The sequence below is a fragment of the Kibdelosporangium aridum genome (genome assembly GCF_900176515.1).
Classification (GTDB): domain Bacteria; phylum Actinomycetota; class Actinomycetes; order Mycobacteriales; family Pseudonocardiaceae; genus Kibdelosporangium; species Kibdelosporangium aridum.
Window position 1 is genome coordinate 284,033 of the sequence record NZ_FWXV01000004.1, and the last position, 115,343, is coordinate 399,375.

General features: G+C 66.9%; 94 protein-coding genes, 2 tRNA genes, 1 pseudogene and 1 riboswitch (2 of these 98 running past the window's edge). Of the genes and pseudogenes, 60 read left to right on the forward strand and 37 right to left on the reverse strand.

Going from position 1 to position 115,343, the window contains the following annotated elements:
* The 5 genes in view from B9C43_RS25150 to B9C43_RS25165 are tightly spaced (at most 9 nt apart) and all read right to left on the reverse strand, a layout consistent with a single transcriptional unit that may run on beyond the window.
* Nucleotides 1-602, reverse strand: partial view of a CYTH and CHAD domain-containing protein gene (locus tag B9C43_RS25150; RefSeq protein ID WP_084429559.1) — the 5' portion only. 730 nt of this gene lie to the left of the window's left edge; 602 of the gene's 1,332 nt are visible here — the first part of the coding sequence; its start codon is at nucleotides 600-602; its stop codon lies off the left edge, out of view.
* Between the two features lie 9 nt (nucleotides 603-611).
* The gene (locus B9C43_RS25155; protein WP_407657118.1) at nucleotides 612-1,946 is read right to left on the reverse strand and encodes a HAMP domain-containing sensor histidine kinase; all 1,335 of its coding nucleotides are present in this window, start codon (nucleotides 1,944-1,946) and stop codon (nucleotides 612-614) included.
* Nucleotides 1,943-2,614: a response regulator transcription factor gene (locus B9C43_RS25160; protein ID WP_084429560.1), complete on the reverse strand. Its 672-nt coding sequence runs from the start codon at nucleotides 2,612-2,614 to the stop codon at nucleotides 1,943-1,945. The genes B9C43_RS25155 and B9C43_RS25160 overlap by 4 nt, the downstream gene beginning before the upstream one ends.
* A complete protein-coding gene (locus tag B9C43_RS56855) occupies nucleotides 2,604-2,744 on the reverse strand; it encodes a hypothetical protein (RefSeq protein ID WP_160096684.1) in 141 nt (46 codons plus the stop codon). Before B9C43_RS56855 ends, B9C43_RS25160 begins: the two co-directional genes overlap by 11 nt.
* On the reverse strand, nucleotides 2,741-3,106 hold the full coding sequence (locus tag B9C43_RS25165) for a hypothetical protein (protein WP_051895457.1): 366 nt from the start codon (nucleotides 3,104-3,106) through the stop codon (nucleotides 2,741-2,743). Before B9C43_RS25165 ends, B9C43_RS56855 begins: the two co-directional genes overlap by 4 nt.
* 115 nt (nucleotides 3,107-3,221) lie before the next feature.
* Here B9C43_RS25165 and B9C43_RS25170 point away from each other — a divergent pair, with 115 nt between their 5' ends.
* Nucleotides 3,222-4,139: an ATP-binding cassette domain-containing protein gene (locus B9C43_RS25170; protein ID WP_084429561.1), complete on the forward strand. Its 918-nt coding sequence runs from the start codon at nucleotides 3,222-3,224 to the stop codon at nucleotides 4,137-4,139.
* A 73-nt stretch (nucleotides 4,140-4,212) separates the two neighbouring features.
* On the forward strand, nucleotides 4,213-4,977 hold the full coding sequence (locus tag B9C43_RS25175) for an ABC transporter permease (RefSeq protein ID WP_033383451.1): 765 nt from the start codon (nucleotides 4,213-4,215) through the stop codon (nucleotides 4,975-4,977).
* On the opposite strand, the gene B9C43_RS25180 is transcribed toward B9C43_RS25175, so the two are convergent.
* Together B9C43_RS25180 and B9C43_RS25185 are read right to left on the reverse strand one after the other, a co-directional pair.
* Nucleotides 4,957-7,983 carry an AfsR/SARP family transcriptional regulator gene (locus tag B9C43_RS25180; protein WP_084429562.1) on the reverse strand — a complete coding sequence of 1,009 codons (3,027 nt, stop codon included), beginning with the start codon at nucleotides 7,981-7,983 and terminating at the stop codon, nucleotides 4,957-4,959. The two genes, B9C43_RS25175 and B9C43_RS25180, sit on opposite strands and share 21 nt — an antisense overlap.
* Nucleotides 7,984-7,993: 10 nt before the next feature.
* Complete coding sequence (locus B9C43_RS25185) at nucleotides 7,994-9,442, reverse strand: GAF domain-containing protein (protein ID WP_084429563.1); 1,449 nt, start codon at nucleotides 9,440-9,442, stop codon at nucleotides 7,994-7,996.
* A gap of 101 nt (nucleotides 9,443-9,543) precedes the next feature.
* Here B9C43_RS25185 and B9C43_RS25190 point away from each other — a divergent pair, with 101 nt between their 5' ends.
* Entirely contained in the window at nucleotides 9,544-10,854 is a 1,311-nt protein-coding gene (locus B9C43_RS25190) for an aldehyde dehydrogenase family protein (protein WP_084429564.1), read from the forward strand.
* 37 nt (nucleotides 10,855-10,891) lie between these two features.
* Here B9C43_RS25190 and B9C43_RS25195 read toward each other — a convergent pair whose 3' ends face one another.
* Nucleotides 10,892-12,448, reverse strand: a complete 1,557-nt coding sequence (locus B9C43_RS25195) for a beta-N-acetylhexosaminidase (RefSeq protein WP_084429565.1) — start codon at nucleotides 12,446-12,448, stop codon at nucleotides 10,892-10,894.
* A gap of 140 nt (nucleotides 12,449-12,588) precedes the next feature.
* Here B9C43_RS25195 and B9C43_RS25200 point away from each other — a divergent pair, with 140 nt between their 5' ends.
* Nucleotides 12,589-13,545 (forward strand): hypothetical protein, encoded by a 957-nt coding sequence (locus B9C43_RS25200; protein WP_143446578.1) that lies wholly within the window; start codon nucleotides 12,589-12,591, stop codon nucleotides 13,543-13,545.
* A gap of 163 nt (nucleotides 13,546-13,708) precedes the next feature.
* Here B9C43_RS25200 and B9C43_RS25210 read toward each other — a convergent pair whose 3' ends face one another.
* Nucleotides 13,709-14,419, reverse strand: coding sequence for a TetR/AcrR family transcriptional regulator (locus tag B9C43_RS25210; protein ID WP_235038821.1), 711 nt, complete (start codon nucleotides 14,417-14,419; stop codon nucleotides 13,709-13,711).
* Between the two features lie 96 nt (nucleotides 14,420-14,515).
* Here B9C43_RS25210 and B9C43_RS25215 point away from each other — a divergent pair, with 96 nt between their 5' ends.
* The gene (locus B9C43_RS25215) at nucleotides 14,516-16,006 is read left to right on the forward strand and encodes a carboxylesterase/lipase family protein (RefSeq protein WP_084429567.1); all 1,491 of its coding nucleotides are present in this window, start codon (nucleotides 14,516-14,518) and stop codon (nucleotides 16,004-16,006) included.
* A gap of 217 nt (nucleotides 16,007-16,223) precedes the next feature.
* Here B9C43_RS25215 and B9C43_RS25220 read toward each other — a convergent pair whose 3' ends face one another.
* On the reverse strand, nucleotides 16,224-18,089 hold the full coding sequence (locus B9C43_RS25220; protein WP_084429568.1) for a propionyl-CoA synthetase: 1,866 nt from the start codon (nucleotides 18,087-18,089) through the stop codon (nucleotides 16,224-16,226).
* Nucleotides 18,090-18,234: 145 nt separating this feature from the next.
* Between B9C43_RS25220 and B9C43_RS25225 the strand changes: the two genes are divergently transcribed.
* Nucleotides 18,235-20,367, forward strand: a complete 2,133-nt coding sequence (locus B9C43_RS25225) for a serine/threonine-protein kinase (protein WP_327223101.1) — start codon at nucleotides 18,235-18,237, stop codon at nucleotides 20,365-20,367.
* A 194-nt stretch (nucleotides 20,368-20,561) separates the two neighbouring features.
* On the opposite strand, the gene B9C43_RS25230 is transcribed toward B9C43_RS25225, so the two are convergent.
* On the reverse strand, nucleotides 20,562-22,121 hold the full coding sequence (locus tag B9C43_RS25230; RefSeq protein ID WP_084429570.1) for a dolichyl-phosphate-mannose--protein mannosyltransferase: 1,560 nt from the start codon (nucleotides 22,119-22,121) through the stop codon (nucleotides 20,562-20,564).
* Between the two features lie 24 nt (nucleotides 22,122-22,145).
* Here B9C43_RS25230 and rsmI point away from each other — a divergent pair, with 24 nt between their 5' ends.
* The 3 genes from rsmI to rsgA all read left to right on the forward strand — a co-directional run bounded on the left by rsmI (nucleotide 22,146) and on the right by rsgA (nucleotide 25,232).
* Entirely contained in the window at nucleotides 22,146-22,979 is an 834-nt protein-coding gene (gene rsmI / locus B9C43_RS25235) for a 16S rRNA (cytidine(1402)-2'-O)-methyltransferase (protein ID WP_235038822.1), read from the forward strand.
* Nucleotides 22,980-23,090: 111 nt separating this feature from the next.
* Entirely contained in the window at nucleotides 23,091-24,074 is a 984-nt protein-coding gene (locus B9C43_RS25240) for a DUF4185 domain-containing protein (protein WP_084429572.1), read from the forward strand.
* A 48-nt stretch (nucleotides 24,075-24,122) separates the two neighbouring features.
* The gene (rsgA, locus tag B9C43_RS25245; protein ID WP_200825688.1) at nucleotides 24,123-25,232 is read left to right on the forward strand and encodes a ribosome small subunit-dependent GTPase A; all 1,110 of its coding nucleotides are present in this window, start codon (nucleotides 24,123-24,125) and stop codon (nucleotides 25,230-25,232) included.
* Nucleotides 25,233-25,241: 9 nt separating this feature from the next.
* Here the strand turns inward: rsgA and B9C43_RS25250 are convergent, their stop codons facing one another.
* The 3 genes from B9C43_RS25250 to B9C43_RS25260 form a co-directional block, all read right to left on the reverse strand.
* A complete protein-coding gene (locus B9C43_RS25250; protein ID WP_084429573.1) occupies nucleotides 25,242-25,967 on the reverse strand; it encodes an ABC transporter permease in 726 nt (241 codons plus the stop codon).
* Complete coding sequence (locus tag B9C43_RS25255; protein ID WP_084429574.1) at nucleotides 25,960-26,907, reverse strand: ATP-binding cassette domain-containing protein; 948 nt, start codon at nucleotides 26,905-26,907, stop codon at nucleotides 25,960-25,962. Before B9C43_RS25255 ends, B9C43_RS25250 begins: the two co-directional genes overlap by 8 nt.
* 135 nt (nucleotides 26,908-27,042) lie before the next feature.
* Nucleotides 27,043-27,645, reverse strand: a complete 603-nt coding sequence (locus tag B9C43_RS25260; protein WP_033383464.1) for a PadR family transcriptional regulator — start codon at nucleotides 27,643-27,645, stop codon at nucleotides 27,043-27,045.
* A gap of 18 nt (nucleotides 27,646-27,663) precedes the next feature.
* Between B9C43_RS25260 and B9C43_RS25265 the strand changes: the two genes are divergently transcribed.
* The 6 genes from B9C43_RS25265 (at nucleotide 27,664) to B9C43_RS25285 (ending at nucleotide 33,798) form a co-directional block, all read left to right on the forward strand.
* Nucleotides 27,664-28,515: a TatD family hydrolase gene (locus B9C43_RS25265; protein ID WP_084429575.1), complete on the forward strand. Its 852-nt coding sequence runs from the start codon at nucleotides 27,664-27,666 to the stop codon at nucleotides 28,513-28,515.
* A 334-nt stretch (nucleotides 28,516-28,849) separates the two neighbouring features.
* Complete coding sequence (locus tag B9C43_RS59940; RefSeq protein ID WP_033383466.1) at nucleotides 28,850-30,331, forward strand: resuscitation-promoting factor; 1,482 nt, start codon at nucleotides 28,850-28,852, stop codon at nucleotides 30,329-30,331.
* Nucleotides 30,332-30,442: 111 nt separating this feature from the next.
* Entirely contained in the window at nucleotides 30,443-30,571 is a 129-nt protein-coding gene (locus B9C43_RS59650) for a hypothetical protein (RefSeq protein ID WP_268811588.1), read from the forward strand.
* Nucleotides 30,568-31,410, forward strand: a complete 843-nt coding sequence (gene rsmA, locus B9C43_RS25275; protein WP_084429576.1) for a 16S rRNA (adenine(1518)-N(6)/adenine(1519)-N(6))-dimethyltransferase RsmA — start codon at nucleotides 30,568-30,570, stop codon at nucleotides 31,408-31,410. Before B9C43_RS59650 ends, rsmA begins: the two co-directional genes overlap by 4 nt.
* 87 nt (nucleotides 31,411-31,497) lie before the next feature.
* A riboswitch (SAM riboswitch) is annotated at nucleotides 31,498-31,586 on the forward strand.
* A 194-nt stretch (nucleotides 31,587-31,780) separates the two neighbouring features.
* On the forward strand, nucleotides 31,781-32,785 hold the full coding sequence (locus tag B9C43_RS25280; protein ID WP_033383488.1) for a methionine ABC transporter ATP-binding protein: 1,005 nt from the start codon (nucleotides 31,781-31,783) through the stop codon (nucleotides 32,783-32,785).
* Nucleotides 32,786-32,832: 47 nt separating this feature from the next.
* The gene (locus tag B9C43_RS25285) at nucleotides 32,833-33,798 is read left to right on the forward strand and encodes a 4-(cytidine 5'-diphospho)-2-C-methyl-D-erythritol kinase (protein WP_033383470.1); all 966 of its coding nucleotides are present in this window, start codon (nucleotides 32,833-32,835) and stop codon (nucleotides 33,796-33,798) included.
* 1 nt (nucleotide 33,799) lies between these two features.
* On the opposite strand, the gene B9C43_RS25290 is transcribed toward B9C43_RS25285, so the two are convergent.
* Nucleotides 33,800-34,225, reverse strand: a complete 426-nt coding sequence (locus tag B9C43_RS25290; RefSeq protein WP_235038823.1) for a DUF4234 domain-containing protein — start codon at nucleotides 34,223-34,225, stop codon at nucleotides 33,800-33,802.
* Nucleotides 34,226-34,405: 180 nt separating this feature from the next.
* On the opposite strand from B9C43_RS25290, the gene B9C43_RS25295 reads away from it, so the two are divergent.
* On the forward strand, nucleotides 34,406-36,175 hold the full coding sequence (locus B9C43_RS25295; RefSeq protein ID WP_033383474.1) for an ABC-F family ATP-binding cassette domain-containing protein: 1,770 nt from the start codon (nucleotides 34,406-34,408) through the stop codon (nucleotides 36,173-36,175).
* 48 nt (nucleotides 36,176-36,223) lie between these two features.
* Nucleotides 36,224-37,891 (forward strand): fatty acyl-AMP ligase, encoded by a 1,668-nt coding sequence (locus B9C43_RS25300; RefSeq protein ID WP_084429577.1) that lies wholly within the window; start codon nucleotides 36,224-36,226, stop codon nucleotides 37,889-37,891.
* A 51-nt stretch (nucleotides 37,892-37,942) separates the two neighbouring features.
* On the opposite strand, the gene pth is transcribed toward B9C43_RS25300, so the two are convergent.
* Nucleotides 37,943-38,527, reverse strand: coding sequence for an aminoacyl-tRNA hydrolase (pth, locus tag B9C43_RS25305; RefSeq protein WP_033383476.1), 585 nt, complete (start codon nucleotides 38,525-38,527; stop codon nucleotides 37,943-37,945).
* Nucleotides 38,528-38,533: 6 nt separating this feature from the next.
* Entirely contained in the window at nucleotides 38,534-39,145 is a 612-nt protein-coding gene (locus B9C43_RS25310; RefSeq protein WP_033383492.1) for a 50S ribosomal protein L25/general stress protein Ctc, read from the reverse strand.
* 272 nt (nucleotides 39,146-39,417) lie between these two features.
* Between B9C43_RS25310 and B9C43_RS25315 the strand changes: the two genes are divergently transcribed.
* Nucleotides 39,418-40,092, forward strand: a complete 675-nt coding sequence (locus B9C43_RS25315; protein ID WP_160096686.1) for a hemerythrin domain-containing protein — start codon at nucleotides 39,418-39,420, stop codon at nucleotides 40,090-40,092.
* 251 nt (nucleotides 40,093-40,343) lie between these two features.
* On the opposite strand, the gene B9C43_RS25320 is transcribed toward B9C43_RS25315, so the two are convergent.
* The 4 genes from B9C43_RS25320 to B9C43_RS25335 all read right to left on the reverse strand — a co-directional run bounded on the left by B9C43_RS25320 (nucleotide 40,344) and on the right by B9C43_RS25335 (nucleotide 44,672).
* On the reverse strand, nucleotides 40,344-41,327 hold the full coding sequence (locus B9C43_RS25320; RefSeq protein WP_033383480.1) for a ribose-phosphate diphosphokinase: 984 nt from the start codon (nucleotides 41,325-41,327) through the stop codon (nucleotides 40,344-40,346).
* Nucleotides 41,324-42,787: a bifunctional UDP-N-acetylglucosamine diphosphorylase/glucosamine-1-phosphate N-acetyltransferase GlmU gene (gene glmU, locus B9C43_RS25325; protein ID WP_033383481.1), complete on the reverse strand. Its 1,464-nt coding sequence runs from the start codon at nucleotides 42,785-42,787 to the stop codon at nucleotides 41,324-41,326. Before glmU ends, B9C43_RS25320 begins: the two co-directional genes overlap by 4 nt.
* A 47-nt stretch (nucleotides 42,788-42,834) precedes the next feature.
* Nucleotides 42,835-44,412 carry a GGDEF domain-containing protein gene (locus B9C43_RS25330; protein WP_235038824.1) on the reverse strand — a complete coding sequence of 526 codons (1,578 nt, stop codon included), beginning with the start codon at nucleotides 44,410-44,412 and terminating at the stop codon, nucleotides 42,835-42,837.
* Nucleotides 44,413-44,601: 189 nt separating this feature from the next.
* Nucleotides 44,602-44,672 (reverse strand) — tRNA-Gln (locus B9C43_RS25335).
* Between the two features lie 254 nt (nucleotides 44,673-44,926).
* Here B9C43_RS25335 and B9C43_RS25340 point away from each other — a divergent pair.
* Together B9C43_RS25340 and B9C43_RS25345 are read left to right on the forward strand one after the other, a co-directional pair.
* Entirely contained in the window at nucleotides 44,927-45,886 is a 960-nt protein-coding gene (locus tag B9C43_RS25340; protein WP_033383494.1) for an acyl-CoA desaturase, read from the forward strand.
* A 57-nt stretch (nucleotides 45,887-45,943) separates the two neighbouring features.
* Nucleotides 45,944-46,537 carry a TetR/AcrR family transcriptional regulator gene (locus B9C43_RS25345; RefSeq protein ID WP_084429579.1) on the forward strand — a complete coding sequence of 198 codons (594 nt, stop codon included), beginning with the start codon at nucleotides 45,944-45,946 and terminating at the stop codon, nucleotides 46,535-46,537.
* Nucleotides 46,538-46,543: 6 nt separating this feature from the next.
* Here the strand turns inward: B9C43_RS25345 and B9C43_RS56860 are convergent, their stop codons facing one another.
* From B9C43_RS56860 to B9C43_RS25355, 3 genes are all read right to left on the reverse strand, one after another.
* Entirely contained in the window at nucleotides 46,544-46,696 is a 153-nt protein-coding gene (locus B9C43_RS56860; protein WP_160096688.1) for a hypothetical protein, read from the reverse strand.
* Nucleotides 46,697-46,890: 194 nt separating this feature from the next.
* Entirely contained in the window at nucleotides 46,891-48,255 is a 1,365-nt protein-coding gene (locus B9C43_RS25350) for a class I adenylate-forming enzyme family protein (RefSeq protein WP_084429580.1), read from the reverse strand.
* Between the two features lie 4 nt (nucleotides 48,256-48,259).
* The gene (locus B9C43_RS25355; RefSeq protein ID WP_033383504.1) at nucleotides 48,260-49,468 is read right to left on the reverse strand and encodes a PQQ-dependent sugar dehydrogenase; all 1,209 of its coding nucleotides are present in this window, start codon (nucleotides 49,466-49,468) and stop codon (nucleotides 48,260-48,262) included.
* A gap of 53 nt (nucleotides 49,469-49,521) precedes the next feature.
* Between B9C43_RS25355 and B9C43_RS25360 the strand changes: the two genes are divergently transcribed.
* On the forward strand, nucleotides 49,522-50,274 hold the full coding sequence (locus B9C43_RS25360; RefSeq protein ID WP_084429581.1) for an enoyl-CoA hydratase/isomerase family protein: 753 nt from the start codon (nucleotides 49,522-49,524) through the stop codon (nucleotides 50,272-50,274).
* Nucleotides 50,275-50,374: 100 nt separating this feature from the next.
* On the opposite strand, the gene B9C43_RS25365 is transcribed toward B9C43_RS25360, so the two are convergent.
* The 5 genes from B9C43_RS25365 to B9C43_RS25385 form a co-directional block, all read right to left on the reverse strand.
* Nucleotides 50,375-50,716, reverse strand: a complete 342-nt coding sequence (locus B9C43_RS25365; RefSeq protein WP_084429582.1) for a hypothetical protein — start codon at nucleotides 50,714-50,716, stop codon at nucleotides 50,375-50,377.
* A complete protein-coding gene (locus tag B9C43_RS25370) occupies nucleotides 50,716-51,039 on the reverse strand; it encodes a hypothetical protein (RefSeq protein WP_084429583.1) in 324 nt (107 codons plus the stop codon). Before B9C43_RS25370 ends, B9C43_RS25365 begins: the two co-directional genes overlap by 1 nt.
* Nucleotides 51,040-51,041: 2 nt before the next feature.
* On the reverse strand, nucleotides 51,042-55,106 hold the full coding sequence (locus B9C43_RS25375; protein ID WP_084429584.1) for a polymorphic toxin-type HINT domain-containing protein: 4,065 nt from the start codon (nucleotides 55,104-55,106) through the stop codon (nucleotides 51,042-51,044).
* An 80-nt stretch (nucleotides 55,107-55,186) separates the two neighbouring features.
* Nucleotides 55,187-57,307 carry an AbfB domain-containing protein gene (locus B9C43_RS25380; protein WP_084429585.1) on the reverse strand — a complete coding sequence of 707 codons (2,121 nt, stop codon included), beginning with the start codon at nucleotides 57,305-57,307 and terminating at the stop codon, nucleotides 55,187-55,189.
* A 66-nt stretch (nucleotides 57,308-57,373) separates the two neighbouring features.
* Nucleotides 57,374-58,348, reverse strand: coding sequence for a hypothetical protein (locus B9C43_RS25385; protein ID WP_084429586.1), 975 nt, complete (start codon nucleotides 58,346-58,348; stop codon nucleotides 57,374-57,376).
* Nucleotides 58,349-58,636: 288 nt separating this feature from the next.
* Between B9C43_RS25385 and mfd the strand changes: the two genes are divergently transcribed.
* From mfd to B9C43_RS25410, 5 genes and pseudogenes are all read left to right on the forward strand, one after another.
* The gene (gene mfd, locus B9C43_RS25390) at nucleotides 58,637-62,194 is read left to right on the forward strand and encodes a transcription-repair coupling factor (RefSeq protein ID WP_084429587.1); all 3,558 of its coding nucleotides are present in this window, start codon (nucleotides 58,637-58,639) and stop codon (nucleotides 62,192-62,194) included.
* A gap of 28 nt (nucleotides 62,195-62,222) precedes the next feature.
* The gene (locus B9C43_RS25395; protein WP_143446580.1) at nucleotides 62,223-63,182 is read left to right on the forward strand and encodes a hypothetical protein; all 960 of its coding nucleotides are present in this window, start codon (nucleotides 62,223-62,225) and stop codon (nucleotides 63,180-63,182) included.
* Nucleotides 63,182-63,874, forward strand: a pseudogene (locus B9C43_RS25400) (MazG family protein); the annotation flags it as partial. The gene B9C43_RS25395 and the pseudogene B9C43_RS25400, both read left to right, overlap by 1 nt.
* Nucleotides 63,875-63,887: 13 nt before the next feature.
* Nucleotides 63,888-64,304, forward strand: a complete 417-nt coding sequence (locus B9C43_RS25405; protein WP_084429589.1) for a nucleoside deaminase — start codon at nucleotides 63,888-63,890, stop codon at nucleotides 64,302-64,304.
* A 107-nt stretch (nucleotides 64,305-64,411) separates the two neighbouring features.
* A complete protein-coding gene (locus tag B9C43_RS25410) occupies nucleotides 64,412-64,918 on the forward strand; it encodes an SDR family oxidoreductase (RefSeq protein WP_084429590.1) in 507 nt (168 codons plus the stop codon).
* On the opposite strand, the gene B9C43_RS25415 is transcribed toward B9C43_RS25410, so the two are convergent.
* Nucleotides 64,872-65,699, reverse strand: a complete 828-nt coding sequence (locus B9C43_RS25415) for a class I SAM-dependent methyltransferase (protein WP_235038826.1) — start codon at nucleotides 65,697-65,699, stop codon at nucleotides 64,872-64,874. The two genes, B9C43_RS25410 and B9C43_RS25415, sit on opposite strands and share 47 nt — an antisense overlap.
* 41 nt (nucleotides 65,700-65,740) lie before the next feature.
* Here B9C43_RS25415 and B9C43_RS25420 point away from each other — a divergent pair, with 41 nt between their 5' ends.
* Complete coding sequence (locus B9C43_RS25420) at nucleotides 65,741-68,908, forward strand: S41 family peptidase (protein ID WP_200825689.1); 3,168 nt, start codon at nucleotides 65,741-65,743, stop codon at nucleotides 68,906-68,908.
* Nucleotides 68,909-68,958: 50 nt separating this feature from the next.
* Here the strand turns inward: B9C43_RS25420 and B9C43_RS25425 are convergent, their stop codons facing one another.
* Nucleotides 68,959-69,657: a transporter substrate-binding domain-containing protein gene (locus B9C43_RS25425; protein WP_084429841.1), complete on the reverse strand. Its 699-nt coding sequence runs from the start codon at nucleotides 69,655-69,657 to the stop codon at nucleotides 68,959-68,961.
* 181 nt (nucleotides 69,658-69,838) lie between these two features.
* On the opposite strand from B9C43_RS25425, the gene B9C43_RS25430 reads away from it, so the two are divergent.
* The 8 genes from B9C43_RS25430 to B9C43_RS25465 all read left to right on the forward strand — a co-directional run bounded on the left by B9C43_RS25430 (nucleotide 69,839) and on the right by B9C43_RS25465 (nucleotide 79,025).
* Nucleotides 69,839-70,570: a lytic transglycosylase domain-containing protein gene (locus B9C43_RS25430; protein ID WP_033385234.1), complete on the forward strand. Its 732-nt coding sequence runs from the start codon at nucleotides 69,839-69,841 to the stop codon at nucleotides 70,568-70,570.
* 156 nt (nucleotides 70,571-70,726) lie between these two features.
* Complete coding sequence (locus tag B9C43_RS25435; RefSeq protein WP_143446582.1) at nucleotides 70,727-71,104, forward strand: YegP family protein; 378 nt, start codon at nucleotides 70,727-70,729, stop codon at nucleotides 71,102-71,104.
* 131 nt (nucleotides 71,105-71,235) lie between these two features.
* Nucleotides 71,236-71,745: a hypothetical protein gene (locus B9C43_RS25440; protein WP_143446583.1), complete on the forward strand. Its 510-nt coding sequence runs from the start codon at nucleotides 71,236-71,238 to the stop codon at nucleotides 71,743-71,745.
* Between the two features lie 175 nt (nucleotides 71,746-71,920).
* Nucleotides 71,921-72,907 carry a phosphate ABC transporter permease subunit PstC gene (pstC, locus tag B9C43_RS25445; protein ID WP_051896158.1) on the forward strand — a complete coding sequence of 329 codons (987 nt, stop codon included), beginning with the start codon at nucleotides 71,921-71,923 and terminating at the stop codon, nucleotides 72,905-72,907.
* A 15-nt stretch (nucleotides 72,908-72,922) separates the two neighbouring features.
* On the forward strand, nucleotides 72,923-74,041 hold the full coding sequence (gene pstA, locus B9C43_RS25450) for a phosphate ABC transporter permease PstA (protein WP_200825690.1): 1,119 nt from the start codon (nucleotides 72,923-72,925) through the stop codon (nucleotides 74,039-74,041).
* Between the two features lie 3 nt (nucleotides 74,042-74,044).
* Nucleotides 74,045-75,655: a phosphate ABC transporter substrate-binding protein PstS gene (locus tag B9C43_RS25455; protein WP_200825691.1), complete on the forward strand. Its 1,611-nt coding sequence runs from the start codon at nucleotides 74,045-74,047 to the stop codon at nucleotides 75,653-75,655.
* Nucleotides 75,652-78,201, forward strand: a complete 2,550-nt coding sequence (locus tag B9C43_RS25460) for a hypothetical protein (RefSeq protein WP_084429592.1) — start codon at nucleotides 75,652-75,654, stop codon at nucleotides 78,199-78,201. Before B9C43_RS25455 ends, B9C43_RS25460 begins: the two co-directional genes overlap by 4 nt.
* Nucleotides 78,198-79,025, forward strand: a complete 828-nt coding sequence (locus B9C43_RS25465) for a sortase domain-containing protein (RefSeq protein ID WP_084429593.1) — start codon at nucleotides 78,198-78,200, stop codon at nucleotides 79,023-79,025. Before B9C43_RS25460 ends, B9C43_RS25465 begins: the two co-directional genes overlap by 4 nt.
* 362 nt (nucleotides 79,026-79,387) lie before the next feature.
* Here B9C43_RS25465 and B9C43_RS25470 read toward each other — a convergent pair whose 3' ends face one another.
* Complete coding sequence (locus B9C43_RS25470) at nucleotides 79,388-80,188, reverse strand: phosphate ABC transporter ATP-binding protein (protein ID WP_143446619.1); 801 nt, start codon at nucleotides 80,186-80,188, stop codon at nucleotides 79,388-79,390.
* 266 nt (nucleotides 80,189-80,454) lie between these two features.
* On the opposite strand from B9C43_RS25470, the gene B9C43_RS25475 reads away from it, so the two are divergent.
* Complete coding sequence (locus tag B9C43_RS25475; RefSeq protein ID WP_084429594.1) at nucleotides 80,455-81,435, forward strand: type 2 periplasmic-binding domain-containing protein; 981 nt, start codon at nucleotides 80,455-80,457, stop codon at nucleotides 81,433-81,435.
* A 66-nt stretch (nucleotides 81,436-81,501) separates the two neighbouring features.
* On the opposite strand, the gene B9C43_RS25480 is transcribed toward B9C43_RS25475, so the two are convergent.
* A complete protein-coding gene (locus tag B9C43_RS25480) occupies nucleotides 81,502-81,879 on the reverse strand; it encodes a tetratricopeptide repeat protein (protein WP_051896153.1) in 378 nt (125 codons plus the stop codon).
* 120 nt (nucleotides 81,880-81,999) lie between these two features.
* Between B9C43_RS25480 and eno the strand changes: the two genes are divergently transcribed.
* The 12 genes from eno (at nucleotide 82,000) to B9C43_RS25540 (ending at nucleotide 96,086) form a co-directional block, all read left to right on the forward strand.
* A complete protein-coding gene (gene eno / locus B9C43_RS25485) occupies nucleotides 82,000-83,286 on the forward strand; it encodes a phosphopyruvate hydratase (RefSeq protein WP_084429595.1) in 1,287 nt (428 codons plus the stop codon).
* Nucleotides 83,286-83,936 (forward strand): FtsB family cell division protein, encoded by a 651-nt coding sequence (locus B9C43_RS55775; RefSeq protein ID WP_143446584.1) that lies wholly within the window; start codon nucleotides 83,286-83,288, stop codon nucleotides 83,934-83,936. The genes eno and B9C43_RS55775 overlap by 1 nt, the downstream gene beginning before the upstream one ends.
* Nucleotides 83,937-84,437, forward strand: coding sequence for a DUF501 domain-containing protein (locus B9C43_RS25495; RefSeq protein ID WP_084429596.1), 501 nt, complete (start codon nucleotides 83,937-83,939; stop codon nucleotides 84,435-84,437).
* 131 nt (nucleotides 84,438-84,568) lie between these two features.
* Complete coding sequence (locus tag B9C43_RS25500) at nucleotides 84,569-85,825, forward strand: lytic transglycosylase domain-containing protein (protein WP_143446585.1); 1,257 nt, start codon at nucleotides 84,569-84,571, stop codon at nucleotides 85,823-85,825.
* A 9-nt stretch (nucleotides 85,826-85,834) separates the two neighbouring features.
* A complete protein-coding gene (locus B9C43_RS25505; RefSeq protein WP_084429598.1) occupies nucleotides 85,835-86,779 on the forward strand; it encodes a Ppx/GppA phosphatase family protein in 945 nt (314 codons plus the stop codon).
* 150 nt (nucleotides 86,780-86,929) lie between these two features.
* Nucleotides 86,930-88,594, forward strand: coding sequence for a peptide ABC transporter substrate-binding protein (locus B9C43_RS25510; protein ID WP_033385202.1), 1,665 nt, complete (start codon nucleotides 86,930-86,932; stop codon nucleotides 88,592-88,594).
* 86 nt (nucleotides 88,595-88,680) lie between these two features.
* Complete coding sequence (locus B9C43_RS25515; protein ID WP_033385200.1) at nucleotides 88,681-89,610, forward strand: ABC transporter permease; 930 nt, start codon at nucleotides 88,681-88,683, stop codon at nucleotides 89,608-89,610.
* Nucleotides 89,603-90,577, forward strand: a complete 975-nt coding sequence (locus B9C43_RS25520) for an ABC transporter permease (protein ID WP_033385198.1) — start codon at nucleotides 89,603-89,605, stop codon at nucleotides 90,575-90,577. The genes B9C43_RS25515 and B9C43_RS25520 overlap by 8 nt, the downstream gene beginning before the upstream one ends.
* 5 nt (nucleotides 90,578-90,582) lie before the next feature.
* Entirely contained in the window at nucleotides 90,583-91,629 is a 1,047-nt protein-coding gene (locus B9C43_RS25525; protein ID WP_063751060.1) for an ABC transporter ATP-binding protein, read from the forward strand.
* Nucleotides 91,622-92,638 (forward strand): ABC transporter ATP-binding protein, encoded by a 1,017-nt coding sequence (locus B9C43_RS25530; protein ID WP_033385197.1) that lies wholly within the window; start codon nucleotides 91,622-91,624, stop codon nucleotides 92,636-92,638. Before B9C43_RS25525 ends, B9C43_RS25530 begins: the two co-directional genes overlap by 8 nt.
* A complete protein-coding gene (locus B9C43_RS25535) occupies nucleotides 92,635-94,395 on the forward strand; it encodes a S8 family serine peptidase (RefSeq protein WP_235038827.1) in 1,761 nt (586 codons plus the stop codon). The genes B9C43_RS25530 and B9C43_RS25535 overlap by 4 nt, the downstream gene beginning before the upstream one ends.
* Nucleotides 94,392-96,086, forward strand: a complete 1,695-nt coding sequence (locus B9C43_RS25540; RefSeq protein WP_084429599.1) for a S8 family peptidase — start codon at nucleotides 94,392-94,394, stop codon at nucleotides 96,084-96,086. Before B9C43_RS25535 ends, B9C43_RS25540 begins: the two co-directional genes overlap by 4 nt.
* Nucleotides 96,087-96,141: 55 nt before the next feature.
* Here the strand turns inward: B9C43_RS25540 and B9C43_RS25545 are convergent, their stop codons facing one another.
* On the reverse strand, nucleotides 96,142-97,575 hold the full coding sequence (locus B9C43_RS25545; RefSeq protein ID WP_084429600.1) for a S10 family peptidase: 1,434 nt from the start codon (nucleotides 97,573-97,575) through the stop codon (nucleotides 96,142-96,144).
* Between the two features lie 33 nt (nucleotides 97,576-97,608).
* Between B9C43_RS25545 and B9C43_RS25550 the strand changes: the two genes are divergently transcribed.
* The 12 genes from B9C43_RS25550 to B9C43_RS25605 all read left to right on the forward strand — a co-directional run bounded on the left by B9C43_RS25550 (nucleotide 97,609) and on the right by B9C43_RS25605 (nucleotide 107,254).
* Nucleotides 97,609-98,307 carry a uracil-DNA glycosylase gene (locus tag B9C43_RS25550; RefSeq protein WP_084429601.1) on the forward strand — a complete coding sequence of 233 codons (699 nt, stop codon included), beginning with the start codon at nucleotides 97,609-97,611 and terminating at the stop codon, nucleotides 98,305-98,307.
* Nucleotides 98,308-98,438: 131 nt separating this feature from the next.
* Nucleotides 98,439-99,497, forward strand: coding sequence for a type IV toxin-antitoxin system AbiEi family antitoxin (locus tag B9C43_RS25555; RefSeq protein ID WP_160096690.1), 1,059 nt, complete (start codon nucleotides 98,439-98,441; stop codon nucleotides 99,495-99,497).
* A complete protein-coding gene (locus B9C43_RS25560) occupies nucleotides 99,494-100,360 on the forward strand; it encodes a hypothetical protein (protein WP_200825693.1) in 867 nt (288 codons plus the stop codon). The genes B9C43_RS25555 and B9C43_RS25560 overlap by 4 nt, the downstream gene beginning before the upstream one ends.
* Nucleotides 100,361-100,387: 27 nt before the next feature.
* Nucleotides 100,388-101,023: a DUF4129 domain-containing protein gene (locus B9C43_RS25565; protein ID WP_084429603.1), complete on the forward strand. Its 636-nt coding sequence runs from the start codon at nucleotides 100,388-100,390 to the stop codon at nucleotides 101,021-101,023.
* Nucleotides 101,020-101,478 carry a hypothetical protein gene (locus tag B9C43_RS25570; protein WP_084429604.1) on the forward strand — a complete coding sequence of 153 codons (459 nt, stop codon included), beginning with the start codon at nucleotides 101,020-101,022 and terminating at the stop codon, nucleotides 101,476-101,478. Before B9C43_RS25565 ends, B9C43_RS25570 begins: the two co-directional genes overlap by 4 nt.
* 5 nt (nucleotides 101,479-101,483) lie before the next feature.
* Complete coding sequence (locus B9C43_RS25575; RefSeq protein ID WP_084429846.1) at nucleotides 101,484-102,464, forward strand: AAA family ATPase; 981 nt, start codon at nucleotides 101,484-101,486, stop codon at nucleotides 102,462-102,464.
* Nucleotides 102,461-103,804 (forward strand): DUF58 domain-containing protein, encoded by a 1,344-nt coding sequence (locus B9C43_RS25580; protein ID WP_084429605.1) that lies wholly within the window; start codon nucleotides 102,461-102,463, stop codon nucleotides 103,802-103,804. Before B9C43_RS25575 ends, B9C43_RS25580 begins: the two co-directional genes overlap by 4 nt.
* Nucleotides 103,801-104,319 carry a hypothetical protein gene (locus B9C43_RS25585; protein WP_084429606.1) on the forward strand — a complete coding sequence of 173 codons (519 nt, stop codon included), beginning with the start codon at nucleotides 103,801-103,803 and terminating at the stop codon, nucleotides 104,317-104,319. Before B9C43_RS25580 ends, B9C43_RS25585 begins: the two co-directional genes overlap by 4 nt.
* Before the next feature lie 81 nt (nucleotides 104,320-104,400).
* Entirely contained in the window at nucleotides 104,401-105,729 is a 1,329-nt protein-coding gene (locus B9C43_RS25590; RefSeq protein ID WP_033385170.1) for an NAD(P)/FAD-dependent oxidoreductase, read from the forward strand.
* 81 nt (nucleotides 105,730-105,810) lie between these two features.
* Nucleotides 105,811-105,884 (forward strand) — tRNA-Leu (locus tag B9C43_RS25595).
* 250 nt (nucleotides 105,885-106,134) lie between these two features.
* Nucleotides 106,135-106,503, forward strand: coding sequence for an ankyrin repeat domain-containing protein (locus tag B9C43_RS25600; protein ID WP_033385168.1), 369 nt, complete (start codon nucleotides 106,135-106,137; stop codon nucleotides 106,501-106,503).
* Nucleotides 106,504-106,540: 37 nt separating this feature from the next.
* A complete protein-coding gene (locus B9C43_RS25605; RefSeq protein WP_084429607.1) occupies nucleotides 106,541-107,254 on the forward strand; it encodes a zf-HC2 domain-containing protein in 714 nt (237 codons plus the stop codon).
* A gap of 52 nt (nucleotides 107,255-107,306) precedes the next feature.
* On the opposite strand, the gene B9C43_RS25610 is transcribed toward B9C43_RS25605, so the two are convergent.
* From B9C43_RS25610 to B9C43_RS25620, 3 genes are all read right to left on the reverse strand, one after another.
* Complete coding sequence (locus B9C43_RS25610) at nucleotides 107,307-109,658, reverse strand: cation-translocating P-type ATPase (RefSeq protein ID WP_084429608.1); 2,352 nt, start codon at nucleotides 109,656-109,658, stop codon at nucleotides 107,307-107,309.
* Nucleotides 109,659-109,744: 86 nt separating this feature from the next.
* A complete protein-coding gene (locus B9C43_RS25615) occupies nucleotides 109,745-113,203 on the reverse strand; it encodes a S8 family serine peptidase (RefSeq protein WP_084429609.1) in 3,459 nt (1,152 codons plus the stop codon).
* A gap of 108 nt (nucleotides 113,204-113,311) precedes the next feature.
* On the reverse strand, nucleotides 113,312-115,343 hold the 3' portion of the coding sequence (locus tag B9C43_RS25620; protein ID WP_084429610.1) for a S8 family serine peptidase. Its footprint extends 1,538 nt past the window's final position; 2,032 of the gene's 3,570 nt are visible here — the last part of the coding sequence; its start codon lies off the right edge, out of view — the gene reads right to left on this strand; the stop codon is at nucleotides 113,312-113,314.

Genomic DNA, 115,343 nt, shown 5'->3' on the forward strand with positions numbered 1-115,343 from the left:
GCCGCGTACGCCACCACGGTCTTGCCTGCCCGCTTACCCGGTTCGACGCGCGAAGGCTTGGTGTCGAGGGCGCGGGCAAGCTTGGATGGCAGCGAGGAACGCTGGAAACCCGCTGTCCGCAACGGTTCCTCGGCTCTGTCGAGTACCGCGGGGTCGCCTTCGACCTCGAGTTCCCGCCACACCATGGGTTCCGCATCCGGCCGGGTCGCGGTCACCCGGTCGTCGGTGAGTTCGGCGCCGGACAGCTCCCAGATCGTCCGCTCGGTGGTGATCCGGGCGACGGGCTGCAGTGCCGCGCCACGCGTGTACCCGAGCGTCAGATCCGTGAACTGCTTGGGTGGTTTTTCTTTTCCGTTCAACGGCAGGTGGATCTCGTCGCGCGTGTCCTCGCCGACGGGCACTTTCAGGTGCCAGCCCTCGTCCTCGCCGCCTTCCCGGCGCCGCAATGTCAGTCCGCCGCGGATCAGCCGGAGGTCTTCGGTGTCGTAGTAGACCGCGTCGAGGGTTTCGTGGCGCGGCTCAGCGGTCGCACCGGCAAGTTCCGGTAGATCGGCGTCGGGAGCGGCTTCGTACTTGCGCTCCACTTCTCGTTGAGTCCGCATTCAATTGGCCTACCCAGGCAGCGTGATCGTGAAACCGGCGCCGCCTTCCGGCGCGGGCCCTGCCTGGATCGTACCGCCCATCCGGGTCACCAGCCCGTGCACGATCGCCAGCCCCAACCCGGTCCCGACCGGCCGGATTCCTTGATAACGGCGGTGCAGCGCGCCACGGTCGAACGCGATCCGGTAGTCCTCTTCGGACAAGCCGGGCCCGCCGTCGCGGACTTGCAGCACCCGTCCCGGCAGATGTGCCAGCACGATCGGACGGCCGGAAGGCGTGACCCGCAAGGCGTTCTCCATCAGCCCGTCCAGTGCCTGGCGCAGTCTGCGCGGATCGGTGTGCACCGCGACAGGATGAGCCGGGTTCTCCAGCCGGAACTCCACACCTTCCCTGGCGCACCGCACGGACCACACATCCGCGGTCTCGCACACCACACCGGACAAATCGACCGGGGCGATGTCCAGCCGGAAGTCGTCGGCGGACAGCCGTGCCAGGTCGAGCAGGTCACCGACCAGCCGCTCCAGCCGCTGAGCCTCGTTCTCGATGGTCCGGCCGACCTCAGCGGCCTGGTCTGGCGGCACGACCCCGTCGGCAAGCGACTCGGCGAACCCGCGGACCGCCGTCAACGGCGTCCTGAGCTCGTGGGAAACCGAAAGCAGGAAGTCCCGCTGCCGAGACTCGCTGCGCTGCAACGCATCCGCTAGGGAATTGACTGACCCGGCGACGTCGGCGACCTCGCGCGGGCCTTCGACGGGAACCCGCAGATCCCGTCTGCCCGCACGCAGGGTGTAGGCGACTTGAGCCGTCCTTCGCAACGGGCGCGCCAGCAAACGCCCGAGCACGATGCCCGCCACAGCGGCGACCACAAGCCCGATTCCCAACGCGAACAGGATGTTGCCGATCAGCCGGCGGATGGTGGACCGGTCCGCGGAAGGCTGCAGCACCAAGGCGAAACTGCCCCGAGGGGCGTCACGGGCCTCGACGAGATACGTACGCCCGCCGGAATCCACTGTTTTTGAAACAGTTCCGCCGTCGACCGCGTTGGCCTGCTTGGCCGCGGCAACGGCGTTCGCGTCGCCGATGACCACGCCGCGTTGGCTCACCGCGACAACGGAAATCCCTTGCCGTTCAAGGATGTCCACGACCCGGCGCCGCCCGGACAAGGCCCCGTCGGTCTCGAAGAGCTGCGCGGCCAGCACGTCCGCTTGGTTGGCCAGCACCCGCCGGGTCACGTCCAGCGTGGTCGTGGAGACCAGTCGGAACAGCACGAACCCGGCGACCAGAGCGGAGATCCCCGCCACGGCAAGGCAGACGATGATGATCCGGCCGGCGAGCGAGCGGATCACCGTGGCTCCGCCGAGTAGCCAACTCCTCGGACTGTCCTGATCGGACTGTCATTGCCGAGTTTGGCGCGCAGCTGCGCGATGTGCACGTCGACCGTACGGGTCCCGGCCGCGGCCTGGTAGCCCCACACGGCACTGAGCAGCTGGTCACGCGCGTAGACCCGCCCGGGCGTGCGCATCAGGTGTTCCAGCAGGTCGAACTCGGTGGAGGTGAGCGCGATCTCCCGGCCACCCGCCCACACCCGCCGCTGGTCGACGTTCACCTCGACCGTGCCCGCCCGCAACACCTCGGTCGCGGGCGACCCCCGACGCAACACGGCACGAACCCGCGCGACGAGCTCGCGTGGGCTGAACGGCTTGGTCACGTAGTCGTCGGCGCCCATCTCGAGGCCGAGGACCCGGTCCACTTCATCGTCTCGGGCGGTCACGAACAGCACCGGCGTCCAGTCCTCGGCGGCCCGCAGCTGGCGGCACACCTCGATGCCGTCCATCCCGGGCAGGCCGATGTCGAGCACGACGGCGACCGGCCGCAACCGGCGGACAGCCGCCAGCGCGCCCGGTCCGTCCGTCTCCACGTGCACGCCGAATCCGTCCCGGCGCAGGTACATCCCGACCAGGTCGGCGATCGACCGTTCGTCCTCGGCGACGAGAACGAGTCCTCTAGGGCTCATCCAGCTCCGACTCGACACTGTTGAGTGTGGACTCGACGGAGTCTAGGTCACCGACCGGCGGATCCTGCTGCTTCTGGCACCCGGTGAGCAGGAACAGCAAGACCGCGGTGGCCGCCAATGAGCGCCTCATTTGCCCGTGCAGTACTTCTGCTTGTACGTGCTGAGCCGCTCCTGTGCCTTTTTGAGCAGCTCAGTGCGCTGCGCGCGGTGGTCGGCCTTGCCGCTCAGCCAGTCCTTCTGCGCCGGGTCGGTCGCCCGCTCGGCCCGTGCCCGCAGGTTGGCGACTGAACCGCGCACGCCGGCTCCGCCGTTGATCCTGGTCAGGGCCTTGTTGACGCGGTTCTCCAGCTTGGGGACCCGCTGCTCGCAGACCTTCTTGACGTCGAATGTCGGCGTCTGTGCCGGTGTCTGGGCACTGGCGGTCGAGGTCAGCAGGGCCAGGCTCATCACGGTCGCGCCGCCCGCGGCGGCGATGCGGTGTGTCCACTTCATGGCACACACTCTGACCGCCGGGCGTGAGCGAGACGTCTGGCCAATGTTCGGGTTGTGTAAGGCCGTGTCAGCGTGGGCTCAACGACATGAAAGCGGTGCTCGCGAGCCTGCTGGCATGACGAAGTCCACAATCGCGGTGACCGGCCTGCGCAAGTCGTACGGCGAGCAGACCGTGCTCGGCGGCATCGACCTCGATGTCACCAAGGGCACGGTGTTCTCCCTGCTCGGCCCGAACGGCGCAGGCAAGACCACCGCTGTGAAGATCCTGTCCACCCTGACCTCGGCTGACGCGGGTGATGTCCGTGTCGCCGGGTTCGACCTGGCCACGCAGGCCGACGCGATTCGCGGCGTCATCGGGGTCACCGGCCAGTTCTCGGCCGTTGACAACCTGCTGACCGGCGCCGAGAACCTGATCATGATGGGCGAGCTGTACCGCGTCGGTGACCCGCGCGAACGGGCCGCCGAGCTGCTGACGCGGTTCGATCTGCAGGACGCGGCCGACAAGTTCGCGATGACGTACTCGGGCGGCATGCGCAGGCGGCTCGACCTGGCGATGACGCTGGTCGGCACCCCCGAGATCATCTTCCTGGACGAGCCGACCACGGGCCTCGACCCGCGCAGCAGGCACACCATGTGGCAGATCGTCCGTGAGCTGGTCACCAGTGGCGTGACGATCTTCCTCACGACCCAGTACCTCGACGAAGCCGACGAGTTGGCTGACCGGATCGCGGTGCTCGACCACGGCCGGATCGTGGCCGAGGGCACGCCTGCCGAACTGAAACGGCTCATCCCCGGCGGCCACATCCTGTTGCGATTCCACGACATCCGCACGCTCGACGAAGCCGCGCGTGCGCTCGGTACGACCGTCCGTGACAACGAAGCTCTCACCTTGCAGGTGCCCAGTGACGGCGACGTGAAGGCGTTGCGCTCGGTCCTCGACCGGCTCGATCACCTCGAAGTCGCCGGACTGACCGTGCACACACCCGACCTCGACGACGTTTTCTTCGCTCTCACTGGGGAGGCAGCACGATGAGCGAGCTTGCGAGCGAATCATTCAACACAGTGAGCGGCTCATGCGACGTTCGTGACCACAGCGGGGAGCAGGCATGAGTCACGCGATCGCCAATGCCCGCACGATGTTGCGTCGTCAGTACAAACACGACCTGCGATATCCCGCCGGAACGGTCAGCGCGCTGATCATGCCGCTGGTGTTCCTGCTGCTGTTCACTTACGTCTTCGGCGGTCAGATGGGCATGGGCCTGCCGAGCGGCGCCGGGTACATCGACTACATCGTGCCCGGGATCGTCTTCATGTGTATCAGCGGCGGTGTCTCGCAAGCCGCGCTCGGCGCCGCGATGGACATGACCGAGGGGATCATCGCGCGGTTCAGGACCATGCCGATCTCCCGTGGCGCGGTGCTCACGGCCCACGCTGTGGCGAACGTGATCAGAGGACTCGGCGCCGTCACGATCATCATCGGTGTTTCGCTGCTGATGGGCTTCGAGCCGGACGCGGGGTTCCTCGACTGGATCGCGTTCGTCGGTGTGGTCGCCCTGTACGCATTGATGATCAGCTGGCTCGGTGTCGCGTTCGGGTTGTCGGCCAGGAACGTCGAAGGCGCCAACGCCAAGACGCTCCCGTTGGTGTTCCTGCCGTTCGTCAGCAGTGCTTTCGTCCCAGCGGAGTCGACAGCCGCCGGCGTTCAGTGGTTCATCGAGTACCAGCCGTTCACCGCGATGATCGAGACCATTCGCGGGCTGCTGCTCGGCGCGCCGATCGGCAGCAACCTCATCGTCTCGGTGCTGTGGGCGGTCGGGTTCACCCTGATCGGCTACGTCTGGGCGCTGAAGCTATACCACCGGGATCGCTAACGTCGGCCCCGCGATCTCCATCAGGGTATGGACAGTCGCGTTGTCGCCAGCTCGCGCCGCCTCGGCGAACTTCTCTTCGCCGAGCGCGGCGCGTACTTCTTCACGTATCCGCGCGACATCGGGGTGTGTCAGGTCCGGAGTTCCCCGTACGGCGTCGCTCGCGGCGAGAAGCCGAGCGGCCTCGTCAGGTTTTCCTTGGCGCAGAGCCAGATCAGCGACACCGACGACGACGTGCGCGACCCAGACCGAGTTCGGTCCGCCCAGCGTCATGGTCAGCGCGTAGTTATGACGCGCACGCGCGGATTCGAGATCCCCTGTCACGCCATCGAGGAAGCCCCACTGCGTCGCCAGTGCGCACGCGATAGTCCAGTTCTGGTCGACGATGCTTTCTGCCTTGGTCAGACGAGCCCGCGCGGTCGTCAGGTCACCTGTCCAGCGCGCGATTTCCGCGGCGCCGTGTTCGACCATCGCCATCACCGACGGCAGGCCGATCCGGGCCGCATCTTGTTCTGCCTCGACGATTGTCGCGGCACACCCTGGCTCGTCGCCGCTCAGCAACCTCAGCTGTGCGAGCCGAAGCCGGTTCTGCACAAGGTCTTCGCTGGTGCCCAGTTCGGCGCCGACCGCGACGGCCTGCTCGAAGTGGGCGAGGGCGCCGGCCACGTCGCCTTTGCGGGCCCGCAAGTCGGCCATGTTGGTCAGCGAAACCATGTAACCCCAACGGTCACCGATCTCGCGGAATCCGGTCACCGCATGTTCCAGGTCGCTTTCGATCTCGTCCTGCCGGTCACCCCGGGACAGAAACGCTGCGGCACGAAGCAAATGCGCTGCCGCACGCACCCATCCATCGTCCTCTGGCAGCTCTTCGCGTTCACCGGCCAGCACTTGGCTCAACGGCTTGACCAGCCGCAGCAAGGGAGACTTTGTTGGTCCGGAGAACTGCTGCGCGGCCTGGAAAAACGTCGTTGTGTCCGGCCAATTGTCCTGTGTGGCAAGCAAAAGCAGTGCGCCGACGGTGTACGCCACCGCACGGGCTTCCTCATCGGCCGCGCCTGGCAGGTTGAGGGCGGCCTTGGTCAGCTCCAAGCCTTTGGCGTGCCGGCCGCTCAGCCACCAGTACCAGCCGGTGGCGCCGACCAGGCGCAAGGCCGTCTGGGCGGCGGAATTCCGCAGCGCCGCTTCGATGTTGTCCTGCTCGGCGGTGAGCTGATCGAGCCAAGCCAACTGTTCGGCACCGCGCAGGTGCGAGTCGGCGGTCGTGGCCAACGTCAGGAAGTACTCGGCATGGGCCGTCCGGATCCGATCCGCCTCACCGGATTCTTCGAGCCGTTCGAGGCCGTACGCCCTGATGGTGTCCAACAACCGATAACGCTCGCCGATGACCAGCAGCGACTTGTCCGCCAACGCGGTGAGCAGGTCGAACACATCCTCACCGCACACGTGCTCGGCAGCGTCGAGTGTCGCGCCGCCGGCGAACACCGCGAGTCGCCGCAACACGGTCTTTTCCTTGTCGGACAAGAGGTCCCAGCTCCAGTCGACCACCGCGCGCAGCGTCTGGTGCCGGGGGAGTGCCATCCGGCTGCCGCCGGTCAGCAACCGGAACCGGTCGCCGAGGCGGGAAGCCAGCTGGCGCGGAGTCATGGTGCGCAGCCGTGCCGCGGAAAGCTCGATGGCCAAAGGAATTCCGTCGACCGCGCGGCATATTCCGGCCACGTCGGCCACGGTCTGCTCGTCGATGGTGAACCCTGGACGCACCGCTTTGGCCCGCTCGTACAACAACCGCACTGCCGACGACGAGAATGCCTCGGAAACTGTCGGGTTCTCCCGCGGCAACGTCAGTGGCTCGACTGGCCACAACGCTTCCCCCGTGATGCCAAGGGGTTCACGGCTGGTGGCGAGAATCCGGAGCCGGGGACAGTCGCCGAGCAAGCGGACGGCCAAGGCCGCTGCCGCGTCGATCACGTGTTCGCAGTTGTCCAGCACCAGTACGGTGTCCCGGGTGCTCAGCGCAGCCGTGAGCCGGTCGATCGGCTCACTTGGCCCTTGGAACGCATGATCACGCAGGCCCAGCGTGCTCAGGACGGTCTGGGCGACGTCCTTGCTGATCGGCGCGAGCTCGACGAACCACACACCATCGGTCGTCCCGTCCAGCAGCTTGCGCGCGGCCTCGATGGACAACCGGGTCTTGCCGGCTCCGCCAAGGCCGGTGAGGGTGGTCAGCCGGTACTCGCCCACCAGCCGGACGACCTCGGCGACTTCTTCGTCCCGGCCGACGAAGCTGGTCAGGCTGGCACGCAGGTTCGTGCGGGGCCGTTCGGTGCCCCGCAGGATCGAGGTGTGCAATGCGGAAAGTTCGGCGGACGGATCCGCACCCAGCTCGTCGGCAAGGGCCTGACGTGCGGTTTCGTAGACCGTGAGGGCCTCGTTCGTCCGGCCGGTCGCGCACAGGGCACGCATCAGCGCGCCGACCAGACGTTCCCGCAAGGGGTGGTCCGTGACGAGCGCGGTCAACTCGGTCGTCGGGTCCTGCCCGAGCCGCAGATCGGCCTCTGTGCGATCTTCCAGCGCCGTCAGCCGCAACTCGGTCAACCTGGCCGCGTGTGGCTGGAAGAAGTCCTGGTCAGCGACATCCTGCAGCGCCGGTCCACGCCACAACCCAAGCGCTTCCCGCAGAACCTGGGCCTTCGTCGGATCGTCGGCCGTCCGCACGCTCGCGACCAGACGCTCGAAACGCGACACATCCACGTCGTCCGGGTCGATGACCAACCGATAGCCCGCTGGATGGGACTCGATCGGTACGTCAAGGGACTTGCGCAGCCGCGAGATCAGCACTTGCAGCGCGTTCGGCGCCCGCGCGGGCGGATCGTCACCCCACACGCCGTCGATCAGCCGGCTGATCGACACCACGCGGCCGGGCTCCAGGGCCAGCACGACCAGCAACGCGCGCAGCCGGGAACCCGCGACTGTGCCGTCGACCTGCAACGGCCCGAGAAGCCCGATCCGCACGAACCGCAGCTTATTCGTCCGCTATGCACTGCCGGAGTTGCGACTGCACCCACGCATGCCGCGGATCGGCCGGCGGCATGCCCCATGCCAGCACTTCCAGGGCTTCCTGATCCGGCGTCGCACGAACGAACGAGTACAGCGCGTCCAAGTCCCGGCGTTCGAGCACCAGCCTGCGCAGCTGGGTCAGCGTCTGCTCACGTTCGGTTTGTACGCCGGGCGCGTTGGACCTGGGCAGCAACGGCCCGCGCCACAACACCACCGCGTCGCGGACCCGGCGTTCCCGCAACGGTTTGCGCACGTTGATGAAGTCCGCGTCCACCTCGGCCTCCAGCCGGTACGGCTTGGTGCTGATCGCCGACGCACCCAGTTGCGTGCGCAACCGGTGAATTTCGGCGCGCGCGGTCACCGGGTTGCCGGACTCGCCGTACAGCACCAAAGCCAGCTGTTCCGCGGTCATTCCCTTGGGGTGCAGGGCAAGCAACGCAAGGATCTCGGCGTGCCGGAGCGTGAGCTGGATCTCGCGGCCGTCGAGCAGCGCCCGTGTGTCGTCGGCACCGAGGAACGGCAGGGTCAGCAACTGCGGGCGGCGATGGGAAAGTCCCGGCGCGATCCGCAGCAGGAACCCTTCGGCCAGCGGTTCGAGGAACCCCTCCCGGCCATCCGGCAGCCAGAGCGTGCCCTTCTCGTCGCCGACGTCCACTCTGGACGGAAGGCCGTCACACGACTCGACCGCGACCACCCGGCCGGTCGGGCTGACCAACGCACCGGGTTTGCCGCTCAGGCCGCTCAGGTGCCGCATGTTGCGCAGCCGGAAACGTTCGTTGCGGGAATTCATCCTTGTCTGCAACTGACTTTCCGCCAATTGGGCCGCTGCCGAGACAAGGGCGAGAGTGGACGGGTGCATTGTGGACATCGGACCGGTGATGTCGATGACGCCCAGTAGCGCCCCGGTGTCAGGATCGTGCACGGGCGCGGCCGCGCACGTCCACGGGTGGTAGCGGCGGACAAGGTGTTCCGTCGCGTGGATCATCACCGGGCCGTCCACCGCCAGTGCCGTGCCCATCGCGTTGGTGCCGATGGCTTCTTCGGTCCACCTGGTCCCTTCGGTGAGCAGTACTTTGTCCGCTTGTTTGCGAACTTTGGCATTGCCTTCCCGCCAGAGCAGGTGCCCGGCCGCGTCGGTGATCAGCATGATGTGCTCGGCCTGGTCGGCGATGCTCACGAGCATCGCCCGCAGCGAGGGCATCACCGAGGCAAGCGGATGGTCCGCGCGCAGGTCAGGGACGTCGTTCTCGGCGTAGACGACCGGCGGCAGGCCGTGTTCCGGATCGACGCTCGCGGCCAGCGAACGTTGCCACGATGCGGAAACCAGTTCCCGCGGCTTGTCGACCGGGCGCGTCCCAGGCAGCCCGTCACGCAACTGGTCGACCAGGAATGCGTACGCGCTCGCGTCCTTCATGTTCCACGCCCTTGGAACGCACCTTGCAACGTCACTGCAACCCAGTGTCTTCTACCGTCCGCCACTTGTACCCATGAAAGCATGCCGGGGAGGCGTGAGGCATGAGCAGATACGCCGCACCAGGAGAACCTGGCAGCGTGGTGCGGTACGCCGAGCGATACGACCATTTCGTCGGCGGCGAGTACGTGCCACCGGTCGGCGGCCGATATTTCCGCGACCCGACCCCGGTCACCGGAAAGGACTTCACCGAGATCGCCGAAGGGACCGCCGATGACCTGCGGCGGGCTACCGAGGACGGTCGCGGCGCGGCAGCCGGGTGGGCCAAGACGGCACTCGCCGAACGTGCTGTCATCCTCAACGAGATAGCCGACCGGATCGAGGACAACCTCGAAGCCCTTGCCGTCGCTGAGACCTGGGACACAGGAAAGCCGATCCGGCAGACCCTCGGCGCGGATGTGCCGTTGGCCTCAGATCATTTCCGGTATTTCGCCGGGGCGATCCGGGCGATGGAAGGTGTCCGATCCGAGATCGACGGTGACATTGTGGTGCACGGTTTTCGTGAGCCGCATGGCGTCGTCGTCCGATCCTTGGGATGGGACTACCCGTTGCTGGGTGCGGCATGGCACCTCGCACCCGCGCTCGCGACCGGCAACACCGTGGTCCTCAAGCCCGCGGCGCAGACGCCCGCGTCGCTGCACGTCCTGCTTGGCGTGATCAACGATCTGGTGCCGCCGGGCGTGATCAACGTGGTGAACGGTTTCCCGGCGGCACAACCGATCGGCCTCGGCCCGGCGGTGTTCTTCGCCGATCTCGAAGGGGCTGTGCACGAGCGTGCGCTCGACGGTTTCACGACCGGGACGTCGGCGGCGCTCATCCAGCATGGCCGGTACGAGCAGTTCCTCGGCGCGGCGTTGGGGCGTGTCGGGCAGCTCGTCACCGGCCACCCCCTCGACATGTCGACCACGGTCGGCCCGCTGGTCAGTGCGGATGAGTGGGTGAAAGCGTTGTGGCGCATCGACAACGCGGTCCGGTCGGGTGCGCGGGTCCGGGCGGGCGGCGGCCAGGCTTCGCTGGGTGGCGAACTGGCCGAGGGCTTTTTCCTTGAGCCGACAGTGCTCGAGGGTGACAAAGGCCATGCTTCCACCACCGCACCAGTGGTTTCGGTGACCGGCTTCAACGACTTCGACGACGCGGTCAAACTGGTCAACGAAATGCCGGAAAGCGCGGGCGTTTCAGTGTGGGCACGCGACACGGGCGTCGGATACCGCGCGGGACGGGCCATCCACGCCGCCAGGGTCTGGGTCAACAGCGACCACACGTACCCGGCGGAGGTCGCCTTCAGCCGCGAGAACCGCAACAGCCTGCTCGCGGAGTACTGGCGGGAGAAGCGCCTGATGGTGAACCACTCGTGAGGGAGCCGGCCGGGCCGGCCCCCCTCACCAGGGTTGCTCAGCTGTTCCAGGCGATCTTCGGGGAACGGTAGAAGTTCACGTTCTGCCGGGCCCACCGGTCACCCTGCTGGGCAAGGCGTTGCCTGAACGACTCCCAGTCGTGCGTCGACCACGGCGACCAGCCCAGTTCGGCGATCGCCGGAAGCCGTGGGAACGCCATGAACTCGATGTGGTCGCTGTTCTCCAGCGTCTCCGACCACAACGGTGCTTCGACGCCGAGGACACTGGACTCAGGCAGGTTCTTGACGAACGCGCCGGGGTTCCAGCCGTAGGCGGTGTCCACCTCGATCAGACCTGCCCACGTCAGCCCGAGCGGGGTGTTGCGGTCGTACTTCATGTCCAAATAGGACTTGTGGGCCGGTGAGAGCAGGATCTTGTTGCCGCGCTGGGCAGCGGCCACGACCTCCTCGTCGACGTCGTCGGTGCCCCAGTACTGCGGGAGCACGGACGGGTCGTTCTGCGTCTTGGCGATTTCGTGCCAGCCTGCGGCCTTCTTGCCGTACTTGGCCACGATCGGCGTGACCCGCTGCATGAACTTCACGTAGTCGGCGGGCTTGGTGGCGTGTGTCTCGTCGCCACCGATGTGGATGTACTCGCCGGGCGTGAGCGCGGCCAGTTCACGGATGACGTCCTCGACGAACTTGTAGGTGATCTCCTTGTCGATGCACAAGGAGCTGAAGCCGACCGAGGTGCCGGTGTACAGCGGCGGCGCGATGCCGTTGCAGTTCAGCTCGGCGTACGAGGCAAGCGCCGCGTTGGTGTGCCCAGGCATGTCGATCTCGGGCACGATGGTGATGTACTTCTGCTTCGCGTACGCGACCAGCTCGAGGTACTGCTCCTTGGTGTAGAAGCCGCCCGGGCCGCCGCCGACCTCGGTGCTGCCGCCGTAGCTGGTCAGCCGGGGCCAGCCGGGGATCTCGATCCGCCAGCCCTGGTCGTCGGACAGGTGCAGGTGCAGCCGGTTCACCTTGTACTGCGAGATCTGGTCGATGTAGCCGCGGACCTCGTCGACGGAGAAGAAGTGCCGCGACACGTCAAGCATGGCGCCGCGGTAGGCGAACCGGGGGAAGTCGACGATCTTGCCGCCGGGTACGACCCACGGTCCTTTTTGGCGTGACTTGCTCTCGACGCTGGCCGGCAGCAGTTGCCGCAGCGTCTGCGTGCCCGCGAACAACCCGGCCGGCGTGTTCGCGCGGATGAGGATCTGGCTGCGCTCGACCTTGAGCTCGTAGCCCTCCTTGCCGACGCGTGCGTCCGCACCGCCAAGCAGCAGGGAGATCCCGTGGCCGTGGACGAAGGCGGGCAGAACCGGGACGGGGAAGCCGGTCGACGGTCGCAAGACCTCCGCCAGCTGCTTGCCGACCGAAGCGGCCTCCCGTGAGCCGATCTGGGTGAAGATGACGGTGCCCCAGCCCAGCCGGAATGCCTGCCGTGCATCCGGCTGTGCGACGGCCGGAGCAGGGATGACACTGGAGATGCTCTTGCTCATCGCTGGCGCCTGTTCCGCGCTCGCGGGTGCTTGGAATGTTGCGGCAGTGGCGGTTGTCACCGCCATGACCGTGAGGAATCGACGTACGTGCACAGGCCCTCCCGAACGTAAGTCCTGCAGCGGCGACAAATTTAGGTATAGACCAGTCACCCACCCGTCACAACGGCCGATTGTCTTGCCTACGGCGGGGTGCAACGCTGTTGCGCGTGTTGCGCGCATGCCTTGTGTTGCTCGTAGTGGTGCTGGCCGGATGCGGTGCCCGTCCCAGTACGACCGGGCCGGTCGACCTGCCTGCCAAGCCCGCGGACTTCGTGGACGTCTTCACGTGGTCACAGGGCGTTCCCGCAGGTGCACAGCCCATTTCGTGGTCCTTCAAAGGCCCGCACTTCGGCTACCAGTTCGGTGCGCAGGCGGTGCGCCCGGACATGGACGAAACCAGCGGCGGCCTCGAAGGCGGCCCGGCACGCGCGGCCGCGGGACACGAATTCCTCGTGCTCTACCGCCTGCAGGGCGATGACACATACGCGCCACCTCCGGAAACACCCTTGACCGTCGAGGTCGTCGTTAGCGGCGCCCGCAAGCGTTTGCCCAAACCGCTGGACCGAGGAACAGCGCTGATCGTGAGCGTCCCGCTCGGTGGCGACGCGACCCTCGAGGTCACCGACGACCGGCCGTACCAGCTCAGCGTCCGCAACGGTCTCGGTGCCGGTAGCGCCCCTTCCTCCTCGGATGCCGCCCCGAAGGCCGGAGCAGGCCAGGTCAAATGGGGGGACGGGAAGTACACCGGGCAGGGCGCCTACCAGGGCGTTCGGACTTCCGGGCCGTTGGCTGTGACCCTGGACCTGGGGACTCGATCCGAGCTTGCCGACTCCTTGCCCGGGGTGGGTGCGGCCGCCACCAAGCAGGTCTGGCTGCGCCTGCCCGACGCGAAGATCAGCACGGATGATGCTGAGTTGAAGGTTGACCTGGCTCGAAGCGTGAGCTTGTCGCTGCCGGGTGGGCCCAAGATCTCGCCCCGGCAGTCCGCTTCGGGGTTGCTGTTCTCCGTGCCGGAGCCTTTCACCGGCGGGACGTTGACGATCGCCCCGGAATTCCCGGCGACGAGCACGGCCAAGTGGTCCCAGAAGCCCGAACCCAAGCAGATCCCGCTCACGGTCGCCTGAGTCCCGAGCCGAAGGAACCATTCGCAAATCCAGTTGTCCACAACCCGCCGGTACCCCCTTTGACCTGCCCATATCACCAGAGCCGGATGCCGCGTGGCGCGTGTGCTGGATGAGGACGAGCTCGTTGGGAACTGGACGCTGGTCGGGGGACGAGCTGGACCTGCTATCTGGTCGGCGGGGCGCGACGAAGCTCGGGTTCGCGCTCCTGTTGCGCTTCTATGCGGTGAACGGCCGGTTCCCGACGGGCCGTGCCGAGCTTCCCGATCAGGCCGTCGGGCGTACTCCTGAACAGCCGGTCCAGATGCACGTCGATCGCGGCGAGCGCGTCCTGGGGCTCGATCACGTCGAGTTCGATGAGGGAGGTGAAGCCGGTGAGGGCGAGGAGCAGGTTGGTCTCGGTCGCCGGGTCGAGGCCGGAGTCGATGTGCCCGTCGGCGATCGCCTGGCGGACCAACTGCTCGACGAGGGCCCGCCCTTGGACGAGGCCGCGGCGCGCCTGCTCGTGCACGGCCTCGTCGTGCAGCGCCTCCAGGACGTAGGCGGCGCTCATCCGGCTGGTCGCGCGGGCGTCGGCATGCAGGGGGAGCATTTCCGCGAGCGTCAGTCGCAGCACGTCACGGGGGTGCGGACGGTCACCGAGCTTTTCGAGCCCCTGGTGTACGCGCACCGAGGTCTGCTCGGACGCGAAATCCATTGCGAAGGAGAGCATGGCGGTCCGGGAGGCGAAGTAGTGCTGCAGCTGCCCGAGTGACATGCCCGCCTCCTGCGCCACCACGCGCATCGTCAGCTGTGTGACGCCGCGCTGCTCCACCACCCGCCACAGTGCGCGGGCGATCGCTTCGCGGCGTCCGCGGTGGTCCACCTGTTTCGGCATCGCCGGCCCTTCCCTCGTACCCCGGGGACTGTTCCAATACAGTTGACATAATACATCTGACCCATAACCCTGCGGTCCACTCGAGGGAGGATCGTCATGTCCGAACAGCCAAAGGTACGGACCACGGAAGGCGTGGTGCAGGGGCGCTGGCGGCAGGGGCACGCGGTGTTCCGCGGCATCCCCTACGCCCAGTCCCCGGTCGGAGCGCTCCGCTTCGCCGCGCCCGCGCCTCCGCACCGCTGGGAGGGGACGAGGCAGGCGGTCGAGTTCGGCCCCGTGGTGCCGCTGTCCCTGCCTATCACCGTGCCCCCGCAGGGCACCGACTGGCTGACGCTCAACGTCGGCACTCCGGATCCCGGCGCGGCGGGACTGCCGGTGCTGGTGTGGATCCCCGTGGGCGGCTACCTCTCGGCGGCGTCGAGCGACCCGATGTACGACCCGGCAGCGCTGGCCGAGGCGGGAGTCGTCGTGGTGACCATCAACTGCCGCGTGGGCGCGGAGGGATTCGCGTTCCTCGACGACGTGCCGCCCAACCGCGGATTCCTCGACCAGATCGCGGCGCTGGAGTGGGTGCAGCGCAACATCGCCGCCTTCGGAGGCGACCCCGGCCGGGTCACCGTGGGCGGGGTGTCCGCCGGGGCGGGCTCGGTCGCCGCCCTGCTGACGATGAAGTCCGCGCGCGGCCTGTTCCGGCGGGCCATCGCCCATTCGGTGCCGGGGCTGCACAGCACCCCCGCGCTGGCACGGCAGGTCACCGCCGCGTTCGCGGACCGGCTCGGCTCGGCGGCCCCCACCGCCGAGGCCCTGCGCGACATCGACCCATGGCACCTGGCCGCCGAGCTCACCTCCTTCAACGCCGGCCTCCACACGCACCGGGAGAGCTGGGGACGCCTCACGGAGACCGGCACCGCGCTGTGCCCCGTCGTCGACGGCGAGGTCCTCCCGGAAACACCTTGGCCCGCACTGACCGGCGCGCGCACGAGCGGAACCGAACTGCTCGTCGGCCACACCCGGGACGAATTCCGGTACTTCAGCGTCATGAGCGGACGGTACGGCACCTTCACCGAGGAGGACGCCCACGCAGCCCTGGAACTGCTCGCCCCGCAGCCGGACGGCGCGCGGGCCTACCGTGCCGCGTTCCCGCAGGCAGGCCCGGAGGAGCTGGTGGAGACGGTGTACTCCGACGCCCTCTTCCGCATGCCGTCACAGAAGCTGGCCGAGGCGAACGCCGCAGCCGGCGGCACCTCGTACCTGTTCGAACTGTGCTGGGTTGCCCCGGCCCTCGGCGGCATCTTGGGTGCCTGCCACAGCCTCGACGTGCCCCTGGCGTTCGGCACGCTGGACAGCCCCGTCGGCACCCAGCTCATCGGCGAGGAGCCCACTCCCGAGGCCGTCGCGCTCTCCCGCGAACTCCAGGAGGCATGGGTCCGCTTCGTCACCACCGGCGACGCGGGCTGGTCCGCTCACCGGCCCGGCGGGCACCTCACTCGCGTCCTGGACACCGAGTCGAAGACTCTGCCCTACCCCGAACAGGCATCCCGCCAGATCTGGGAAGGCCACTCCCCCGCCCCCTTCGATCTCTCGTGATTGTCCGGGTCGGCTCACCGAGGAGACAGTGCGCGCAACGCTCTCGTGATGCGCACACACGTTCCAGACTGTCGTTGACAACGCCGTTGATGCAGATCTCTGGAGTGTCCGAACCTGCTGTGTCGCAACGCTTTCAGGAATACAGCACGTTCGAATACGTGCACTCCACCGGCAGTCGCTGCGGTGTGAATCGCGACTGCGGTTCGCCTGGTGTGGATTAGTGGCGCAGGATGGGGCGGAGGGCGTCCAGCACGGCCGGGTCCTCGATGGTCGACGGCACCGGTTCATCGCGGCCATCGGCGATTCCGCGCATCGTCTTGCGGAGAATCTTGCCGGACCGGGTCTTCGGCAGTCCGGCGACGATCGACACGTCCCGGAACGCCGCCACCGGCCCGATATCGCGGCGAACCGCGGCGACGAGTTCCTCCCGCAGGACCTCCTCCGGCACTTCCACACCGGCCTTCAACACCACGAAACCCCGTGGCAGCTGGCCTTTCAGTGAGTCGTGCACGCCGATCACCGCGCATTCGGCCACCGCCGGATGCGCTGCGAGGACCGCTTCCATCGCGCCGGTCGACAACCGGTGCCCGGCCACGTTGATCACGTCGTCGGTGCGGCCCATCACGTAGACATAGCCGTCCTCGTCGATGAAACCGCCGTCGCCCGTGAGGTAGTAGCCGTCATACGTCGACAGGTACGAGCTCACGTATCGCTCGTCGTCACCCCACAACGTGGGCAATGTGCCTGGCGGCAGGGGGAGTTTGATGGCGATCGCGCCTTCTTGGCCTGCGGGCAGCTGGTTTCCTTGCTGGTCCAGGATCTGCACGTGGTAGCCGGGCACTGGCACGGTCGGGGAGCCTGGCTTGATCGGCATCGGTTCGAGTCCACGCAGGTTCGCGCAGATCGGCCAGCCGGTCTCGGTCTGCCACCAGTGGTCGATCACCGGCACGCCCAGCTTCTCCGTCGCCCAGTGATATGTCTCCGGATCAAGGCGCTCACCAGCGAGGAATAGCGTCTGGAAGTTCGCAAGGTCGTACTTCCCGAGCAGTTCGGCGTCCGGGTCGACGCGTTTGATCGCGCGGAACGCCGTCGGCGCGGTGAACAGCGCCTTCACGCCGTGTTCGCTGATCACGCGCCAGAACGCGCCCGCGTCCGGGGTGCCGACCGGTTTTCCTTCGTAGAGCAGGGTTGTTGCTCCGACAAGCAAGGGGGCGTAGACGATGTACGAATGTCCGACGACCCAGCCGACGTCTGAGGCTGTCCAGAACACGTCGCCGGGGCCGATGTCGTAGATCGCTTTGAGTGACCAGGCGAGCGCGACGGCGTGTCCGCCGTTGTCACGGACAACGCCCTTGGGGCGGCCTGTTGTACCTGACGTATACAGGATGTACAGCGGGTCCGTGGCGCTTACATTCACGCAGTCATGCGGTTCAGCGGAAGCGACGAGGGTGTCCCAGTCGATGTCGCGCGCGCCCATTTCGGCGACTTCTTGCGGGCGTTGCGTGATCACGACGTGATCGGGTTGGTGCTCAGTCATCGACAGTGCTTCGTCGATGATCGGTTTGTAGGCCACGACCCGGGTCGGCTCGATCCCGCAAGACGCCGCCACGATCACCTTCGGCTTGGCGTCCTGCACCCGGCTGGCCAATTCCTTCGGCGCGAACCCGCCGAATACCACGGAGTGCACGGCGCCGAGCCGGGCACACGCCAGCATCGCCACCACGGCTCGTGGCACCATGGGCATATAGACGATCACACGGTCGCCCTTGCCGACACCCAAGCTCGCGAGGGCGCCTGCGAACAACGCGACCTCATCGCGGAGCTCGCGATAAGTGAACGTGGCTTTGCTGCCCGTGATCGGCGAGTCGTAGATCAACGCGATCCGGTCGCTGCCGACATGGCGATCGAGCGCGTTGTGGCAGGTGTTCAGCTCGGCGCCGGAAAACCACCGGTAGAAGGGCGCTTTGCCGGCGTCCAAGGCGCTGACCGGCGGTGTGGCCCAGTCGATCGCCTCGGCGGCTGCCAGCCAGAAGCCGTCCGGGTCGGTCAGGCTGCGGTGATATGCGTCCCGGTAGTCACCCATGGAGTCACTCTGCCACCCATGCAACCTCGTTGCCCACGGCGCGTCTGCATGAGCAAGGGGCCACGGTTGCCTAACCGCTCCAGCGCCGCTGGACATATGGTGGGTTAGTGCTCACATCGGGTGAGTAAGCACGAGGAGGAGAACCGTGGACGGGTTCGTACGAATGGCAGCTGACTTGTTGTCGTTCGCGCATACCGTCTTTGGGCCTGGGTTCTGGCCAGGCGAGTGGGTGTGGGCGACCATGGCGGCCGGGTTTCTGATCGGGATCTTCCCGGTGCTCGCGTCGTTCAGCGTCGCGTTGATCCGCAAAGGCACCGGGAATGCTTACAACTCGGTCACGATCAGTGTCTTCGCGATCATCGGCATCGTGCTCGCGCTGGTCTTGCCGTGGTTGATGGCCAACGGGATCTCCATGATCTTCCGCGGGGCTGCAGCGGGCGCCGAGACCTACGGCGTCACCTTCGCCTCGTCGTTCAACAACGAAACGCACGCGTTGATCGGTACTCAGGCGGAGTACCTCGGCCGCGGGCCGATCGTCTACGACCTGCTGACCAGGCCGGGCGGCGGCGTCGACTTCGTGCTGAACCTCGCCAAACTCGTCGTGTTGCCCGCGATCGCCGCGTTCTTCGTGATCCTGCAGGCCCGCGCGGCGTTCCGCCGTGGCCCGACGTGGCCGGGCAGGCTGATCTGGCTGTCGTTCGTGGCGTTCGCCTTGTTCAGTGTGGCCTTCGAGGCCAACGTCGCGTTCCTGCTGTGGATCGGCATGGTGCCCGCGAGCGTGCTCGGCCTGATCCCGATCCTGGTGATCGGTGCGCCGAGCTGGACCACGATCAACCGCTCGGTCCAGGAGGAAAAGCCGCAGCCTGCCGTGCAGCAGCAGCCTTCCCAGAACCAGTTGCCGCCTCAGCAGGCGTCCGCGCATCACCAGCAGCAGCCGCCTCCTCGTCACCCTTCGCAGCAACAACCCGCTACGCCGCCGCCATATGTGCCTGAGCCGCCGCCTCCGCCATATCGGCCGGATGGCATGCCGCCTGCGTTGCTGTCCGGCCAGGCACCCGGTCAGGAGCTGCTGAGCGGACGCCAGCAGCCCGCCAAGCTCGCCGACACGCCCGGCCCCATGCCGTTCCCGCTCGGCGGTGCCGCGCCCCCGACCGCGGCTCAGACGCCGTCCACGCGAGCGATGAGCGGCTCGAACAGCATGTGGACGCGAAGCGGCGGCCGGTTCAAGAAGATCAAGGCCCTTGGCCACGGCGGCTTCGGCACGGTGTGGCTCGCGATGGACACCCAGCTCGACCGCACGGTCGCGGTGAAGATCGCGCACGCCCCCGACGCCGAGACCGAGCAGCGCATGCTGCGCGAAGCCCGCGCTCTCGCCGCGGTCCGGCACCCGAACTGCGTGCGTGTCTACGACATCGTCGAGGACGAAGACGGCCTCGGCATCGTCATGGAATACATCGAGGGCAGGCCGCTCGCCGACGCCGTGCACGAGAACGGCAAGCTCGACGATCTCGCCGCCGCACGCCTCTGGGTGACGATGGCCGGCGCGTTGTCGGCCGCGCACGCGAAGGGCGTGCTGCACCGGGACATCAAGCCGTCCAACATCATGATCGACCCGTCCGGCATGCCACACCTGATCGACTTTGGTATCGCCAGGTCAAAGGGTGATTCCACGCTGACGAAGACCGGGATGATGGTCGGCACCCCGGACTTCCTCGCGCCCGAGACCGCCGCGGGCTCGCCCGCGTCGCCCGCGTCGGACGCCTGGCAGCTCGCCGCGACCGTTTCGTACGCGCTGACCGGTGAGCCGCCGCGTGGCACCCGCGACAACCCGATGGCCGCGCTGATGGCAGCGGCGAAGGCGGAGCGGATCACGCACCTGCCCACGAACAGCGTTCACCTGCGCCTGATTTCGGCTGCCCTGGGTCCTGACCCCGCTGGCAGGCCCACCCTCGACACGGTGATCCGCCAGACCGGCGGATGGCTCAGCAAGGGCGGCCACACCGAGGACGGCCCGGTCACCAAGGTCGTCAAACGCGAGGACATCGCCGCGCTGGACCGCACCAAGGTCACCAAACCCGCGGAAGGCGACGAGGAGCGCACGAAGTTCACGGACCCTGAGCGGACCTCGTTCACGGACCCGGAACGGACCGAGTCCACGAACCCACCGCGCCCGCCGGTGGCAGCTCAGCAGACTCCGCCACCACCGCCACCGGACCCGGACCGCACGCGCCCGACGCAGCAGAAGCGACACAACCCAACCCGTCGCTTCGGCACCTGACAGCAGCGCCGCCACACCGACCCCGCCCGTGTTTGTCGGTGCTGGAACCGAACGACCGCCGTGTTCGTTGCCGAGTTCGGAAGGCGCGCGGGCGGCGGCGTCTACCGCTCAGGCGCCTGCGTGACACGCTCCCCATTGGGGCATGAGTCAGCGGGGGCATGAGTCAGCGCCTCAACGCCAGGAGGGCAGCCGCCTCAGCGCCAGGAGGGCAGCCAGAGTTCGGCTTGCCAGCGGGCGTTCGTGATCGACTCGCCGTTCAGGATCGGCCACAACCAGACGAAGTTGGCGACCACCAGGCCGACGTAGATCGCCACGACGAGCAGACCGGTGCCTCTTCGTTCGTAGCCGTCCCCGGCTTTGCCGAGGATCTGGCCGAGCGCGAGCACCAGGCCGAGGATCAGGAACGCCGAGACCGGCGTCATGTAGAAGAAGTACATCTGCCGGTCGAGGTTGATGAACCACGGCAGCAGGCCCGCCAGGTAGGCCACGACGACAGCGGCGTAGCGCCAGTCCATCCGGCCGAACATGCGCCAGAGGCCCCACGCCAGCACCGGGATCGCCAGCCACCACATCGCCGGCGTGCCGATCAGCATCGTGGCGCTGACGCACTGCGACTCACCGCATCCGGTCGTGGTGTTGTCCCAGTGGAAGAGCATCGGCCGCAGCCCCATCGGCCACGTCCACGGCTTCGATTCCCACGGGTGCGGGTCGTTGGGCTTGGTGTCGAGCGTCTCGTGAAAGCCAAGGACGTTGCCGGAGTACTCGACCAGCGACCGCAGCGCCGGGCCGAACGGTCCCCACCACGAGCTCACCAGGTGACGGTCGACCGCCGTCTCGCTGGCGAACCAGGCCCACCAGCTGGCCACGTACACGAGGATCGGGACCACCAGCAGCGACCACAGACCGGGCAGCAGGTCACGGCGGAAGGCACCGACCCACGGGTTCGCCACGCCCGCGGCGCGGCGCGCGGTCGCGTCCCAGATCACGGTCATCAGGCCGAATGCCGCGATCCAGTACAAGCCGTTCCACTTCGAGGCGCACGCCAGTCCGAGGCTGACGCCGGCGGCGAACCGCCACCAGCGGAAGCCGAGCCGCGGTCCGTAGATCGAGTCGTTGACCCAGCCTTCGCGGATGGATATGGCCAGGCGTTCCCGCATCTGATCGCGATCGAGCAGGACACAGCCGAACGCGGCGAGGATGAAGAACGAGATGAAGATGTCGAGCATCCCCATCCGGCTCATCAGGTGCAGCACGCCATCGCAGATCAGCAGGACTCCGGCGACCGCGCCGAGCAGGGTCGACCGGGTCAGCCTGCGGGCGATGCGCACGATCATCAGCACCATCAACGTGCCGAGGATGGCCGCGGAGAAGCGCCATCCCCAGCCGTCGTAACCGAAGAGCCACTCGCCGATCGCGATCAGCTGCTTGGTCAGAGGCGGGTGGACCGTGAGCTCGTAGCCGGGGTTGTCCTCGTACCAGCCGTTGCGCAGCATTTGCCACGCTTGCGGCGTGTAGTGCTTCTCGTCGAAGACCGGGGTGCCGTTGTTGGTGGGGTAGCCGAGGTTCTGCAGCCGGACGATCCCGCCGATCACGGCCAGTACACCCGCGACTATCCAGCCGCGCAGCCGATCGGTCGGCATCGGCCTGCCGAGCAGGCTCTCGGCCGGATCGGAACCGGGCGCTGTCGTCCGGTTGGCCTCCTCCTCCGCGTTGTCGTCCGACTTACGGTCGGACCCGGTCACGAGGGCAGTCACGGGCCCGATCGTAGGGTGAGCGATGTGAACCCCGTATCCGGTTCCGGCCGACTGGTGCTCGCGGCCACTCCGCTGGGCGACTCCCGCGACGCATCGTCCCGGCTCATCGACGCCCTGGCCAGAGCAGACGTCATCGCCGCCGAGGACACCCGGCGGCTGCGCGCGCTCGCAACCGCCCTCGGCGTGTCGCCGTCCGGCCGGGTCGTCAGCTTCTACGACGCGGTCGAAACCGGCCGGATCCCCGGCCTGGTCGAGGCCATGCGGGACGGCCAGACGGTGCTGCTGGTCACGGACGCGGGCATGCCCAGCGTCTCGGACCCCGGCTACCGCCTGGTGACCGCGTGCATCGCCGAAGACCTGCCGGTCACCTGCCTGCCCGGCCCATCGGCCGTGACGACCGCACTCGCCGTGTCCGGCTTGCCGTGTGACCGGTTCACGTTCGAAGGCTTCGCACCCCGCAAAACGGGCGAACGCGGCCGCTGGCTCACCGAACTGGCCGACGAACGCCGTACAGCGGTCTTCTTCGAGTCGCCACACCGTCTCGCCGAGACCCTGGCCCAGGCCGCTTCGGTGCTCGGCGCGGACCGACCGGCAGCCGTGTGCCGTGAGCTCACCAAGACCTACGAGGAGGTCCGTCGCGGCGGCCTTGGCGAACTCGCCGAGTGGGCAGCCGAAGGCGTCCGTGGCGAGATCACCGTCGTCGTCGGCCCGGCAGCCCCGGTCGCCACGGACATCCCGTCGTTGGTCGCCCAGGTACGCGCCCGGGTCGAGGAAGGCGAGCGCCTGAAGACCGTGGTGGCCGAGGTCGCCGCGGCAGCGGGCGTCAGCAAGAAGGCGCTGTACGACGCGAGCCTTTGACCTGGCAAGTGCGGCTCGTCGAGAGTCGCGCTGGGCCCGGGCGTCGGTTCGTGGCACTCGACGGCGTCTTTTGACACTGCGCCCGTGCCAAGCTGCGCCTAGCTTGGCGGCATGGTCCACGTGCTGACGACCGAGGAAGTCGCACCCGTCACCGGCGCCCTGACGCACAGGTTCGGCATCCACGCCACCGACTTGGGCATCCTCTGGGACAACGGGCAGGGGCGTCTGCTCGTCGCCTTCGGGGACACCTACGGCGTCGGCTGGGGCGGGCACGGTGCCGGACCGCCGGAAGGCTCCGACTGGCGCTGCAACGTCCTCGCGTTCGCCAGCAACCGGGACCTGGAGACCGGGCTGCGGCTTGATTCAGTTGTGCCACGGGCGGACGGCACGGCAGCGCAGATCCTGGAGCGGGACCGGCAGGTGGACGAGCACACCGTGATTCCGAACTCCGGTATCGCCGTCGGTGGCTACAACTACTTGCACTACATGTCCGTCCGGAAGTGGAACGCGGACGGATGGGACACGAACTACGCGGGTATTGCCGTGTCCGCCGACGGGGGCGATACCTGGACCAAGCCGCCAGGCGCGCGCTGGCCTAACTCACCCAAAGGCGATCACCCCTTCCAGATCTGTGCCTTTGCCGCTGATCGGGATCATGTGTACCTCATGGGTACGACAAACGGCCGATTCGGCCCTGCCTACCTGGGGAAATGCGGGCGGTACGAGGTGCTCAGCCCGGCCTCGTACAGCTACTGGGCGGACGGCGCCTGGGTCAAGGATCCCTTCCAGGCGACCCCAGTCATGAGCGGACCGGTCGGCGAGATGTCCGTGCAGCACAACACCCATTACGACCAGTGGATCGCGCTGCACCTCGACGAGGACCGGGCCGCGATCGTGCTGCGCTGGGCACCTGAGCTGACCGGGCCATGGGCAGAGGGGCAGGTTGTGGCCGACGCGAAGGACTATCCCGCGCCTTACGGCGGCTACCTGCACCCGTGGGCCAGCGACGGCGAGGACATCTACTTCACGTTGTCGCAGTGGGGCCCGTACAACGTGAAGCTGATGCGGACACGTCTTAAATCGGATGCGTCCTAGGCCGTCGCCCTCTATGGTGGCGCTGACTTCGAGAGAAGGGGAGGTGACGTGACATGGCTGTCTTTGTCGATGGCGCACGTCTTCTTCCCGGTTCTTCTCTCGAAGGGTTCACTTCCGTTGACCTCGCTTGACCTGACCACGCTCGGCTGGGACGACACTTTCGCCGCCGAGCTGCCCGCCGGATCGATCCCCGGCAAGATCGCCCGTGTCCACTCCAGTGGCGCGGTGGTCATCGTCGATGGCCATGAGCAGCACATCGAATATTCGTCGCGAATCACGTTGCCGTGCGTCGGCGACTGGGTCGCGGTGCGGGATGGCGCCATTCTCACGGTGTTGCCCCGGCGCACCGCGCTGGTTCGTGGCGGTGTGGCCGAGGACTCGCTCAGCCAGACTCTGGCGTCCAATGTGGACGTCATCTTCGTCGTCGAACCGTCGTCGTTGGAAGGACGGCGCGGCGACCCCAACCTCGGCCGGATCGAGCGGTTGCTCGCGCTGGCATGGGAAAGCGGTGCGATGCCGGTCGTGCTGCTGACCAAGTCCGATCTCGTCGGCGAGCGCATCGGCGAGATCGTCTCGAATGTCATGGGCGCCGCGCCCGGAGTCGACGTGCACCCGGTCTGTTCGGTGACCGGTGACGGCGTCGACATCGTCGCGTCCTACCTCGGCGTCGGCCGGACTGCCGTGTTGGTCGGGCCGTCCGGTGCCGGGAAGTCCACACTGGTCAACGCGTTGGCCGAGGACGAAGTGATGGAGACGCAACAGGTTCGTGCGTCCGACGGCCGTGGCCGGCACACGACCGTGCACCGTGAGCTGTTCGTCCTGCCACGCGGCGGGCTGATCATCGACACGCCCGGTGTGCGTCGGGTGTCGCTGGCAGCGGGCGGCGAAGGCCTGGAATCGGTGTTCACCGACATCGAGGAGATCGCCGAGAACTGCCGGTTCGACGACTGCGCGCACATCGGCGAGCCCGGGTGCGCGGTGATCGAGGCGATCGAGACCGGTGAACTGCCACAACGCAGGCTGGACAGCTGGTTCAAGCTCAACCGCGAAGCCGAGTGGGTCGCCAGCCGGACGGACGCGCGCCTGCGTCAGGAACGCGACCGCCGCTGGAAGGTGATTCACAAGGAGATGCGCCGTTCGGGCCGCAACCGCCCGTGAGTTGAGGCGTCAGGCGTTGGCGCGGCGGAACGAATGCGTTCCCCACGCCAACGCCACCACAACGAGCACGATCGCCGCGATACCGCCGATGAGCACCGAACTGGAACCGAAGTTCCCGGCGATCACCGCGCGGATGCCGTCGGCGATGTGGCTGAACGGGTTGATCCGCGACAGCGTGTACAGCCAGTCCGGGCCTTGGTCCATCGGCAGCAGCACGCCGGACAGCAACATCACCGGCATCACGGTCGAGCTGAGCACCGGCGCGAAGGTGTACTCGTGCTTGAGTTTGAGCGCCAAGGTGTACGACACCGAGCTGATCGACACACCCATCAACACCGCGAACACCAGACCGGCGAGCACGTGGCCGATTGAGGCACGGAACCCGAAGATCGTCGAGAGCGCCAGCAGGATCGAACACTGGATCACCAGCAGCAGGACGTCGTTGACGACGCGGCCGAGCAGCAGCGCCGTCCGGCTGACCGGGGTGACCCGCAGCCGTTCGAGCGCTCCCGACCGGATCTCCGGGATCAGGTTGAAGCCGACGTACGCGGTGTTGAAGAGTCCCATTTGGATGATCAGCCCCGGGACGAACCACTGCCACGACGCTGAGCCTTTGAGCAGCGGGCCGAACAGCACGAGCCACAACAAAGGCTGCGCCACACCGAACGTGATGACGACCGGGTTGCGGAACGACGGCCGCATGCTGCGCAGGAAAATCAGCCATGTGTCACGCATTGGACGCCTCCCGCAGTGAACGACCGGTCATGGTCAGGAAGACGTCGTCAAGCGTCGGCCGCTGCACCTGAACCGACAACAGGGCAACGTCCGCCTGGTCGAGTGCGCGGAGCAGACTGGGCAGTTCCGTGTCACCCCGAGACACACGGAAGCGCACAGTGTTGCCCTCGACATGGAGTTCCTTGGCCCCGTCGACTTTCGCCGCGATCTCGGCCGCGACGGCGGGTGTGTCGGTTTCGAACTGGACGAGGTCGCCCGCGACCTGGCTCTTGAGCGAGTCCGGCGTGCCCTCGGCGACGATCTTGCCGTGGTCGATGACCATGATCCGGTCGCACAGCGCGTCGGCTTCGTCAAGGTAATGAGTGGTCAGGAAGATCGTGGTGCCCGCCTGGTGCAACGTGCGGATGTGGCCCCACAGGTTGCTGCGGCTCTGCGGATCGAGACCGGCCGACGGTTCGTCGAGGAACAGCAGCTCCGGCTCGTGCAGAACGCCCATCGCGATGTCGAGGCGGCGCTTCTGCCCACCGGACAACGCACCCGCGACGCGACCGGCGAAGTCAGCGAGCTCGAGGCGTTCGAACAACTCATCCGCCCGGCGGCGCGCCTCGGCAGCCGAGAGGCCGTAGAACCGGCCCTGCAGCACGGCTTCGTCGATGACCTTCTGTTCGTCACCGGAACCGTGACCTTGTGCCACGTAACCGATCCGCTTGCGCACACCGGCCGGGTCGGTCAGGAGATCGCACCCGGCGACCTGTGCCTCACCCGCGGTGGGCTTCAAGAGAGTGGTGAGCATTCGCAGCGTCGTGCTCTTGCCCGCGCCATTCGGGCCTAAGAAGCCAACGAGCTCACCGGGCGCGACATCTATGTCGACGCCCTGGACCGCGTCGACCGTCTGGCCGCGGGTCCGGAACTGGCGCGCGAGACCGCGTGCCTTGATCACAGGAGTCCTCCTCGGATAGCTAGTCAATTTTGACTAGCGGGAGTGTGTCAGGCGATGGCGATCTAGTCAAACTTGACTAGCTTGAGGGTGTCGGGCGCCTTCGTGCACCTTCTGTTTCAGGCGGCTGCTTGTTCGTCAGCGAGGAGGGTTGCCGAAAGCGTCCGGGCTCTCGCCGGTGAACGTGTACTCGCCCGCTTCGATCCTGGTCACGAGGTCTTGCAGCCAGTTCAGCTCCGCCTCGATGGTGACCAGCCAGTACGTGAACATCTCGCGGACGTGCGGTGGCTTGCCGAGTTGGCCCTCGATCGGGGCGATGGTGTTGTCGATCAGCAGTCGGGTGCTGTCCGCCCCGGCCTTCGTCTGCTGGATGCGGCTCTTCAACAGGAAGATCAGGTTGCCGCGTTCGAGCGTGGTGATGAACGGCAGGGCCGCGTTGAACATCGCCGGGCCGGTCTCGGTTTCGGCGATTCCCTTGTTGAGCAGGAAGAAGAACTCGCCTTCGCCTTGCGGTGTGATCCGGTAGACCACGCGGTCCGGGCCGAGTTCGCTTTCCTCCGTCGACACCTCTTCCAGCAGTCCGTCGGCCGCCAGCTTCTTCAGCGCGTGGTAGATCGAGCCGGGTTTGACGTTCGCCCACTGGTCCGCCGCCCACAGCAACAGGTCCTGGCGCACTTGGTAGCCGTGCGCCTCTCCGCGCATCCGGACCGCACCCAGGACTAGCAATCGTGTGGCTGACACGTCATTAGGCTATGTCCAGTGACCCCACGAAAAGGTGAGCGGCCGCCGCTGCCTGAGCCGTTGCCGGTGCCGACCGTCGACGCGCACACGCATTTGGACGCGTGTGGCGCCAAGGACGCCGACGGTGTGTCCACTGTGGTTGACCGCGCCGAGTCGGTCGGGATCGCCCGTGTCATCACGGTTGCCGACGATCTCGCCGCGGCGATCTGGGCCGCGGATGCGTCCGAGTGGGACGACCGCGTGTTCGCCGCCACCGCTGTGCACCCGACGAGGACCGCGAAGTTCACCGATGAGGACAAGGCTGTCCTCGAGGAGCTCGCCACGCGGCCTCGCGTGGTCGCGATCGGGGAGACCGGTCTCGATTACTACTGGGACTACTCGCCGCCCGAGGCTCAGCACGACGCCTTCCGCTGGCACATCGACCTGGCCAAACGGGTCGGCAAGCCGCTGATGATCCACGACCGCGACGCGCACGACGACATCATGCGCATCCTGCATGAGGAGGGCGCGCCCGAACGGGTGGTCTTCCACTGCTTTTCCGGGGATGTCGAATTCGCCCGAAAGTGCGTCGATGCCGGCTATGTGTTGTCGTTCGCGGGTTCTGTGACGTTCCGCAACGCGAAGGAGCTCAGGGCCGCGGCGCAGCTGGTACCCCTTGATCAGATGCTCGTGGAGACGGATGCGCCCTATCTCACTCCGCACCCGTTCCGCGGTCGGCCGAATGAGCCGTACTGCGCCGCGTACACCCTGCGGGACCTGGCAGAACTCCGTGGGGAGGATGTGGGTGACGTGGCTGCGGCCGTCCGGGACACGGCCGACCGGGTTTTTCGGCTGCCCACAGTGACATCCCACGATTCGGGCGGTGCTTGAGACACCCGATTGGCGTAACGAATGCGTCTTTTGAGCTGTGGCGCAAGTCACAAGATGTCTGGGGGTGTTTGCGCAACCTCCCGGGACCCGTTACGGTCCCGTGACCGTACCCAGTGGTCGTGATGCCGGGTACGACCCGCAGTCAGAAGCCAGCGCGCGTCGGGGCCGGGATATTCCCGGAAAGCGTCGGTGGTGGCTAAGGGAGTCGGACTGAACGACAAGGCGCAACCCGCGCCGGACGTACACGGAGGAACAGCCAGGCCCGTAGTAGCTCGACGAGTTCAAGCAACTGCGCGCCACCTGTGTCGGCTGCGCCTCCCGGAGGAACGACCCTGTGACTGATAGCGAACATCCCAGACAAGAAGGCTTCGACGCGGACACCGACTGGTTCACTCCGGTCGCCAAGCCGTCGACTGCCACCGCCACGCTGGACCACGCTGAGGACCACTGGCGTTCGGAGTTCCCGGACTACTCGGACTCCATCGAGGTAGTCCCGCAGGACATCTACGCGGCGCTCGGTCCGCAGGCTGATGAGCTGATGGCATCCGTCGACGTCGACGTCGACGAGCTGATCCGGCTGATCAACGCCGAGACCACGATGCTGCCGCCGATCCTGGATGTCCCCGATGACCTCTCCGGCGACCGGACACTGGCTCAGCCGCAGCCCAAGACGGGCGAGCCCGCGGGCCTGCGGACCGCGGTCACGAAGTGGAAGCGGACCTTCCTCAAGAGCGCCATCGCCGCGGTGCTCGTCTCGCTGACCGGTGGCGGTGCCGCCGCGATCGCGATGAACAAGTCCGTCACGGTCGACGTCGACGGTGTCGAGCACAAGGTCCGTACCTACGAGGGCACGGTCGGCGAGATCCTTGCCGACGAGGGCATCGTTCCCGGTGCGCACGACTCGGTCAGCCCGTCGCCCAACGCGGCTGTCGGCGACAACGGCAAGATCGTTGTCCAGCGCGGCAAGCTGCTGAAGTACAACGTCGACGGCGAGGCCAAGGAGACGTGGGTGCGGGCACGCACCCTCGGCGACGGCCTTCGCCAGGCCGGCGCGCCGATGGACGGCAAGATCTCCGGCGATCTGAACGCCGTCATGCCGATGGAAGGCATGTCGGTCGACATCCGGACCATCAAGAACGTCACCGTCTTCGACGGCGGCAACGCGCCGCACCAGATGCAGACCACCGCGATCACAGTCGACGAGCTGCTCAAGGAGATGCAGACGTCGCTGGGTCCGGAGGACTCGGTGAACATGGCGTCCGACGTCAAGATCACCGACGGCGCCCAGATCACCATCACTCGCAACGGCGTCACCGTCGTCAACAGGGCCGAGACCGTGCCTCCGCCGGTCGAGGAGATCAAAGACGAGACGATGGACAAGGGCAAGCAAGAGGTCGTCGAGGCCGGTGCCCCTGGCGAGAAGATGGTCACGTGGCGCGTGACCATGAAGAACGGCAAGGAAGTCGGCAAAGAGAAGCTTGGTGAGCAGATCACCAAGGAGCCGGTGAAGCGGGTCGTCAAGGTCGGCGCCAAGAAGCCGCCGGTCCCGCCGGTCACCGACGCGGGCGTCTGGGACCGCCTCGCGCAGTGCGAGTCGGGCGGTCGCTGGGACATCAACACCGGCAACGGCTACTACGGCGGCCTGCAGTTCAACGCCAGCACCTGGCGGGCCTACGGCGGCGCCACGTATGCCGCATTGCCGCACCAGGCCACCCGTGAGCAGCAGATCGCGATCGCGACCAAGCTGCGCGACGCCAACAACGGCAGCTACCGCTCGTGGCCGCACTGCGCCTCGAAGCTCGGCCTGCCCAAGTAACTGCTTTCTCTCGAAAGGCCATCTCGAGAAATCGAGGTGGCCTTTCGTGCTGTCACGGGCAGAATGCGCACGTGGACATCGACGGCATCGTGGCGAAGGTCCAGCTGCCGCATGCCGCTGACCAGCTCATGGCGCCCGGCCAAGAGCGGGGTCGAAGGCGTCTACCTCGGCCCGACACCGACGTTCGAGGAGTGGTACGACGCCTGGCTGACCGAGGCCTTGACTAAGCTGACCCGGTGACTTCGCTCCTTGGCCCCGCTGAGGTTCGGCGGCTGGCCGGTGAGCTGGATGTGCGGCCGACCAAGAAGCTCGGCCAGAACTTCGTGCACGACCCGAACACGGTTCGGCGGATCGTCACCACCGCCGAGCTGAGCCCGGACGACGTGGTGCTCGAGGTCGGCCCCGGACTCGGTTCGCTCACGCTGGCCTTGCTGCCCGCGTGCCGTGAGGTCGTCGCGGTGGAGATTGACCCCGTGCTGGCCGGAAAGCTGCCTGAGACGGCCGCTGAGCGCGCGCCCGAGGGCAAGCTGCGGGTGGTCCAAGCGGACGCCCTGCGGGTGACTCAGGAGCAGATCGGTGAGCCGACGGCTCTGGTGGCCAATCTGCCGTACAACGTGGCCGTGCCGGTCGTCCTGCATCTGCTGGCGATCCTGCCGAGTCTCAAGACCGGGCTGGTGATGGTGCAGGCCGAGGTCGCCGACCGGATGGCCGCGGGGCCCGGCAGCAAGGCGTACGGCGTACCCAGCGTGAAGATGGCCTGGTACGCCGAGACCAAGAGGGCCGCGACGGTGTCCAGGTCGGTGTTCTGGCCGGTGCCGAACGTCGACTCGGCGCTGGTCCGGTTCATCCGCAGGCCACCGCCTGCCGACGTGGACCGGGAACGGCTCTTCAAACTCGTGGACGCGGCCTTCGCACAGCGGCGCAAGACGCTGCGGGCCGCGTTGGGAACGTGGGCTGGATCACCTTCCAAGGCCGCCGAGATCCTCACCGCCGCCGGCGTCGACCCTGGCCTGCGGGGAGAGCAGCTCATGGTCGGCGACTTCTCTCGCATTCTGGAAGCAAGCGACCACTATCTGTGAAATCCCGGGCCAGTTGCTCTGGTCCGTCGGTGTGATGTGCTGCCCAAGACTTGCATTACGCCTGTGATGTCGGTTTGAATGCAAGTGCATCCATCCCGAGCGGCCGAGAGACCTGGCTCCCTGACGCCGCAGCAACCACCCGAGAGGGCAGGTGCTACCGCCAGGAGCGATGGAGGAATCCGTGATCGCCAAAATGCTGACGCAGCGCCGGGTGATAGACCAGGGCAGGCGGACAGTCACCGCATGTCGTAGCCACAACGCCTGATTTCCTTAACTACACCCGAAATCGCCCCCGTCCCACCCGGACGGTCCTTGAAGGACATTGGACGGCCGTCACAACGGCCGCTTCGTGTGCTGCGCTGGAGTCACTGTGATTACCGTAGAGAATGTCAGCAAGTCGTTCCGAAGCCGAACAGGCAGCGTCGTCGCACTCGACGGCGTGTCCCTTGAAGTCAATGCCGGTGCCGCGCTCGGTGTCGTCGGCCCGTCCGGTTCGGGCAAGTCCACTTTGGCTCGTGTTGTTTCGTTGCAGGAACGGCCGGATGCCGGTGCGATCCGGTTGGACGGCTTGAACACCGCGACCCTCGACACCCGCAGCCTGCGTGCCACGAGACGACAGATCGGTTTCGTGGCAGGGGATGCGCAGCTTTTCAACCAGCGCACCGCCGCGGGCAACATCGCACTGCCGCTTGAGCAGTCCGGTGTGGACGGTCCGCAGCGCAGGGCGCGCGTCGGCCGCTTGCTTGACCTGATTGGCTTGACAGACAAGGCAGCCGCGTACCCGGTCGACCTGACTGACGGGCAACGCCGCCGCGTGGCGGTTGCCCGTGCGCTTGTGGGGGAGCCGGGTCTGCTGTTGGCCGACGACCCGACGGCGAACCTCGACGCCGACGGCGCCGCGGGCGTCATGGCAGTACTGGACCGGGCCAGGGCCGAACTCGGCGTGACGTTGCTGGTCGCGACCCAGGACACCAATGTGGTGCGCCGGATCTGCGACGACATCGCTTTGCTCGAAGCGGGCAGGCTGCTGGAGCACGGCAACCTGTTCGAGCTGCTGCACGACCCGGAAAGTGTTGCGGTACGGGAACTTCTGCCGGTGATCGACGCGACTCCGTCGGTCGGGCACGACCGCACCGCCGACGTCGTGCTGATCGGCTTCGCGGCTGTCGGCGCGTTGCTGCCCGAGGCAGCGTCCCGCTTCGGCGTGCAGGTGTCGGTGCTCGGCGGCGGACTGACCCGGCTCGGCGAGACGCCGGTCGCCCGGTTCCGAATCGGACTGCGGGGCGAGCGTGCGGATGGCGCACTGGCGTGGATCGGTGACCGTGGCGGAATCGTGCACCAGCCGCTGGCCGGACCGCAGGGAGTTGCCGCATAACAGGCCATCTGAACGACGGCGAGCATGAGGACACGTAGGCTGGCGTAGTGCTCGCTGTCGTTCCCCCGCCTGTCACAGTGCGTGTGCCGTCGAAGGTCAACCTTCACCTCGCCGTCGGCGACGTGCGGCCTGATGGCTATCACGAGCTCAACACGGTGTTCCAGGCCCTGTCGCTGACCGACGAAGTGACGGTCGCGGTGACCGACGACCCCGGTGTCGAGGTGATCGGCGAGGGCGCGGACGAGGTGCCCACCGGCCCGAGCAACCTGGCGTGGCAGGCCGTGCAGGCATTGGCCGAGCACGTCGGCAAGGAGCACACCGAACCGAAGATCCGCGTGGTGATCCGCAAGGGCATCCCGGTGGCCGGTGGAATGGCCGGTGGCAGCGCGGACGCAGCCGCGGCGCTCGTCGGTCTGGCGGCCTTGTGGCGGCTGGAGATCGGCCGGGACGAGCTGTCCCAAGTGGCCGCGAAACTCGGCAGCGACGTCCCCTTTGTGCTGCAAGGCGGCACGGCGCTGGGTACCGGCCGTGGCGAGAACCTGATCCCGGTGCTGACCAGGCACACGTTCCACTGGGTGATCGCGTTCGACCGGCGCGGCCTGTCGACGCCCAAGGTCTTCGCGGAACTTGACCGGCTGCGGGAAGACGGCGACCCGCCACGGATCGGTGCCGTCGAGCCGGTGTTGGAGGCGCTGGCCTCCGGAGACCCACGTCAGCTGGCGTTGTTGCTGGGCAATGACCTGCAGTCAGCCGCGATCTCGTTGCGTCCAGGCCTGCGCCGCACGTTGCGCGCGGGCGTGAACGCGGGCGCGCTGGCCGGAACCGTCTCCGGCTCCGGCCCGACCTGCGCGTTTCTCTGCTCCGACGGTGAATCGGCTCTGCGGGTGGCTGCAGAGCTCGCTGGGGCCGGCGTGTGCCGCACCGTCCGCGTCGCCCATGGCCCCGTCCCAGGCGCGCGCGTGATCGGCGGTGACGAAGCACCCCGTCCGGCCCCGCCGGAGGTTCACGCCTGACTCAGGCGGCGACCAACTGGACCTCGGTGCCCTCCGGAACGCCGTAGCGCTCGGGGATCTTGTTCAGCTGGATCTGGTAGTACAGGACACCGAGCCCGAGCACGAACATCAGCAGCAGGCCGATGACCGGGCTGCAGGTGTCCTGGATGCCCGCGCGGCGCTGGGCGTACGCGATCCGCTCGCCGGTCCGGTAGATCGAGATGAGCGGGGCGATGATCGTCCAGCTCAGCAGAAGCAGCACCAGCATCGGCCCGGCGACTGGCGAGTCGGGCTTGCGGTGGAACTCGGCCATCTCCCGGTGGATCTTGTAGTACCACACGAAGGTGTAGATGCCGAGCGTGATGAACGGCCAGATCAGCCAGACCAGAACAGCATTGCGCTGCTTGATCATCAGGCCGGTCGGCTGGCCGTACGGGGCTGGGTGCACAGAGTTTCCTTTCCTGGTTGGACGGGTGAGCCAGGTATGCATACTCGGCACGGCGAAGACCGCTACGGAAAGTGGCCGGGCAGAGCCTGAGTCGTAACCAACCAGCAACGTGTGCGCGGGCGGTCCGAGCCGCCTAATACCCTCGACTGTGAGATGCAGTCACGAGGGAAGCGCGGGTAGATGGCCAATCTGGTCAATCTGGAGTCGGTGAGCAAGTCCTACGGGGTTCGGCCGTTGCTGGACGCCGTCTCGCTGGGTGTCGGTGAGGGCGACCGGATCGGGGTCGTCGGGTTGAACGGCGGCGGGAAGACGACGCTGCTGGAGGTGCTCGCGGGCATCGAGCCTGCGGACAGTGGGCGCGTCAGTAGAACGCGGGACCTGCGGATGGCTGTGGTGACGCAGCGGACGGACCTGCCGCCGGGCGGGACTGTGCGCAATGCTGTGCTGGATCCCTTGGGGTTCAACGCGGAGCATGAATGGGCTGCGGACGCGCGGGTGCGGGCGGTGCTGGATGGCATCGGCATTTCGGCGTTGGGGTTGGACGCTCCGCTCGATCGCATGTCGGGTGGGGAACGCCGGCGGGTCTCGTTGGCCGCCGCGCTTGTCCAGGACCTTGACCTGGTGATCCTCGACGAGCCGACGAACCACTTGGACATCGAGGGTGTGCGGTGGCTGGCGGACCATCTGCTGGCCAGGCGGACTGCCCTTGTTGTCGTGACGCACGACCGGTGGTTCCTGGACACGGTCTGTTCGCGTACCTGGGAGGTGCAGAACGGGCGCGTCGAGCAGTACGAAGGCGGTTACGCGGACTGGGTGTTCGCACGGGCCGAGCGGGCGCGGTTGGCCGAGACGCTGGAGGAGAAGCGGCGCAACTTGGCAGCGAAGGAACTCGCGTGGCTGCGTCGAGGTGCGCCCGCGCGGACGTCGAAGCCGCGCTACCGCATCGAGGCGGCCGAGGCGCTGATCGCGAACGTACCGCCGCCGCGTGATTCCGTTGAGCTGACGGCCTTCGCGAAGCGCAGGCTGGGCAAGACCGTGATCGAGCTCGAGGACGCAAGCCTCAGCGTGCCGGGCCGTCAACTGCTGGATCACGTCACGTGGCGGATCGGGCCGGGTGACCGCATCGGTCTTGTCGGCGTGAACGGGTCGGGCAAGACGACGTTGCTGCGCCTGCTCGCCGGCGAGACCGAGCCCGAAAGCGGCAAACGGATCCAGGGCCAGACCGTCCGGCTCGGCTACCTCAGCCAGGAACTCGCCGACCTGCCCGGTGAACTGCGGGTTCTTGAGGCGGTCGAGGAGATCGCGCGCCGGGTCACGCTCGGCAAGCAGGAACTGTCCGCCTCGCAGCTGGCCGAGAAGTTCGGCTTCCCGGCCAACCGGCAGTGGACGCCTGTCTCGGACCTCTCCGGTGGTGAACGGCGCCGGTTGCAGCTGTCGAGGCTGCTCATGGCCGAGCCGAACGTCCTGCTGCTCGACGAGCCGACGAACGACCTGGACATCGATACGTTGCAGCAGCTGGAAGATCTGCTCGACTCGTGGCCTGGCACGCTCGTGGTCGTCTCGCACGACCGCTATCTGGTGGAGCGCGTCTGCGACGAGGTGTACGCGCTGTTCGGTGACGGTCGTGCGAAGCACCTGCCGGGCGGGATCGACGAGTACTTGTCACGCCGGTCCACGATGGCCGGACCGGTCGCGGTCGCACCAGCCGCGAAGGCCGCCAAGCCGAAGTCCAACGCGGCCGATCAGCGCGCGGCAGGCAAGGAGCTCGCGCGGCTTGAGCGCACATTGGACAAGCTGACCAAGAAGGAAGCCGAGTTGCACGCCGCGCTTGCCGCGGCGGCCACCGATCCGGACCGGCTGCTTGAGCTCGATGCCCAGCTCAGGGACCTTCTCAAGGAGAAGGACGAGGTCGAGGAGCGCTGGTTGGAGATCGCGGATAACGCCGAGTAGCGGGTTGTTGTCGGTAGTAACCAGCCAAGACCAATTAGATTGGGCGCTATGAGTCGGTTCGTGGACGCCCTGCTGGGCAACGCCGCCACCCGCGGCCAGGTCAAGGGGATCGTCACCGGGGAACCCGGCGACCCCGTACGCCGGACGTGGGCGCAGGTGCACCAGGATGCTCGCAAGATGGCGGGCGCGTTGGTGGAAGGCGGTCTTGGGCCGCAGAGCGCGGTCGCCGTGCTCGCGGCTGATCCTGTCCTGATCGCTCCGGCGATCCAAGCTGTCTGGTTGTCCGGTGGCAGTGTGACGATGCTGCACCAGCCGACGCCGCGCACGGATCTCGCGGTGTGGGCGGAGGACACGCTGCGAGTCCTCGACATGATCGATTCCAAGCTGGTGCTGCTCGGCTCGCCGTTCGACCAGCTCGCGCCGGTGCTGACCCAGCACAACGTCCCGTACCGGATGCTGACCGATCTCACCGGCGGCACGCCGCTCGCCGAGCCTGTTCACGTCGGTGAGGACGTGCATGCGTTGCTGCAGCTGACAAGCGGCTCGACTGCGGACCCGAAGGCCGTGCGGATCACGCACGGCAACCTGTTCGCCAACATGGGGGCGATGGCCGAGAAAGCCGCGCTGGACTGGGAGAACGACACGATGGTGTCGTGGCTCCCGTTGTTCCACGACATGGGCATGGTCGGCTTCCTGACCACGCCGATGACGCTGGGCATCGACTTGGTGAAGGTCACGCCCGCTGACTTCCTGCGCGCGCCTTTGCTGTGGATGGACCTGATCAGTCGCTATCGCGCGACCATCACGGCCGCGCCGAACTTCGCGTACGCCATGGTCGGCCGCCGGATGCGCAACGCCAACGACGGCGACTACGACCTTTCGACGTTGCGGTTGGCCCTCAACGGCGCCGAACCGATCGACGCGTCCGCCGTGAAGGGGTTCACCGACGCGGGAGCGCGGTTCAACATGCCGGCGGAGTGTGTGTTTCCGGCGTACGGAATGGCGGAGTGCACGCTCGCGGTGTCGTTCGCGCCGCTGTTCACCGGTTTGACGTTGGACTACATCGACCCGCACGCGCTCGAGGTCGACCGCCGCGCCGTGCCGGTCGAGCCTGCGGATGACGTGCGGTCGTTCGCCGTGCTGGGCAAGCCTTTGCCGGGCATCGAGGCACGGATCATCACGCCCGATGGCGAGATCCGGGGCAACCGTGAGGTCGGCGAGATCCAGCTGCGCGGATCGTCGGTGACGCCCGGCTACCTGACCGTGGACGGCCCGAGGTCCATCCAGGACGACGAGGGCTGGATGTCCACAGGGGACATCGGGTACACCATCGACGGCGAGATCGTGGTGTGCGGCCGGGAAAAGGACGTGATCATCCTCGGCGGCCGGAACATCTACCCGACCGACATCGAGCGCGCCGCGACCGGCGTCGACGGTGTCCGCGCGGGCAACGCGGTCGCGGTCCGGCTCGACGCGGGCAGCAGGCGTGAACGTTTCGCGGTCGTCGTCGAGTCCAAACTGGCTGGTGACGAGTCCGAGGAAGCGAGGCTGCGCAAGGAAATCGCCGCGCGCGTCTTCGACTCGGTTGAGGCACGGCCGGTCGCCGTGCTCGTGCTGCCGCCAGGCTCGCTGCCGAAGACACCGTCCGGCAAGCTCCGCCGGGCCGCGGCGGGGGAGCAGCTCGCGGAGAGCATCCGCAAGAACGAAGCCAAGTAGCCATTTGCCCGGTTGGTGAAACCTCGCTTCGCCAACCGGGCCTGCTTGACCTCAGCTCAGGGCGTGGAAGGTGTTCTGTGCGGCTTCGAGGCCGTTGCTGATCAAGGCCTCGGTGGCGTCGGCCGCGCGGTCGAAGACGAACGGCAGCTCTTTGCGTTCGACCACCGAGAAGTCCTTCAGGACGAAGTCGGCCGGGTCCATCCGGCCGGGCGGCCGGCCGATGCCGACCCTGACGCGGTGGTACTCCTTGGTGCCCAAGGATTTCGAGATGGACCGCAGCCCGTTGTGGCCGTTCTCGCCGCCGCCGAGCTTGAGCCGGACGGTTCCGAAGGGCAGGTCGAGTTCGTCGTAGATCACGACGATGTCGTCCGGCTGGGCCTTGAAGAACTTGGCGACACCGGCGACCGGTCCACCGGAGACGTTCATGAACGAGCGCGGCTTCATCAGCACTACCCGCCTGGTGCCGAGCCGTCCTTCGAGGACGTCGGCAAGACCCTTGTGGGCCTTGAACTTCCCGCCTACCCGGTCACCCAGCTCGTCGAGCACCATCGCGCCGACGTTGTGCCGGTTGGCGGCATAGCGAGGGCCGGGATTGCCGAGGCCGACAATGACCACGGTGCCCGGCCCTTCGCTCATGTCAGATCAGGCCTCTTCTTCGGTGGCCTCTTCGGCGGCCGGGGCCTCGCCGGTGTCGCCCTCGAGCTGCTGGGCGGTCGGGGCCGGGTTGACCGCGACGACCAGGGCCTCGGGGTCGGTCGCCAGGGTGGCACCCTGCGGCAGCTTCACGTCGGCCGCGGTGATCTGGGTGCCTGCCTGTGCGCCCTCGATCGACAGCTCGATCTGCTCGGGGATGTGCAGCGCCTCGACCTCGACGGAGATCGTGGTCAGGTCCTGGGTGACCAGGGTGGACGCGGCCGGGTCGCCGGTCAGCACGATCGGCACCTCGACGCTGACCTTCTCGCCGCGCTGCACCAGCAGCAGGTCCACGTGCTCGATGTAGTTCTTGATCGGGTGCGTGGTGACGGTCTTGGTCAGCGCCAGCTCGGACTTGGAGTCCACGTCCAGCGTCAGGACGGCGTTCTGGCCGTGCTCACGGACTACACGGGCGAACTCGAGCGCCGGCAAAGCCAGGTGCTTCGGGTCGGAACCGTGGCCGTAGAGCACCGCGGGGATCTTGCCGGCGCGGCGGGTACGGCGCGCGGCGCCCTTGCCGAATTCGGTACGCGACTCGGCGGCAAGACGGACCTCGGACACGGTGATGCTCTCCTTCAACACAAAAGGCTAAGTGGGGTCGTCACCGCGGCGGAGGCAGGCGTGAAGACACACGGCTACCAAACCAGCCGCGTCGATCACGCCAGGTTCTGCAAGGAACCCGGCCTCGCCGAGACAACCCGGATAGTTTACGTCAGCTTCATCCCGCAACCACCGGGGGTCCCACCTCTGTGCGCGCGGCAGGACCGGCGACCTCTCGCCAGATGCGCGGTTTCCAGCTCAGATTCGTTGAACACCGGACAACACTGCACGGCATGACTGCCTATTTCGACGGCCGTGAGATGGCGATGTTGCACCGGATGTTCCGGCGTGAATTCCTGCTCGCCGGCGGCCTGGTCATGAACACCACCACGAATGACCGTGCCGAACTGGTCGCCGACCACATCACCTCGGTGGGCACCACGCTGCACCACCATCACCACATGGAGGACACGCACGTCTGGCCGTTGCTGGAGAAGCGGTGCCCGGACGACATCGCGGACATCGTCACGCTGATGGAAAGCCAGCACGCGAGTGTCGCGAAATACGGTGAAGAAGTAACCGAAGCGATGGCCGCATGGCGGACGAACTTCGGCCCGGCCACCCGCAACGCACTGGTCGCGGCGCTCGACCGGCTGGTGCCCGCGTTGCTGGAGCACCTGGACACCGAGGAGGAACGAGTCGTCCCGCTGATGGAGAAGCACATCGCGATGGACGAGTGGAACAAGCACGTCGCCGAGGGAATCGCCGAGATCGACCCGCAGGAGCTCATGGTCGGCTTCGGGATGGCGATGTACGAGGGCGACGAGGACATCATCGCGGCGACGGTGGAGAACATGCCGCCGGACGTCCGCCCGGTGATCCGGGATGTGGCTTCGAAGGCGTACGCGGAACGCGCCAAGGCGCTCTACGGCACCGCGACCCCGCCCCGGAGCTGGGAACTGGTGTAAACGCGATCCAAGACGGAAGACCAGTCCCGGCAGGGTTCGGTCAAAGCCGGTCACTGTAGCGCAAGTGGAGCCTTTTCCGCGGCGTGAAGGGCGCCTTTCAAACCCCCACCCCACCCCAGACATCCCCCACCACTCCCGAGGGGCGACCCCGGCGCCATTCTATCGGCGGAGGTGGGTGTGCAGTGGGCTGACAAGGGAGAAGTCGGTGCGAACGGTCCGTTCGCACCGACTTCACTCGAATGGCTGGCTTGTCAGGCGTTGCCGTCGAACAGGCTCGTGACCGAGCCGTCTTCGAAGACCTCCTGGATCGCGCGGGCCAGCAGCGGCGCGATCGACAACACGGTCAACCCGGGGAAGCGCTTGTCCTCGGCGATCGGCAGCGTGTTGGTGAAGATGACCTCCCGCGCCTTGCAGTTGGCCAGGCGCTCGGAGGCCGGGTCGGACAGGATTCCGTGCGTCGCGGCGATCACCACGTCCGAGGCGCCGGCCTCGATCAGGGCGTCACAGGCCTTCACGATCGTGCCACCGGTGTCGATCATGTCGTCGACCAGCACGCACAGCCTGCCCGCGACCTCACCCACGACGCGGTTGGCGACGGCCTCGTTGGGCTTCAGCGGGTCGCGTGTCTTGTGGATGAACGCGATCGGGCGGTCACCCAGCTGCGTGGCCCACTTCTCGGCCAAGCGCACGCGGCCTGAGTCCGGCGAGACCACGGTGATGTCCGCGGCGTCACCGTAGGTCGCGTTGATGTGGTCGGCCAGGATGTTCTGCGCGAACAGGTGGTCAACCGGTCCGTCGAAGAAGCCCTGGATCTGCGCGGTGTGCAGGTCGACCGTCATGATCCGGTCGGCGCCCGCGGTCTTGAACATGTCCGCGATCAGCCGGGCCGAGATGGGCTCGCGGCCCTTGTGCTTCTTGTCCTGCCTCGCGTAGCCGTAGAACGGCATGATCACGGTGATCCGCTTGGCCGACGCTCTCTTCAGCGCGTCCACCATCAGCAGCTGTTCCATGATCCACTGGTTGATCGGGCTGGTGTGCGACTGGATCACGAACGCGTCCGTGCCCCGCACCGACTCGTTGAACCGCACGAAGATCTCGCCGTTGGCGAAGTCGTACGCCGCCTGCGGCGTGATCTCGACGTTCAGCTCCCGCGCCACTTCCTCGGCCAGCTCCGGGTGAGCACGGCCGGAGAAGAGCATCAGGTGCTTCTTCGGTGTCCCGGATTTGGCGTTCATGACTGCTGCTCCTCGGCTTTCTGTGCGGCGAGTGCCGCTTCAGCGGCCGCAGTGCCCGGACGGCGGGAGACCACCCAGCCGTCGAGGTTGCGCTGCGGACCGCCGGAGACTGCGAGCGCGCCCGGCGGGACGTCCCGCCGGATCACGGTGCCGGCGCCGGTGTAGGCACCGTCGCCGACTGTCACCGGAGCGACGAACATGTTGTCGCAGCCGGTACGGGCGTGTGAGCCGATCGTGGTGCGATGCTTGCTCACACCGTCGTAGTTCACGGTGACGCTGGCGGCACCGACGTTGCTGTACTCGCCGATGGTCGCGTCGCCGATGTACGACAGGTGCGGGACCTTGGTTCCTGTCCCGATCTCGGAGTTCTTGACCTCGACGAACGTGCCGATCTTGCCCTTGTCGCCCAGCGAGGTGCCTGGCCGCAGGTAGGCGAACGGACCCACCGACGCGCCCGCGCCGATGGTCGAGTCCGAACCGTGAGTACGAATGACTTTCGCCCCCTCGGCCACGGTCACGTTGGTCAGCGTCGTGTCGGGACCAATGGTGGCGCCCTCGCCGACTCGGGTCGACCCGCGCAGTTGGACTCCGGGTTCGAGCAGGACGTCCCTGGCCAGCGTCACTCCGGCGTCCAGCCAGACGCTGTTCGTGTCGATCACCGAGACACCGGAACGCATCCAGCGCTCCAGGATCCGGCGGTTGAGCTCGGCGCCGAGCCGGGCCAGCTGGACGCGGTCGTTCACGCCCTCGACCTGCCATGCGTCGACGCACACCAGCGCGCCGACCCGGCGGCCGTCGCCACGCGCGATGCCCAGCACGTCAGTGAGGTACAGCTCGCCTTGTGCGTTGTCCGTGCGGATCCGCGACAGGCCATCGACGAGCACAGCGGCGTCGAACGCGTAGATCCCCGAGTTGATCTCGGTGATCTCCAGTTGGTCCTCGTCGGCGTCCTTGTGCTCGACGATCGAGGTCACGCCGCCGTCGGCGTCACGCACGATCCGGCCGTAGCCAGTGGGGTCGTCCACGACCGCGGTCAGCACCGTCACCGCGTTGCCGGACGACGAGTGTTCGGCGAGTAATGCCGAAAGCGTTTCCGTCTCAAGCAAAGGCACGTCGCCGTACGTGACGAGCACAGTGCCGCTCAAGTCGCTCGGCAGCTCCGCCAGACCGCACGACACCGCGTGCCCGGTGCCCTTCTGCTCGGTCTGCACGGCCGTGGTCACCTTGCGGTCCAGCGCGGTCGTCAAGCCCTCGAGGTGCTCGGTGACCGCAGCCCTGCCGTGACCGACCACGACGACGAGATGGTCTGGGTCAAGTCCGGCGGCCGCACGGACGGCGTGCTCGACGAGCGGCCGGCCGGCGATCGGGTGGAGCACCTTGGGGGTCGACGAGCGCATCCGAGTGCCCTCGCCAGCGGCGAGTACAACGGTGCTGAGCTGGGCGTTCCCACCCTGGGGCATCAGCGATCTCCCTGCCGAATCCGTACGGATAACACCAGGTAACGATCCTACGTTGCCTCCGGCATGACCCACGCGGGGTCGTCCACTACTCGCCCCGACTGTGCGGTTTCGGTGCTCATCGTGACTGCGGCGACTCCGTTGCCACCGCTGCGTTTCGCTTCGTACATGGCCGCGTCGGCACGGGCGAGCGCACGCGCCGCAGTCTCGTTCTGACGCAACGCGACCACGCCGACCGACAACGTCACACCGTGGGAAAGATCATGAGGGAGCTTGGAAACCGCGGCGACCGCGCGGTTCAACGCGGCCTCGGCGGCGTGCAACGGCGCTCCCGGCAACAGCACGACGAACTCGTCGCCGCCGTAGCGCGCGACCATGTCCCCGCCACGCAAGGCGTCCCGGACCGTGCTTGCGACCACCCGCAGTACGTCGTCACCTTCGGCGTGTGAGAACTGGTCGTTCACCTCTTTGAACCCGTCGAGGTCGACCAGTGCGAGCGCGAGCGGATGGTTGTTCGCGGTCGCGGCCAACGCTTCGAGCCGGTCGTCGAGTGCGCGGCGGTTCGGCAGGCCGGTCAACGGGTCCTGCAGCGCCTGCCTCTCGGTCTCGCCGTGCTTGCGGGTCAGCCGCTCGTGTTCGCGGCGGGTGTTCAGCGTGGCCTTGCGCGACTCGCGCATCTCCCAGAGCTGGCTTTCCAGCTCCTGCGCGTAACTCTCCAGCGCGCTCATCGTGCGCTCGCCGCCGTCCGGCCCGGACAGCCGCGCGAACTCACGGATCAGGCACAGCCGAAGTGTCGGCTCCGAAGGGTCTTCCTCCAACGACTCCCGTGCTTCGGCGAGCACCTCGACCGCTTCGGCCACCAAGCCGGTCTCTTCGAGGCAGCGTGCCAGCGCGATCGCCGTGATGATCAACTCGCGGGCGTACTTCGCGGTCGGCTTGATCTCGAACAGCCGGTCGACGTGGTCGGCGGACGGATGCGCCAGCGCGATGGCCGCGGCGACGACGGGAACCTGTTCGGCGGCGGACTTGTCGGCCTTGCGGGGGAAGAGCGACTCCCGGAACGGGCCTTCGACGGCCAGTGAGATCGCCGCGGCGGTCTCGAACTTCTCCCGCGCGATCTCCGACTGGTCGACCCGTTCGAGGCGCAGTCCCCAGCCGACCAGCAGGCGGATCCGGTTGATCAGGTGCACGGCGATCTGGTGCGGTCCGGACGAGTCCCTGATGCACCGGCTGGCCCGGTTCATCACCTGGTCGGCTTCCTCGTACACGCCGAGCTGGGTCAGCACCAGGCCGATGTCCATCAGAGTGGACGCCAGCAGGATGTCCCACTTGCGCCTGCCCAGCATCACGTCCGGGGTCAGGTCGTCGTCGAGCATCGCCAGCGCGACCGCGGCTTCGGTCAGCGCGATGTCCTCGGCGCCGTCCATCAGCATCAGCCGCCCGAGCAGGGCATGCGCGTCGGCTTCCAGCACCAGCAGGCCGTGCCTGCGGGTGTGCAGCATCATCTCGTCGAGCAAGGGTTGCGCGGTGTGCGCGAGGCCGGAGGTGGTGAGCCGGACCGCCACGGCGGAACGCAAGAGCTGGGCGACCATGCGCGGCTCGCCGCGGTGCTGGGCCTCGGCCAGCATGTGGTCGACCTCGTCGACGTTCTGGACCTGCTCGGCAATTCCCGCGCTCTGCGTGATCGCCAGCAGCTCACTGGCGCGACCGACCAGCCACGCGTCGGACTTCTCATCCAGCGCGGGCGGGTGCTCCTCGTCCGACTCGTTGCGCAGCGGTGCACCCCCTGCCCATACAACCCTTGTTCAGCTTGACCGCTCCGCCGCCAGGGATCGAACCTGGACCATCAGAACCAAAATCTGAGGTGCTGCCTTTACACCACGGCGGAGTGAGAGCCTCGTGGGCTCACGGTTGGACATCGTCGCACGAGTGGGGTGGGCGAGCGACAGACACCCGGTGGATTTTGTTCTCGGGCACTACCCGAACGGGCGTTAGCAGCGTCACACGTGGGTAGTTCTCAGTAGTGAAGGGCGATCGAAATTACGGCCCGCAGGGTGGCGCGCCGGGCTTCGGGCAACCTACCCTGTCGTAAGTTACGATATCGTAGGTAAGGCTGACCTAAGTTATGCGTGAGGTGGGCGAATGACAACAACCCTCGACAAAACCGAGGATTCGGCGGCGGGCGACAAAGGCCCGAAGCCGATGTTCGAGGGCCAGCGGAACATGGCCACGCAGATCGCGGTCTACGTGTTCATCCTGGTGCCGTTCGCGGCGCTGATCGCGGCCGTGCCGCTCGCCTGGGGTTGGGGGTTGACCTGGGTGGACGTCATCCTGGCGGTGGCGTTCTACTGGATCACGCTGCTGGGCGTCACAGTCGGCTACCACCGGTTGTTCACGCACAACTCGTTCAAGGCCAAGCGCGGGACACGGATCCTGCTGGCGGTCATGGGCAGCCTGGCGGTCCAGTCCCCGCCGATCACATGGGTCGCCGACCACCGCCGTCACCACGCCTTCTCCGACCGGGACGGCGACCCGCACTCGCCGTGGCTGTTCGGCACCTCGCCGTGGGCCCTGGCCAAGGGTTTCTGGCACGCGCACATGGGCTGGATCTTCGACAAGGACGTCACCAACAAGGAGCGGTTCGCCCCTGACCTGATGGCCGACAAGGACCTCGTGCGGGTCAACAAGCTCTTTGTGGTGTTCACCACGCTGACGTTCCTGCTGCCCGCGCTGCTCGGCGGTTTGATCACGATGTCCTGGTGGGGCGCGCTGACGGCGTTCTTCTGGGCCGGGTTCGTGCGGGTGGCGATCCTGCACCACATCACCTGGTCGACCAACTCGATCTGCCACATGATCGGTGAGCGGCCGTTCAAGAGCCGGGACAAGGCAGCCAACTTCTGGCCGCTGGCGATCCTGTCCGGCGGCGAGTCATGGCACAACCTGCACCACGCCGACCCGACCTGCGCGCGGCACGGCGTGCAACGCGGCCAGATTGACATCTCGGCGCGGGTGATCTGGATCTTTGAAAAGCTCGGCTGGGTCTACGACGTCCGCTGGCCGACCCAGCAGCGTCTGGCCCGGTTGGCTGTCGGCAAGGATTAGCTGGCCTAGTGTGTCCGGGTGAGAAGTAACGGAGCAGGGCCGCCGACGCGGGTACGGATGACCGGGACCCAGCGCCGGCGGCAACTGCTCGACGTTGCCCGGGCGCTGTTCGCCGAGAAGGGCTTCGACGGTGCCTCGGTGGAGGAGATCGCGCATCGGGCAGGTGTGAGCAAGCCCGTGGTGTACGAGCACTTCGGCGGCAAAGAGGGTATTTACGCGGTGGTGGTCGACCGCGAGATGGACCAGTTGTTGTCGGCGATCACGGAGTCCCTGTCCGAGGACATGCATCCGCGGACGCTGCTTGAGCACGCGGCGATGGCGCTGCTGGACTACGTGGACACGTCGACCGACGGATTCCGGATCCTGGTCCGTGATTCACCCGTCGCGAGTTCGACGGGGACGTTCTCAAGCCTGCTGTCGGACATCGCCAGTCATGTCGAGCACATTCTCGGTGTGCACTTCAGCAGGCGCGGTTACGACGCGAAGCTGGCGGGTCTGTACGCCCAGGCTCTGGTCGGCATGGTGGCTTTGACTGGGCAATGGTGGTTGGACGTTCGTAAGCCGCGGAAGACCGATGTGGCGGCGCACCTGGTGAACCTGGCATGGAACGGGTTGTCCCACTTGGAGCACAAGCCCAAGGTGCGCCGCTGACCCGGCTCAGCTGGCCCGCTTGAGGCCGTTCTTGACGTCGATGACCACGCGCATCACCTCGGGCTTGCGGTCTTCCTTGCTGTGCTTCGGCGGGTGGTTGCGGTCGGCTGCGGTGATCTTGAAGGCTGGTGCCCCTGGTCCTGCTGCGTGCTTGGCCATCTCTGTCTGCCCCTCGTGCAGTGGTGATCCCTGTGGGTGCTTCCCGCCAGTGCGGTGGGGGAAGCTGTTGAACTTTGAACGAAAGTACCCCGATCGAGTGAAGCTTGGCAGCAACAAAGGGTCGATGTCGCGTGGCGTGAAGGTGCCATGAACCAAGGGAATGCTGGCTTCTGGTGACCTGTTGTGATCGTGGTCTAGCCGTCCAGCAGGGCCTGCTTGTCCGGCTTGCCGCTCGGCGCCACCGGTACTTCGGAGATGAACGTGATCGTCGAGGGCACGCTGTCCGGGCCGAGCTCGTCACGCACCAAAGTGGACAGTTCCGTGCGGGAAGGCTCCTTGCCGGGCAAGGGGATCACGAAAGCGTGCAGCACTTCGTCCGGGCCGAGTACGTAAGCCTGGTCCACGGCGGGGTGACTGGCCAGCACCCGCTCGATCGGCCCCGCGTACACCGGATATCCGTTGACGATCACAACATCCCGGGCACGCCCGGTCAGATACAGATACCCGTCACGCAATGAACCCAGGTCCCGGGTCCGGATCCAGCCGTCGACGAGCACCGAGGCTGTCTCCTCGGGGTTTTCCCAATACTCCCGCATCATCCATGGATTCCGGGCCCAGACTTCGCCGTCGCGGATCTCGATTTCCACGCCGCCCTGCGGTTTTCCGACCGTGTCAATCCGTCCCGCCAGAATCTCGGCAGGCGTGGCAACGGTAAGCGCGTTGGTCTCGCTTTGGCCGTACGCGTGGTGAATCACGGGTCCAATGAGAGACATGGCTTCCTGTAAGCGATGTGGCGCCAGCGGTGACCCGGCGACAAGCATGCCGCGCAGGCAGCTCAGGTCGATTGGGTTGTCCCGCAACGAGTCCAGCATCGCGTACAGCCGTGGCACGTTCATGATGGTGAACGTGATCCGCAGATCGGCCAGCACGTCGGGAAACCGGATCTCAAGCGGAATGACCGCGGTTCCGCCGTGCAGCAGGCACAACGCCAGATAGTCCTGCACGACAACGCTTGCCAGGCTCCCGAACAGCAGGTACCGGTCGCACGCCGCAGCCTGTGAAGCCGTCGCGGCGTCCCAGTTGTCGGGGTTCCACGAGTAGTGGTCGGCGAGCGCCTGATATGTCTGTGCGCAGGCCTTGGGTAGACCAGTGCTGCCGCTGGTATAGACCAACCGGGCCACATCATCCGGCCGGGAAGTAAGGATCAACGGCTCATCTTCGGTGTCCAAAAGGGCAGGCAGCTTCGCGTCTGTGACGATCAGGTCCAAGCCGTCACTGAGGATGTGGTCGAGCTGCTTGTCGCTGAACCCCGGACGAATCCCGACCACTCGAGCACCCAACGCCCACGCGGCGAGGTACGCGGCCAACGCCTCGGGCGTCACCTGTGTGATCATCGCGACGCCCGAGCCGCGCTTGACCCCGGCCGCGCGCATCCCCGCGGCGATCCGGCTGGTCAGGTTGAGCAGTTCGGTCTTGGTGACCTCGCGCGTGCCGTGCTCGACGGCGATCTTCGACGGCTCATTGCGCAGCGCGGCGAAGACCGCATCGGGAAAGGACATGCAATCACCCTAGGGTCACGCGCAGCAGCTTGTCGTCGGATCCGTTGGACGTGGTCACGTACAGGGCGCCGTCCGGACCTTGCCGCGCGGCACGCAGCCTGCCCCAGTCGTCGTCGAACTCCGGCGGCACCGAGACGGACTGGACCTTGCCCGCGTCGTCCATCTTGAACAGCAGGAGTTTCGAGCCCTTCAATGCCGTCACCACGAGCGACCCGTTGAAGGCTCCCCATTGCGGGCCGTCGAGGAACGTCGCCGCGCACACCGCCTCGGTGCGCTCGCCGGATTCCCACAGCGCGGGCACGGCGTCCGGGAATCGCTGCAGGTCGGTCATCGGAACGTCTTCGTCGTAGCTGTTCACGGTCCCGCCTTGGGACGGATCCCAGCCGTAGTTCTTGCCCGCCTGCTCGATGTTGATCTCGTCGTTCTTGTCCGGCCCGTGCTCGGCGGTGATGATCTGCTGGCTGGTCGGGCGGATCGCCACGCCTTGCACGTTGCGGTGGCCGTAGGTGTAGACCCGCTGCTCATTCGGGTTCTGCGAGCTCGCGAACGGGTTGCCCGGCGCCGGGCCGCCGGTCTTGACGTCGAGCCGCAGCACCTTGCCGCCGAGGTTCGTACGGTCCTGCGGGATCGCGGGACGAGCGGTGTCACCGGTGCCGACGAGCAGCGCGCCATCAGGAGCGATGGTCGGACGGCAACCGGAGTGCCTGCCGCCGCGGGCGACCGGCAGGCCCGACAGCATCACGTTGACGCGTTGCGCGCTCTGCCCGTCCGGCGAGAGCCGCCAGCGGATCAGCCGGACGTCCACCGCCTGGCCGTTCTCCTTGTACGTCTGGCAGGTGATGAACTCGCGGTTCGTGGCGAAGTCCGGGTCGAGCACCATGCCCATCAGGCCGCCTTCGCCGACCGCGAGCACGTCGCCGAAATCGGCCTGGACCTGTGTGACGGTCGCGCCGGGCTGCGTGGACGACAGCAGCGCCAGCTTGCCGGGCCGCTGGGTGACCAGAACCTTGCCGTCCGGCAGGAACCCGATGTCCCAGCCGTGCTCGAGGCCGCCGGCGACGGTCTCGATCTTCATGGTGGGTGCCTGCGCCTCCTGCGGCGTGCTCGGCTGACCGTTGGTCGCGCCGGTCGGCGGCGGAACTCTGCCAGCGGAGGACTCTGTGCAGGCAGAGAGGGCTGTCAGTGTGACGAGGAGCACGCCAAGTCGTCGCATGATGCACAGCATGCGCCGATCATTGTCCGGTTTATGTGTGGTCGGATAGTCGAGTGCATCTGAAGGTGGAGACGGCCGGCGCCGTGGCGACGTTGACCATCGACCGGCCGGACAAGCGCAACGCGATGAGTTTTGACATGTGGTCGGCGATCCCTGACCTGCTCGGATCGCTGGATGACGCGGTCAGAGTGCTGCTGATCCAGGGCGGAGAGCACTTCTCGGCCGGCGCCGACATCAGCGAGTTCGAGACGCTTCGGGCGACGGCGGAGGACGCGGCCCGCTACGGCGCTGCAGTGCATGCTGCCGAGCGCGCGATCGCCGAGTTCCCGAAGCCGACCATCGCGGTGATCAACGGCTTCTGTGTCGGCGGCGGATGCGAGATCGCGCTGGCGTGCGACCTGCGGATCGCCGCGGACAACGCGCGGTTCGCGATCCCGCCGGCCAAGCTCGGCATCGTCTACCTCTTCACGTCGACAAAGCAGCTGGTCGACGCGGTCGGCAAGGCGTGGGCCAAGCAGATCCTGTTCACCGGCGACATCATCGACGCGGCGACCGCGCTGCGGATCGGCCTGGTCAACGAGCTGCACCCGGCGTCGGAGCTCGACGCGCGGGCCAAGGAACTCGCGGACACGATCGCCGGTCGCGCCCAGGTCAGCGTCCGGGGCGCCAAGACGATCATCAACCGCATCGCCGAGGGCGAGCACGAGGACGACAGCGTCCAAGCTTTGTATGACGACGCTCTGCACAGTGCGGAGTACGCCGAGGGCGTGCGGGCGTTCCTGGAGAAGCGCACGCCGAGGTTCTAGATCCTGGCGAGATGATGTCGGCCGGATGCCAAGTCGCGTCCGGCCGCCTGTCAGGCGAGGAAACGACCAAGCAGGTCCACACAGGACGTTCGCGCTGGCACTATTCGAACCAGATCCGATCCGCCGACGGCAGTGAGACCGGCGGTTCGTCGGTGAAAGTGGCGTATTCCAGCGCCGCCAGCACACCATGGGAAGCCCAGACGAGCACCTCACCGACGAGTTCCCCGTTGTCGCCGTTGACGAATGCGCGAACCGGGACCACACCGGACACTCCGCCCGGGATCGCAGTTTGGTCCGGCACTTCGATGTCGACGCTCAGCGCGTTCTCCGACCACGGCGCTGTCACGCGGGCACGGTCGATCTGTCCGGGCAGTTCGGGGAACTGCTCGGACAGGATCCGCGTCAGCACCGCGCGCTCGGCTTCGTTGAGCGAGCGGGTCATCAGCTCTCGTCGACTCGGTACAGGGCCTCCGTGTACTCACCGGTGGCCACGAGTTCCGTGGCCACCGCGAGCATCTCGTCCACCCCGGGCGAACGGATGATCACCAGGTCCGGCCCGACTCGGAAGTACCGCCCGTCGAGGCACTCACCCGTGTCCCGCCAGCGATCCATGATCCGGCCGACCTCGTCGTAGGTGAGGAACGTGGCCGTCCACTTCGTACCGTCGGGCAGGGTGATCCAGGCGTCCGCGTTGGCCACGGTCGCCGGATCGTCGTCCCCCAGCGCGACTTCCAGGGTCAGGATGTCCGTGGTGATCCTGTGCATGGCTATTGACCGTACAGTTCCATCAATCGGTTGATCACTTTTTGCTCGTTGTCCTTGCTCGCCTTCGCCACGATCTCCATACAGCCCTCGCTGTTGATCCTGAAGAAGACCCGGCCACCGTTGCGGCCACGCAAGTAGGACAGCCCGGTGCCCTGGAGTGCCGAAGTCCCGATGCCGGGGTTCTTGTTGCCTTCCATGAACCTGCCGACCAGGTCGTCGATCTCCTTCTGCACCCGTTGGTCGCTGCCGGCCTCCTGGGCGTATTTCACCAGGCCGGAGTCGTTCTTGATCAGCGACTTGACGTCACAGTTGTGCACGAGCAGCTGTGCGTCGGTGATGTAGTAGTTGCTGTCGCCCGCGACCTCGAAGTTGTAGACGGTCGTGGCGACTGGCCGCGCGGTGATGGCCTCGACGACCGGCCTGGTGCCGTTGAGGGACTGGAACTGGTCGCCGACGACGACCTTGCCCGCGTCGACCCAGCCCTTGCCGACCACCCAGAACGGGTGCTCCGGCGTGACATCGATGTTCTCGCCGGCGACCGAGATGGTCAGCATCTTGGTCGCCTGCTTGTTGAACAGCCCCTCCACGCGCCGCAGCTGCGAACGCCCGGTGGAGATGTCGCGTGCCCACACCTGGTCGCCGATGGCGATCTGTTCGATCGGCTTCGACCCGTTCTCGACCGACACCGGTGTGCCAGCAGGGAAGCAGTTGCACGGGATCCGCTTGATGTTGGCCAGACCGCTGCGCAGACGGTCGATCAGACCCTTGCCCGCGGCCGCGCCTTCGAGGAACTTGGTGAGGCCACCGGCGATCTTGCCGATCGCCGCGGAGACCGCCGGGATCTTGGCGATGATCAGCAGCAGCGAGCCGACGTTCACCACTGTCCACAGGCAACTGATGATGTCGCCTTCACCGAAGCACTTCTTGGCGTCGGTGACACCGATGATGTCCAGCAGGACCTGACCGCCGTGCTCCTTGATGAAGTCGAGGATGCCCTTGTTGGCGGCTGCCATCGCTTCTTCGTACTGCGCGACGAGCTCGTCACCGCCTTGGTAGCGGAGCATGTCCTTCTCGTCCTCGGAGAGACCGGACTCGCCCCCGTCGACGGCGTCCACATCTTGCCGCCGCTTCTCCTCCTCGGCTCGCCTGGCCGCTTCCTCTGCTCGGTCAGCCGCTTTGCTTGCCTCGACCGCTGCGGCGTAAGCGTTCTTGGCTGCTTCGGCCGCGCCGTCAGCGTGTTTTTGTGCGCTGTCGGCTGCAGCCGCTGCTGCGGTGGCGTCGGCTTCGGCGCGGTCAGCTGCTCCTCGGGCGGCTGCGGCGTCAGCCTCGGCCCTGCTGGCGGCCGAACGTGCCGCAGCGGCATCGGCTTCCGCAGCCGACGCACTGCGTCCGGCGATGGCTGCGTCGTTGGCTGCCGCGTTGGCCGCTGCCCGTGCTTTGCGGGCGTCTTCACGGGCTTGGGCGTCGGCTTGGTTGGCACGTGCCGCTGCTGCACGTGCCGCGGCACCATCTACGGCCGCCTCGGCGGCGTATTTCTGCGCGTCCGCCGCGGACCGTGCTGCCGCCGCAGACGACTTCGCCGCCGCAGCCGCCGCGTCATAGGCGGGCTTGACCTCCGCCGCAGCCCGATCAGCGGCCTCCTGCGCCAACCGCGCGGCCTCAAACGCTTCCGCGGCACGGCGTTCGGCCGCGGCGGCCTGCTCGGCGCCCACCGCGCGAGCCTGCTCGGCCACCCGGACCACGAAATCCGCGTCGATGTCCTGGCCGGTGAACGGCGCCACCACAGCAATCGCCGTGTTCGCCGGTTGGGTGATCGCCTGCGAGGACGACTTCGCCGCCGACGCCGCCTGCAACGCCAGACTTGCCTGTGTCGCAGCAGACACGGCTTCATGCGCGGCCGCGTCGGCCTCGGCTTTGGTGCGCTCAGCCGACATCTGCGACTGCATCGCCTCCGACGCCGCCTGGTTGGCCAAGTTCACCGCATTCTGCGCCGCCTCAGCCGCCTTGGCCTCCTGGAACGTGGCGTCCGACGCCGCCGAGTTCGCCCGCAGAGCGGCGGCATGTGTTGCTGCTGCTTCGGCTTCGGCGCGGTTGGCGGCTGCGTTCGCCCGTGCGGCAGCGGCCTGTGCGGCTTGTGCTGCGGCGCGAGCGCGTGCTGCGGCGCGTGTGGCTTCTGTTGCTGCGCCACGAGCGCCTGCGGCCGCGCCTGTTGCGGCGTTCGCCGCGTTGCGAGCGGCTCCTGCGGCGCCCGCTGCGGTCATGGCCTCGCCGCGTGCTTTGTTGGCCTCAGTTTGGGCCGCTTCAGCGTGAGGGCCACCCCGCGCGGCCGCTGCCATCGCGTCCATCGCTGCCGCTCGGGACTCGGCCGCGCGCTGTTCGCGTTCGGCTTTGTATGCCGCGTCGCGGCTGGCGTTCGCGTTGCGTTCTTCGGTGCGGGCGTTGGTTTCCGCTTGTGCCGCAGCACCGTCCGCCGCCTCAGCACGGCCACGCGCCGCGGCCGCGATCCCAGCTTGAGCCTCGGCTTCGCCGCGCATCGCCCGGGCCACGGCGGCTTGCTGTTCGGCACGGCCACGTGCCGCGGCGGCGTTGGCCCGCTCCCGCTCAGCAATCGCGCGCTGCGCGGCTGCGGTCGCCGCCTCCCGCTCAGCGATGATCCGCTGCTGACGGGTCCGCTCGGCCGCGGCCCAGGCCTGCGCTTCCGCGACCTCCGCCGCCTGACGGGCGGCCTTGGTCCGGGCTGCCGCGTCCTTCGCGGCCTCCATCTGCACGCGGGCCGCCTCCGCGAGGTCGGCCGCGGCACGGGCGTGTGCTTCGGCGGTCTCGCGCCACTTCTTGGCCTGCTCGGCGTGCCGCTCCGCGCGTTCCTGGGCGTTACGGGCCTGGTCGGTGAACGCCGCCGCATCAATTGAGTGCGACGCGGTCTCCACGGCCGAGACTGCCGCGCGGGCGGCCTGGGACATGCCGAAGGCCATTTGTGCCCATTGCGCGCCGTAGGGCAGACCGGTCTCGACCAGGATCTCCGCCTGCACCTGCGCCTGCACCGCCGCCCGCTGCGCCTCATCCGCCGCAGCGCGTGCGTTGCTCAGTTGGCGGGCGACCTCGGCTTTCACCCCGTCGAAGGCATCGATCGGGTGCTGGCCACCGGCGGTGTTCGCGGCCAGGATCTGCTCCGCCCGCCGAGCCTCGTTGCCCGCCAGGATCAACGCGTTGGAGGAGCGCTGCAACGCGCGGATGCCGTTGCCGTGCTGCACCAACAACACCCGGCGCGCCTCGTTGGCACGAGCGGACTTCTTGGCCAACTCCGACAACGCTTCCGCGGCCTTGATCCGGGCTTCCTCATCGGCCAGGAACTTCTCCCGGGCGTCGGCGTCCCGCTTGGCCGCCTCCACATACCCAGAAGCCAGGAACTGCTCAACCGCTACGTCCCCGGCATCCAGCGCGGTCTGCGCGGCCCGTTTGACCTCCGGACCACCCACCCCCACCAGCATCTGCACGCGAGCACGGTTTTCCGCCGCCCGCTGCTGCGCGCTCTGCGTGGCCGCGGCATCCCGCTGCTCGGCAATGGAACGGCCGTATGCCAGGAACTGCACGCGATCCAAATCGGTGCCCGCCAGCACACGGTCCACTTCGGCCCGAAGGTATGCGCCTCCGGTGCCACGCAACGGCTCAATCGCCGCCCGGTTCTCCGCCGCGACCCGCGCCTTACGCTCCCCGGCCCGCTTCTGCGCCTCTTTCAGACCGGTGTTGAGGAACGCCATGATCGCCGCACGGCCACCATCCAACGCGGCCTTCGCAGCATCCCGAACCTCGACGTCTTCGGCCAACTCGGCGTTGTCGGCCACCAACTGCCGCAACCGAGGATCACCAGTATCCGCAACACCCGCCTTACCGTCCCACTCCTTGTACGGATCCGGCGGCATCGGCCGCGGCGGAGACGGGTCCTCTGTGGACACTGTGGACACTGTGGTCACGGTGGGCGACGCGACCGCGACGTTGCTGGGCTGCACCAGCCCTGCGAACACCACGGCGGTCAGCGACGCCGCCAAAGCTCTTCGAATGAGTCTCATCGCTCTGCAAAACCCCCTGAGATGTCAATGGGGCCCGGCACCCGTCAAACGAGTGCCGGGCCCCTGTCAGACCTGGTTGATCAGAACTTGGTGTCCCAGGTCTTTCCGGTCGCCGGGTCGTGGTAGATGTAGCCGCCCTGGAAGGTGCTCCGGCGCAGGTTGCCCACCTGCTCCTCGTCGGTGGTCGGGTAGCCGAGGTACGACCGCTCCCAATCCATTGCCTGCCAACGGTCCCGGATCGCGCCGTAGATCAGGCGCGCGCCGGTGGCCTCGGTCCAGTAGATCGACAGCCCGTTCACGAAGTGGGTGTACGTGCCCTTGCCGTCCGGCGTACGGGTGGTGTCGATGAGCGGCAGCCTCCACTTAGGACCGCCGGATGCCCGGTACTTCACCAGCGCCGGGCCGGAGACGCTGCGCACGCCGGTGTCCTTGCCCCAGTACGCGCTGGCGTTGTTGGCGAACTCGCGGTAGCGGACGGCGCCGTCGAGGACCTCAGCGGACTTCGGGTTGCCCACGAACGCGCGCCACGCGTCGTCGTTGTGCCAGCGCAGCATGATCTGCGTGGTGACGTTCGGGTCGGGGTCGACGATCTTCCAGGTCGTGTCGACCTCGAACACGTGCGGGTTCAGGTCACCCGTGGTGTTGCCGCTCTTGGCACCGGCCCACAGCTGGGCGCCGTAGTGCCGCAGGAACCGGCCGGGCAGCGCCTTGGACTCCAGCGAAACATCAGAACCGGAGTTGCCCAGCTTCGGGCACCAGGTCGCGTCCTTCTTGTACTGCTCGCTGCCATCGCTGGCGTGCAGCTTGACGCGGTAGTCCTGGACACGCAGGTAGCTGCCGACATGCGCGGCGGACTCGAACGAGAAGCAGTTCACGTCGGCGAGACCGGTGACGACCTTCCAGCTCGCCTCGCCCAGCGGAGCGTCCGCTGTGGTCGTGCTCTGCGTACCTGGCGTGATCCCCGCGTCGCCACCACCGGTGCGCACGTGCCAGGCCTTCACGCCCGGCGTCGTGGTCATCAGCGACTGGTTCAGCACCGCGTACTGCGTCTCCGACAAGAACTTGGTCACGTCAGCCGGAGTCCCGGCCAGTGCGGCGTTCGCCGCTGCGACCAGACGCGGGCGGACCCGGCCTGCCTCGGCCTTGGCCTTGATCTCACGGACCTTCTGCCGGTCGGCTTCCTCCCGGATAGCCTTCTCCCGCGCGGCGTCACGTTGGTCAGCGGCCTTCAGCCCAGTGTCGATGAACGCCTTCCAGTCCGCCGGATTACTGCTGCGCAACGCGGCATCCGCGGCGTTCTTCACCTCAACGTGCCGAGGATCGGCCAACTCCGGCGTGGTCAGCAACTGCCGGATGAAATTGTCATCCGACAAAGTCAGCCAACCTTCAGGCGCGATGATCCCCAGCACCGCCGCAGCGTTCTTCTTGGCCTGCTTGGCAGCCAAGATCCGCGCGGCCTCCTCGCTCTCCTGCTTGGCCTTCTCAATCGCATCCCGCTGATCTTCCAAATGCAGCGTGTAGATCGTGGTAGTGATGAACGTCTTCCACGCCACCGCATCACCACCCCACGCGTTCACCGCACCCTCTTTGACCTTCGGCCCAGTCGAGCGACGCCACACCTGGTAGACGAAGTTCTGATCGTTGCCGTCCAGCATCGCCGCATCCGCCGGGATCTCCGCGAACGCTGCGGCCTTCTGCCGCGCTTCGCGGGCCTGGCGCGCCTCTTCCTGACGGCGGGCGTAATCCAGGTGGTCACGGTCGACGAAATCGTGAATACCGGCGCGGATGAACGCGGTCGCGTCCGGCGCGTCCGGCGTGTCCACGACGATCTTGTAGACCCGGTAGGCCTCGGCTTTGGTCAACGGGTACTTGTCCGGGCTGATCTTGTCGTAGACGCGGAACACGAAGTTCTTGTCCGACAGCATCAGCCACTCGTCGGTCGCCTCACCGACCTCGATCGCCCGCACCGCACGGACCTTCTCCACCTCGGTGGACTCCGGCACCGCGGTCGCCGCTGGGTCGGCGGCATCCGGTGGGATCGCCGGTGCGTTCGCGGTCGCCTCCGAGTTGCGGGAAGCCGCTGCCGGCGGGATGTCCGACGGTGCCGCGTGCGCTGCCACCGGTGCCATCAGGCCGGTGACGAGTGCGGCGGTGACCAGCCCGCGCGCCAGACGTCTACTGTGGACTGTTGTTCTTCGCATACCTTCTCTTTTCTGGGCATGGCAAAGCGATCGCCACTACCGGCGAATGCTCTTGTCAGGAAATGGTCAGAGAGTGTTCTTGACGCGCTGTTCGCCGTCGAGAGCCTGCTGCAGCAAGGCGTTCCAGTACGCCGCCTGCTGCGTCGCCGAGTCACGCTCGGCCAGCCACGCGGTCTCCGACGTCCTCGCCGGATCGATGATCGACGTCCAGTTCGGCCCCTGCGCGGCCTGCGCCGCCGCCAGCACCGCACGCCAGTTCTCGGCCTGGCGCAGGGCGAAGTCCTGTGCCTCGGTCCAGCCCGACCGGGCCGGTTGCGTCTGCGTGCCGACCTGCTGCCACGCACGCGCTGCCGCGTCCTTGGCCTGCTCCTTGGTCTCTTCCGACGCTTCCCGCGCGGCCTTTTCGGCGGCTTCGGCGTCGGCGACCAGGCGGGTGATCGTGCTGCGCCACTTCATGTTCTCGTTCGCGTGCCGCATCCGGAAGACCTCGAGGTCCAGCCGCGACCCGGTCGCCCAGCCGTAGGCGAAGAACTCGACCAGGTCATCGTCGGCCGACCCTTCCCGCACCGCGTACGACGCGGACAACCGCACCTGCTCACCAGGGTCGTTCGCAGCCAGGTTCCTGACGAAGTCCCGGTCGCGCTGAACAAGTGCTTGCTTCTGGGCACCGATCTCGTCGCGGTACACCCGATCGCGTGACCGTGCCGCCTCGTAACCGGTCCGCACGAACGTCTCACGCTCGGCGTCTGTCGCGTTCGGACCCAGCAGGCGTTTCGCCTCGTTGTGGATCTCAGGCGAGTACTCCACCGTCGTCGTCTCGTAGACCCGGCGGATGAAGTCCATATTGCGCACACGACGCTGCTGCGCGCGCTCGACCGCGTAGTCGTAACCGGACTCAAGGAACGCGGCTATTGCCGCATCAGGATTGCTGCTCACCAATGCGGACCACGCTGCGGTCCGCACAGTGCTGTACGGATGGGCGCTGGCCAGGTATCTCACCCAGATCCAGTCGTCTGACGGCTGTTCTGCGTTGATCGTCACGGACGGTCCCGCGTAGGCAGCAACGGGTGCTGCCACCGAGAAGGACGCCACAATGCAGGCAGCGCAAATTAGGGCACGTCTCACCCTGAAATCCCCCAGTGTCATCGAGCCCCCCGGCTCGTTCAGATCGCAACGTAACCACCGGACTGCCACCGCGCAAGGGAAACCGATCACACTGTTGCGTAAGTTCCGACAGATGGCGTAGGCCGCACGGCCCGCTCGAAACAAAAGTGTCGGACCCCCGACGTAAGCTTGTCGGGTCCGACTCTTCGGCAAGGGGAAGCTTCCGTGACTCACGCTCCGCTGACTGGTCTGTTGGCCGGCCTGTCCGCTGATCCCGCGGTCACGGCTGTCGCCGAAGCCGCTGGCGCGCCGCTGTACGAACTCGAAGGCCCGCCCGCGGTGCGCCCGGTGGTGGCCGCGACGCTCGCTGCCCACTCGACGGTCCTCGCGGTGACCGCGACGGGCCGCGAGGCCGACGACTTAACAGCCGCTTTGGGGGATTTGCTCGGTAAGGACGCCGTCGCGGCATTCCCGTCGTGGGAGACGCTGCCGCACGAGCGTTTGTCACCGCGCGCTGACACGGTCGCTCAGCGGTTGTCTGTCCTGCGCAAGCTGGCGCACCCGGAAGGGCCGCCGATCAAGGTCATCGTCTCGACCGTGCGCAGCCTGATTCAGCCGATGGCGCCTGGCCTGGGCGAGCTCGCGCCCGTGCACCTCACCACCGGCGAGGAGCAAGACTTCGACGAGCTGATCGAGCGGCTCGTGGTGCTCGCTTACACCCGCGTCGACATGGTCGAGAAGCGCGGCGAGTTCGCGGTGCGCGGCGGCATCCTCGACCTCTTCCCGCCGACCGCCGAGCACCCGTACCGCGTCGAGTTCTGGGGCGACGAGGTCAGCGAGATCCGGCCGTTCGCCGTGGCCGACCAGCGCTCGCTGCCCGCCAAGGTCAGCGAGGTGACCGCGTCGCCGTGCCGTGAGCTGCTGCTCACCGAGGACGTGAAGCGGCGCGCGGCCGACCTGGCGACCGAGCACGCGACCGACCCGCACCTGGCCGAGATGCTGACCAAGCTCTCCGGTGGCATCCCGGTCGAGGGCATGGAGGCGCTGATCCCGGTGCTCTGCGTCGGCGAGCTTGAGCTGCTCACCGACGTCCTGCCGGACGGTTCGCACGTGCTCGTGGTCGACCCGGAGAAGATCCGCACGCGGGCGCACGACCTGGTCCGCACTGGTCAGGAGTTCCTCGAGGCCTCGTGGATGGCCGCTGCCGGTGGTGGCAAGGCCCCGATCGACCTCGGTGCTTCGGCGTACCGCGAGCTGGGCGAGGTCGTCACGCACGCACGCGACACGGGCCGTCGCTGGTGGACGTTGAGCCAGCTCACGGGCTCTCCGGACGTGCTGTCCCTCGGCATCAAGCCGGTCGACTCGTATCGCGGCGACATCGAGCGTGCGTTTACGGACCTGCGCGCCCACACCGCGGCTGGCGGCGCCGCTGTCCTGGTTGTGCCTGGTTCCGGTACGGCACAGCGTGCGGTTGAGCAACTCGGCGAAGCTGACGTCCCGGCGCGGTTCGCCCCCGACGGGCTCGCCGAGGCGCCGGAGCGTGGCGTGGTCACGGTCGTGCGGGGCGCGTTGGAAGACGGCTTCGTCGCGCCTGAGTCGGCATTGGTCGTACTGACCGAGACCGACCTGACCGGTGGACGGCATGGGACGTCCACAAAGGACATGTCGGCCAAGATGCCGTCCAGGCGGCGCAACGCTGTCGACCCGTTGGCGCTCAAGACCGGCGACTACGTGGTGCACGAGCAGCACGGCATCGGCAAGTACATCGAGATGGTCCAGCGCACGGTCGCCGGCGCGACTCGTGAGTACCTCGTGCTGGAGTACGCGTCGTCGAAGCGCGGCCAGCCGGGGGACCGGCTCTTCGTGCCGACCGACCAGCTCGACGAGGTCTCCCGCTATGTCGGCGGCGAGCTGCCGACGCTGAACAAGCTCGGCGGGTCGGACTGGAAGAACACGAAAGCCAAGGCCCGCAAGGCAGTCAAGCAGATCGCGGCCGAGCTCGTGCAGCTGTACGCAGCCAGGCAGTCCGCACCAGGGCACGCGTTCGGAGCGGACACGCCGTGGCAGCGTGAGCTGGAGGACGCGTTCCCCTTCACCGAGACCGTCGACCAGATGGCCGCGATCGACGAGGTCAAGGCCGACATGGAACGCGGCGTGCCGATGGACCGCGTGATCTGTGGCGACGTCGGCTACGGCAAGACCGAGATCGCGGTCCGGGCAGCGTTCAAGGCGGTCCAGGACGGCAAGCAGGTCGTCGTGCTGGTGCCGACCACGCTGCTGGCGCAGCAGCACCTGAACACGTTCGTCGAGCGCATGCGGTCCTTCCCGGTGACGGTCAAGGGTCTGTCCCGGTTCACCGACGCTCTCGAGTCCGACAAGGTCATCGCGGGCCTCGCCGACGGCGAAGTCGACATCGTCATCGGCACGCACCGCCTGCTGCAGACCGGCATCCGTTACAAGGACCTCGGCCTGGTGATCGTCGACGAGGAACAGCGCTTCGGCGTCGAGCACAAGGAACACATCAAGGCACTGCGCACCCACGTGGACGTGCTGACCATGTCCGCGACGCCGATCCCGCGCACGCTGGAGATGTCGCTCGCGGGTATCCGCGAGATGTCCACAATCCTCACTCCGCCCGAGGACCGGCACCCGATCCTGACGTACGTCGGTGGGTACGACGAGAAGCAGGTGGCCGCTGCGATCAGGCGTGAACTCCTGCGTGACGGCCAGGTCTTCTTCGTGCACAACCGGGTCTCGTCGATCGAGCGGGCCGCCAAGCGGATCCGCGAGCTCGTGCCCGAGGCGCGCGTGGTCACCGCGCACGGCCAGATGAACGAGGACCGCCTCGAGAAGATCATCCAAGGCTTCTGGGAACGCGAACACGACGTGCTCGTGTCCACCACGATCGTCGAGACGGGCCTGGACATCTCCAACGCCAACACGCTGATCGTCGAACGCGGCGACCTCCTCGGCCTCGCTCAGCTGCACCAGCTGCGCGGCCGGGTTGGCCGTGGCCGTGAACGTGGGTACGCGTACTTCCTGTACCCGCCGGAGGCCCCGCTCACCGAGACCGCGCACGACCGGCTCGCCACCATCGCGCAGAACACCGAGCTCGGCGCGGGTATGGCGGTGGCCATGAAGGACCTGGAGATCCGCGGCGCGGGCAACATCCTCGGCGCCGAGCAGTCCGGGCACATCGCGGGCGTCGGCTTCGACCTCTATGTCCGGCTGGTCGGCGAGGCCGTCGAGGCATTCCGCAGGCACGCCGGCGCCGACGTGCCGGAAGGCGAGGAGGAGCTGGCCGAGGTCCGTGTGGACCTGCCGGTCGACGCGCACATCCCGCACGACTACGTGCCGGGCGAGCGGTTGCGTCTTGAGGCGTACCGCAAGATCGCCGCGGCGCGTGACGCCGATGAGCTCGCCGGGGTGATGGAGGAGCTCAAGGACCGCTACGGCGCCCCGCCGCTGCCGGTCGAGCGGCTCTTCGCGGTGGCCGGATTCCGCCAGACCTGCCGTACACACGGCGTCACCGAGGTCACCACCCAGGGCGCGTCGATCCGGTTCACCCCGTTGGACCTGCGCGACTCGCAGCTCGTCCGGCTCAAGCGGCTGCACCCCAAGGCGAACTACAAAGCGGTTACGAACACCGTGACGGTGCCTCGCCCGACCGAGGGCCCGGCCGGTGGCCGGATCGGTGCGCCGCACCTGCGTGACCAGGAACTTCTCAAGTGGTGTGCGGACTTCCTGGAAAGCCTCGTGATCGCCCCGGCCCCAGTCGGGTGACAACATCGCCTATGAGAGGCTTGCCACTGTGACGACTGCCATGCGCCGCTCAATCGGGATGATCACCGCAACGGCCCTGCTCGTGGCCGGTTGCAGTGCGGGTCAGGGCGACCCGAAGGTTGCTTTGACCGTCGGTGACGTAAAGGTGTCGACGGTCGAGCAGGTCCAGCGGACGCTGACCGACCTGCTGGCCACCAACCAGGGCGCACAGGACCAGGCCCGCCAGCACAAACTGGACCAGGTCTCGCGCGGCATCATCACGCAGCAGGCGGTCAACCAGTTGACTGCCGAGGCCGCGCGGCGTGCGGGCATCCAGATCCCCGACGCACTGGCCGAGGAAGCGATCCCGCAGCTGACCGGGCCGGCGGCGACCGAGGGCGATCCCTTCCAGGCGACCGTGGACGCCGCGTTCCCAGCCAAGGAGCTGGCCCGCTACCGCCTGGCGCTGGCCGAGCTCGGTGCCCGGGCGATCGGCCGGACCGCGATCACGTTCGACGCGGCGTTCCCGCAGAACTTCGAAGACGCGCGTGAGCTGGCCCGCAAGGTCGCCGCGGACCCGGCTCAGTCCGCCGCGCTGATGCAGGCGGTGCCCAATCCGCAGCAGGAAGCGGCCATCAACCAGACGCAGAGCTCGGCGAGCGCGCAGAACGCGACGCAGCTGCTGCAGATCGCCGGTTTCCCGCTGTTCAACATTCCCGTCGGCTCTGTCGTCGCCACACGGCTGGAAGGTGAACAGGGCGGGTACGTCGTGTTCTACATGAAGGCCAAGCAGACCGCGGCGCCGCCCGCCGGTTTCGACGTTGGCCAGATCCCGCTGCTTGACCGGTCCAAGGTCGGCCGGGCCCAGTTGATGGACGTGGCACTGAAGACCCGGGTCGAGCCCAACCCGCGGTTCGGCACGTGGGACCCGTTCAGCCTGCGGGTCGTCTCCGCTGAGGAGGCCGCGGTGGCCAGCGCGGTGTACCAGGCCGCCGCGACGAAGCCGTGACACCAGGCGAGAAGTTGCTCGAAGCGGTGGCGGTGATGGACCGCCTCCGCTCGCCGGGTGGGTGTCCATGGGATGCCGAGCAGACCCACGAGTCGTTGCGGCAGTACCTGATCGAAGAGTGCTTCGAGCTGATCGAGGCAATCGAGGACGGCGACCGCGCGGCCTTGCGTGAAGAGCTCGGCGACGTGCTGCTGCAGGTGCTGTTCCACGCCCGGGTCGCGCAGGAGGACCCGGCCGACCCGTTCACGATCGACGACGTGGCCGAAGCGCTGTCGGCGAAGCTGATCGGCCGTCACCCGCACGTCTTCGCGACCGACCCGGCGGTGCGGGACTCGGCGACCCAGGAGAAGCGCTGGGAAGAGCTGAAGCAGGACGAGAAGAAACGCGAATCCAGCATCGACGGCGTAGCCCTCGGCGCACCCGCCCTCGCTCTCGCCGCGAAACTCGCCCAACGCACGGCTCGCGCCGGATTCCCAACGGATCTGCTGCCATCCGGCGACAGCCCAGCGGAGCAACTCTTCGCCACCGCCGCCCGCGCCAAGATCGCGGGCGAGGAGCCCGAGGGCGATGTCCGTGCGGTGGCACGGAAGTTCGCCGAGGACGTGCGGACGGCTGAGCGTGCCGCGAAGGACGCGGGCCTTGACCCGGCCGCGTTGACCGAGGAGCAGTGGCGGCAGTACTGGCCTGGATGACGAGGGGGCGACGGTGAACCAAGACCACCTCAGGCGAGCGATCGCACTGGCAGTCGAAGCACGAGCGGGCGGGAACCCGCCGTTCGGGTCGCTCCTGGTCGGGCCGGACGGCGCTGTGCTGGCGGAGGAACGCAACTCCAGCCTCACCGACAACGACATCACCGCGCACCCGGAGCTGAAACTCGCCCGCTGGGCCGCCCAGTCGCTGGACGCCGCCACCGCCGCCGGGACCACGATGTACACCAGCTGTGAACCGTGCGGGATGTGCGCGGGCGCACTGGCTCGCTCCGGGATCGGACACGTGGTGTTCGCGTTGTCGGGCGAGCAGCTCAACGGGTTGAGGACGTCCGGTGGCGGATTCCCCGCGGTGCCGACCGATGGGCCGCACCTCTACGACGAGGCCAAGACTCCCGTCGAGGGGTACTACTGACCGCGGGCACGGCGGAAGCAAGACCTGACCTCGATTGAGGACGGAAGTTGGCCTAAAGGGTCGTTACGGTCGCCATCAGTACCGACACACGACCTGAGGAGTGACCCATCGGCTCCGCAGTCGTCAAGCAGCTCGTCGAAGCCGGCCACCAGGTCCGCGCGCTGACTCGCAATGCTCTTGCCGCGAACCTGCCCGAGCAGGTTGAGGTCGCTGAGGGTGACCTGACCAGGCCGGAGTCCCTTGAGCCGGCGTTTCAGGGCGTCACCGCCGTCATGAGCAACGCCCTCGGCTGGGCCGAGACGATTCGTTCCGAAGGCGTTGTCAGGGAACCGTATGGCGAAAGGCTGACCGCGTCGGTCGACATCGACGACTTCGCCGCGGTGGTGGCGGCCGTGCTGGTGGACGGCGGTCACTCCGGCCAGTCCTATCGCGTCACCGGCCCCGAGGCGCTGACCCCCGGCGAGAAGGTCCGGGCCATCGCCGCGGCCCTCGGCGAGGATGTCCGGTTCGAGGAGCTCACACCGAGAACTCGCACGCCTTCCGCTGAGCATGGCGTGCCATCGAGCCTTACGGCCGCCAGATGTCGATGGCGATCTGACGTGTTTGCTCGCTGAACGTGCCGCTTGGGCTGGTGTCGTGCAGGAGCTGCCTCAGCTCGGCCTCGAACTTCCCGAGCTCGTCGCCGAACAGGTGTGGTGCCGCGCTCGACAGCGAGAACACCGCGGCGACGACCTCGTCAGTGCTGCGAGTGAGCACCCTGCCGGGGATCTCGATCTGCTGTGGACCGGTGAAGCCCGCGGCTCGGTAGATCTCGCCCTCGCCGCTGGCCGTGCCCTGGGCGAGCGAGCCTTGGCCTGCGCGCCGGGTGGGGCCCAGGTAGCTGCGGACCAGTTCGGTGATCGCTGAGTGCGGCGGGCGGGGATGCGCCAGGGCTTCCTCGCCGTTGACGCCTTGATGCGTTGTGGCGTGCACATGTGCGCAGGCTCCGCCGGCGTCCAGCATGCTTCGGGCGATCGAGGCAACTTTTGGCCGGTCCATCCAATGAAAGGACTGGGCGAAAGTGATCAGCCGGAAACTGCCCAGCCCGGCGGGCAGGTCCTCGGCACGCATATGCCGCCATTGCGTGTTGTGGATGCCCGTTTCGGTGGCGAGACGACTCGCTTCGGTGAGCATGTCGGGGTCCGCGTCCACGCCGACCGCCTGCTCGAATCGGTTGGCCAGCAGCAAGGTCAGGGAGCCTGGACCGCATCCGACGTCGAGCAGGCGTCCGGAACCGTCAAGGCCAAGCTCGGTGGTCAGAGCGTCGGCGAGGGCTGTGGGATACGGCATCCGGCCTCGCGGGTAGTACCGGGCACTGCCTGAATAGAGCGACGGATCCCATTGCCAAGTTGCCACGTCGACCAGCGTAGGGGCCGCACGACGGTAAGTTGGGTCGAGTGAGTGACGCGTATCTGCGGTTTCCCCACCTGCATGGCGACCTCGTCACGTTCGTGGCCGAGGACGATGTCTGGCTGGCGCCGATGGACGGTGGCCGCGCCTGGCGGGTGTCCGCCGATCAGATGGCGGTGGCCCGCCCGCGGATTTCCCCTGACGGCAGCCACATCGCGTGGACCAGCACCAGGGACGTCGAGCCCGAGGTGCACGTCGCGCCCGTGGACGGCGGGGAAAGCCGCAGGCTGACTCATTGGGGCTCAGTCAAAACCACGGCCCTCGGCTGGAACCCGGCAGGCGAGGTGCTCGCGATCAGTTCCGTGTCGCAAGCACAATTCCGTCGCACCTGGGCGTACGCGATCCCGCTCGACGGTCAGCCGCGACAGTTGCCGTGGGGTCCGGTCGGGGACATCACGTACCGCGAGGACGGCGCGGTGCTCGTGCAGACACGTGACTCGGACGATCCGGCGTATTGGAAGCGCTACCGAGGCGGCACGGTCGGCCGGTTCTGGGTGGACGTGGCGGGTTCCGGCGAATTCACCCGCATCCTGTCCGAACTGGACTCCAGCTTGGTTTCGCCGATGTGGATCGGCGATCGGATCGCGTTCCTGTCCGACCATTCGGGCGTTGGCAACGTGTACTCGTGCCTGCCGGACGGCACGGATCTGCGGCAGCACACCGATCACGAGTTCTACGCGCGCAACGCGTCCACCGACGGCGCCCGCGTGGTGTACCACTCAGCGGGTGATCTGTGGATCTTGGACAGTCTCGACGCCGAGCCGCGTCGACTGTCGATCAGGCTTGGCGGGCCGCGAGTTTCCCGTCAGCGGTACCCGATCTCGGCACGGTGGTCCGTCGGTGACGTCGCTCCCGACCACACCGGCCGGGCGAGTGCCGTCGAGGTGCGCGGGACCGTGCACTGGTTGACGCACCAGGACGGGCCCGCCCGTGCCCTGTCTGCGGAACCCGGTGTGCGGGCGCGACTTCCGCAAGTCCTTGGGACGACTGGCCACGTCATCTGGGTCACGGATGTCGAGGGCGATGAAGCGCTGGAAATCGTGCCAGTTGAAGGGGGCGCACCCAGGCGCATCGGCTCGGGGCAAATCGGGCGTGTCCATGAGCTGGTCGCCGCGCCAGACGGCCGCAGGGTCGGACTGGTCACCGACAATGGCCGTGTTTTGCTTGTCGAGGTCGAAACGGGCGAAATTCGTGCTGTCACGGAGGTTCGTGATGGCGATCCGACGGGTTTGCAGTTCTCGCCGGACTCCGGCTGGCTCGCGTGGTCCCATCCAGGGCCGTCCCCGCTGCGTCAGATCAAGATGGCCGACACCACCAATTTGTCCATAGTAGACGTCACGCCGTTACGGTTCGACGATCACGAACCGGTTTTCACCGCGGACGGCAAGTACCTGGCGTTCCTGTCGGCGCGAAGCTTCGATCCGCGCTACGACGCGCACGTGTTCGACATGTACTTCGCGAGCGGATCACGCCCTTACCTGGTGCCATTGTCGGCGACAACACCATCGCCCTTCGCGCCGCAGGTCCAGGGGCGTCCGGTCACCGAGTCCGACGATGACGACAAGGATGACGACGAGGAGACAACACCGCGGGTTTCCGTTGACGTCGAAGGGATTTCCGACCGGCTAGTGCCGTTCCCAGTGGCGTCGGCCAGGTATTGGTCGTTGTACCCGGCCAAGGACGGTGTGCTGTGGATGACGCGCCCGTTGTCCGGCGAACTCGGGCACGACCTCGCTTCGACCGACGAAAGCCCACCCAGGTCGTCGTTGGTGCGATTCGACTTCGACAAGCGACGTACCGAGACTCTGGTCGACACCCTCGACCAGTTCTGGGTCAGCGGTGACGGCAAGCGGATCGTCGTCCACGATGGACGATCACTGCGCGTCTTGCCCTCGGAGCACAAGGCAGACGACGACAGCTCGGACAATGTGGACGTTGACCTGTCGCGGATCCGCGTAACCGTCGACCCGCCCGCGGAATGGCGCCAGTCCTACAACGAGGCCGGACGGCTGATGCGGGACCACTTCTGGCGCAGCGACATGGGCGGCGTCGACTGGGACGCCCAGCTCGCGCGTTACCGGACCTTGTTGCCACGATTGGGTTCCTACGATGATCTCGTGGACCTCATCTGGGAGGTTCAGGGCGAACTGGGAACTTCGCACGCGTATGTCTACGAGACACGGGACTCGCCGGATTCACGGGTGCGAGTCGGTTTGCTCGGCGCGGACTTCTCACCCGATGCCGAGGGCGTTTGGCGGATCGACAGGATTCTGCCGACGGAGACGTCAGATCCCGACGCCCGCTCGCCGTTGCGTGCTCCCGGTGTCGGAGTCCGCGTCGGCGACGCGATTCTGGCGGTCGACGGACGCGCAGTGGGAGCGTTGGGCCCATCGGCACTTTTGGCTGGTTCCGCAGGAAAGCCAGTCGAGCTGACCATTGGTCCGGCGGCAGGCGGGGCTTCGCGGCGGGTTGTCGTCGTGCCTTTGTTGGATGACACGGCTTTGCGGTATCACGCTTGGGTCGCCGAGCGCCGCGAGCACGTGCACTCACTGTCCGAGGGACGCGTCGGGTATTTGCACCTGCCCGACATGCTGTCGGCGGGATGGGCGCAACTGCACCGGGATCTTCGGCTGGAAATGCGCCGCGAGGCGTTGGTTGTGGACATCCGGGAGAATCGCGGCGGCCACCTTTCCCAGCTGGTAGTGGAAAAACTGGCCCGCCGAGTGGTCGGCTGGCAGATCAGCCGGGACGGCGCACGACCAGAGTCATATCCCCAGGACGCCCCCCGCGGCCCAATCGTGGCCGTGGCCGATGAGCAGAGCGGCTCCGACGGCGACATCGTCAACGCCGCGATCAAAGCCTTGGGGCTCGGGCCCGTCGTGGGCATGCGGACGTGGGGCGGAACGATCGGAATCGACAGCCGTTACCACCTGGTCGACGGAACACTCGTGACCCAGCCTTGCTACGCCACCTGGCTCGAAGGCCCCGGCTGGGGCGTCGAGAACCATGGCGTCGAGCCGGACGTCGAAGTGCCGATCACGCCAATGGATTACGCCGCAGGACGCGACCCGCAGTTGGATACCGCGGTGAGGCTGGCACTGGAGGCCCTGGAAACCCGCCCAGCCGTCAGCCCGCCCGCGCTGCCTGAGCTGTAGCTGAGGCATCGCACGGGTGTTCTTGGATGATGACCAGCCTGGCGGCCTACTCAAGCAGGTGGGGCGACCTGGGCGCCAGGCTGGTTCGACCGCCGCAGAGACTCGGCGACGAAGCCGTTGGCTTTCAACTCCTCCACCACCGCACGCAAGAACTCCACGCTCTCCGCTGACCGCGACCTCGTAGTCCCAACCGCCTGCTGGATCTGCATGAAAGCGCCCTCGACCAGCCGGTACTCCGGATAAGCCGTGACGAACTCGGTCAGCGGCTGCCGGATCCCCGCCGCCGCTTCCAAATCCTGCTCCACAAACACCGTCGTTCCCTCTGAACCGCGGACTATCGAAGCGTTCTGCAGAGTCCTGGTCAGGTACAAGTCGTAGGCCGAACCTTCCTTCACGCCGATTCGCACGCCTTCCCGGTCCACGTCCGAAACGGTCTTCAACTCCGAATCGACCGGTACCGCGAACACGCCCTCAATCAGCACATAAGGCGCCGTGAATGCGACCTCCGCAGCCCGTGCGGGTTCGATGGCGAGGAAACAAATGTCCGATTGCCCGGACTTCATTGACTCGAACGACTTCTTCGCCGCGTCGAAGCACAGGAACTCCACCGGTACATCCAGGCGCCTGCCCAGTTCCCTGGCGATGTCCACGGTCACGCCAGTCGGCTCTGCCGCTGTTCCCTGGGCCAGGACGGGATTGCCTAGGTTGATCGAGACGCGGAGGACTCCGGTTGGCGCAAGATCGTTCATGAATCCACCGTATCGCGCCGGGAAAATGCGACGACTGTCACCGCAACCTGAACATCTTTCGCGCGTCCGGCTGGTCATCTCACTCCGCGTATACGCGAATTGCGTATGGTGGGCTTCGATGACTTCCTCCCTGCCGATCGCTCCATCACCGCCCCAGCGACGCAGGCCCAAAAGGCGCGGCGTGCCCAAGGTCCTTATCCTCGGCCTGCTGGTGGGCGTGATCGTGGCTGCCTACCTCGTGCTGCGCGATGACGGCGAGGAGCCGCGGCGTCGCCCGCAGGCGTTCCCCGTGCCCGAGCTCACGCCGCAGGCGCGCACGACAGTGCCGTTCCAGGCACCGCCGATCGACATGGCCAGGGTGCCCGAGTTGAGCCGCCGGATGCAGATCCCCGAGCGAATGCTCGTCGCGTACGCCAAGGCCGAGGAACTCCAGCGGCAGACCGACCCCGCTTGTGGGATTTCGTGGACGATGCTCGCGGGCATCGGCCGCAAGGAGTCGTTCCACGGCCGGATCAACAGCACCTCGATCAACCAGGACGGCACGCTGTCCAAGCCGATCATCGGCGTCCCGCTGGACGGTTCGCCCGGCTTCCGTGCGGTCAAGGACACCGACAAGGGTGCGATGGACCAGGACACCACCTGGGACCGCGCGGTCGGCCCGATGCAGTTCATCCCGACCACGTGGAAGCGCTATGCCGTTCGGGTCAGCGGTGACGGTCAACCCGCCGACCCACAGCAGGTGGACGACGCCGCGGCGACGGCCGCCCGGTACCTGTGCGCGGTCGGCGACAACGAGCTGACCAGTCCGCAGGGCTGGTGGAAGGCCGTGATGACGTACAACGAGTCTGTCTCGTACGCCAGAGACGTGTTCAGCGGCCAGGACGCCTACGCCAAGGCCGTGCAGTCCCAGTGAGCGGCACCCGTTTGGTCGAACGGATGCGTCTGCTTACTTCCCGTTAATCCACTGCGCGTGTGGCGTTCACCTTCCGCACGCTCTGGAATCCACCCATGGGATGAATTGTCGGCCCCGACCGCGGATCGGTGACCCGTTCTCGGTCGGGGAGGGGATATGGCGAGATTCCAATGTTTCAGAACGGATGGCAGCGGCGTCAGATGGCGGCTGCTCGGCGGCAACAACCGTGTACTGGGGGTTTCAGTACGAGGGCATACCGATCACGGCTCCGCTGTGCGGGAATTGGACGCGCTGCGGGATGTCGCACAGGACGCCCGGCTGGAATTCGAACGGTCGCTCGCCGGCCAGTGGTGGTGGCAACTGTCCATTTCAGACGTGCCCATTGCCAGGTCGGCGCAGGGGTTCGCCCGCAAGATCGACGCTGACCTGGCCGCGAAGCGGTTCATCAGGCGGGTCGGCGAGGCGTCGCTGGACTCATCGGTAATGGTGTTCCAGCCGGGACACCGCGGCCGAACAACGAATGTCGTTAATTGACAACCACATGAACGCGCCTGCTCCCACCCTTGGCAGGCGTGCGAACACGGTGCGGAAGGCCTTCTCGGTGCCTCGCGCTGGGTTCGAAGATTTCCAGCGCACGCACTCCGCTTGCCACGAAGGAGGAAACCTTGCGTACACGCTTGCTCTCCGGGATTGTCAGCGCAATGCTCGCGGCCGGTGTGATGGCCGTATCGGTGGTACCCGCCAATGCGGAAACCGCGTACGAAGCCAGGTTCGTCAAGGGCCAGACCGTTGTCACAGTGGACTCCGGGGCTGCCTTCGCGTTGCGGTTCTTCAAGGTTGAGCTGGACACGTTAAGACCGGCCACCGCGGCCGCACCTGCGTACACGTTCCCGGTCTTCGGATACCCGCACGACGGCACCACTGAGCTGGCCGGTGGGTTCAAGTTCACCGCCAACGACAAGTGCTTCTTCGCCTACGCGCCGGTCGTCAACACCAGGACCGGTGTGGTCAAGGCGTGGGTCAACGGCGGTGAGCGGATCGACCTGTTCAAGATCGACGGTGCCAAGCTGGTGCTGACCGAGGCGGGCGCGAAGGGGCTCAACGATGCCCTTGGCTTCACCGGCCTGTTCACCGCGGGCTTTCTCTTCGGCACCTACCAGACAACGCTGAACTGAGTTTTCTCGCGGGTACTTTTGCCGGCTCCGGCTGGCAGAAGTACCCGCACGCCCGAAAGGCCGTGTGGCGGCAGTGGCTCGTTGGCTGCGCGTTCACCTCACGTGCCGGAACCGGACATGACCGCCGGTTTGGCTGGTGCACGCAAACCTGGGAACTGGGGAGGATCGCGAGCTGATGACCACGGACGTCGACCGGCCAAGACCGGTGCGGCCGTCAGTACCGCTGTCCGACCGGGTCTTCCGGGGCGTGGTGCGCGCGGCGGGCATCACCGTGCTCGTGATCATGGGGGCGATCGGCCTTTTTCTTGCCTACCAGGCGGTTCCGACCCTGCGGACGTTCGGCTTCGACTTCTTCACCGAGCCGTCGTTCATCCCGAACCAGGAGAAGCTCGGTATCGCTGCGGTCGGGCTGTTCACGTTGCAGGTCGCCGGAGTCGCGATCGTGGTGGCCTTCCCACTGGCACTGATGACTGCCCTGTACATCTCGGAATACGCGCCCGGACGGCTCAAGGGTTCACTGATCGCCTTACTGGACCTGATGGCGGCGATCCCCAGTGTGGTGTACGGCCTGTTCGGGTTCGTCTTCCTGACACCACACATGATCTACCTGTCTCGCTGGCTGTCGAAGTACCTCGGCTTCCTGCCGTTCTTCGACGTGCGCACCGACGTGAACGCGGCCGCGTGGGAGCAGTCGATGTACACCTCGTCACCGTTCATCGCGGGGATGGTGGTGGCGATGATGGTGCTGCCGTTCGCCGCGGCGATCATGCGTGAGGTGTTCTCGCAGGCACCCCTCGGTGAGCGGGAAGGCGCACTGGCACTGGGATCCACCCGCTGGGGCATGATCCGTTCGGTCGTGCTGCCGTTCGGCAAGGGCGGCATCATCGGCGGCACGATGCTCGCGTTGGGGCGCGCGCTCGGCGAGACGATCGCCGTGGTGATGATCTTGGCGCCGGTGTTCGACATCCGGTTCCGCATCCTGGAGAACGGCGGCGTGACGATCTCTTCGCTGATCGCACTCCGATTCGGTGAGGCGACACAGTCCCAGCTGTCCTCGCTGATGGCCGCAGGCCTGGTGCTGTTCCTGTTCACGTTGGTGGTCAACACCATCGCGTCGACGATCGTGGCCCGTACCCGCAGCGGGTCAGCCACCGAAATCTGACGGGGGAGAACGACAGTGGCGGCACCGACCATCTCAGAAGAGTCCGTTCACGAGGAACTTGCCGCACCCGAACCGGAGATCGTCGACGACGAGCCGCGCAAGCGGGAACTGCACAGCAGGACACTCGACGACGTACTCGCGGCAGTGGGTTCGGTGCTCGGCGCGCTCGGCCTGGTGTGGGTGCTGTACGAGAACGTGTTGCCGACATCGGGTCCCCTGGGTTTCTTCGTGTCCTGGTTCGTGGTGTTCGTGTTGATGTACGCGGGCGTCACGGCCATGAGGCATCCGCGCGTGGTCATGGCTGACCGGGTGGTGTCCGCCGTGGTTCACGCGTTCGCCGGTTTGGTCGGGCTCTGCGTTCTGCTCGTGATCGGCTACACCGCGGTCCGCGGCGCGGAAGCGTTGATCCACGTCAACTTCTTCACCACCGACCTGAGCAGCGCGGGCCCGCTCGACCCGCTCACCGTCGGCGGTGTGCTGCACGCCCTGGTGGGCACACTGGTGGAGATCCTGATCGCGGTCGTGATCACGTTGCCGCTTGGCATCGGGACCGCGGTGTACCTCAACGAAGTCGGCGGCCGGGCCGCCCGTCTGGTTCGGACGGTCGTCGAGGCGATGACCGCGTTGCCGTCCATTGTGGCCGGTCTGTTCATCCTGACCACCGTGGTGCTGATGGCCGGTTTCCAGCGCAGCGGCCTGGCCGCGGCGCTGGCGATCAGCGTGATGATGCTGCCGATCATCGCCCGGTCGGCCGAGGTGGTTCTGCGGGTCGTGCCGGGTGGCCTGCGCGAGGCCAGCCTCGCACTTGGCGCGTCGCAGTGGCAGACCGTGTGGCGAGTCGTGCTGCCGACCGCGCGTCCGGCGCTGGCCACCGCACTGATCCTGGGCATCGCCCGTGGCATCGGTGAGACGTCCCCGGTGCTGCTCACCGCCGGGTACACGACGTACCTGTCGTTCGATCCGACGTCGGGGCCGATGGTCTCGCTGCCGCTGATGACCTATCAGCTGTCCCGATCTCCTGAGCTGGTGGACCAAGCACGTGCGTTCGGCGCCGCAACGGTTCTGCTGCTCGTCGTGTTGCTGTTGTTCGTGGTCGCGCGCGTCGTCGCGCAGCGGTCGAAGACCGGAAGGTGACTGATGATGAAGCGGATGGCCGCCATGCTGGTCGTCGCCGTCCTACTCGCCGTGACATCGTCCGTCGGATCGGCGCAGGCGCAGAACTACGTGCAGATCAACGGTTCCGGTTCGACGTGGAGCGGGAACGCGCTGGCGCAGTGGGTCGCGGACGTGAAGAACGTCGGTATGCGAGTGGACTACGGCGCGATCGGGTCCAGCCAGGGCAGGCTGCAGTTCGCCCAGAAGCTCACGCACTTCGGTGTGTCGGAGATCCCGTACGGGATCAGGGACGAACTCACTGGCACGACGGACAACTCGAACAACCGGCCGTTCGCCTACATGCCGATCGTGGCAGGCGGTACCGCGTTCATGTACCACCTGCGAAAGGGCGGGCAGCTGGTGCGCAACGTGCGGCTGTCCGGCGAGACCATTACGAGGATCTTCGCCGGTGAGATCACCAACTGGGCTGATCCGGCGATCACCAAGGACATGAACGGTGAGGCGCTGCCCTCGAAGAAGATCATCCCGATCATCCGCTCGGACGGCTCGGGCACATCGGCCCAGTTCACCAAGTGGATGGCCGAACGGCACGGCAACATCTGGAAACGCGGCATGACGTCGTACTTCCCGCAGGTCGCCGGATCGGTGGCCAAGGGCAGTTCCACCGACATGGCGCAGTACATCTCGGCCCAGTACGGCGAAGGCGCGATCGGCTACGTCGAATATTCCTACGCACGGGCGCAGAACTTCCCAGTGGCCAAGGTGCTCAACAACGCCGGGTACTTCACCGAGCCGACCGATTACAACGTCGCGGTGGCCCTGCAGGCAGCGAAGATCAACAAATCCAACCCGAACGATCCGGCCACGTATCTGACCCAGGACCTGAGCGGTGTCTACGTTTTCGACGACAAGCGCACATATCCGCTTTCCTCGTACTCGTACATGATCCTGCCGACAGCCGTCGACGGGAAGATCAACAACGAGACCGGCTTCACGCTCGGCGCCTTCGCCTACTACTTCCTGTGCCAGGGACAGCAGAAAGCCGGTCCACTCGGGTATTCACCACTGCCGCTGAACCTGGTGCAGGCCGGCTACGAGCAGGTGCACAAGATCCCGGGCTCGGAGAAGAAGTCGTTGGACGCCAGGGGATGCAACAACCCGACGTTCGACCCGAACAACCCCGGCTCGAACAAGCTGGCGACGACCGCGCCGATGCCGCAGGAGTGCGACAAGGCCGGGCAGGGACCGTGTGGCAACGGTGGCGGCGGCGGTGCCGGTGGTGGCGGTGCCGGAGGCGGCGCGGGTGGTGGCGCTGGCGGGGCGGGTGGCGGCAACGGCTCGCAGAACGGCGGCCCAGGCGGCACCGGAGATCCGAACAATCCCGACGGTGGCGGCCCGCAGATCGACCCGATCACCGGCGAGCCGATCGGATCCGGCGGTGGCGATGGAACGGGCTCCGGCGCGAGTGGTGTCGCCACCGAACTCGCGGCCAGCCGCTCCGGCACCAACACGATGCTGGGCGTGCTCGCCGCCATCGAACTTGTGCTTGTCCTAGTGGTTCCCGCGATTGTCGCGCGGGCGGTCAGCAGGCGGCGTGCGATCCGCGCCGATCAAGAGGGGACATCGAGATGAGAACCCGGATCACCACCGCGATCCCGTGGCTGGCACTGACCAACGTGATCGCCTTCCTCGCCGCCGGACTGGTGATTCTGCTGCCGATACCCGCGGCTGGCCAGACGGTTTCCTCGGCACAAACGCAGACCAAGCCGTTGGACGCCCGCTATGACAAGGGCGGGACGCGTTACACGGCGTCGGTGACCGTGTCGCAGACGACGGATCTGGTGCACCAGAAGGTAAAGGTGTCCTGGTCGGGGCTGCGGCCGACCACCGCGCAGGGCACGTACCCGGTGGTGATCATGCAGTGCTGGGGCAAAGCCGCCGAAGTGACCCAGCAGACCTGCTGGAACGCCGGGACGAACGTCGGTACGCAGCGACTGGGGTTCGGCTTGCACGATGTGTTGTTCAACGCCACCGACCCGGCGACGAAAGCAGTCTTCGGTGACACGCCGTCGGAGAACTCCGTGGTGCCGTTCAAGGCACGCGACGACGGCCTGCTGTACAACGGCTGGCAGAGCAGCGAGGGCTGGGGCAAGGACGCGGAAGGCAAGGACAAGGTCACCAAGACCAACCCGACCGGTTTCTCCGTCGCGACCAGCAACGCGGTCATGCCCGGCACGTATGTGGGCAGAACCGGCGCGAACGGCTCAGGTGAGCACGACATCGAGCTGCTGACCGAGTTCGAGCTGAAGCACCTTGGCTGCGGCAGCACCAGTCCTTGTTCCCTGGTCGTGATCCCGGTCGGTGATCCGCACTGCAACGCCAGCAGGGACGCCCAGTGCCTGTCCTCCGCCAGCGCCAGTCTGCGCAACGCGACTACGTGGATGTGGCCGACGAACTGGTCGCGCCGCGTCGCGTTCGATTTGTCGTTCCGGGAATCTCCCGAGGCCTGCAAGCTCGACGACCGGCTGGAGACGGGTCTGGCCGGCTCGTGGTACGCGTACCAGCTGCTGAACAACAGCTGGCGCCCAAAGTTCTGCAACGACGAGAACCTGTTCAAGCTCGGCTACACGGCTTTGTCCGACGGTGACGCTCGAGGGCTCTTCGGGACCGCACTCGCCAGCACATGGCAGGACGGGTCGACCAACGCCCTGCTCACGTCAAGGGCAATGGCGGGCGAACCGGTCAAACCCTTTGTGTACGCGCCGGTCACCGTGAGCAGCGTGGCGGTGTCGTTCATCCTGGACGCGCCGGACGGCACCAAAGAGGTGACCGAGCTGAAACTCAACGCACGGCTGCTGGCCAAGCTGTTCACCCAGTCCTACCGGACGACGGCCGCGGCGGGCGCGGAACACCCGGCGCTGAAGAACAATCCCAAGTGGTGGGGCGCGGATCCGGAGTTCGCCGCGTTGAACCCGAGCCTGGCCGGTCTTGCCGCGTTGACGCGGGAAGGTTCGGAGTACCCGGTGTTCTCGATCGGTGACATGGACGCGCTCTACGCGCTGACGGCGTACATCGCGGCCGACAAGGACGCGGTGGCGTGGCTCAACGGAGCCAACGACGGTTACGGCATGTTCGTCAACCCGTGGTATCACCACTACCAGCTGCCCGTCGGTCTGTTGGAGCTGCGGGACGACTGGGTCGTCACGGACGAGCGAAGCCCGTTCAAGGGCGAGAAACTGTTGGGGCAGCACGCGAACACGGCGGACAACATCAACGTCGGCGCGGTTGCGGCCACGCAGGCGTGGCCGACGGCGTTCATCAACCGGTCCTGCACGCCGGACCCGGACCCGGCGAAACCACCGACTTGTGTCTTCAAACGGAAGGATCAGCGGCAGGTCGGCGGACAGCGGGCGATGCTGGCTGTCACATCACTCGGGGACTCGAAGGTGTACGGGCTCCGGCAGGCCGCGTTGCAGACGGCTGCAGGCAAGTTCGTCGCGCCGGACGACTACTCGGTCGCGCAGGCGTTGCGTGGCACCAAGCTCGACGAGAAAACCGGTGTGCTGAGCACCGACTTCGAGAAGCTGCACCCCGACGCGTACCCAGGGATGTCCATTGTGTACGCCGGAATTCCGACAACCGGTCTGAGCCCGGCGACGGCGGGTAACTACGCGAAGTTCCTTGACTATGCGGCGGAGCCAGGTCAGGTCCGGGGCTACGCGGCGGGTCAGCTACCGGACGGTTACGTGCCGTTGAGCGAGCCGCTGCGGGAACAGACCCGCAACGCGGCGAAGGCCGTGCGCGAGCAGAAGGGCGAGGTCCCGCCGCCACCGGCAAGTCTGGCCGAGGACCCGGCGGCCGGATTGCTACCGCCCGTCGGCGGCGGCGGAGGTGCCACCAATGGGGCTGCTGGCGGCGGCGGTGCGGGCGCCAACGCGCCTGCCCCGGGCGCTTCGCCGAGTGCGTCGCCCACGGGCGCGCCCACTGTGGACAAAGCGGCGACGTCCGTGGCCACTCGTACCGACTCGTCCGGGTTGGCCAAGTGGGTGCTGCCCGGCCTGCTGGCCATCGCGGTGCTGGCCGGTCTGATCGCGTTCGGTGCGATGGTGTGGACTCAGCCTGACCATCCCGTCCGCCGTGCACTGCGGGCCGCGGCCGATCGACTCCGCCGCTCATGACGAAGTCGCGGGTTTTCACGCAGGCACTGCTGGTTCTGTCGGTGCTCGCACTGGGGTTCGCCGGATACCTGCTGGTTCTCTCGCCGATCCAGCAGGACCGCAGCCAGACGGTGCTGTACGCGCAGGCCAGGCAGACACTCGCCGAGATCAGCATGCCGACCGGCGGGAAGATTGACCCGGGCACACCCGTGGCACTGCTGGAGATCCCCGGACTGCAACTGTCCCAAGTGGTGGTCGAGGGTACGGCGGGCAGCCAGCTCGCCGAGGGCCCAGGCCACCGGCGAACGAGCCCCTTGCCCGGCCAGCCGGGTACATCCGTCCTGTTAGGACGAGCGCAGACCTTTGGAGCGCCGTTCAAGGAGATCGGGAAGCTCCAACCGGGCGATGAGGTCACCGCGACGACCGGTCAGGGAAAGTTCACGTATCGCGTCGACAGTGTTCGCAGGGAAGGCGATCCGATTCCACCCGCACTGGCCAGGGGTGGCAGCCGGATGGTCCTCGTCAGCGCCGAAGGCGGCGATCTGACCGGGCCAGAACGGACTTTGTTCGTGGACACCACGCTCATCGGCGAGGCCTCCGCTGCGCCCGGCGGCCGGCCGCGTACTCAGCTTCCGGAGGAGGAAGCGCTGTCGCGGGACACCGGTGTGCTGATCGAGTTGGTGTTGTGGTTGCAGGTTCTCGTGCTCGCTGTGGGGTTCTTCGCGTGGGCGCGGATCCGGTGGGGCCGTTGGGAAACGTGGCTGGTCGGCGTTCCGATCGTGGTCGCGGCGACGTGGCAGGTCTACCATGCGGGAGCAGTCGCCCTGCTCCCGAACCTGGTGTAGCAGGACGAACGAGGGGTATCGCCGGAACCGGGCCTTCCCCGCAAAGAGCCTCGACGCGCGCCCGAGCAACCACCAACAAACTCGGGTGTTCCCTCCGGGGGCCTGCTCATTGGTGAGGGCTACGCCTGGCCGTCGGCCGCGTACTCAACTTCCGGAGGAGGAAGCGCTGTCGCGGGAAACTGGTGAGCTGATCGAGCTGGCGCTGTGGATACAGGTCTCGTGCTCGCCATCGGATTCTTCGCGTGGGCGCGGATCCGTTGGATCGTTGAGAAACATGGTGGGGCGGCATTCCGTGGTCGCGGCGATGTGGCAGGTCTACCATTCGGGAGCAGTCGCCCTGCTCCCGAACCTGGTGTGACCGATCAGCCGAAGCGGCCGTTGACGTAGTCGAAGGTGCGCGGGTCGGCCGGGTTCTCGAACATCGTCTTCGTCGGCCCCGCCTCGACGATCTGGCCGGGTGTGCCGGCTTCGGCGAGGAAGAACGCGCAGTACTGGGAGACCCGGGCGGCCTGTTGCATGTTGTGCGTCACGATCACGATCGTGACCTCGTGCCGCAGTTCCGCGATGGTCTCCTCGATCCGCCGGGTCGACGTCGGGTCCAGTGCCGAACATGGCTCGTCCATCAGCAGGACGTCCGGGCGCACGGCGAGTGATCGCGCGATGCACAGCCGTTGCTGCTGGCCGCCGGACAGGGCGCCGCCTGGCTGCTTGAGCCGGTCGCGGACTTCCTTCCACAGTCCGGCTTTCAGCAGGCACTCTTCCACGAGGTCCTGTTTCTCGGCCCGGGATGCCTTGGTGCCGGTCAGCTTCAGCCCGGCGGTCACGTTGTCCGCGATGGACATCGCGGGGAACGGGTTGGGCTTCTGGAAGACCATGCCGATCCGGCGGCGGGTCTCGGTGATCCGCTTGCCCGGTTCGTAGATGTCCATCCCGTCGAGCAGCACCTCACCGGCCAGTGACGCGCTCGGCACCAGCTCGTGCATCCGGTTGAGGATGCGCAGGAACGTCGACTTCCCGCAGCCGGACGGCCCGATCAGCGCGGTCACGGTGCCTGCCGTCATCACCAGCGAAACCCGTTGCAACACCTTGTGGTCACCGAACCACGCGGAGACGTCGACCGCTTCCAGTTCGCTGCCACGAAAGGGCTCTTCGTCGATCGGCAGTGCCAGTTCCTCGGTCGACACGACACTCCTCGCCAGGACAGACAGTATTCGTCGGACGCCCACGCTATGCCGGTTTTCCGGCCAGCCGGTGAACCGCCGGTTCACCCCGCATGGCCCGGCCAGGAGTTTGTTGCTCGTTAAGCAGCTAGGCGTGTGGCGGGAAACCAGTCTTCGCGCGGCCACGGTGGCTGGCCTGTGCCGCCCGCGGAAAGGATCTAACCAGCTCCGATCGGAGCGAAACCTTTGAAGGACAAGGAGATTTTTTCATGCGCTCCATCCTTTCCAAGGCGGCGGTCACGCTGGGGGCAGCCGTGGCCGTGGTCAGCCTCGCCGCGGGCAACGCGGTTGCCGACCCCGGCTCCACGCCGCTGAGAGGGGACATCGTCGGCGTCGGTTCGGACACGACCCAGGACCTGACGCAGGCGCTCGGTGACCTGTACAACTCCGAGCACCAGCGTCCGGCCGACTGGGTCGCGTCGTGGCACGCCACCGGCTCCAGCCCGATCACGCCGAAGGACGGCGCCCCGTCGATCACCCGCCCGAACGGCTCCAGCGCGGGCATCAACGCGCTGATCGCCGACGGTGACGCCCACAACCTCGACTTCGCCCGCTCCTCGCGCTACCGCGGCTCGAACCCGGTCGAGGCCAACTACAGCTTCCTCCAGTTCGCGCGGGACGGTCTGACCTACGCGACGGCCACCACGACCAACGTGCCGTCCACCACGACCACCGCGGACCTGCACGACATCTACAGCCGCAGCACGCCCAACTGCGTGCCGCTGCTCAAGCCGTACGTCCCGCAGCTCGGCTCGGGCACCCGGCAGTTCTTCCTGGCCAGCATCGGCCTGACCGAGAACACCCTGGGCAACTGCGCCGCCGTGTCGCAGGAGCACGACGCGTCGGTCGTCGTCGGTGACCCCAACGCGATCGCGCCGTTCTCGGTGGCCCGTGGCTGGGGCGTCACCGGCCTGAAGCTCAACGACATCGACGACTCGGTGTTGCCCCCTGGCAAGACCCCGAACACGATGGCCGAGGACACCCCGCCCAACGGCGCCCTCTCACCGATCCGCGTCTACGACCGTGGTCTGTACCACGTGATCCGCAACTCGGACGTCAGCAACCCGAAGTTCGACAACGTCTTCGGCCCGGGTGGCTGGATCTGCACCGACGCTGATGCGCAGGCCGTCATCGCCGCGCAGCACTTCCGTGCCGCCGACTCGCTCGACTGCGGTACCGACACCCCGTGATTCACCGGTTGTGAAACAGGTCCGCCCCGGGGCAGCTGCTCCGGGGCGGGCTTTTCGGGCGGTTTGTCAGTCCACGTCCTCGTTGAGGGCGATGCGTGCGTTCACTTCGCTGAGTGCCTCTTGGTACTCGGGTACCGGGTGCATCGCCGTGGCGAGCTTCAGTTCCAGGCGCGCCTCGGTGTACCGGCTTTGCCGCTGCAGCGCGCGGCCGAGGGCGAAGTGGGCGTAGTGATCGTTCGGGTCGAGTTCGATGACCTTCCGGAACGCTTCCTCTGCCCGGCGCAGCTGCGCCGAACCGAGGTAAGCGCGGCCAGCCAGCAGCTGCACACTCGGCTTGTCCGCTTCCGCCTCGAGCACGGGCGCCAACGCGGCCAGCGCGTCCAGCGGTCTGCGCATGGCTACAAGCTGTTCGGCCTGCCGGAATGCCGCAACCATGTCGCTCATCCACTCCACTTTACGGATCTCTCCCGCCCCGAGGCCAATGATCTGCTGCCTTGCACCAGTGGCCATCGGTGGCACGACTAGGCTGTGCGGGGACTAAAGGTCAAAGCTGGGAGGGAACCAGTGGCGGTAATCGAGCAGGTCGGCGCACGCGAGATCCTCGACTCACGGGGCAACCCGACGGTCGAGGTGGAGGTCGCGCTGGACGACGGCACCCTGGCCCGTGCGGCCGTGCCGTCCGGTGCGTCGACAGGTGAACACGAGGCCGTTGAGCTCCGGGACGGCGACAGCAACCGCTACCTGGGCAAAGGCGTTGAGAAAGCAGTCACCGCGGTCCTCGACGAGATCGGGCCGGAGCTGACCGGCATCGAGGCCGTCGAACAGCGGGTCGTCGACCAGAAGCTGGTCGACCTGGACGGCACGCCGGACAAGTCGCGGCTGGGCGCCAACGCCATCCTCGGCGTGAGCCTCGCGGTCGCCAAGGCCGCGGCCGAGTCGAGCGGGCTCGAGCTGTTCCGTTACGTGGGCGGCCCGAACGCGCACGTGCTTCCCGTGCCGATGCTGAACATCCTCAACGGTGGCGCGCACGCCGACACCGATGTGGACATCCAGGAGTTCATGATCGCGCCGATCGGCGCCGACTCCTTCCGTGAGGCGCTGCGGTGGGGCGCCGAGGTGTACCACTCACTGAAGTCCGTGCTCAAGAGCCGCGGCCTGGCCACCGGCCTGGGTGACGAGGGCGGGTTCGCGCCCAGCCTCGCCAACAACCGGGAGGCGCTCGACCTGATCCTGGTCGCCATCGAGAAGGCGGGCTACCGGCCCGGCCGCGAGATCGCCCTCGCCCTCGACGTCGCCGCGACCGAGTTCTTCAACGACGGCTCGTACACCTTCGAAGGTGAGAAGCGCAGCGCCGAGCAGATGACGGCGTACTACAAGGAGCTGGTCGACAACTACCCGCTGGTCTCCATCGAGGACCCGCTGTCGGAGGACGACTGGGACGGCTGGGTGCGGATGACCGCCGAACTGGGCGAGCGCGTCCAGCTGGTCGGCGACGACCTGTTCGTCACCAACCCGGAGCGGTTGGAGGAGGGCATCTCCCGCCGGGCGGCCAACGCCCTGCTGGTGAAGGTCAACCAGATCGGCACGCTTTCCGAGACGCTCGACGCCGTGTCACTCGCGACTTCCTACGGCTACAAGAGCATGATGAGTCACCGGTCCGGCGAAACCGAGGACACCACGATCGCCGACTTGGCCGTGGCCACCGGCGTCGGCCAGATCAAGACCGGCGCGCCCGCGCGCAGTGAGCGTGTCGCCAAGTACAACCAGCTGCTGCGCATCGAGGAGACCCTCGGTGACGCCGCCCGCTACGCCGGGGACCTCGCGTTCCCGCGGTTCAACCCGGAGAACTGATGGCCGACGAACCCGCCGAGGTTCCGCAGCGCCCGGAGCGGTCAGCTTCGCGGCGCGGCCGGTTCACGCGCGGGTTCGTCAGGTCCACCAAGTCAGACAAGTCCGGCACGCCGGACAAACCTGACGGTGCGGAGCGTCCTGGTCGGCGTGCCCGGCCGGGACGACGCTCCGAAGCGGCCGACAAGACAGAAACGGCCGAGACAGAGCGCCGTAGCCCGCCGCCGCGCAGGCGGCCGGCGCCCAAGCCGAAGCAGCACTCGCGGTTCGTCGCGCGCCTGATGGGCCAGGCGACCACGCGTCGTGCTGCTGTCCTGGCGACGGTGGTGGCCGCGTTGGCGTTGTCGATCGCGGTGCCCCTGCGGACGTACCTTTCCCAGCAGGACGAGGTCGCGACCCAGGAACGCCGCCAGGCCGAGCTGCGGGCCCAGGTCCAGCAGCTGGAGGAGCGCAAGGCACAGCTGTCGGACCCGGCGCAGATCCAGGCCGAGGCCCGCAGGCGACTGCGGTACGTGATGCCCGGTGAGACCCCGTACATGGTCCAGCTGCCCGGTGACGCCGGTGCTCAGCCTGGTCAGCAGCCTGCGTCGCCGTCCGGGCCGCAGCAGCCGTGGTTCCAGTCGCTCTGGGACTCGATCAAGGAAAGTAGATAGGTGCATCTCGAGCCAGTCACCGAGGCGGATCGCGCGGTAGTGGCGGCCCAGCTCGGCAGGCCCCCGCGCGCGTTGCGGGCCGTCGCCGCCCGCTGCCCCAGCGGTCACGTCGCGGTCGTGCAGACCAGCCCGCGGTTGGAGGACGGCACGCCGTTCCCCACGCTCTATTACTTGACGTGCCCACGGCTGACGTCGCTGTGCAGCACGCTCGAGGCCGCGGGCGTGATGAAGGAGATGACCGCGCGGCTGGCCGAGGACGTCCAGCTGGCGGAAGCCTATGAGAAAGCGCACCAGTCGTATCTCGCGCAGCGTGACGAGATCGAATCGCTCGGCACGCAGGTCAGCGCGGGCGGGATGCCTGGCCGCGTCAAGTGCCTGCACGTCCACTTGGCACATGCGCTGGCCTGCGGACCTGGCGTGAACCCGTTCGGCGACGAGACCTTGCGGTTGATCTCCGACCAGTGGCCTGCCGGAGACTGCGCGGCCGCTAACAAGGGATGACTGGTAACTGTCGAGTTGCTGAGAGGTTGCGCCAAACAGACTAAAGGCCCGTGAAAGTTCCGAGCGAATGAGGCACGCTAGGGAACCGGAGCCACCACAGGAGAGCCGAGAGAGCCGGGGAGGCCGGGTCCGTGTCGTTCGTGCCAGCGCCTGCGAATAGGGCTGCCCGACGGAAGGTGCTGCGTTACCTGCGGCAGAAGCGTGGACTGGCGGCGGTGACCGCGGCGCTGTTGCTTGTGCCCGCCGCGCTGGCGGGCGACACCGTGCCGGGCTGGAGCGCCGACGACCGTTCCCTCACGCCGGTGGCCAACGGCCTCGGCCGTGGCTTCTTCGGCATCGACCTGGAAGACCTTGGCGCCAGCGGCCAGCTGCCCGAGGTCGACGGCCTGTCCGACGAGCTGCTGCGGCTCGCGGGTGACCCGAACGCGCTGGCGTCCGGCGGCGACCCGATCAACACGCCCACCGGTGCGCTGATGATCCCGGGCAAGGCGCTCGAGGCGTACAAGAAGGCCGCGGACATGGTGAACGTGACGCACCGGACGTGCAACATGCACTGGTCGCTGCTCGCGAGCATCGCCCGGATCGAGTCGAACCACGGTCGTGGCCAGTACGACGCCAAGGGCAACACGATCGAACGGATCCTCGGCCCCGTACTCAACGGTGGTGCGTTCGCCGCGATCCAGGACACCGACGGCGGCGTGCTCGACGGTGACCGGTCGTGGGACCGCGCGGTCGGTCCGTTCCAGTTCATCCCTGGCACGTGGAAGGGCTACGCGTCGGACGCCGACGGCGACCGGGTGGCCAACCCGCACAACATGTTCGACGCCGCGCTGTCAGCGGCGAAGTACCTGTGCTCTGGCGATCTCAACATGAGCAACGACCAGCAGCGCGCCATCGCGGTCTTCCGCTACAACCACTCCAACAGCTATGTGTCGACCGTGTTGATCTGGGCGAAGGCGTACGAGTCAGGCGTCACCCCGATGACGGGAGGCACTGGGGGCACCGGCGTCACCATCGATCCGAACGCTCAGGCAGCGCCCGCGCAGACGCCGATCGCGACGACGCCTCCGCCGACGAGCACCACCACACCGCCGCCGGCAACGAGTACGACGAATCCGCCTGTGGAGACGACGGTCACGCCGAAGCCGCCGCTGCCGTCGAACCCGCCGTCGAACCCGTCGACCACGCGGCCGTCGCCCAGCGTTCCGTCGAACCCATCGACGACGACCCCGTCGACGTCATGTGAGCCCACCCCGACCACGACGTCGTCCACTTCGGCGCCGAACACGCCGTCGGGTTCGGACGCGCAGCAGCCGTCGACCGGAACCAGCCCGGCGGCCGCGGGTGCCGACTCCGGTGAGGAAGAGGATCCCTGCAAGCCCGAGTAGATTGGCCGTATGCCAAGGGTTGCTGCCATCGACTGCGGGACTAACTCGATCCGTCTGCTCGTCGCGGATGTGACCAAACGGGACGATGGCACGTCCTGGTTGCGTGACGTGCACCGGGAGCAGCGCGTGGTCCGGCTCGGCCAGGGCGTGGACGCGACCGGCATGCTCAACCCGGAAGCGTTGGAGCGCACCAGGATCGCGCTCGCCGACTACACCGCGATCCTGCGCCGCAAGGGCGCGGAGAGCGTACGGATGGTGGCGACCTCGGCGACGCGGGACGCGAGCAACCGGGACGACTTCTTCGGGATGACCGAGGCGCTGCTTGGCGCGCCCGCCGAGGTGATCTCCGGTGACGAGGAGGCCTCGCTGGCGTTCACCGGCGCGGTCGGTGACCTCGACCCGGACGACGGCCCGTTCCTGGTCGTCGACGTCGGCGGCGGGTCGACCGAACTCGTGCTGGGGACGTGGGACGGCATCAAGGCGACGCCGAAAGCCGCCCGGTCGACGGACATCGGCTGCGTCCGGATCACCGAACGCTGCCTGCGCAGCGATCCGCCGACCGCTGAGGAGATCGCCGAGGCGCGTGCGCTGGCCAAGCAGGTGCTACAGGCCGCGTTCGACGTCGTCCCGGTGGACGAGGCCCGCACGTGGATCGGCGTGGCGGGCACCGCGACCACGATGGCGGCGATTTCCTTGGGGCTGCCGGAGTACGACTCCGACGCGATCCACCTGTCCCGGATCGCCAAGCCGAAGCTGGTCGAGACCAGTGAGCAGCTGCTCACGCTCAATCACGAGCAGCGCGCCGCGAACCCGGTGATCCACCCCGGCCGGGTGGACGTGATCGGCGGCGGCAGCCTGATTTTCCAGGTTCTTGCCGAGCGGCTGACCGGAATCGACGAGCTCACTGTCAGTGAGCACGACATTCTGGACGGTATAGCGCTCTCTCAGCTGTGACCGGGTCCGCAACTTTCGAACTAAGCCGTTTGGGGGACATCCCCCACATCGTCACTCTTCTGTGACTGCTTCTGAGGTGAAAGGCACTCAGCCACCAAGTTAACGTCCTCTCACACTTCGGGATCTCAGCTGGGGTAGTGGAGGAGTCACATGCGTAAACCACGGCTGGTGGCGTGGACGGCTGGGCCGTTGACGCTCGCCTTGGTTCTGTCGGCGTGCGGAGGCGGCGGCAACACGAACACGAACACGAGTACCGCCCCGAATGCCGGCAGCGGCAACCCGAACGGCGCGATCTCGATCTACGGCACCGAGCCGGAGACGAACATGCTGCCGGCCAACGCCACGGATGCGGGCAGCGCCAAGATGCAGGAGGGTCTGTACTCGAAGCTGGTCGGGTTCAAGCCGGAGGACGGCGCCACGTACAACGAGGTGGCCGACTCGATCACCACGACCGACTCCAAGGTCTGGACGATCAAGCTCAAGAAGGGCTTCAAGTTCCACGACGGGACCGAGGTCAAGGCCAAGAACTTCGTCGACGCGTGGAACTGGGGCGCCAACGGCAAGAACTCGCAGCTGGCCGCGTCGTTCTTCTCCGACATCCAGGGCTACAACGAGATCCACCCGAAGGACCCGGACGGTGCCGACGGCCCGCAGAAGGCGCCGGACCCCACCGTGGACAAGATGTCGGGTCTGAAGGTCATCGACGACCTCACCTTCGAGGTCACCCTCAACGGCCCGTTCTCGGTGTTCCCGTCGAAGATCGGTTACCACCCGTTCTCGCCGCTGCCGGACAAGTTCTTCACGATGAGCCCGGACGAGTTCGCCAAGAACCCGATCGGCAACGGGCCGCTGAAGTTCGTCTCGCGCACGCCGAACGTGGACATCAAGCTGACCAGGTTCGACGAGTACAGCGGCGCCAAGAAGGTCAACTTCAAGGACCTGACGATCCGGATCTACTCCAGCCAGGAAGCGGCCTACAAGGACCTGCTGTCGGACAACCTGGACTTCATGGAGGCCCTGCCGCCGTCGGCGAAGGCAGGCGGGAAGTTCGAGAAGGACCTCGGCGACCAGGTGCTGCGGGCGAACCTGCTGTCGATCAGCGCGCTGGCCGTCCCGACCTACGTACCGGCGTACCAGAACCCGAACGTGCGCAAGGCCATCTCGATGGCGATCAACCGTGAGCAGATCACCAAGACCGTGCTCAACAACACCTACGTTCCCGCCGACGGCCTGGTGCCGGAAGGTATCGAGGGCTACGAGAAGGGTGCTTGCGGCGAGGCCTGCGTCTACGACCCGGCGAAGGCCAAGGCGCTGTGGGACACGACCGGTTTCCAGGGCAAGGTCACGATCATGTCCAACGCCGACGGTGGCCGTAAGGAGCCGCTCGAGGCCGCGTGCAACAGCATCAAGAACGCGCTGGGCGTCGAGTGCGAGTTCCTGCCCGCGACCAACTTCGGCCAGTTCCGCCAGGTGGTCAACAGCAGCAAGCTGACCGGCCTCGGCCGCTCGGACTGGTCGGCGGACTACCCGTCGATCGAGAACTTCCTGGTGCCGATCGTGAAGACCGGTGGCTCGTCCAACGACGCGCGGTACTCCAACGCCGAGGTGGACAGGCTGCTCGACCAGGCAAGCACCACCGCCGACAAGGCCGCGTCGATCAAGCTGTACCAGCAGGCCGCGAAGCTCGCCGTCGCCGACCTGCCGAAGATCCCGACCTGGGTCGAGAAGGGCATCGGCGCCCGCTCCAAGAAGCTGACCGCCGCCCAGCTCAACTTCAGGCGTCAGCTTGAGTACTCGTCCGTCGTAGTCAAGTAGCACTGACGGCCACTCGGGCCCTGTCCGGTTTCCTCGGACAGGGCCCGCTGGCGGTTTAGCTCCCACCACGTTCTAGGAGTGGACGCATGGGTCGCTATGTGCTGCGACGCCTATTGCAGTTCGTCCCGGTCTTTCTCGGGACCACTTTTCTGATCTACGCCCTTGTCTGGGCCGTTCCGGGTGATCCGTTCGCGGGCAAGTGCGGCGACCGGCAGTGCCCGCCCGACTTCATCGAGGCGATGACCGCGAGGTACGGCCTCGATCAGCCTCTGATCTTCCAGTACTTCGGCTACCTCGGCAAACTGTTTACCGGGGACTTCGGCACCACCTTCAACGGCAACTCGATCGGCGAGCTGATCGGCAACGCCTACCCGATCACGGTCCGGCTCGCGTTGATCGCCCTGGTCATCCAGATCCTCATCGGGGTCACCGCCGGTGTGCTGACCGGCCTGCGGACCAACAAGAGCTTCCTGGACAACCTGGTGCTGGTCTCGACGCTGGTCCTGATCTCCATCCCGGTCTTCGTCACCGGCTCGATCCTGCAGATCGTGCTCGGCAACGAGTTGGGGATCATCGATCCGACGGTGTCCTCGGAGGCTCGGTTCGACGAGCTGATCGTGCCGGGCTTCGTGATCGGCAGCATCTCGATGGCCTACATCACCAGGCTCACCCGCACCAGCATCGCCGAGAACAGACGCGCGGACTTCGTCCGCACGGCGATCGCGAAGGGCCAGCCTGCCCGTCGTGTGGTCGGTGTCCACCTGCTGCGCAACTCGGCCATCCCGGTCATCACGTTCCTCGGCACCGACCTCGGTTCGCTGATGGGCGGGGCGATCGTGACCGAGGGCGTGTTCAACATCAACGGCATCGGTGGGCTGATCTTCCGCAGCATCGCGGAAAAAGAAGGCTTCATGGTCACCACCATCGTGGTGCTGCTGGTGCTGGTGTACCTGATCATGAGCCTGATCGTCGACCTGCTGTACGCCGTTCTCGACCCGAGGATCCGATATGACTGACCCTGGCTCCGTCGGCGGCGGCCCGGCGCTGGAGGATATGGCCAGCCACGAGGCCACCGACCTGGCGGCCGTCGACGATTCCGCGCAGCGGCAACGCAAACCCCGCAGTCTCTGGGGTGACGCGTGGGTGCAGCTGCGCCGCAAGCCGATGTTCTACATCTCCGGCGTGATCATCGTCGTGATCGTGCTGATGGCGCTGTTCCCCAGCATCTTCACCTCGCGCCCGGCCGACTTCAACAACCTGGACCTGCAGAGCCAGCCACCGTCCGCGGACGCCTGGTTCGGCTATTCGTTCCAGGGCTACGACATCTGGGCCCGTGCCATGCACGGCGCCCGCGCGTCGTTGCTCGTCGGTCTGCTGGCGACGATCCTCACGGTGCTCATCGGCTCCTTGATGGGCATCATCGCGGGGTTCTACGGCAAGTTGACCGACACGTTCATCTCGCGTTTCGGCGACATCTTCGCCGGCTTGCCGTTCGTGCTCGGCGCGATCGTCATCCTGACCACGCTCAACCCGCCGGGCACCAGTCCCAGTGAGACGACGATCGTGGTCCAGGTCGTCCTGTCGATCGCGGTGCTGTCCTGGCCGGTGTCCATGCGCATCATGCGTTCGGCGACGATCGTGGCCAAGCAACTGGACTACGTGAAGGCGGCACGGGCGCTGGGTGCGAGCACGCCCCGGATCATCTTCCGGCACATGTTCCCCAACACCGTCGCTCCGGTGCTGGTCTACGCCACCATCGCGCTCGGTGCGTTCATCGGTGTCGAGGCGACGCTGGCGTACCTGGGCATCGGGGTGCGGCCGCCGGTGGTGTCCTGGGGCGTGATGATCAACGATGCCAAGGACTACGTGCAGACATCGCCGCACGAGTTGCTGTTCCCGGCCGGCCTGGTGACCATCACCGTGCTGGCGTTCGTCATGCTCGGCGACGCGGTGCGCGACGCCCTCGACCCGAAGTCACGGTGAAGCGAATGTCCACAGTGTACGACGGAGAGAAGGGCGAGTTCGTGGCGCCGGACGAGACACCATCCGACACGACGCCGCTGCTCGAGGTCGAGGACCTGCGGGTGGAGTTCCGCACCGGCGACGGCGTCGCGAGTGTCCTCAATGGAGTGTCGTATCACGTCATGGCCGGGGAGACCCTCGCGGTACTCGGCGAATCGGGCTCCGGCAAGAGCGTGACCGCGCAGACGATCATGGGCATCCTGGACATGCCGCCTGCGGTGATCCTCGGCGGCGAGGTCCGGTTCCACGGCGAGGAACTGCTCAAGGCGAAGCCGTCCCGGCGGATGGAGGTCCGCGGCGACGGCATCGCGATGATCTTCCAGGACGCGTTGTCGGCGTTGAACCCGGTGTTCACCGTCGGGTTCCAGATCGAGGAGCAGTTGAAGGTCCGGCGCGGTATGGGCAAGGCCGAGGCCCGCAAACGCGCCATCGAACTGCTCGACCTGGTCAAGATCCCCAACGCCAAGGGGCGGGTCCGCAACTACCCGCACGAGTTCTCCGGCGGTATGCGGCAACGCGCGATGATCGCGATGTCGCTGGCGCTGGATCCGGAACTGCTGATCGCCGACGAGCCGACCACCGCACTGGACGTCACCGTGCAGGCCCAGATCATGGACCTGCTGCGGGAAATCCAGCGTGAACGGGACATGGGACTGATCCTGATCACCCACGACCTCGGCGTGGTCGCCGAAGTCGCCGACCGGATCGCGGTGATGTACGCGGGCCGGATCGTGGAGCAGGCAGACGTGTTCTCCTTGTTCCGCAATCCAGCGCACCCGTACACCGAGGCGTTGCTGCAGTCGCTGCCGCGGCTGGACCTGAAGGGCCAGGAACTCAAGGCGATCAAGGGCTTGCCGCCGAGCCTGGCCAACATCCCGTCCGGGTGCCCGTTCCACCCGCGGTGCCCGCGCGCGGTCGACAGGTGCAAGCAAGAGGTCCCGGACTACCACCAGTTGGGCGGCGGCCGTTACTCCGCATGCCACTTCGCCGAGGAGCTGATCACCCATGGCTGAGGCGATTCTCGAAGTCCGCGACCTGGTCAAGCACTTCCCGGTCCGGGTCGGCGTGCTGTTCAAACGCACGATCGGGCACGTGAAAGCGGTCGATGGGGTGTCGTTCGAGCTGAAAAAGGGCGAGACTCTCGGCATTGTCGGCGAATCGGGCTGCGGGAAGTCCACACTCGCCCAGGTGCTCATGCGACTCGAACCACCGACGAGTGGGACGGCGTTGTTCGAGGGCAAGGACATGTTCGCGCTGCGCGGCAACGATCTGCGCAGGCTGCGCCGGAATATTCAAATCGTGCTGCAGGATCCGTACACGTCCCTCAACCCGCGCATGACGGTCGGCGACATCATCGGTGAGCCGTTCGAGATTCACCCGGAAGTCGCGCCGAAAGGGTCACGGGAAGGCAAGGTCCGGGAACTGCTGGACGTCGTCGGACTGAATCCGGAGCACATCAACCGCTATCCGCACCAGTTCTCCGGCGGTCAACGGCAGCGCATCGGCATCGCCCGTGCGCTCGCACTGCGACCGAAGGTCATCATCTGCGACGAGCCGGTGTCCGCATTGGACGTCTCGATCCAGGCTCAGGTGATGAACCTGCTCGGCGAGCTGCAGCGCGAATTCGGTCTGTCCTATGTGTTCATCGCACACGATTTGTCCGTGGTCAGGCACCTTTCCGACCGGGTCGCGGTGATGTACCTGGGGAAGGTTGTCGAAATCGGGACCGAGGAGGAAATTTACGGCCAGCCGTCCCATCCGTACACCCAGGCGCTGCTTTCCGCGGTGCCGGTGCCGGATCCGCAACTGCGTGGACGGCGGGAAGTGATCCGGCTGACCGGAGATGTGCCAAGTCCGGTCAATCCACCCTCCGGATGTCGGTTCCGAACGCGGTGCTGGAAGGCGCAGGATATCTGCGCGGAGGAGGAACCAGAACTCATCACCCGGGTGGCGGGGCACCCGAGCGCCTGCCATTTCGCTGAGGCGCATGTCGTAGTAGGGGCAGAAAGGGAGATTTCGTGAGACGCAAAACCGTGTTGGCGATAGCGGCCTTACCGCTGTTCGCCACACTGACCGCGGTCACGGCGCCGGCTGCGTCGGCGTTACCGCGACTGCAAGGAAAGAGCGTCGACTACAACGTGCTCGCCGCACCCGGTACGAGCGTCGAGACGATCGAGGCAGCCGCACGTGCGGCTGGGGGCCGGGTCGTCGACCGCAACGCCGCGATCGGTTTGATCACGGTCGCCGCGCCCGAGCAGGGTTTCACCGAGCGTGTCAGCAAAGCACGGGGCGTGAGCGCCGCGGCCAAGGCCCGCGCTGTCGGTCACGCACCGAAGACCAAGTCGGCACCGAAGCCGGACGTGGAGAAGGAAGCCACGAAGTCGGCTTCCTCACCGAGCCCGGCGCTGCAGAAGGCGGCCGAGGCCAAGCAGGACAAGGCCCAGTCCCGGTCCGCCGCGCAGTCGGTGGGGATGGACCCGCTGGACAGCAACCTCTGGGGACTGACGTCGATCCGCGCCGACCTGGCGCGTGACCACACCATCGGCGACAAGCGCGTCAAGGTCGGCATCCTGGACACCGGCGTGGACGGCAAGCACCCGGACATCGCGCCGAACTTCGACCGCGCGCTGTCACGCAACTTCGCCAAGGACATCCCGATGGATGAGCTTGGCCAGGTCGTCGACGGCCCATGTGAGTTCCGTGGCTGTGTCGACCCGTCCGACTGGGACGACAACGGGCACGGCACGCACGTCGCCGGCACCATCGCGGCGGCAGCCGACGGCTTCGGCCTGTCCGGCGTGGCCCCCGGAGTGTCCATTGTGAACATCCGGGGCGCGCAGGATTCCGGTTCCTTCTTCCTGCAGCCGGTCGTCAACGCGATGACCTACGCCGGTGACGCCGGGCTCGACGTGGTGAACATGTCGTTCTTCGTCGACCCGTGGCTGTACAACTGCGACAACAACCCGGCGGACACCCCAGAGCAGCAGGCGGAGCAGCGGACCATCAAGGCCGCGATCAGCCGTGCGATGGACTACGCGTACCGCAAGGGCGTGACGCAGGTCGTGTCGCTGGGCAACCAGCACTCCGACCTCGGCGCTCCGCAGCCGGACGCCAGCAGCCCGAACTACCCGGCGAACACCGCGCACCCGCGGACGATCGACAACGCCAGCTGCCTGTCGCTGCCGATCGAAGGCCCGCACAGCATCGGCGTCGCCTCGTACGGCCCGTCGGGCATGAAGGCCGACTACTCGAACTGGGGCACCGAGCAGATCTCGGTGTCGGCCCCTGGTGGTTACTTCCGTGACTACTTCGGCACGCCTTGGTACCAGACGCGGGAGAACACCATCCTGTCGGCGTACCCGCGCAACGTGGCGTTCGCCGCCGGTCACATCGACGCTGCCGGGAACATCCTTCCGCCCGGTGCCGCGCTGAAGGTCATGCGGGAGGTCAAGCCGGACGGCACACTTGCGTTCTACCAGTGGCTGCAGGGCACTTCGATGGCGTCGCCACACGCCGCCGGTGTCGCCGCGCTGATCGTGAGCAAGTTCGGCAACTACGACGCCCGAGGTGGCGTGCTGTTGAACCCCGACCGGGTCGAGCGGGTCATGCAGGGCACCGCGACCAAGACCCCGTGCCCGACTCCGCGAGTCCTGGACTACCCGGACCGCGACGAAACGTACACTGCCACCTGCCTCGGCGGCCCGGAGTTCAACGGGTTCTACGGTGCGGGCCAGGTCGATGCCTTGCAGGCAATCGTGAGTGGAGCAGATTACCTATGAGGAAGACAATCATCGCCGCGTCGGCTCTGCCGCTGCTGGTGACGCTGATGGCCGCGCCGACTGTGTCGGCGTTGCCCCAGCTGTCCGGCGCGCCGGTCGAGTTCAACGTGCTGACCAAGGACGGCGCCTCGGCCACTCAGGTCGAGCAGGCCGTGAAGGCCGCCGGCGGAACGATTCTCGAGCGCAACGACGCGGTCGGCCTGCTGACCGCGAAGGCGCCCGCGAACGGCTTCACCGAGCGGCTTGCCCGTAACGGCTCGGTCATGTCGGCGACCAAGTCGCAGACGATCGGTCACGCTCCCGGCGCCGGGAAGAAGAAGCGCGACAAGGACGTCGAGAAGGAACGCGGCACCGGCAACAAGAACCAGAACCAGGCCAAGACGCCGGTCGGCCTCGACCCGCTGGACGAGCAGCTGTGGGGCCTGAAGTCGATCCGCGCGGACCTGGCGCGGGACAAGACAATCGGTGACAAGCGCGTCAAGGTCGGCATCATCGACACCGGTGTGGAAGCGTCCCACCCGGACATCGCGCCGAACTTCGACCGCAAGCTGTCGCGCAACTTCACCAAGGACATCCCGTTCGACGAGCTCGGCAACGAGATCGACGGTCCGTGTGAGTACCGCGGCTGCGTCGACCCGGCCGATGTGGACCACGGCGGCCACGGCACGCACGTGGCTGGAACCGTTGCCGCGGCAGCCAACGGCTTCGGCCTGTCCGGTGTGGCCCCTGGCGTGTCCATTGTGAACCTGCGGGCAGGCCAGGACTACGGGTTCTTCTTCCTGCAGCCGACCGTGAACGCACTGACCTACGCCGCCGACAACGGCATCGACGTGGTCAACATGTCGTTCTACGTGGACCCGTGGCTGTACAACTGCGACAACAACCCGGCCGACACGCCGGAGCAGCAGGCACAGCAGCGGATGATCAAGACGGCCATGACGCGGGCGCTGAACTACGCGCACCGCAAGGGCGTCACGTTGATCTCCGCGTACGGCAACGACGCGACGGACGCGGGCAAGCCGAAGCCGGACACCTCCAGCCCGGACTTCCCGCTGAACACAGCGCACAACCGGACGATCGACAACGCGACCTGCCAGTCGATGCCGTCCGAGCACCCGAACGTGATCAACGTGTCGGCGTACGGCCCGTCGGGCAACAAGTCCGACTTCTCCACTTACGGGTTGGAGCAGATCTCGGTGTCCGCGCCGGGTGGTTTCCGCTTCGACTACCCCGGCACGCCGTGGTTCAAGAGCTACGACAACAACATCCTGTCGACGTACCCGCAGAAGGTCCTGGTCGAAGAGGGCTATGTGGATGCGGCTGGCAACGTCACCCCCGGTGGCGCGGCGGTCGGCGTGGTCAAGCTCGACCGGCCGGGCGCGTACTACAAGCCGCTGCAGGGCACCTCGATGGCCGCCCCGCATGCGACCGGTGTCGCGGCGCTGATCATCAGCACCTACGGCAAGTTCAAGGGCAACGATGTCAGCCTCGACCCGACCAAGGTCGAGCGGGTGCTCGAGGGCACCGCGACCGCGACCCCGTGCCCGACGCCGCGGACGGTCACCTACCCGGAGCGTCCGGCCGACTGGACCGCGACCTGTGAGGGTGACCTGGAGTTCAACGGCTTCTACGGTCACGGCCAGATCGACGCTTACCAAGCCATCGTTGGTGGAGCGAAGTTCCTGAAGTAATCCGCTTGGTTCTCAACGGCCGCAAACCCGCGCTGGGTTTGCGGCCGTTGGCTTGTCACCAGGACGTGCGGATGAAGGCCGCGAGGTCCTCGGACTGCTGCAACCGGCTGGGCTCGTGGACGTACATCATGTGCCCGGCCGGGTAGTACTTCGTCTCGACGTTCCCGCGCAACTCCTCCGGGATGGCAAGGTGTGCGATCACGTGTTCGGCCGCGTAGTACGGGGTCGCGCCGTCGTGGTACCCGGAAGCAACGTGCACCTTGAGGTTGTGGTTGGCGCGCATGGCCGCGGAGAGCTTTTCGACGACCGTGACCGAGGCGTTCTCGAACTCCTTGAAAGACCAAGGATGCACGTTGCCGGTCAGGATCTCGTACGGCAAATCGTTGGCGTAGTTCAACTCTGCGCGCACGTAGTGATTCAGTGCGGCCGTGTACGGGCCGAGGATCGCCGAGAACGACGGGTCCTCGCTCATCAGCTCACGGCCGTAGTCGTTGTCCCAGCCCAGGAATCGGGCGTCGAGCCGGCCGGTGACGCAACGGCGGTGGCGTAGTACCTCGGTGAAGAACCGGACGTGTTCGATGCGCAGGTTCACCCGGTCGACGAAATCCGCCGAGAGACCGGTCAAACCGGCGATTTTGTCCACAATGGATTGACGGTCGGCGAGCCGGGCGCCTTGGGCGAGGGCCCATGGGTAGTCACGGCTGGCGAACTCCTCGGCTTCGGCGAGCACGTCTTCCAGCGAGCGGTCGCCGTGCAGGCCGTGGTAGTGCGCGATGGCCGCGTAGGTCGGCAGGAACAGGACGTACGGCAGGTCGTTGCCTTCGTTGAAGTCGATCGTGCCGAAGTCGAGCACGGACGAGATCAGCATGATCCCGTTGAGATACATGCCATGCCGCGACTGCAGGTGCTCCGCGAGCCCCGCCGCACGCAGGGTGCCGTAGGACTCGCCGGCGAGGAATTTCGGTGACAGCCAACGCTGATTGCGGGACGTCCACAGCCGGATGACCTCGCCGACCGATTCGATGTCGGAGCTGAAACCGTGGAAGTCGCCGGGTTTCTCGCCCTTGGTGGCCCGCGAGTACCCGGTCGACACCGGGTCGATGAAGACGAGGTCGCTGTGCCGGAGCAGCGATTCGGGGTTGTCGACCAGTTCGTAGGGCGGCTTGGCGAGATCGCCCGCGTCACCGGACAAGACCCGCCGCGGGCCGAACAGGCCGAGGTGCAGCCACACACTCGACGACCCGGGGCCACCGTTGAACGCGAACGTCACCGGCCGGGTCGCGGCGTCGGCACCGTCCAAGGTGTAGGTGGTCATGAAAACCTCGGCCTTGGCCAGGTGGCCGTCGAACTTGCCGTCGGTGAGGATCTCACGGCGCAGGACCACGCGGCCGGCAGTGGCGGTGTACGCAAGGTCACCCAGTGTGTGACTGGTCGTGACAAGGTCGTCGGTCGGGTCGGCCGGCTTCGGCTGCTCCTCGTTCTCTGCCATGCGCGCACCCTATGTGGTGAAGAATCTTGAACCGTGCCGGAGACCCTGGATGAACTGGACGAAGCGGTCACGTCGTGCCGATCCTGCCCCCGCCTCGTGCGCTGGCGCGAACAGGTGGCAGCGGAGAAGCGCGCGGCGTTCCGTGACCAGACCTACTGGGGCCGCCCAGTACCCGGGTTCGGGCCGCCGGATGCCCGGATAGCGATCGTCGGACTCGCCCCAGCCGCCCACGGCGCCAACCGAACCGGCCGAATGTTCACCGGCGACCGCTCCGGCGACTTCCTCTACGCGGCGCTGCACGCCGTCGGCCTCGCCTCCCAGCCGACGTCGACTCACGTCGGCGACGGCCTGGAGCTCTACGGCGTGCGCATCACCGCACCCGTGCATTGCGCGCCACCGGAGAACAAGCCGACACCCGCCGAACGGGATGCGTGCCGTCCTTGGCTCGTCCGCGAGTTCGCACTGCTCCGGGCGACCTTGCGATGCGTGGTGGTGCTGGGCGCGTTCGGCTGGCAGGCGCTGATGCCCGCCCTGGCCAATTGGCAGGTGCCGATCCCACGTCCCAAATTCGCCCATGGGGCGGAGCTGACGTTGCCTGCCGTCGACGACGGGCCGGATTTGACGCTGCTCGGCTGTTACCACGTCAGCCAGCAGAACACCTTCACCGGCAAACTCACCCCACCCATGCTCGAGGCCATCCTCGCCAAGGCGAAGGCAATCAGCGGCGCATAGCGCGGCGTTCGGCCGTCGAGTGGCCAAATACTGTTCCGCAAACTAGCATGTTCCATGTGTCACGGAACGGCCGGAGACCTGGAACAACCGAGCCTCAGCTCATCCAGTCGCTCGAAGAGACTGTGCGTTCGGTGCTGCCCTCCACCTGGTCGGTCACCGTCGAGAGATCGGTGGTGCTGTCGGCTGGGGCCGCCCGCATGCATGAGATGGACGCACTGCTCACTCTGCGAGCGCCGGATGGCACGAGCTCAGTGGTGTTGGTCGAGTGCAAAAACCGCATTGTCGTGCCACGCGACGTAGCTGCCATCGCCCGCCAGATCGACGCGTTCACGCGGGCCGCGGTGAACAAAGGGATGCGGATCGCCGGACGGATGCTGGCTGCGCCGTTCGTGTCCCCGACGACTCGTGCTCAACTCGATGGACACCAGATGGGATGGTTCGACGTCACTGGCAATCTGCGACTGCGGCTCGACGATCCGGTCGTGGTCGTCGATCGTGTTGGTGCCGAACGAAACGACATGCGTGATCCATCCGATCGGCTGCTCAAATCCCTTCGCGGTTCGGCCGCCGCCAAAGTAGTTCTGGAGCTGTCGGAGACCGCACTGCCTGTAGGCGTGCGAGAGCTTGCCGTGCGAGCGGGCGTCGGCGGGGGGACAAGTGCGAGGGTTCTTGGACTGCTCGACCGGGAGGCGGTTGTCGATCGAGACGAAGACGGCGTGGTGACCGCTGTCCGCAAGCGGGCGCTGATCGACCGCTGGGTGCAGGATTACCAAGTCCTGAACGCCAACGAGGTCATCACCGCGCTCGACCCGCGCGGGGTGAACCATGCGCTGGACGAACTGTCGCTTGTGGACATACGGTTCGCCCTGACGGGCTCCGCTGCGGCACGGGCGTACCTACCGGACAGCGTGACACCTGTGTCTCCGCTCGTCTTGTTGAGTCTGTATGCCGAAGATCCCGTTGGCTTGATGCGCCAGTTGGGCTTGAAGGCCGTTGACCGCGGAGCGAACGTGATGGTCATGCGGCCCTATGACGACGTCGTCCACGCGAAGTCGCGGGTCGTGGACGGGCTCGTCTATGCCGCTCCCGCGCAGGTCGTGGCGGACCTGATGACCGGTCCTGGACGGTCAAGTGAAGAAGCTGAACAAGTGCTGGCAGTGCTCGCATCGGCTGAACCAGGTTGGGAATGATGATTCCGCAGGAGTACCTCAAGGCGCGTGCTGTGTTGCTGGACGCCCTTGACGGACTGGGTCCCCACCGCGACGCGGTGGTACTTGTTGGCGCCCAAGCGGTTTATGTGCACGCGGGCGGCGCGGACTTCGTCACGGCGCCGACTACCACCGATGCGGACCTGGCTTTGGTGCCCGACAGGTTGGCGGATGAACCGTCGATCGTTGAAGCGATGCGTGCCGCGGGATTCGTTCCAGGCAGTCAACCGGGGACGTGGTTGGGGCCTGGTCAGATCGCGGTCGACCTGATGGCTCCCGAGGCGTTGTGCGGCCGAGGCGGCCGCCGGTCAGCCAACCTTCGCCCGCCGCACGACGACAAGTTCACCGCCCGCAGAACGTTCGGACTCGAAGCGGCGGTGATCGACAACGAGAGTCGGACGATCAAAGCTCTGGCAAGCGGTGACCCACGATCCTTCGAGATCAAAGTGGCTGGCCCGGCCGCGCTCATCGTTTCGAAGGTCATCAAGGTCGCTGAACGGCGCGACCAGCCACACCGGCTCAAGCCGAAAGACGGGCTTGATGTGCTCCGGTTGCTCCGTGCTGTCGACACGGCGTCGTTGGCTCAACGCTTCGGCCAGCTCGCCTCGAACAGCCTCGCGGGCGAGGTGGTGGAGCAGACGGTACGGGATCTTCGTGAACTTGCGGCAGGTCCGGAGGACTTGCTGCCGGTGCTCGCCGCGGATGCCGAGATCGGCCTCGGCGACCGTGACGAGATCAAGATGTCCATGGTCGCGCTGGTCGATGAACTGCTCGGCGCATTCGAGGTCCGGCCCACCGCGTCTGAAGCACCAGAGAGCGGCGAACGGCGGATATTCGTCCCATGACCGCGGCGAGTTTGGGATGCTCGGTAGATGAAAGTCCGGTTGCCGGTGTTGCTCTCGGTCGCGGCCTTCCTCTTGCTCGCGGTGGTGGCGGCGCGGGGGAGCTCGGGCATTCCGCGGGGCACGCCGGAGTTCGGGCTGGGGCTGGGCTCCGACGCGGGAGATCCGCCATTCGGCGTACCGCCGATTTCGTCTGAGCCGGTGGCGTACGGGGTGGGTGCGCTGGTCATTGTGGTGCTGGCCGCGGTCTTGTTCGGGTTCGCGATGGTGCTCGTCGCATTGAGCAGCATCCGCTTCTATCGGCGAAAACGGACGCGGGTGCGCGTTGCGCTCGCTGACGAGACCGTTACCGGCAATGAGTCGTGGTTGACCGACGCTTCCCGGCGTGCGTTGGTGGAAATGGACCGGAAAATCGGGGGACCGCCATCCGACGCGGTCATTGCCGCTTGGGTTGAACTTGAGGAGTCGGCTGCGCGGACTGGGATTGAACGTCAGCCGCATCAGACGCCGACCGAATTCACTGCCGCTGTCCTAGCGGGACAGAATGCCGACGAACAGGCCTTGCGAACATTGCGGAGGCTCTATCACCGGGCCCGGTTCGGCAAGCCGGGCAGTATCACCGAGGATGACGCGAGCCAGGCGCGACGAGCGTTGGAAACAATATGAAGCCGTTGAACGCCGTCCTTATCGCCATTGTCATCGGCGCGGTCATCGCCGTTCTGGCGGGTTGGCTGATGGCGATGCCGGTGTTCTGGTCGATCGTCGTCGCACTTCCGATCTCCGCGGTCACGGTCATGGCGCTGGTGGCCCTCGGTGTCGCCGCGCCGAGTTGGCAGTCGTTGCCCATACCGGACGAGACTTTGACCATGCATCAGGCCAGTTCCCTGTCGTCCAGGCTCGCCGAGGCCGCCAAGGATCCAGGCCGGTTCCGAACACGAATCCAGCCGCGACTCCGCCGCCTCGCCGCGGACACGCTGCGGCGCAAGGGGATCAGCCTCGGCGATGACCGTGCGCGGGACGTACTGGGCGACGAACTGCACGCATTGATCACCAAGCGGGACGCGCAACTGCCGTCCCCGGACCGGCTGGCTGAACTGCTCGGCCGTCTGGAGGAAAAGTGACCACAGTGCCATCCTCGGACGTCCAAAACGGACTCAGTGTGGACGTGATCGCGGCCGACTGCCGTGCCGTGCTCGATGCCGTCGGCACCGTTGTCGTCGGCCGCGAGCGCACGACGCGGCTGGCGCTGGCCGCAGTGCTCGCGGGCGGCCACGTGTTGCTGGAAGACGTGCCAGGACTGGGGAAGACCCTGCTGGCACGCAGCCTTGCCCAAGCGCTTGGTCTGGACTTCAAACGACTGCAGTGCACACCCGACCTGCTGCCCGCGGATGTGACCGGCTCGTACCTCTACGACCCGACCGAGCGGGAGTTCAGCTTCCGGCCGGGCCCCGTCTTCACCGGCCTGCTGCTGGCCGACGAGATCAACCGCACACCACCGAAAACCCAGTCCGCGTTGCTGGAAGCCATGCAGGAACGGCAAGTCACGGTCGAAGGCCACACACACGTGCTGCAGCTCCCGTTCCACGTCCTGGCGACCGCCAACCCCGTTGAGTACGAAGGCACATACCCGTTGCCGGAAGCTCAGCTTGACCGGTTCATGCTGCGGCTGGACGTCGGCTACCCGCCCGCCGAGGAAGAAGCCGAAGTGCTCCGCCGAAGGCTGGCCCGCCGCCGCGAGGAGACCGAAGTCGCTCCGGTGATCGACGCGGAACGCCTGAGGCACCTGCAGGCCAGCGTCGAGCGGGTCGACATCGACCCGGACGTGCTGCGGTACTGCGTGGATCTCGCGGCCGCGACCAGGCAGTACCCGACCGTCGAAATCGGCGCGTCGCCACGTGGTTCGCAGGCGTTGTTGCTGGTCTCACGGTGTCTCGCGGTCCTCGACGGCCGGGAGTTCGTGCTTCCGGAGGACGTCAAGGAGTGCGCTGTCGCCGCGTTGGCGCATCGGTTGACGCTCCGCGCGGAGACGTGGAGCACCGGCGCGACCGCCGTCCAAGTTGTCACCGAGTTGCTCGGCCAGGTGCCGGGACCGGCGAGCACGAGATGAGCAACCGCGTCCTGAAGTGGATGCGCACGCAGCGGGACACCGGACGGTGGCGCAACACCGACGCGATGTACCGGGCGGTCGTCGTCGGCGTCGGACTGATCGTCGCGGGTGTCCTGGTGCATCAGCTCGCGCTGGTCCTCTTCGGCGCTCCGCTGCTGATCAGCGCGCTGTTGGCGATGGCGCGCCCCCAGCCAGGCGAGCCGGACGTCCGTCAGCCCAAGCTGCCGAGGGCGTTGGAACAGGCACAACTGGCCGAGGCGGTCTTCGAGATCGACGCGGACCCGGGCGTTGAGCTCGTCGCGTTGCGTGCGCCGCACGGCAAAGTACGCGGCGTTGGTCCCGTTCACCTGCTGCCAGGGACGGTCAAGAACGTCCGCACGACACTGGGGTACGGCGGCTGGGGCGAGGGCGTGGATCTACGACTGGACCGTCTGTTCGCGGGACCCGACGCGCTCCGCGTGTTCGGTCCGGTCGTGGGTACCGAAGGCCGTAGGACCATCCTGCCGCCGGTCAAGCTGCTGCCTGCCGGACCGCTGCCGCCACGGCCATCAGGCCTGGTCGGCGTCCATCGCTCACCGCGCCCTGGCGACAGCACGGAGCTCAGGGACATCCGTGCGTTCCAACCGGGTGACCGGCTGCGACGGGTCGACTGGCGTGTGTCGCTGCGCGCGTCGGCGTCCGCGGGTGGGGTGATGTCGCCGAGCATGCTGCACGTTCGTGAGCGGCACGCCGATGCTGATGCCTCCTTGGTGCTCGCGATCGACACGCGGGTGGACGTCGGCGCCGAACTAGCCGAGTGGTCGACCGCGCTGGTCGGCAACGGCGTACGAGTGGGCGGTTCGCTCGACACTTCCGTACAGGCCGCGTGTTCGCTCGCCGCCAGCTACCTGCGGCAAGGGGATCGCGTCGGTCTGGTGGATCTTGGCCGCCCGCAGTTGAGCCTCGCGCCGGGAACCGGGCCGAGGCAGCTGTTGAAGCTGCGGCATCAACTGGTGATCTGTGCCCGCTCAGCGGGATGGGCCCCGAGACCGGTGTTACGGCCGCGGCAAGCGCCCACGGGGTCGTTGGTGATGGTGCTCTCACCGTTCCTCGACGACGCCATGGTGGAGCTCACCGCGACCGTCGCCCGGCGTGGAATCCGTGTGCTGGCAATGGACTTGTTGCCCGATCCGCTCGTTCCCGCCGCCGGGGACCCGTGGGGTGAGGCGGTGCTGAAGGTGTTGCGTGCCGAGCACACGGTCCGGCTGGAAACGTTGCGGGAACACGGAATTCCAGTTCTCCGGTGGGGCGATGAGGTGTCCGCCACACTGCGCGTGCTGGCAAGGGGGCGGCGGCGATGAACCTCCCGGAAACGAAACTCACCGCTGGACTGCCCGCGTGGACGTTGCGTGGCGCCGTTTTGTGTGCCGTCGTCCTGATTTCGATCTTGCTCGCCGGCCAGGGCGCCGACGTGTTTCCGTTGGGAGTCATCGCTTTGATCGGCGTGTTGTCCGTCACGGCGCCCGGCACGCCCGCGCCCGCGGTGCTGATCGCGGCCACGGCCGTGACGGCGGTCATGCTCACGGGTGGCGCGCTGGAGATCGGAGTTCTCGCACTGATTCCGCTCGTCCATCTCGTCCACATCGGATGCGCGTTCGCCGCTGTGATTCCGAGCACTGCCCGGATCCACCTCGCCGCGCTGCGCCCGGCCGCCATCCGGTTCGCCATCGTGCAGGTGATCGTCTTCGGTCTGGCCGGTGTCGCCGCACTCGTGCCGAAAACCGTTACACCAGCGGCATTGGAGGTCGCGGCGTTGGCAGGTGCGGCTTTGCTCGCGGTCCTCGCGACGCGGTTGATCATGAAGCGTCCACAGTGAACCAATCGTCAGTTCGCGACCGGGGTCACACCTGACCAGGGGTGACGGGCGGGGCCAGCGAGATGGTGCGACCATAGGGTCATGGCCAAGGGCAAGAAGCAGCCGAAGCGGATCCTCATCGTCGGCGGTGGGTATGTCGGGCTGTACACGGCGTTGGGCCTGCAGAAGAAACTGCGGTCGCTCGAAGCGTCGGTCACGGTCGTCGACCCCCAGCCGCACATGACCTATCAGCCGTTCCTGCCGGAAGCGGCAGCGGGATCCATCGAGCCGCGCCACGTTGTGGTGCCGCTGCGCAAGGTCCTGCGCCGTTGTCACGTGCTGACCGGCCGGGTCACCAAGATCGACCACGCGGCCAAGACGGCGACCGTCGAGTCCATCGACGGGCACACCGACTCGGTCGAGTACGACCTGTTGATCAGCGCGCTCGGTTCGGTGTCCCGGCTGCTGCCGATCCCCGGCCTTGAGGAGCGGGGCGTCGGCTTCAAGACCGTGGGTGAGGCGATCTACCTCCGTAACCACGTCTTGTCGCGGCTCGACCTCGCCGAGTCGACCAGTGACCCGGAGCTGCGGCGCAAGCTGCTGTCCTTCGTCGTCATCGGCGGCGGGTACGCCGGTGTCGAGGCGTTGGCCGAGCTGGAGGACATGGCCCGGTACGCGGTTCGCTACTACGACACGATCAGCGCCAAGGACATGCGCTGGGTGCTCGTCGAGGCGTCCAACCGGATCATGCCCGAGGTGAGCGCCAAGATGGGCGTCTACACCGTGAAGGTGCTTGAGAAGCGCGGGATCGAGGTGTTCCTCGACACGCGGGCCAAGTCGTTGGAGAACGGCCACGTGATCCTCGACGACGGCACGGAGTTCGACGCGGACACGATCATCTGGACCGCGGGCGTCAAGGCCAACCCGATGCTGGCCAACACCGACCTGCCGCTCGACCAGCGCGGCCGGGTCCGGTGCACCGCCGAACTGCAGGTCGAAGGCCTCTCGGACGCGTGGGCGGCCGGCGACAACGCCGCCGTGCCGGACCTGTCGCGCACTGCCGAAGACCCGACAGCCACGTGCAGCCCGTCGGCTCAGCACGCGGTTCGTCAGGCCAAGCGGCTGGTGCCCAACGTGCTGGCCGCGCTGCGGGGCAAGAAGCAGAAACCCTATGTCCACAAGTACCAGGGCTCTGTGGCCTCGCTGGGCCTCTATAAAGGTGTTACCGATGTGCTCGGGGTGATCCGGCTGAAGGGCTTCCTCGCTTGGGGCCTGCACCGGGCGTACCACCTGTCGCGGATGCCCACCTTCAACCGCAAGGTGCGCATCATGTTCGACTGGCTGGGCGCATTCGTGTTCCGCCGGGAGGTCATCTCGATGGGACAGATCCAGGACCCGAAGACCGAATTCACCCGAGCAGCGAAGAGCTGAGTGGACCAATTCGATAGGCCAGCTGGATGAGTTGTCGGAAAGTGGCTCCAAAGGGAGCGCCGGAACGCTTAGGCTTCACGCGCCCCCGTAGCCCAACAGGCAGAGGCAAGCCCCTTAAAAGGGTTGGAGTGCCGGTTCGAATCCGGTCGGGGGCACGCTGACCGGGTAGTTCATGTCCATGAAACGCGATGGACGTGGGCTACCCGTTCTCATGTCGGCACTCGGTCGCATTCACGCCAGGCGATCAACCGAAAGCGCTCCGTATTGATATCACTTACGGCGGTCAATCGACGACTGGTCGTATTCATCGCGCGCAAAACATTTCCAAAACGTTATCTGCGCATTCAGCGGCCCGGTCATCGGACCGTTATGCCCTAGTCAGCGGGGTGTGCCACCCTGATCACTGTGGGAGACCAAGAGGCGGCCTTCGCCGCGGCCAGGGAAGGCGACGCCGGACGCCTGGCGGAGCTGATCGACGGCGGCGTGCCGGTGAACCTCAGCAACGAGGTAGGCGACACCCTGATCATGCTGGCGGCGTACCACGGGCACGTCGAAGCGGTGTCCACGCTGGTCAACCGGGGCGCGGACACGAACAAAGCGAACGACCGAGGCCAGACACCGCTCGCGGGAGCGGTGTTCAAAGCCTCGGACGGCGTGGTCGAGGCCTTGCTGGACGGCGGGGCGGACCCGTTCGCCGGAACGCCGTCCGCGGTGGACACAGCGCGGATGTTCGGCAGGCTCGAGTTGCTCGCGCTGTTCGAGCGCAAGGGCTGACGGGAACTACCCGGCCGTCACGGGCGACTATGTAGACATGGACTGTGGGACGTGCATCCAGGCCCTGTCCGCCCGGCTGGACGGCGAAGACGAGGCAGCGCCAGCGGCCGAGGTGGACGCGCACCTGGAAACCTGCGCGTCCTGCCAGGACTGGTACGCCGCCGCGATGGACCTCAACCGCCGCGTGAAGGTGCGTTCATTCGTGCCGACACCGGACCTGGTGTCCTCGGTACTGGCAGAGACGGCGCCACGTCGTAAGCCGCTCGCCCGGATAGCGCTGGCAGGGGTCGGCCTGATCCAGTTGCTGCTCGCCGTAGCCCAGTTGTTCGGCACAGACACGCATTCGGCACATGGCGCCACGTTGACACCGCACCTGATCAGCGAAGGCGCGGCGTGGAACTTGGCGCTGGGGCTCGCGATGCTCGCGGCCGCGTGGCAGACCAAGCGGGCCAGTGGGTTGCTGCCCGCCGTCGGGGTGTTCGTCGCGGCTTTGGTCGTGTTCTCCGTGATCGACTTGGCGACGATCGGCGTTCCGGCATCGCGGTTGTTGTCGCACATCCCGCTGCTGGCCGGAGTCGCGCTGCTGTACCTCGTGCAGCGTGAGCACAAGCAGGGCGGCGATCCCGCGCCCACTGCGCGCCAGGATGACTCGGAGATTTCGCAGGGCGAGGCGGCGCCGGACGATGATCGGCGGGCCGGGCCGACCAGGCCATGGTTGCGGCCAGCCAGCCACGACCGCAAAGCCGCCTGACCCGTTAGTCCGCACACAGTGGTTGCCTTGAGGGCCGCCGGATTGTCCACGTTCAGTCTTCGATGGGTGGTGGCATGAGTTTGCGTTGGATCCACCAGACGATTTCGACCAGGACGACGCCGATGGCGGCGATGCCGATTGCCAGCATCGTGTAACTGGTGTTGGTGGGGTCGAGGGCGAAGAAGCGTTGGGTGAAGGGCAGGACGAACAGCAGCAGTGAGGCCGCCGACATCAGGGCGATCAGGCCGATCTTCCACCACTTGTAGGGGCGCGCCACGATTGCGAGGACCCACAGGGCGACGATCATCAGGGTGATCAGTGCGGTCGTGCCTGCGCGCTCACTGGTGGTTTCGTTGTGGACGAGCATGTAGGCCACAAACGTTGCTGTGGCGATGATCGCGCCGGATGGGATGGCCATGCGCATGACTCTGCCGACGAAGCCGGTACGGGCGCGTTCGTTGTTGGGGGCCAGGGACAGTACGAAGGCTGGGATGCCGATGGTGAACCAGGCGATCACTGTCACGTGCCGGGGCAGGAATGGGTAGTTGACCTGCGCGATCCCGACCATCAGGGCGAGGATCACCGAGTAGACCGTCTTGGTCAGGAACAGGTTCGAGACGCGTTCGATGTTGCCGATCACCCGCCTGCCCTCGCCGACGACGTGCGGGAGGGTGGCGAACTTGTTGTCCAGCAACACGATTTGGGCGACGGCCCTGGTTGCGGGGCTGCCGGAGCCCATGGCGACGCCAATGTCGGCGTCCTTCAACGCCAGCACGTCGTTCACGCCGTCACCGGTCATGGCCACGGTGTGTTTGCGGGATTGGAGGGCGCCGACCATTGAGCGTTTCTGCGCGGGGGTGACGCGGCCGAAAACGGCACGCTCCTCGAGGACCGAAGCGAGTTCTTCCTTGTCCTCGGGGAGGTTTCGGGCGTCGATCGGGTCCGCGGAGTTGGGCAGGTCCAACGAGGCCGCGACGGCGCCGACGGACAGCGCGTTGTCGCCGGAGATGACCTTCACCGTCACGTTCTGGGAGGCGAAGTAGTCCAAGGTGTCCTTGGCGTCCGGGCGGACCTTCTGCTCCAGCACGACAAGCGCGGCAGCACGGACCGTGCCCGGCGCCTCGGGAGAGTCGAGGGACACATCGGTCCGGCCGAGCAGCAGGACACGCAGGCCCTGCGACCCGATCTGTTCGGCCTCGGCACGGGCGGCGTCACCGGCTGGCAGCAACACGTCTGGCGCGCCGAGGACCCAGTGGCCGTGGTCGGTGAAGCTGGCGCCGCTCCACTTGCGAGCGGACGAGAACGGCGCGACGGCGGTGGCGTGCCAGCCCGGGTCGTCGGGGTACGCCTCCGCGATCGCGAGCAGGCTCGCGTTGGGCCGGGCTTCGGTACGGGCCAACGCAGCCAACGCGAGGGTTACCGAAGCGTCGCCGTTGGCGCTACGGACTTCGGACAGCCGCATGCCGTTCTCAGTCAGCGTGCCGGTCTTGTCCGCGCACACGACGTCCACGCGCGCGAGGCCTTCGATCGCGGGCAACTCCTGGACGAGGCATTGGCGCTGGCCCAGCCGGATCACCCCGACGGCGAACGCGATGCTGGTCATCAGGACGAGCCCCTCGGGCACCATCGGCACGAGCGCGGCGACCATCCCGCGCAGGGCGTCGGCGAGCGACTCGTTGACGTTGAACAGCTGGTTGTAGATGGTCAGCGCACCCGCCGGGATCAGCAGGAACGTGATGAACTTGAGGATCTTGTCGATGCCGGACCGCAGTTCGGACTTGACCAGCGTGAACTTGCTGGCCTCCTCGGCCAGCTTGGCGGCGTACGCGTCCCTGCCGACCTTGGTCGCCCGGTACGTGCCGCTGCCCGCGACCACGAAACTGCCGGACAGCACCTGGTGGCCGGGGTGTTTCACGACCGGGTCGGACTCGCCGGTGAGCAGTGACTCGTCGATCTCCAGCGAGTCGGCGGCCAGCACCACGCCGTCGACGACGATCTTGTCGCCCGGGCCGAGTTCGATCACGTCGTCGAGCACGATCTCGTTCGGCGCCAGCTCGACGGGCGCGCCGTCCCGCCGGACGGTCGGCCGCGCCTGCCCGACGATGGCCAGTTTCTCCAGCGTCCGCTTGGCCCGCAGCTCCTGGATCATGCCGATACCGCTGTTGAAGATGATCAACAGGCCGAACATGCCGTCCAGGAAGTACCCGGTGGACATGATGATCGCGAACAGCACACCGTAGATCGCGTTGATCCGGGTGAGCACGTTCGCCCGGACGATCTGGCCGACCGTGCGGCTGGCCCGCGCGGGTACGTCGTTGGTCTTGCCCGCGGCAACGCGCTCGGCGACCTCGGCCGAGGTCAAACCGCCGTCGATGGTGCCGAGCGCGGTGTGGTCAATCGACATGCGTCCGACAGTAGGCCCACCCGTCGTCGATGCGCGTCACCCCAGGGTAGGACCACCCTTAGGGGGACGGTCCTACCCTGGTTCGGTCATTTCACCCGATAAGCACGAATGACTGTCTGGGTAACGCCCTTGCCGTCGGGATAGGACGCCTGGGCACGCAGTGACACGAACCCGTCGGACGGGTTCCACACGATCGCCCACCAGTGGTCGTGGACCTTCACCACCGGTGCCGGACGCCAGGTCGTGCCGTCGTCGGTGGACGTCTCGACCTTGCGCACCACGCCGTCCTTGCCCGGCCGTACCGGGATCGTGAAGTACGTACCGGCTTTGGCGTAGTTGTCGTTGTCCACCTTGGGGTCGAGCGTGATCGACGGTAACGTGCCGGTCTCTGCCGAGCGGAACACCCACTCCGCGCTGACCTTTGTGGACAGTGGCCAGTTCGGGTTCGTCCTGGTCGCCTCCGTGCTCAGCCGGTAGTCGGCCGGTCCGGCCACGGTGAACACCCCGAACCCAGGGGTACCGCTACGGCCGATTTCCTTGCCGTTGGCGTACAACACCGTGTCGCCCTCGTCAGTCTCGACTGCGGGACCGACATGCTGCGCGGCATCGGTGAACAGCGGGAGGAAGACATCGAGCTTGTCACCGGTGCGGTTGAGCCGGGCGGCGCCGGGGCCGATCACCGCCTTGTTCCAGTCCGCTGTGGACACCGAGCCGGGCCGGTAAATCGTATCCGGGCTTGAGACGTAGTACTGCCGGTCGATGAGGAACAGGTTCGACCAGCTGACCGTGTCGGTTGAGTAGTACTCGGTGCGCGTGGTGGGCAACGGGATCGACGGGCCGCCGATCGCCACGATCCCGCCGAACCCGACGGCGGTCGCTCCCGGGAGTACGGTCGCTGTCGCCGCGGTGGCACGGTAGTTGGCGCGAACCTCGGCCAGGTCCTTGGTCTTCACCTGGCGAGTGAGGTTGGCCGGAATGCTGCCGAGGCTGGGGAACGAAAGCTCGTAGTGGTACGGGCTCGTACGTATCCCGGCGAGCCGTACGTCGGCAGTGCCCAGCTTCGCGAGCCGAGGCCCTTGATCGTCCAACGGGTACAGCGTCGGTATCGCTGGAGCCTCGGTGAGAGCGACGGAGCCGTCGGTGAAGTAGAAGAAGGCGGCAGCCGCGCCTGCGTCCCGCAACGCCTTGAGCCGCGGGTTGAACTCCAGTTCCTCGCCTGCTGTCACCGTGAACACGGCGAGCTTGCCGCGGACGTCGCGCTGCGCCAGGTCTTCCGGGCGGGCCCGGACGACGTCCACAGCGGACAGTTCACGGGTGTCGGTGATCCTCGGCGAGTCCGGGATCCAGTCCACGATCGGCTCGAACTGCTCCGGCTTGGTGACCGAGAGCCGGACCAACGGCTGCTCGAACGCCGCCGAGTCGAAGTAGACGAAGTGCTCGTGCCTGCCCGCGGTCGGTGTGGCGTACAACGCGGAGCCGCCGGCGAGCAGGCCACCGACCCAGTCGCCGACCTTGAAGCCCTGCCCGGAGACGCTGTCGAGCTTTCTCGCGTCCGGTCTGTCGATCGTCATGCTGACCGGGATCCCTGGCCGGGCGTCCACTTCGACCACGGTGTCGCCGCGGACGGCTACCTCGGGTCTGGGGACCATGGTGGCGCTGGGTGGCGTTCCCGGCGTTTCCACGATCGCGAGGGTGCCGTAGCGCCCGGCCGGAACCCGGATCGTGTCGCCGGGCAGCACCGGGAAGAACGAGATGTTGGCGTCGTCCAGGTTCATCACCATTGCCATGCCGAACCCGTCCACACCGCCGTTCCGGTCGATCGACTTGAGGGTGAGGTCGTAGCTCTCCGGCTCCTTGTACGCGCCGACCGCCGTACGCACCTCGGTCGATCCGCTCTTGGCCAACAGCGATGCGCCATGCGCCGCGTGCGGGGCCTGAGCCGGATCGAACGAGACCGTCACGGAGGTCTCGCCACCAGCGGGCACAGTCACCTCGTTGGCACTGACCTTGAACAAGGCGGAGTCCGTCGACAACGCCAGCGTGACCGGTGCCGCGCCGGAGTTCTTGTACGTCAACGACTTGCTCAGCACGCTGCCGGGTCCCGGCCACTTGATGTAGCCGAGGCTCAGGCTGCCGACGTTGGTGCTGACGGTCTGGTTGACCGCGCGAGCCACGTCCAACCGGCCAGCGCCCTGTTGGTAGACCGTGGCCCCGGCGACCGGGTGCGCGCTGTTCATCAACGCGACCTTGATCTGCTGGCCGGTCCAGTCAGGGTGTTGGGCGGCAAGGATCGCCGCCGCGCCCGCGACATGCGGTGTCGCCATGGACGTGCCGGTCAGCCGGGCATGGAACTCGTCGACAGCCAGGTCGTTGAGCGTGCCCTTGGCGCGAGCGGCCACGATGTCCTCGCCTGGTGCGGCGATGTCCGGCTTGACCGCGTGGTCCTTGAACCGTGGGCCCGGCGAGGAGAACGGGCTGGCCACGTCCTGCTTGTTCACGCTGCCCACGGCCAGCGCCGCGTCGGCCGCGGCCGGTGCGGAGACCCTTGAGTTCGCCGAGTTGCCCGCGGCGATCACGAACAGCGTGCCCTTCTCCGCGGAGATCCGGTTCACCGCTGCCGACATCGGATCGGTGCCGTCGGACTGCCCGCCGCCGAGGCTCATGTTGACGACCTTGGCGCCGCTGTCGGCGGCCCATTGCATGCCTTCGAGGATCGCGTCGAACGGGCAGCCGAAGGTCATGCAGACCTTGCCGATCAACAGGTCCGCGCCCTTGGCGACCCCGGTGTACTTGCCGCCGGACGCCTTGCCGCGACCGGCGACGGTCGCCGCGACGTGGGTGCCGTGCCCGACGTTGTCCCGGATGCCCTCGCCGGTGAAGTCCTTCTCGCCCTTGACGATCCCGGCCAGGTCAGGGTGCTCCGGGTCGTACCCGGTGTCCAGTACCGCGACCGCCGAACCGGCACCGGTGTGCCCCTGCTGCCACGCGCCCGGCGCGCCGACCTGCGGAACGCTCTGGTCCAGGGTGGGGTACGCCTTGCCGTTGAGCCAGATCTTGTGGTGCTTGGCCAGTTCGAACAGCTTGGCCGCGTCGCGCTTCGGCGTGGCCACCGCGGTCATCCCGACCGCGGGCAGGTTACGCGTGACGTTGCCGAGCGCGGCCACGCTGGGGCCGGATTCCACCAGTAGTGGGATATCCGGGGTGTGCTCGTCGTCGTAGCCGAAGTTGACGAGCCCGGTCACGTCGAACAAGGCGCGGTCCAGTTGGCCCGATCGGACAAGCGGCGCAACGGATGCGGGGATGACCGTGACCCCACTCGGCCCGACGTGCCGGAGAAACCCTTCCCGCGCGCCGATTCTCGCGGCGGGCTGGATCCGGACGTCCCATGAGGCGCCTTGTCTGATGACGGTCACCTTGTCGCCGGTGATGAGCGTGACCGTCTTCGGTTTCTCTTGTGTCGTAGGAGGTTGTGCGGCAGCCGCAGGTGCGACCGTCACACCGCTGACGAGCGCGGCAAAGATCACCGCGTGGACTAGCACGCGCATGTGTGAACTCCCCTCGGGGTTGGCCGCCCCCAGCCTCGACCCGGACCTCCACCGTACCGGGTTGATCTTGAAGCGTCACCCCGAGGGGAATCTCTTTATTTCACAGCACTATTTCACGCGGTAGGCCCGGATCACGGTCTGCCTGACCGAGTTGCCGTCGCGGTCGGCCGCGCTCACCCGCAAGGACACGAACCCGCTCGCGGGATTCTGAACCAGTGTCCAGTAGCTGCCATTGACCTTGACAACAGGCGCGTTGCGCCAAGTCGTACCGTCGTCGGTGGACACCTCGACCGTCCGCAGCGAAGGAGTGCTTCCGGTCGTGCCCGTTTGCCGGTCGACCCGTACCGGGATCGCGAGTACGGTGTTGGCCCGCGCGTGGTTGGTGATGTCGAGCTTCGGGTCGAAACCGACTGCCAACAGCGGCAACGGGGTCGCCGCCGCGGTGTGCCCCGATCGGAACGTCCACTCCGCACTGACCTTTGTGGACAGTGGCCACACCGGGCTTGTCCTGGTCACCTCGGACGTGAGCCGGTAGTCCGCCGGTGCGGCGGGCACGGTGAACGTCCCGTCACCGGGAACGCCACTGCGGCCGATCTCCTTGCCGTCGGCGTAGAGCGCGGTGTCGCCCTTGTCGGCGAAGCTGTACTCCTCCGGCCTGGTGAAGCCGGAATGCCTTGCCGCGTCGGAGAACAACGGCAGCGTGGCGCTGATCGTGTCACCTTCGCGACGGATCATGTGCGGCTGGCCGGTGTACCGTTCGTTCGACACCGAAACACCCGGTCCGATCACGGCTTTGTTCCACTCGGCCGTGATCCGCTCGGCTGGCCGGTACGTCCGCTCGCTGGTGATGTATCCGTGTTCAGGCCCGCTGTCGCGGGTTGGTGCGATTCGGAACGAGTTCTCCCATGTGACGGGCGAGTAGTACTCGTTGCGCTGCAACGGCAACGGAACGACCGTCGACCACAGCGCACTGCCCATGTCCAAATCGCCCGATCGTGTCATGTAGTCGATGTACGCGACGCCGCCGTCGACCAACGAGTGGTAGTTGGCCTTGACCGTCGCCAGGTCGTTGTTCCGCGGCCGGTAGGTGAGGTTGCCAGGAATGCCGCCGTGATGCGGGAATGCGAGCTCATAGCGGTACGGGCTCGCAGGCAGCCCGGTCAACGTCACCGTAGCGGTGCCGAGTTTGGCTAGGCGCGCACCCGTCGGGCTGATCGTGTACACCACCGGAACAGGTGCCTTGTCGCGGACCCTGATCGAAATCGACTCGGAGAAGTACAGCAACACGGCCGACGCTCCCGCATCGCCCAGCGCCTTGACCCTGGCGTCGTATTCCATGGCATCGTTCGCGCCGAGCGTGAACACAGCGAGTTTGCCCTTGAGATCCCGCGCGGCGATCTCCTCGGGCGTGGCGTGCCCGACGTCCACGGCGTTGTATTCCTTGGCACCGATGGTCGTCGGCGACTGTGGCGCCCACTCGACCGGAAGCTCGAAGGACTCCGGCTTGCTCGCGGTCAGCTGGACCGACGGCCGCTCCACCTGCTGCCGGTTGTAGTAGTCGAAGTGGCTGTGGCTGCCCTTCGTCGGCACGGCATACATTTCCTCGGTCGGGCCGCTGAGGTACGAGACCCCACCAGCCTCGATCGCTGTGGTTCCGGCGACCCGGCGCGCTTCCTTCTCGTCGACCTGAACACTCACCCGGACACCACGGCGGGCGTCGAGCGGCACGGCGGTGTCCTCGCGCAGGTCGACTTCCGGCTCGCCGAGCATCGTCACCGACGGCTCCACCTGCCCGGGGATCGGCGTCGCGACTTGCCCGAAAACCGTGTAGCGGCCAGCGGGCAGGCGCACCGGCTGATTGCTCGCCACGATGTCCCAGTCGGTTGTGCCGAGCCGCTTCCAGATCACCGAGCCGTCGCCGTCCGGCTGGAGTTCCACGCCGTTGCGGTCGATCAGCTTGGGCGTCAACGTGTAGCTCTCCGGCTCCTTGGTCGCGCCGATCGCGGTCTGCACGACCGTGGTGCCGTTCTTGGCGGTCAGCCTGCCGTTGTACTCCGCGATCGGACCCGCGGCCGGGTCGAACGTGACGTTCGCGGTCGCCTGGCCCTGCGCCGGGACGGTGATCTCCTTGACGTCCGTG

Coding starts and splice junctions, on each gene's coding strand:
- B9C43_RS25160 (WP_084429560.1), bottom strand. CDS start 2,614: ATGAGCCCTAGAGGACTCGTTCTCGTCGCCGAGGACGAACGGTCGATC.
- B9C43_RS56855 (WP_160096684.1), bottom strand. CDS start 2,744: ATGAGGCGCTCATTGGCGGCCACCGCGGTCTTGCTGTTCCTGCTCACC.
- B9C43_RS25165 (WP_051895457.1), bottom strand. CDS start 3,106: ATGAAGTGGACACACCGCATCGCCGCCGCGGGCGGCGCGACCGTGATG.
- B9C43_RS25170 (WP_084429561.1), top strand. CDS start 3,222: ATGACGAAGTCCACAATCGCGGTGACCGGCCTGCGCAAGTCGTACGGC.
- B9C43_RS25175 (WP_033383451.1), top strand. CDS start 4,213: ATGAGTCACGCGATCGCCAATGCCCGCACGATGTTGCGTCGTCAGTAC.
- B9C43_RS25185 (WP_084429563.1), bottom strand. CDS start 9,442: ATGAAGGACGCGAGCGCGTACGCATTCCTGGTCGACCAGTTGCGTGAC.
- B9C43_RS25190 (WP_084429564.1), top strand. CDS start 9,544: ATGAGCAGATACGCCGCACCAGGAGAACCTGGCAGCGTGGTGCGGTAC.
- B9C43_RS25195 (WP_084429565.1), bottom strand. CDS start 12,448: ATGGCGGTGACAACCGCCACTGCCGCAACATTCCAAGCACCCGCGAGC.
- B9C43_RS25210 (WP_235038821.1), bottom strand. CDS start 14,419: ATGCCGAAACAGGTGGACCACCGCGGACGCCGCGAAGCGATCGCCCGC.
- B9C43_RS25215 (WP_084429567.1), top strand. CDS start 14,516: ATGTCCGAACAGCCAAAGGTACGGACCACGGAAGGCGTGGTGCAGGGG.
- B9C43_RS25220 (WP_084429568.1), bottom strand. CDS start 18,089: ATGGGTGACTACCGGGACGCATATCACCGCAGCCTGACCGACCCGGAC.
- B9C43_RS25240 (WP_084429572.1), top strand. CDS start 23,091: ATGGTCCACGTGCTGACGACCGAGGAAGTCGCACCCGTCACCGGCGCC.
- B9C43_RS25250 (WP_084429573.1), bottom strand. CDS start 25,967: ATGCGTGACACATGGCTGATTTTCCTGCGCAGCATGCGGCCGTCGTTC.
- B9C43_RS59650 (WP_268811588.1), top strand. CDS start 30,443: ATGCCGCTGACCAGCTCATGGCGCCCGGCCAAGAGCGGGGTCGAAGGC.
- B9C43_RS25295 (WP_033383474.1), top strand. CDS start 34,406: ATGGCCAATCTGGTCAATCTGGAGTCGGTGAGCAAGTCCTACGGGGTT.
- B9C43_RS25300 (WP_084429577.1), top strand. CDS start 36,224: ATGAGTCGGTTCGTGGACGCCCTGCTGGGCAACGCCGCCACCCGCGGC.
- pth (WP_033383476.1), bottom strand. CDS start 38,527: ATGAGCGAAGGGCCGGGCACCGTGGTCATTGTCGGCCTCGGCAATCCC.
- B9C43_RS25315 (WP_160096686.1), top strand. CDS start 39,418: ATGACTGCCTATTTCGACGGCCGTGAGATGGCGATGTTGCACCGGATG.
- B9C43_RS25320 (WP_033383480.1), bottom strand. CDS start 41,327: ATGAACGCCAAATCCGGGACACCGAAGAAGCACCTGATGCTCTTCTCC.
- glmU (WP_033383481.1), bottom strand. CDS start 42,787: ATGCCCCAGGGTGGGAACGCCCAGCTCAGCACCGTTGTACTCGCCGCT.
- B9C43_RS25330 (WP_235038824.1), bottom strand. CDS start 44,412: ATGCTGGCCGAGGCCCAGCACCGCGGCGAGCCGCGCATGGTCGCCCAG.
- B9C43_RS25340 (WP_033383494.1), top strand. CDS start 44,927: ATGACAACAACCCTCGACAAAACCGAGGATTCGGCGGCGGGCGACAAA.
- B9C43_RS25345 (WP_084429579.1), top strand. CDS start 45,944: ATGACCGGGACCCAGCGCCGGCGGCAACTGCTCGACGTTGCCCGGGCG.
- B9C43_RS56860 (WP_160096688.1), bottom strand. CDS start 46,696: ATGGCCAAGCACGCAGCAGGACCAGGGGCACCAGCCTTCAAGATCACC.
- B9C43_RS25350 (WP_084429580.1), bottom strand. CDS start 48,255: ATGTCCTTTCCCGATGCGGTCTTCGCCGCGCTGCGCAATGAGCCGTCG.
- B9C43_RS25355 (WP_033383504.1), bottom strand. CDS start 49,468: ATGCGACGACTTGGCGTGCTCCTCGTCACACTGACAGCCCTCTCTGCC.
- B9C43_RS25365 (WP_084429582.1), bottom strand. CDS start 50,716: ATGACCCGCTCGCTCAACGAAGCCGAGCGCGCGGTGCTGACGCGGATC.
- B9C43_RS25370 (WP_084429583.1), bottom strand. CDS start 51,039: ATGCACAGGATCACCACGGACATCCTGACCCTGGAAGTCGCGCTGGGG.
- B9C43_RS25375 (WP_084429584.1), bottom strand. CDS start 55,106: ATGAGACTCATTCGAAGAGCTTTGGCGGCGTCGCTGACCGCCGTGGTG.
- B9C43_RS25380 (WP_084429585.1), bottom strand. CDS start 57,307: ATGCGAAGAACAACAGTCCACAGTAGACGTCTGGCGCGCGGGCTGGTC.
- B9C43_RS25425 (WP_084429841.1), bottom strand. CDS start 69,657: ATGAACGATCTTGCGCCAACCGGAGTCCTCCGCGTCTCGATCAACCTA.
- B9C43_RS25435 (WP_143446582.1), top strand. CDS start 70,727: ATGGCGAGATTCCAATGTTTCAGAACGGATGGCAGCGGCGTCAGATGG.
- pstC (WP_051896158.1), top strand. CDS start 71,921: ATGACCACGGACGTCGACCGGCCAAGACCGGTGCGGCCGTCAGTACCG.
- B9C43_RS25455 (WP_200825691.1), top strand. CDS start 74,045: ATGATGAAGCGGATGGCCGCCATGCTGGTCGTCGCCGTCCTACTCGCC.
- B9C43_RS25460 (WP_084429592.1), top strand. CDS start 75,652: ATGAGAACCCGGATCACCACCGCGATCCCGTGGCTGGCACTGACCAAC.
- B9C43_RS25465 (WP_084429593.1), top strand. CDS start 78,198: ATGACGAAGTCGCGGGTTTTCACGCAGGCACTGCTGGTTCTGTCGGTG.
- B9C43_RS25475 (WP_084429594.1), top strand. CDS start 80,455: ATGCGCTCCATCCTTTCCAAGGCGGCGGTCACGCTGGGGGCAGCCGTG.
- B9C43_RS25480 (WP_051896153.1), bottom strand. CDS start 81,879: ATGAGCGACATGGTTGCGGCATTCCGGCAGGCCGAACAGCTTGTAGCC.
- B9C43_RS55775 (WP_143446584.1), top strand. CDS start 83,286: ATGGCCGACGAACCCGCCGAGGTTCCGCAGCGCCCGGAGCGGTCAGCT.
- B9C43_RS25505 (WP_084429598.1), top strand. CDS start 85,835: ATGCCAAGGGTTGCTGCCATCGACTGCGGGACTAACTCGATCCGTCTG.
- B9C43_RS25510 (WP_033385202.1), top strand. CDS start 86,930: ATGCGTAAACCACGGCTGGTGGCGTGGACGGCTGGGCCGTTGACGCTC.
- B9C43_RS25515 (WP_033385200.1), top strand. CDS start 88,681: ATGGGTCGCTATGTGCTGCGACGCCTATTGCAGTTCGTCCCGGTCTTT.
- B9C43_RS25520 (WP_033385198.1), top strand. CDS start 89,603: ATGACTGACCCTGGCTCCGTCGGCGGCGGCCCGGCGCTGGAGGATATG.
- B9C43_RS25525 (WP_063751060.1), top strand. CDS start 90,583: ATGTCCACAGTGTACGACGGAGAGAAGGGCGAGTTCGTGGCGCCGGAC.
- B9C43_RS25530 (WP_033385197.1), top strand. CDS start 91,622: ATGGCTGAGGCGATTCTCGAAGTCCGCGACCTGGTCAAGCACTTCCCG.
- B9C43_RS25540 (WP_084429599.1), top strand. CDS start 94,392: ATGAGGAAGACAATCATCGCCGCGTCGGCTCTGCCGCTGCTGGTGACG.
- B9C43_RS25545 (WP_084429600.1), bottom strand. CDS start 97,575: ATGGCAGAGAACGAGGAGCAGCCGAAGCCGGCCGACCCGACCGACGAC.
- B9C43_RS25560 (WP_200825693.1), top strand. CDS start 99,494: ATGATGATTCCGCAGGAGTACCTCAAGGCGCGTGCTGTGTTGCTGGAC.
- B9C43_RS25565 (WP_084429603.1), top strand. CDS start 100,388: ATGAAAGTCCGGTTGCCGGTGTTGCTCTCGGTCGCGGCCTTCCTCTTG.
- B9C43_RS25570 (WP_084429604.1), top strand. CDS start 101,020: ATGAAGCCGTTGAACGCCGTCCTTATCGCCATTGTCATCGGCGCGGTC.
- B9C43_RS25580 (WP_084429605.1), top strand. CDS start 102,461: ATGAGCAACCGCGTCCTGAAGTGGATGCGCACGCAGCGGGACACCGGA.
- B9C43_RS25585 (WP_084429606.1), top strand. CDS start 103,801: ATGAACCTCCCGGAAACGAAACTCACCGCTGGACTGCCCGCGTGGACG.
- B9C43_RS25590 (WP_033385170.1), top strand. CDS start 104,401: ATGGCCAAGGGCAAGAAGCAGCCGAAGCGGATCCTCATCGTCGGCGGT.
- B9C43_RS25605 (WP_084429607.1), top strand. CDS start 106,541: ATGGACTGTGGGACGTGCATCCAGGCCCTGTCCGCCCGGCTGGACGGC.
- B9C43_RS25610 (WP_084429608.1), bottom strand. CDS start 109,658: ATGTCGATTGACCACACCGCGCTCGGCACCATCGACGGCGGTTTGACC.
- B9C43_RS25615 (WP_084429609.1), bottom strand. CDS start 113,203: ATGCGCGTGCTAGTCCACGCGGTGATCTTTGCCGCGCTCGTCAGCGGT.